The sequence below is a fragment of the Streptococcus sp. SM5 genome, assembly GCF_027497975.1.
In genome coordinates this window covers 1-115,343 of sequence record NZ_JAJNSC010000009.1, presented here as the reverse complement: position 1 = coordinate 115,343, position 115,343 = coordinate 1, and the positions used below count along the sequence as shown (strand labels likewise).

Below are 115,343 nucleotides of genomic sequence, written 5' to 3'. Positions count from 1 at the left end.
AATTTTCCCAAAGACTCAAGGTACAGTTCTTGGATATTTGATGGAGAAGGCTTCATAACCACTTGGAATTGGTGGTGTTGGTAAAGGCGGTTAGGATTTTCCCCGTAACGACCGTCAGCAGGACGACGTGATGGCTCTACATAAGCCGCATTCCATGGCTCAGGTCCGATAGCACGAAGGAAAGTGTATGGACTCATTGTCCCCGCACCTTTTTCATTATCATAAGCCTGCATAAGCATACAACCTTGGTCATTCCAAAATTGTTGCAAAGTAAGGATGATTTCCTGGAAAGTCAATTTTTTAGACATTGTTTACTCCTTTAATTTATATTATCTTCTTAGATTTATTTATCAAGCAACCAAGAAAAGGCTGGGTCCTGAAAAATATGACGTTTAGGAACAGTTTGTAAATTCTGATCGCATTCATCTATTGTACCTAATTTCAAAGCACAGACTTCTGGTATATTTTCTTGAACAGTGAAAATTTGACTATGACAGTTCTGGCAGTAATAACGCTGTTTTCCTGGAGAAGAACTATAGGAAACAAGCTTTTCTTTTCCATGCAATACTAGCTTTTCACTGCTAACTTTAGCATTAACTGTATAGGCAGACGCAGTTGCTTTTCGATAAAATGAGCAATGACAAAAAACTAATTCCGATAATTCCTCATCTAGAGTGTAGGTCACTGCTTTACATAAACAAGATCCTTTAAGCATGATGCTCCTTTCTACTTAGGCATTAGACGAATTCAAAAAGAACCGAATTTCAACACCCAAGCCTTGCGACTAGGGGCGTCAGAAACGCGGTTCCACCCTAATTTATTACTTCATTGTTTTTGAAAATACTACAGAAAGCGCCAGTTCTTTATTTTGTCCTACTTGGCTCCCACTATCCCAAGCTCGCTTGAAGAACGCCATAAGACTTTCTTTCCTCTTGACTATTATATCAGAATTGTAACATACTGTAAATCAAAAACTATAGAAAGATGTATTGTATTCTCTACTCACTTTTTGAAAAAGTTGCAAGTCCGATTACTGACAACAAGAGAGAAATTCCCGAAATACTTAGCATAATAGAAATTATATTATTCTCACCAGTGGCTGGTAATTGTTTTCCTTCTTTGTTGACTGTAGCTAAAAATACTTGTTGACCACTTCCAGCTAGTGTTTTATTCTCATGCTTAGCTTCTATAATTGATGGAGCTTTCTCAATTTTATCATTGCTAATTGAAGGCTTAATAGTTGAGACTTGTCTATTGTGACTTACTAATTTAACAGGTTGCACTTGAGAAACTGGCTTAACCGTTACAACTGGTTTAGCTGGATTAACTGGCTTAATCATTACAACTGGTTTAGTTGGAATAACTGGCTTAATCATTACAACTGGCTTAGTTGGATTAGCTGGTTTAATCGTTATAACCGGTTTAGTTGGATTAGCTGGTTTAATCGTTACAACCGGCTTAGTTGGATTAGCTGGTTTAATCGTTACAACCGGCTTAGTTGGATTAGCTGGTTTAATCGTTACAACCGGCTTAGTTGGATTAGCTGGATTAGCTGGTTTAATCGTTACAACCGGTTTAGCTGGAATCTCTACTTTATTAGCCTTCAGTTTTACAGACGTTTCTTTTAGAGCATTGATTACTTCATTAATTTCTTCTTGACTAGATTCTGCATTTTCCAAAAGTAACTTAGCTTTGTTGAAAATAAGATTATATGAATCTTTCTCCTCTTTGCTAGCTGTCAAAAATCTTGGATCTTTGTCTTGGAACTTCACTTCATCCACGATAACATTTTTTAGGCTCATGAAATCTGTTTCTTTCCCATTCAGTTGGTCTTGTGCTTGCAAGAAAGTGGTCAATAGACGGTCGATTTCATCTTGAGTTATCAAATCTTTTGTAATTAATAATGCCAAGAGTTTGAATTCACGATCATATTGACCTTTGCGTTCTTGATCAGAATTTATATATTTACCTTTTTTAACTGTCTCAGCATATGCTTTAATGGCATTCTTCAATGATGTGATATCAGATTCCTTACCATCCAATGTTTGCATAGCAGACTCTAAAGCCTTAACAATTTGGTCAATTTTATCTTGGTTAAGTTTACTTCCCAATGCTAGTTGCGCATCTTTGACACTTTGATCAAAAATCTCTTTTAACTTCTGTTTTGTATTATAATATCTCGGAGTTTTAACTACTTCCATTTGTTTATTTAAAGCTGCAATCAGAGCTAACTTAGAAACAACTGAAAGTGACAAAACATTATTTTTACCAAACAGAACTTTAAATGGTTGAAGATTATCAAGTAATTCATAACCATTTGACAGATTTACAAGAACCTTATATTCACCAGTAACCACTTTCTTACCGTAAGAATGTTTACCATATGTTTCAGCTGGCAAGACTTGACTCTGACCGTCCTCACCTACTAAAGTAATCGTTGTAGTTCCAGGAACAGCTTGATTAAAGCCAATCGTTACTGGGGCATATTTCATTTTGTTAGCCAAGAAGGTAATAGTTTGAAAACTGTTTTCTTTCGTTAAATCAAATTCCTTAGATAGAGCACTCACAAATTTCAACTCTGTACGGTCATAGCTAAAAATTTCTGCAACATAATGCCCAAATTTCAAGAAATTAATATCTTTTGACTTATCAACGGTTACATATTGACCTTCGCTATTTTTAATGCGATAAACATAAGTTGTATCAATCTCATCCTTGGTTTTATTGTTTAGTATAGCAATTTTTACACGACCACTATTTTCTTCACCTACAAGATCTTTGAGAGATATAAAATCTACATTTCCTGCAAAGTCTTCTACATAATAGAAGATTTTCGATTTATCAATGTTCTTAGGAAGTGTATAACTACCATCTTCATTTTGTTTGATAATTTGATACTGTTCGATTTCTGAATCTGTCGCCTCTCTATTTTCAGAAGGACGAATATAAAAGACTTTTTCTAGAAGAATTCCACCATTTCCGACATCCTGAGGTTTGCGAGCTATAAATTGTTCTTGATCTTCTTGAGAACGAATATATCCCGAAGTAATCAGAGGTTTTTGTGTATCGATTTGAATTTTAAATGTTGTATATTGTTCCTCAGCTCCAGGGACATCTGGCTTATAACTAATAACATAGTCATAAATTCCATCAGAAACTCGATTTCCATTAGAATCCTGTCCTCCCCAAGCTGTTTTATCTACAATATAACTTCTTGGATTTCTAGTATCGCCATCAAAATAATTTTTTACAAGGTCTGTTGGACGACTTTGCCAAATAGGCTGACTGTGTGTTGTATCCGAAGAAGCATAAACCGTCGCACGAAGATTTACCAAGTTTCTATAGACAAGAGTTTTAAACCGAACAGAATCTTTATTACCATCCTCATTTGGCGAGATAGCAAGGCGGATGTTCCCCTTTTCATCTAATTGAAGATGGTATTTTCCTTCAGCATCTTGTTTCACTCCGAGTACAGTCACTCGATTTCCTTGACGCTCTGCTTTTAAAACATTTACATCATTTTCAGAACTTGTTAAATAAGTTGCATCGTCTGAAGGTGAAATTCCTGGATTATCTTTATCAATTTCAGAGTAAAATCCACTGTTTCCTTCCTTAAACAATTGATAAATTGGTTTTTCAATTGCAGGTAGATTTTGGAATTCTCCCTTAAATCCCATAAATGGTAAACCAATAATAGAACCATCATCTGCAGGATTGACAAATCTAACAAATCCTTCTAGAAAATATCCATTTGGCATTATTTTGCTAAGTTCTTCAGTAAACTTACTTGTATCTACACTAACTGTTACCGTCTTCCTACTATGAGCTTTCACAGTTACTTCAGGCCAAACTGTTTCAGTTAGTTTTCGTGGACGGAGAGTGAATTTCCCTTCTTCAACTTCGTCCGTATTTGTATTTACAATCATCTTCAATGTTTGGTCTTTATCCGAAATATTATGAATTGTAACTTCAAAGGTAAATTTATCACCAACATTACCAAGAGTAACACTTGGATAGTTATTTGCACCTGTTACAAATAAATCTGTGCTTGTTGCCGCCATCGTGTCAACTACGCCTGCACCTTGCTGACGTGGAGAAGTATAGGCTCCAGTTTGTTTATTAAAATGTGGTTTTGCAGTAGACATAATTAAAGCTTTTACAATCTCTGAAATTTGACTAGCTGATAATTCAGGATGTTTCTTTGCTAAATATTCTTTGACTAATGCTGCGACACCAGCTACATGAGGGGCCGCCATACTTGTTCCACTGATACTTCCATAGCTATTGTCGTTAAATGATGAATAGATATTTCCACCAGGTGCAGTAACATCTGGTTTCAATTGTCCATCAGTTGTAACTCCCCAACTTGAAAAATCTGATAATTGGTCTGCAACGTCTGATTTACGATTATCCATCTTGTGATTAAAGACAATTTTATACTGACCAGACTTAAGAATTTCACCATAATGTTTTGAAATAAAAACAGATGGGATTTTCTTAGCATCACCTGTAACAGACATACTAACATTTGCACCTTCAACGTTGTTATAAATTAAAACTCCAGCTGCACCGTGTTTAAGAGCATTTTTAATCTTATCAGAAAAATTAATTTTACCACGTTGAATCAGTGCTAACTTGCCTCTTACATCAATATTAGCAAAATCTTCTTCACGACCAATACCTGCTGCTACATATTCGTATTCTTTCCCTTTTTCAAAATCTTTTTCTGTTTCAGGTCTATTAAAATCAAACTTACCATAATCAAGGGTAGCGTCATTTTCTAAACCTTTTACTTCAAAAACTTCAGTAGTTAGAATTTTATTATTAATCGAAGCAACAGAAATTGAATCTTCTACTGTAGAGGGATTTCCGACGAGACCATAATCAGGATTTGCTGCCAATGGTTGTGAAAAACCTCTACCGAAAGTATTACTATTACCAGCAGCAATAACAACAGATACTCCTTTAGCGCGTGCTCTTTTTACTGCATCAATGATATCTGAACCTGCATCTACCGTTGAACCCGCACCTGCACCCAAACTCATATTGATCACATCTGCACCTAGTGCAACTGCATCATCAATAGCTTTTACATAGAGGGCAGATGCTGTAGTTTTATCTCTGTCTGAAAAAACTCTCATAAACATAATTTGAGCTTCTGGCGCCACCCCATAAACCTTCTCAGAATTCGGGGCTTTATTAACAGGATTTCCAGCTACAATCCCAGTAACATGCATTCCATGAGACTCTTTTTCAGCTTCTTTTATATTATCAGTTCCATCAAAGTAATCATAAGCATATACTACTTTATCACTGTACCATTTCCCATAGTCAATACCAGCAGTCTTTTTAGCTTTTTCGATATCATCCTTATTTTTAAATTTCGCCTTTGACGGATCAGAAATACGCAAAACTTCATGATTCAAATCAAGACCTGAATCTATAACAGCGACTACAGTTCCTTGTCCTTTATGTCCTGCTTCCCAGGTTTTAGGGACAGTAATAATTTCATTACTGGAGATACTGTTTGGCTTTTCTTTATGTCCACCTTGAGATAACGACTGTGATTGGATGCTTTCCGAAGAAGAATTACTTTTCACTGCTGATTCTTCCTTCTTCTCTTCACTTTTTATAGCAGTCGTTTCTTTCTGTGTGGTTACGGCTTTGACTGACTTATTATCTCTATACTCTGTAGAATCATCTTGTTTTAATGACTCTGTCACTTCTGTTTTTTCCTTCGAAGAAGAATTTAGAGCATTCTTGTCAGCCGTGACTGGCGGTGCGAGCTTATTTGAATCATCTAATTTATTAGTCATTACAGCATGTGTAACTTGATTGGATGCTTCAAATTTTCCCTCATCGGCACTAACCTGTGCGAAAGCAAATCCGAATGCAAAGACCGTTAGCAGAAAAATCGTTGCTACTTGGTACTTTTTATGACAAAAATCTTTGCAATCTCCCATAAAATCACTCCTTTTTATTTAAATTAAAAGTATTATATACCAAATTATCAGAAAATTCTATCAAAAACTTATTTTGTAACAAAATTGTAATATTAACCAATCCTATCATGAGATTTAAACATAAAAAAATTTAGCCTCGATTAATACAAGACTAAATTTATTTATTGAAAAATTACTTACGATTTAATTAGTTATTCAGCAAAAATCTTACTGATCACGATCATAGAATAGTTCATGTGATTTCAATCGTGAATTAAGCATTTCAGGAACTGTGACAAAGTGATATCCTTGCTCTTTTAGATAATCTATAATCTTTGGTAAAGCATTCACTGTTTCAGCATGAATATCATGCATTAAGATAATCGAACCATTACGAACTTGATGTTGAATCTCTGTCAAAATAGATGCTTCATTTTTACTCTTCCAGTCCAGACTATCCACATCCCACATAATAAAGCTCAAATCGAGGCTATTGCGAATGTCGTCTGTAATAGCTCCATAAGGGGGGCGCATAAGTTTGGAACTAGACCCCAACACTTTAGTTAGAGCATCCTCAGTATCAGTAATCTGTTTTTTAGCTTCGTCAAGTGAAAGTTTTGAAAGCACTGGATGACTCCAACTATGGTTTCCAATAACATGGCCATCCGATTTCATGCGTTTCAAAATCTCTTCATTTCCAGAAACATTCTTACCTAAAACAAAGAAAGTTGCCTTGATACCATACTTAGAAAGTGTATCTAATGCTTGATTTGTCGTCGCAGGATTTGGTCCATCATCAAAAGTTAAAGCTACTACTTTTTGATTTTTCTTTTCATAATAAGCCTTATAAAGTTCGGCATCCTTGTCTAATAAATAAGAGGATTGTACTACATCAAAGAAACTAGATACTGGTAAGGCAATATCATCTAGATTTTCAACTGACTGACTTGGATAAAGGATAATCTGACTATCCTTGTAATCAAAATTCCATGCAGACAAGTCTTGATCAGAGAAGCCTTTAACAACTTGATCAATCTTTTCTTGCTCCAATTTCTTATCCTGTAAGAAAGAGGTGATTTCTTTTAACAACTGCTCTTTGGCTTTACTAGGATCTGAAAATAATTGATCAAGTGTATAAGGTTTACCATCTTCTGTCAAATGGACTTTTGCCAGACTAGTTTTTTCAGTCTCTTCAACTTTTGACGAAGTTAAATCATAGACTTGTTTCATCACACTTCGGTTAACAATCCCTTTTAAAGTCGAATCCTGTTTCTCAGTATAATAAAAAACTAGATTTTCCTTGTCTTCCAGATTTTCCTTAATATCCTGTGTCATGATTTCTTTTACAGATGAAATCACTTGCTCCCCTTGGAGAGGATAATAGGCAATTACTTCGGCTTGTCCCTTACGAAAATGATCTTTCTGATTTCCCTCACTCAATTGATCATCTTTCTCTTTTTTGAGCGTTTCAATCCTTTGTTCAAAACTTTGCTTTGTATATATTTTGTATCCAATCATTGAACCAAGGACACAAATACTTACTGAAAAGATAGCTACTAGGGCTATTAAACCGATTCTCTTTTTATCGTGCTCAACACGATTTGCTCTACTTTTATCCATAGAAATATCATATCAAATTCAGGCTATAATTTCAATGAGAAATAAGTACTATTACTCGTTTTGAACAAAAAAATAGGCTCCATAATATCTATAGGGGGATTTACCCACTACAAATATTTTAGAGCCTTTTATTATGTTAGAAACGAATCGTCTCACGTGTTTTTTCGTATGAAGTGACAAAACGGTTGGTTACACCTGGTTCTGCAACTTCCAAAGCTTGCGAAATCTTATCAAATGAAGCATGATAATCAAATTCTTTTTCAAAAATTTCTAATGATTCATTAAAAGCTTCTTGAATTCGTTCATCAAATGAGCGGTAACGGTTCGAATACTGTAGCAATTGTTCTGTCAATGTTGCATATTGAACAATATTATAGGTTTCTTCTTCAAGTGCTTCCATATCATTGGTTGTAATTTCAAGCATACGGTTCACAGCTTCGATATTGACCCGAGCTTCTTCTAGTTCAGCCATCAACTCTTCAGTATGGTTACTTGCTGTAAAGAACAACTGTAAGAAATTCTGAGGAATACCTGGAAGATTGCGTTTTTCCATATATCTCTTAATCGTGTGAAGACGATTAACATAAACATTTGCCTTCTGGCGAGCATTGATATCATCTTTTTCAATCTGAGCAAGGCGTTGACTAACCGCAACTTGTTCATCTTCAATTTCCTTCAAAGTCGCTTGTAAGTTTTCCAAACGATCTTCAAGGAATGAATAAGGTTCAGAATGTTCCTCTTGTTCAGAAGTTAATTCCAATACAGATTCTTCTAAAGATTCTAACTCAGCTTGTAATCTATGAACATGACTAACATCCGTTTCAGATAGTAGGTAATTGTTACTCAATCGTTGAATATCTTCCACTAAAACAGCATTACTATCTTTCATGTGTTTCAAATATGTAGGAAGGGTTGCAACTAAGCCTTCTACTACTTTTTGAGCAGCAATTTCTCGTGTAAAGATATCATAGAGTGTATTGATTTCTTCTTGAACTTGAGTATTTTCATACTCAGCATTATCCAACTCTAATTGTGCAATATTTTCGTGGTTTTTCTTCAAAGCTTCATAAAGCAATTGGAAGCGAGATTCAATATCCGTTTCAGCAAAATGATAATTAGCATCTAAAAGTTTACGGTAACCGTCTTCCAAATCTTCCAATTGATCAGGTAGCTCTTTAGATAATGTTTTTACAATTGCTGGCAGGCGATCTACTATGTGACTCAAAGCCAAGATATGATTTTCAGCATTATCCAAAATCACAGCAGCTTCTACTGGGTCACCTGAAGTGTTCAAAGTAACAAACTGAGAAAACTCTGATTGGATATTTTCCAATTGTTTTTCGATTTCAGATAAACCTTGGCCATATTCTTCAGAATGATCAGCCACTCGGTGTTGCAACTCTTCAAACAAGTCCAAAGTATGAAGAACACGTCCACTATTTTTAGACTCTTGTTTCTCCAAATCTGCCAAAGCATTGCGAATTGCCGCAATATCTTCTTCAATCAAGGTAATTTGACTCTCGATTTGGTCTATTTGATGACTGGCCTTGAAAAAACGGAATGAGTTGTTATAGCCTTCTGCCTCAAAAAGATTATTTTCGATATCTGCAAAAGAGTTAAGAGATAGGTCAACCCATTTTTGGTTCCACTCACGGAAAGTCACTTGACTTTGTCCAATCAAGTGCATGTTTTTTACAGCTTCAACTTCATCGTTTACTGGAAGATTGTACAGCTCTTCTTTTTTCTCTTCTAAAATTGCTAATTTACTTTCATTGCGTTTCCGTACATAAATTGCTATAGCATATGAAATCAGCAATATAATTGCAATTGCAATTATAAGATATACTACTAGACTACCAGACATATTAAACTCCTTTTTTACTTGAAACAATCGTAATGATTATATCATATTTTTTAGACCAAGGGAACTACTTCTCCCGATTTTTTAGACATCAAGTGTACTATAGACGGCATTTTCTTCGATAAATTCACGACGAGGCTCTACTCGATCTCCCATTAACATATCAAAGATTTTATCTGCTTCAGCCGCATCATCCACAGAAACTCTAGCCATTAAGCGGTGTTCTGGATCCATGGTTGTTTCCCATAATTGATGGTCATCCATTTCACCTAACCCCTTATAACGCTGAATAGTTGGTTTAGCACGGCCTTCACTGTGACGAGCTAAGGCTTCTTGGAGTTTGATTTCTTGGTCTGCTCCTGGCTGGATATATTCTTTAATCTCACTTCCAACTTTGACACCATAGATTGGTGGTTGAGCGATATAAACATAACCAGCTTCTAGGATTGGTTTCATATAACGATAAATCAAGGTTAAAAGAAGGGTACGAATGTGGGCTCCATCGACATCGGCATCGGTCATCAAAACAAGTTTTTGGTAACGAGCTTTTGAAACATCAAATTCTGCACCAAATCCTGTTCCCATCGCTGTGAAAAGACTACGAATTTCTTCGTTAGCTAGAATCTTATCCATACTTGCCTTTTCAACGTTCAAAATCTTACCGCGGATTGGAAGAATTGCCTGAAATTCACGGTTACGACCAGATTTGGCTGACCCACCAGCTGAGTCTCCTTCGACGATGAAGAGTTCTGTTTCAGCAGGATTGTTAGAAGAGCAGTCTGCTAGTTTACCTGGAAGGTTGGAAATTTCCAAACCAGATTTTTTACGAGTGACTTCACGCGCACGCTTGGCAGCCACACGAGCTTTGGCAGCCAAAATTCCTTTTTCTACAATGCGTTTTGCAATTTGAGGATTCTCCATAAGGAAATCAGAGAAGGCATCACTGAAGAGACGATTGGTAATTTTGACCACTTCGCTATTCCCCAGTTTTGTCTTGGTCTGTCCTTCAAACTGTGGATTTGGGTGTTTAACCGAGATAACTGCAGTTAATCCTTCACGGACATCTTCCCCTGTCAGATTGTCTTCATTGTCTTTCAGTAACTTATTTTTACGAGCATAATCGTTGATAACACGTGTCAAGGCTGTACGGAAACCTTGTTCATGCGTTCCACCTTCATGGGTATGAATATTGTTGGCAAAACTCATGACGTTTTCATGGTAACCCGTTGTGTACTGCATGGCTACTTCAACTGTGATATCATCCATCTCACCATCTGTGTAGATTGGTGTATCAAAGATTACATCCTTGTTCTCATTGATATATTCAACGTAGCTAGCAATCCCACCTTCATAGTGGTAATGCTTAGTTTGTTCTAACCCCTCACGCTTATCTGTGATGGATATTTGAAGACCACGATTTAGAAAGGCCAACTCTTGAATCCGTTTATTTAATTTATCAAAATCAAAGGTTGTTGTTTCAGTGAAAATTTCTGGATCCGGTGTGAAGTGAACTGTTGTTCCCGTTTTATCCGTATCTCCAACCACCTCAAGGTCTGCGACAACATGACCACGACGGTACTCTTGGTAATGAATCTTCCCATTTTTGTGGACATGAACGTCTAGTTGAGTGGATAGGGCATTAACTACTGAAGACCCCACTCCGTGAAGACCACCTGAAACCTTGTATCCGCCACCGCCAAACTTTCCTCCAGCGTGAAGGACAGTAAAGACGGTCTCAACGGCAGGTCGACCTGTTTTTTCCTGAATATCGACTGGGATACCACGCCCATCATCGACAACAGTAATCGAATCATCTGGCTCAATAAAGACTTGAATATGGCTAGCAAATCCTGCCAAGGCTTCATCAATTGAGTTATCAACAATTTCCCAGACTAGATGGTGAAGACCTTCTTTTGAGGTCGATCCGATATACATCCCTGGACGCATACGAACAGCCTCTAAGCCCTCTAAAACTTGAATTTGACTGGCATCATAATCTTGTGCCTGCAGATTTTTAATTTCTTCTGTCATCTTATTCCTTTTTCTTACATGTCTAATACTTGTCTTAAATTCACGATACTGGTAAACAAGTGGGTATCGAGTCCAGCAGCTTGCCCTGCTTCGATATCAATCGGTCGATCACCAATGACAAGTCCTGAACTAATTTGATACTTTTCTCTTAAATAAATCATGGACTCAGGATCTGGTTTTCTCTTAAAGCCTGAGTTAGAAGTCACCACTTCTGTAAAATAAGCTGCTATAGAGGTTTTTTCTAAAATTTCCAAGACCTGATTATTTCGATGAGAAACCAAAAAATGACGGCCATCTTGATTTGAAATGTCTTCCAATAAACCAGAAACTCCATCAAATAAAATCGGATGTTCTAGCTCTCTGGCTTCATTTTCCTTGTACTTTTCTAAAAAATTCTCTAAGTTGGGAGCGAATATCTCAATCGCAAAATCAGTAGAAACCTTTAAAGCTTGGTAGACACTGTCATGGTCTTGTTTGATGCCATACAATGCCAATGTTTCAACAAAGGCAGCTGTTGAAGTTTCGTAATTATCCAGTAAAGTTCCACCTAAATCCCAGATATAATCGTGATATTTCATACCCTTCATTATAGCATTTTTTTATGAAAAAAGCGATGATTTCCTTGAGTTTTCCACATAAAAAATGCTCTATATTATTTGTAGTGGGTAAATCTATTATAAATACTATGAAACCTATTTTCTTGTAGAAAAAAGTTCCATATGACCCATAATGAAAAGCGACCAAACCATCATTAGAGAGAATCATATGGAACAATTATATTTTAACACAAAACTACTTTATATTAAAAATCCTAATATCCAATTTATGGATGTTATTAATAAGGGGGGTAACTTCTCAAAGTAAGTTCCACTTGACTGGTATTGAGCCTAGCTTTTCACTAATCTTCTCTTGAAAGTTTAAAATAGATTATAAAACCTTACTCAAGAAGTCTTTAGTCCGCTGTTCTTGGGTTTGTTCAAAAATCTGTTCGGGTGTTCCGTCTTCAACAACCACACCGTCTGCCATAAAGATGACACGGTCTGCCACCTCACGAGCAAATCCCATTTCATGTGTTACGATAACCATGGTCATTCCTGACTTGGCTAAGTCTTGCATAACAGCCAACACCTCTCCTACCATTTCAGGGTCCAGGGCTGAAGTTGGCTCGTCAAAGAGCAAGACATCAGGTTCCATAGCTAAACCACGCGCGATGGCAATCCGTTGTTGCTGGCCACCTGACAAACTCTGAGGGTAAGCATCTGCCTTATCTAGTAAACCAACTTTTTCCAAAAGTTCCTTAGCTCTCTTCTCTGCAACTTCCTTACTTTCACCTTTAGTCTTGATAGGAGACAAGGTGATATTTTCCATCACAGTCATATTAGGAAAGAGATTAAATTGTTGGAAAACCATCCCCATCTTCTCACGCATGGCAAAGAGGTCATTCTTCTTGTCCGTAATATCAACTCCCTCAAAGAGAACCTTCCCTTTGGTTGCTTCTTCCAACAAATTCATAGAGCGAAGCAAGGTAGATTTACCGCTCCCTGAAGGACCGATGATAACGACAACTTCTCCTCTTTTAATCTCGAGGTTGATGCCCTTCAATACTTCATTCTTTCCAAAGGATTTATGTAAATTTTCAATTTTTATTAAGGTTTCTGTCATTATTTTTTATCTCCTTGTCCCATACGTTTTTCAAAAGCTTTCAAGGCTACTGTCAAAATAGAGGTCATGATCAAGTAGTAAAAGGCTGCAAATAAAAGTGGTGTTAAAGGTAGATAGGTTGTTGTAGAAACTGTTGTAGCTCCATTCCACAACTCCATAACACCTATAGCTGATAAGAGGGAACTATCCTTGATAATAGTGATAAATTCGTTCCCCAATGCTGGCAAAATATTTTTGATTGCTTGTGGCAAAATCACATAGCGCATAGCATTTTTAGGACGAATCCCTAAAGAATAAGCCGCTTCTAACTGCCCCTTAGGAACCGCATTAATCCCAGCACGAACAGTCTCAGAAACATAAGCACCACTGTTCATAGAGATAATCAAAATCCCTGGAATCAGACGGGAAAGGTCAACACCTAAAATTCCAACCTGAATAGTCGGAGCATTGATGTGCATAAGGGCAAAGGCAATCATAATCTGAACCATCATCGGTGTCCCACGGAAAATCCAAACGTACAAGTTGGCGAGCCAAACAAACGGTTTAAACTTTGAACGTTGCCCAAAAGCCAAGACAACACCCAAAATAGTTCCCAAAAAGACAACACAGATAGAAATGAGAACCGTCACGACAGCCCCATAGTTAAAATAAGGTAAATACTTAGGTAAGAAAGAAAAATTCATAGTCACACTGCTTTCTAAAATAGAATACTGTATGATTATAACATGGAATGAATTAAAATTCAAATCTTTTGTCTAATTTATTCAAAAAATCTTTAAGCTGGTAGAATTAGCGAGAAATCTTAGTTTTTTCTAGGCAAGTTGGCCTCCTTTATGGTAAAATAGTAACGATAAGAAATGAAGGAGAATCAAAATGGAATCACATTTGGTTAGAATCATCAACCGCCTTGAAGCAATGGCTAAAGACGGCGGAAATTTAAAACGTAATTTTGAACGCGAAGGAGTTGTTGTTGCAGAAGTTGCATACAGCCACGACGAAGAAAACGGCTCAATCTTTACCCTTCGTGATGTCGAAGCTCGCGAAACTTATACGTTTGACAGCATTGACTTGATTGCAATGGAGATTTACGAACTCCTTTACTAATACAAAACAAGCTGGGTTACACCCTGCATGTCTAACCAAAATCCTTTTTGTCTCACAAATAGGATTTTTTTATTCCCTAAAATCACAAAAATTTTCCTTGTAACAACTTCTCAAAGCTGCAATCTTTTTACTTGCTTTACACCCCAATCCTGTTATAATGAGAGTATAGAAATTTGACTATTTTTGACCTTTAAACAGGTCAGGCTAAAGAAAGAAATGAGGTAGATGTATGCTTTGTCAAAACTGTAAAATCAATGACTCAACAATTCATCTTTATACCAATCTCAATGGAAAGCAAAAACAAATTGACCTCTGTCAAAACTGCTATAAGATTATCAAGACAGATCCCAACGATAGCCTCTTTAAAGGTATGACGGATCTAAACAATCGTGACTTTGATCCCTTTGGTGATTTCTTCAATGACCTAAACAATTTTAGACCTTCTAACAACACTCCTCCGACTCCCCCAACCCAATCAGGTGGAGGTTACGGTGGAAACGGCGGTTATGGTTCCCAAAATCGTGGACCTGCTCAAACTCCTCCACCAAGCCAAGAAAAAGGCCTGCTGGAAGAATTTGGTATCAACGTAACTGAAATTGCCCGTCGCGGAGATATAGATCCCGTTATTGGACGCGATGATGAGATTATCCGTGTCATTGAGATTCTCAATCGCAGAACCAAGAATAATCCTGTTCTTATCGGTGAACCTGGTGTTGGAAAAACTGCCGTTGTCGAAGGTCTAGCTCAGAAAATCGTTGATGGCGACGTTCCACATAAACTCCAAGGTAAACAAGTCATCCGTCTGGATGTGGTTAGCTTGGTTCAAGGAACGGGTATTCGAGGACAATTTGAAGAACGCATGCAAAAGCTCATGGAAGAAATTCGAAAACGTGAAGACATTATTCTCTTTATCGATGAAATCCATGAAATTGTTGGTGCTGGTTCTGCGGGCGATGGCAATATGGATGCAGGAAATATCCTCAAGCCCGCCCTTGCTCGTGGGGAACTGCAACTGGTCGGTGCAACTACACTCAATGAATACCGTATCATTGAAAAGGATGCTGCCCTAGAACGTCGTATGCAGCCTGTTAAGGTCGATGAACCAACGGTGGAAGAAACAATCACTATCCTCAAAGGCATTCAAAAGAAATACGAAGACTACCACCACGTTCAGTATACCGATGCTGCAATTGAAGCAGCTGCAACTCTTTCCAATCGTTACATCCAAGATCGCTTCTTACCTGACAAGGCCATTGACCTCCTAGATGAAGCGGGTTCTAAGATGAATTTGACCTTGAATTTTGTAGACCCTAAAGTGATTGATCAGCGCTTGATTGAGGCTGAAAATCTCAAATCTCAAGCTACACGAGAAGAAGATTTTGAGAAAGCTGCCTACTTCCGTGACCAGATTACCAAGTATAAGGAAATGCAAAAGAAAAAGGTCACAGACCAAGATACTCCTATCATCAGTGAGAAAACCATTGAGCACATTATCGAGCAGAAAACCAATATCCCTGTTGGTGATTTAAAAGAGAAAGAACAATCTCAACTCATCCATCTAGCCGAAGATCTCAAGTCTCATGTTATTGGCCAAGATGATGCGGTCGATAAGATTGCCAAAGCTATTCGCCGTAATCGTGTTGGACTCGGTACGCCTAACCGTCCTATTGGAAGCTTCCTCTTTGTTGGGCCAACTGGTGTCGGTAAGACGGAACTTTCCAAACAACTAGCTATCGAACTCTTTGGTTCTGCTGACAGTATGATTCGCTTTGATATGAGTGAATATATGGAAAAACACAGCGTGGCTAAATTGGTCGGTGCCCCTCCAGGTTATGTTGGCTATGATGAGGCTGGGCAATTAACGGAAAAAGTTCGTCGCAATCCATATTCACTTATTCTCTTGGATGAAGTAGAGAAAGCCCATCCAGATGTTATGCACATGTTCCTTCAAGTCTTGGACGATGGTCGTTTGACAGATGGACAAGGACGTACCGTTAGTTTCAAGGATGCCATCATCATCATGACTTCAAATGCAGGTACAGGTAAGGCCGAAGCCAGCGTTGGATTTGGGGCTGCTAGAGAAGGACGTACCAACTCTGTTCTCGGTGAACTCGGTAACTTCTTTAGCCCAGAGTTTATGAACCGTTTTGATGGTATTATCGAATTTAAGGCTCTCAGCAAGGATAACCTCCTTCAGATTGTCGAGCTGATGCTAGCAGACGTTAACAAGCGCCTTTCTAGCAACAACATTCATTTGGATGTAACTGACAAGGTCAAAGAAAAATTAGTTGACCTCGGTTATGATCCAAAAATGGGAGCACGCCCACTTCGTCGTACTATTCAAGACTATATTGAGGACGCCATCACTGACTACTACCTTGAAAATCCAAGCGAAAAAGAACTCAAGGCAGTTATGACCAGCAAGGGAAACATTCAAATTAAGTCTGCCAAAAAAGCTGAAGTTAAAACTTCTGAAAAAGAAGTATAAATCCTATAGAAAAGGAGTAGAAAATGAAAATTTTCTGCTCCTTTTTACTAAAATAACTATAAATTCTTGACAGCTCAGCCTTTGTCCATTAAGATAATAATAAAGATAATAGATAATGAGGAAAATGCAATGGCAAATCCAACTTTCGGAGAAAAAAAAGCGAATACAGACTATGTTGCTCGTTACGGTGTATATGCAGTAATTCCAGACGCTGAACAAAAACAAATTGTTCTTGTTCAAGCACCTAATGGGGCTTGGTTCTTACCAGGTGGCGAAATTGAAGCGGGTGAAAACCATCAGGAAGCCCTAAAACGTGAGTTGATTGAAGAACTTGGATTTACAGCTGAAATTGGTACCTATTACGGACAAGCTGATGAATATTTCTACTCTCGTCACCGTGATACCTACTACTACAATCCTGCCTACCTCTATGAAGCGACTTCTTTCAAAGAAGTACAAAAACCACTAGAAGACTTTAATCATATTGCCTGGTTCCCTATTGACGAGGCTATTGAAAATCTCAAACGTGGTAGCCATAAATGGGCCATCCAATCTTGGAAAAAACAGCATAAGATTGACTAAATCAAGCTACTTTATTTAAAAAGTGCTATAATAGAATTAGAAAATCGGAGGAAATGTTATGAAGCTAATCAATACGACAAACTCACACTCGCAACTTGTAAAAAGCCAGCTAGAAAGTACAGATGCAACCCTTGTTGAGGTCTATTCTGCAGGTAATACCGATGTTATTTTTACCCAAGCTCCGCTTCACTATGAAATCCTCATCTCAAACAAACACCGCGCTATCCGCGAACCTGAAATCGAAGCTATTCAAGAATTTTTCTTGAAACGTAAAATTGATAAGGACTCTATTGATGAGGCCAATATCAAAACCCTCTATTCAGAAAAATTAATTGGAATTTCGATTCCAACCAAATAAAATCTTGGAGAGATTAGAAAATGCTTTAAACCTTATGGAACAAAATTGGGTTTATTTAGCTTTTTAAATCATCTCCAATTTTTTATCTTGAAATCCTATCATACACAATTTTATAGGTAACAAAGGAGACAAGCATGGGAGACATGATATATCGAGAGGCAAGACTTGAAGAATACGAAAAAATTGGAAAACTATTAGCCAATTCCTTTCTTGACTATCCCTTTTTAACGATTATAAGGGATGATTTAAAGAAACCTGATTATTATCCTAATTTTGTAGAAACATTACAAACAATGCTTACCAGAGTCTATATTAAAAAAGGAAACTGTTTAGTTGCGGAACAAGATGGAGAATTACGTGCAGTCGCCCTTTTGCAACAAAAGGATTTCTGCATACTATCCTATCTACAAAATGGCGGAACAAACATTTTTCGCTACATTCGACCACGAAATCTTTTTAAATACTTTGACTTTGTAAAACGTTCCAAAAAGCACTTAGAACAATCAGGAGAGTTTGATTGGTATTTAATGGCCTTAGCTGTCAATGTAGCAAATAAAGGGCAGGGAATAGGTAGTACATTTTTGAAACAAGGAATTGAACCCTATGTCAGATCAAAAGGCTGTAAGCACTTGGGTCTCATTACCAACACAGCAATCAATGCCTCATTCTACGGAAAAAACGATTATGTATTACTGGACTATATTGACTTAGAATACGGATCAAAATCAATTGGTAACTGGGCATTTTTAAAAACAATGAATTAATTATAATAGGCCAGCAATTTACAAATCCTATTTAAATAAGGATAACTTATATTTATAAAAACCAACGTTCAAAACGTTGGTTTTCTTATCTATTTTACTGCTGCTTTCAAAGCATCTACCTTATCGAGACGTTCCCATGGAAGGTCAATATCTGTACGTCCCATATGTCCATAAGCCGCTGTTTGACGGTAAATTGGACGTTTAAGATCCAACATTTGGATAATTCCTGCAGGGCGAAGGTCAAAGATTTGACGTGCTGCTTTTTCAAGTTTGCTTTCAGCTACTATTCCAGTACCGAAGGTATCGATACGAACAGAAACAGGCTGGGCAACACCGATAGCATAGGCCAATTGCACTTCTGCCTTCTTAGCAAGGCCTGCTGCAACGATATTCTTGGCAATATAACGAGCCGCATAAGAGGCTGAACGGTCCACCTTAGTCGCATCCTTACCAGAGAAGGCACCACCGCCGTGACGAGAGTAGCCACCATATGTATCTACGATAATCTTACGACCAGTCAAACCTGAGTCCCCTTGAGGTCCACCGATTACAAAACGACCAGTAGGATTGATGAAGAATTTTGTTTGCTCATCCAAGTAAGAGGCTGGAATAACCTCTTTAATGACCTTGTTAATCACATCATTATGAATTTGTTCGTTGCTGACTTCTGGATCGTGCTGAGTTGAAATAACAACTGTGTCCACACGTACTGGACGGTCATTTTCATCATACTCAACAGTAACTTGTGATTTAGCATCTGGGCGAAGATAGCTGATTTCCCCAGACTTACGAAGTTCTGACAGACGACGAACCAATTTATGACTGAGTGAGATTGGCAATGGCATGAGCTCTTCTGTTTCATCCACTGCAAATCCAAACATGAGCCCTTGGTCACCAGCGCCAATCAGGTCAAGCGGATCTTGGTCTGCATTCCCACGAACCTCCAAGGCTTCGTTAACACCTTGAGCAATGTCAGGAGATTGTTCCACCAAAGATGGATGTACTCCTACAGTCTCAGCAGAAAAACCATATTCTGTATTGGTGTAGCCAATCTCTGCAATAGTGTCACGAACCACACGGTTAATATCCACATAAGCATTTGTAGATATTTCACCAAAAACATGGACGGAACCAGTATATACAGCTGTCTCAGCAGCAACGTGCGCCTCTGGATCCTTAGCTAAAATAGCATCCAAAATCGCATCTGAAATTTGGTCTGCAATCTTATCCGGATGCCCCTCAGATACAGATTCAGACGTGAATAATTTACGTTCTGACATAAAAATGTCCCCCCTTAAAAATAGTGTTATAGAGTTACAAAGTACTGATAGGTATTTCTATAGTCTAAGAGTTACGACGCGAAAGAAATAAAAACGATAATTTTTTATTTCTGAAGCTAGTAAGGCGCATAGGGTGACCGCATTATAGCGGCAACCGTATGGAGCCGTCAGTCTTTGCAAATTACAAAGTACTGATAGGAAAACTCTTCGCGATAAATGCCTACCATCTTATCGGGACTATATAACTCTATCATTATACCATTTTTTAGCGCAATTTGCAGTCTTTAATGTAGTGTTTCTGTTTAGATAGTTCGTTCTCATAAATAAAAAAAAATTGGAGCTCAGTACTCCAACTTTTTCTATTAAAATGTTTGGCGTTTTGCTTTACGCTCTGCACGACCGCGAGCACGATTTTCAGCGCGCTTGGTCTTGCGGCGTTTTTCATCAACCGCCCATTTAATTTTTTTCTTATAACCTGGTTTGACTTTTTTCTTTTTCTTTTTAACCAAACCAATCATTTCGATATCAAGTTTATCTTGTTTTTTCTCACGGTTGGCACGACGATCACGGTCATAAGTATCTTGAAATTCCCCGTCTTTGACCATCTTAGGAGTAAACTTGATTCCCAATTTCTCCAACTCACGGATATCCGAGTCATCACTTGGCTGATAAAGGGTAATAGCTGTACCTGGTAGGCCATTTCGTCCAGTTCGACCAACACGGTGCACGAAGAAGGATAAGTCTTGCGGAATGGCATCATTGATGACATGACTAACACCTTCAATATCAATCCCACGCGCCGCCAAGTCGGTTGCGACAATATACTCAAAATCCAGATTTTTCACCTGATTCATGATACGCTTGCGCTCACGAGGGGCAATATCTCCATGAATCTTGGCAACTTTCAAACCTTGAGCAGTCAGATATGAATGCAATTCATCTGCACGCGTTTTAGTGTTAACAAAAATCATTGCTAAATATGGTTGCATCAACTGAGTCAACTGGTAAATTTGAGCATTCTTATCTCGGCCTTTGGTCGAAATCAACCAATTATCAATGGTATCAGAAATGACCGTTTTGGTCTTGATTTTCTCCATAACAGGATTTGATAAGTATTTTTTCAAGAATGGTTGCAACTTTTGTGGGATAGTCGCTGAGAAGACCATGAATTGTAGGTCTTTTGGAAGGCTACCAGCAATCTTATCAACAGTTTCTAAAAATCCCATATCCAAGGTCATATCTGCCTCATCGACCACAAAGGTCTTGGCCTTGTGAATAGCTAAATCACCAGATTTAACCAAGTCATAGATACGGCCTGGCGTACCAATAACAATATGAGGTTGGTTACTTGCTAATTTCTCAATCTGGCGAGCCTTATCTGTCCCCCCCACATAATTAACCACACGAACTTCCACCTCTGAGTGGGCTGCAATCTGACGAGCTGCTTGGTAAATCTGAGTAGCCAACTCACGGCTCGGTGCCGTAATCACCGCCTGTACACTATCACTAGCTTCATCTAGTTGCTGGAAAATCGGTAACAAGAATGTATGAGTCTTACCTGAACCTGTTTTTGATTCACCGACTAGGTCACGACCTGCCAAAACAATCGGAATCAACTTATCTTGCACCTCTGTTGGAGTTGTAAATTTTAACTCCTCCAAGGCTTCTCTAATATAGTTTTTAAATTTAAATTTCGTAAATGACATAATATCCTCGATTCTATCTATCTTATCAATTATACCATATTTTATTCTATTTCAGTAGCTTCACTTATTTAAGCTATTTCCAGTAGCATCTCTAGTCAGAAAAAGGCTGGAATTTCATGATTCCAACCTCTTTTCATACTCAATGAAAATCAAAGAGCAAACTAGGAAACTAGCCGCAGGTTGCTCAAAACAGTGTTTTGAGGTTGCAGATAGAACTGACGAAGTCAGTAACATCTATACGGCAAGGCGACGTTGACGTGGTTTGAATTTGATTTTCAAAGAGTATCAGTTATTATTTCCAGTTTAAAATAGCACTCAAGCCATAGTGATCACTAACTTGTGGACTCTTGTTGCCATCAAATACGACATGTAAATTTTCCACCGCTAACTCTTTGGTAGTAAAAACATAGTCGATTCGAAGGGGTTCTGTGTTCCCCTTCCAGCCATCAATTTCTGGTGGAACAGTATAGCTACCACTTTTCTCTTTAGCAACTTCAAATGCGTCTTGTAAGCCTAATGGACTAGCTAAAATAGCTTGGTAGCCTTCCTGACCTGCTGGATTGTTGAAATCTCCAGCAAGCAAAAGTGGCTTGTTCAATTCTTTCAAGACAGCCTCAAATCGTGCCCATTCTTCTTGGAAACCTTTATCCCACCAAGAAAGGTGGACACTGGCAACTGCAAGTTCATTACCATCGACTACAGTTTCAGCTAGAGCGACACGGCGAGTATGATAGTCTGTTGGATCATCCACATCTGAAACCAAAATTTCTCTTGCTTCAATAGGTGTTTTAGACAAGATAGCCACACCTTCATGGTAGCGGTCATAACCAATATGGTTATAGGCCCAAGTCCAGTAGTAATCTTTCCCTTGCTCTGACAACTTTTCAACCAAAAGTCTAACATAATGATCTTTATGAATCGGCTCAGCTGCTGGTAAAGCTTGATAGAGATCATTAACTTCTACCTTAGGCGAGGTGATTACCTGATTGATTTCTTGGAAACAAATCAAATCATAATCTTTATCAAGAATATCTTCAAGCAAAAGCTGGAATTTTTCCTCGGCTTCTTTTTCCATCCAGCTATGAGTATTGAGTGTTAAAAATTTCATGCTTTTCTCCTAAAACAAGAGGTTGGAAAACAGCTTCCAACCTCAAGTGTATTACAATTCTACTTTAGCAACTGCTGTTTTAGCTGCAAGAGAACCTGTTTGTTCTAATTTAACTGATTTAATAGCTTCAGCATTTGTGAAGACAACCACTGTTGAAGTTTCACGACCTGCTGCACGGATAGCATCCAAGTCAGCTGTGACAAGAAGATCACCTGCTGCAACTTTTTGCCCTTCAGCTACATGAACAGTAAATGGTTTTCCTTCAAGACTTACTGTGTCCAAACCAATGTGAACAAGTACTTCAAGACCCGCTTCAGTCACAAGACCAAGAGCATGTTTTGTAGGGAAGATGCTTGATACAGTACCTGAAACTGGAGATACAATGTTTCCATTTGCAGGTTCTACAGCAAATCCGTCACCCATCATTTTTTGAGCAAATACTGGATCTTTTACTTGTTCCAAAGCAACAACTTGTCCGTCAGCTACTGAGTAAACTTCCTCAGTAAGACCTTTGAATTGAACAGTGTTTTGTTGCGCTTCTGTCATTTGAGTTGGAAGAGTTTCAGGAATGATTTCACCTGAATCAAGGATATCTTGGATATCAGATTTCAATACGTCCGCTTTTGGACCGTAGATAGCTTGAACTCCTTGTCCTTTCATGACAAGACCCATAGCTCCTTCTGCTTTCCATTGTTCTGCATCACCGACTTTGTCAGCATCTTTTACAGTTACACGAAGACGAGTCATACATGCATCAACATCAACGATGTTTGCACGTCCACCAAGAAGGTTGATAATATTTACAGCTTGAGAACCTGCTGCAACTTTCACTTCGCTGCTAGCTTCTTCTGAACCTTCAGCAGTTTCGTAATTTCCGTTACGTCCTGGAGTTGCGTAGTTGAATTTTTGAATCATGAAGTTTGCGATAAAGTACATGATTACGGCAAAGAGAACAGTTACCCAGATAAAGTTAACGATATCCATACCAATACCAGCATTAATTGCTAGTGGTGTACGAGTCAAGAATTCAATTGAACCGAATGAGTGGACACGTAGGTTTACTACGTCAGCCATAGCGAAGGCAGCACCTTGAACAAGTGAGTAAACAAGATACATAGGTGTTGCTACAAACATGAACATGTATTCGATTGGTTCAGTAACCCCTGTCAAGAATGTTGCAAGAGCTGTCGCAATCATCATACCTTTATATTGATGTTTCTTATCAGCATCGACATTACGGTAGATAGCAACGATCATACCCATCAAGATACCGAATGAACCGATCATTTGTCCAACTTTGAAACGAGCTGGGTGAACAGTATCTAACAATTGTTGGTAGTGACTTGCATCTGTACCTTTAAGGTTAACAAGGTCTGTTACCCATGCAAGCCATAGTGGGTCTTGACCAAATACTTGAGTACCTTTAGCTGCACCAGTTAAAATGTCATAAGTACCACCAAGAGCTGTGTAGTTCATTGGGATAGTCAACATATGGTGAAGACCAAATGGCAAGAGCAAACGTTCCAAAGTACCATACAAGAATGGTGCAAGGATTGGAGCAGTTTCTTGTGAGTTGGCAATCCAGATACCAAAGCTATTGATACCTGTTTGAACTACTGGCCAGAAGGCAGCAAGTAGAATTGCAGCGATTGCTGAACGAAGAATAACTACAAATGGTACGAAACGTTTCCCGTTGAAGAATGAAAGTGCATCAGGAAGTTTACGGAAGTTGTAGTATTTATTGTAAGCAGTTGCCCCTACAAAACCTGAGATAATCCCTACAAACACACCCATGTTCAATGCTGGAGCTTCAAGAACACTGATGAAGTAATCAGCAACTTTGATTGAACCACCAAAGAGAGTTGTGACCATAGCATCTGGATTTTTCAACATATCTCCTGATACACCAAAGATTGTACCAGTGATACGGTTAATCAAGATGAAGGCAAGACCAGCGGCGAAAGCACCACCAGCACGTTCTTTAGCCCAGCTTCCTCCAATTGCTAGGGCAAACAAAATGTGAAGGTTACCGATAACCCCCCAACCAATTTGCTCAAGAATTCCACCAGTAACTACAAGTGGTGCAAAAGTTGGGTTAATCATTACGATAGACTTACCGATTGAAATCATCAAACCAGCAGCCGGCATAACCGCGATAACCACCATCAAAGCCTTACCGAATTTTTGCCAAAACTCGAAAGACAAGACATTTTTGAATGTATCTTTCATCATTCAAATCTCCTTTATTTTTATTTAGGCAAACGTTTTACGAAAACGTTTGCACTTAACTATGTATTAATTATACCACTTTAATTTTTTTTGTAAAGGCTTTTATAAAAAAAAGTAGACTTTTTCTAAAATTTTTGTAGAAAAAAAGGAGATATTAAAACCTCCTCAAATATACTTCTATTTTAGATTTTCAGGAATCGGCGCATTGAAATTCCTGATCCGATTGAACCGATAAAAATTCCAATCACAAATAATAGAGCAATCATCAGTGGACTGAATATTTCTGGTGATATCATCGAAAGGTTCTGACCAACCAATGACTTATTAACCGATTGGTAAACCATTTTATAGACAATAAATACCAAAACTGATGGAAGTGTTGCTCCAAGCAAACCAATGAAGGCACCTTCAAGCAAGAAAGGCCCGCGGATATAGCCATTCTTAGCACCTACTAAACGCATGATTTGAATTTCACGGCTTCGTGAAATGATGGTGATACGTATAGTATTAGAAATCAAGAACACTGCAATGAAAATCAATAATCCCGCGATAACTAGTCCCCAGACACGAATAAATGAGGCTAACTTAAACAAGCGTTCTGTATTAGCACCACCATCTTGAACTTCTGATACACCCTCGATTTTTTTAGCCTCTTCTGCTACTGTCTTTACATCACTTGGTGTATTGGTATCAACGATATATGCATCATAGAGAGGGTTGGCATCGCCTTCAAAGATTTTCCAGTTGTCCCCCATTGTTTCTGTCAACTTTTCATATTGTTCTTCTTTACTTGAAAACGTAACACTTTTAACAGTTGACATACTTTTCAAAGCATCATATACCTTATGGTAGTCGTTATTTGTAACAGTTTGACCTTCTTTTTCAATCGTCTCACTATTATCAGCTACGTCCTTACGAATGTATACCATTACTCGAACATTATTTTCAATATCTGTAGCTAGTTTAGCAGTATTAAAGATAACAGATGCAAATATTGCAACCAAGGTCAAAGTAATCATAACTGAACTGACAGCAGCTACTGTCATCCAGCCATTTCGTTTTAAACTTTTTAATGATTCAAATAAATGACGAAAAAATCTACTAATCATCGTATCCATATTCTCCTTTAGCTTCGTCACGAACGACACGGCCATTTTCAATGGCAATGACACGGTGGCGCAAGGTATTTACAATCTGACTGTTGTGGGTAGCCATCAAGACAGTTGTACCTTGGAGATTGATGCGTTCCAGCAAGTTCATAATTTCCCATGAATTATCTGGGTCCAAGTTTCCTGTTGGTTCGTCCGCAATCAATACTTTTGGATTGTTTACAATGGCACGTGCAATTGCAATCCGTTGCTGTTCTCCCCCTGAAAGTTCATTTGGGAAAGAACGAACCTTATGCTTCAATCCAACCAAGTCTAAAACTTCCATAACACGTTTTTTGATATTACGGCGGCTCTCACCAATAACTTCCATTGCATAAGCAATATTTTCATAAACGGTTTTCTTTGGTAACAGTTTATAATCTTGGAAGACAACCCCAACACTACGACGTAGGAGAGGGACATCTTTCTTTTTAATTCTAACCAGATTAAAACCAGCAACAGTTAAGCTTCCTTTTTCGATTTTTACTTCGCGGTACAAAGCTCTAATAAATGTTGACTTCCCAGCTCCTGACGGACCTACGATATAGGCAAATTCCCCGGGTTCAACAGTGACTGAGACACCTCGCAAAGCTGTCGTTCCATTATCATACTTTTTGACGACATCTCTCATTTCAATGATTGACATGTGAGTTCCTTTCTATCTTAGCTGATTCGCCACTTGAGGTAGGCATCGATAAAACCATCTAGGTCCCCATCCATAACCTTATCTACCTGCGCAACTTCAAAGCTAGTTCGATGATCTTTTACCATAGTATAAGGCGTGAAAACATATGAACGGATTTGGCTTCCCCATGTGATTTCCTTTTTCTCACCCTTGAGGGAATCAACTTCCGCTGCTTTCTTTTCTTGCTCCATTTGATAGAGCTTAGCCTGCAACATCTTCATGGCACGATCTCTATTTCCATACTGGGTACGATCGACCGTTGACTGGACAACAGTCCCAGTAGGAATATGTGTTAAACGTACACCTGTTGAGACCTTATTGACGTTTTGTCCACCAGCACCACCTGAACGGAAGGTATCCATCTTGATATCATCTTCCCGAATTTCCACTTCAATGGTATCATCCAACTCTGGCATCACTTCTACAGATGTGAAAGAAGTATGGCGACGTTTAGCAGAGTCAAATGGTGAAATTCGCACCAAACGGTGCACCCCCATTTCTGACTTGAGAAGACCATAGGCATTGGGTCCTTCAAATGATAGGGTTACTGACTTAATACCAGCCTCATCTCCTGCTTGGTAATCCAAAACTTCTACTTTAAATCCTTTGGCATTTCCATAGCGAGTGTACATACGAAGCAACATATCACCCCAGTCCTGAGCCTCAGTACCACCGGATCCTGGATGGATTTCCAAAATCGCATTATTATGGTCATAAGGTTCTGACAAGAGAAGGGTCATCTCGTAGCTGGTCATCATTTTATCGAGTTCTGATAACTGTGCAACCAATTCTTCATGCACTGACTCGTCTTCTGCCAAAAAGTCTAATAAAATTTCAACTTCATCCTGCAACTCTTCCATTTTATGGAAGGTATTGTAGGTATTTTTTAATTCATTTAATTCTTGCGACGTTTTTTGGGCCGCGATATTATCGTTCCAAAAATCAGGTTCTGTCATCTTGTTTTCCAAGATGGCAATCTCTTCCTCTAAACCTTCGAGGTCAAAGAGACCCCCTGAAAGAAGCTAATTTTTCACGATTTGCGTCAATTTTCTGACGAATTTCTGAAATGTCCATAAATACTCCTTTTTTATATCGTTTTATTATACCATAATCTATCATTTCTTTCCATCTTTTGCTCTAATCCCTTGTTACACGTAAAAAGAAGCCTTTCGGCTTCCCTTCTTACAAGACTTTTGCTGAAGTACGAGTAATTTCTTCTACTTGGATGTTTTCTGCTTCAAATTTTTCTGCTTCAAATTTTTCTTTCAAGGCTGGTAAATCAATTGATCCATCGATTTGAACTTCGATAATGACCTTACCATCTTTACGCGGAATATTTACTGTATGGGAGATATTCAAATTTTCTTCAACAATTAGAGAAACAATTTTTCCAAGAACACCAACTTCATTTTCTGTTACAAAGCGAACACGAATCCCTTCTTCTCCATAACCAGCAATTTCAAGAAAGGCTTGGAAAACGTCACGGTCCGTAATAACCCCATAGACTTGATGGTTATCTACTACAGGAAGAATACCAATCTTGTTTTTTAACATCAAATAAGTTGCATCTTCTAGACTAGCATAGCCTGAGACAGTGACAACATCACGAATCATGACATCTTTTACTTTAGTCTTATTCAGAAGATAGTTCATCTCATAGATAGAAAGACTGGTTGCTTTAGATGGACTAGCTTGCGCAATGGTTCCTTCAGTTACCAAACCAACTAATTGATCATTTTCGATAACAGGCAAGCGGTGCAACCCTTGCTCTCTCATCAAATCCGCTGCATGAGATACTGTTGTATCTGGACTAATATACACTACCTTACGGGTCATAAAATCTTTAACTGCCATGAGACTTCTCCTTTTCTATTCTTATCCCTATTATACAATCTTTTTGCAAATCTATCAAACGCTTACATTTCTTTTTCAAAATTCAGAAAAGTATGAATAAGCTAGCAAAAAGAGCTCTAAAATCGAGCTCCCTGAATGAAGGTAAGAAACGTTTCATTCGATTTTTTCAATTATTAGAAATTCATCTTTCAGTGTAGATGTAGATTTGTTTGCAATCTAAATATGTCAACTAAAATAATCTACTGGAAATGATGATTACTTCGTAATTTTCATCTGCCGACTAAAACAATCCACTGGATTGTTTTAGCCACCTAGATATGCTTTTCTGACTTCTTCTGATGAGGCGAGTTCTTTTCCTGTTCCTGATAGAACGATTTTTCCTGTTTCCAGTACGTATCCTCGGTCAGAGATTGCAAGTGCTTTATTGGCATTTTGTTCAATCAAGAGGACGGTTGTTCCTTGTTTCTGGATGTCTTGAATGATATCAAAAATTTCTTGGATAAAGATTGGGGCAAGTCCCATTGATGGTTCATCTAAAAGAAGAAGTTTTGGTGTTGACATAAGAGCGCGTCCCATGGCAAGCATTTGTTGTTCCCCCCCTGAAAGAGTAGCTGCATCTTGGTTCTTGCGTTCTTCAAGACGTGGGAAGCGTGAGAAAACCTTCTTCAAGTTAGCTTGATTTTCTTCACGATTTTTCTTTAAGAAAGCTCCCATTTCTAGATTTTCCATAACAGTCAAGCCAGGGAAGACGTGGCGTCCTTCTGGAACTTGTGAAAGACCACCTGCCACGATTTTTTGAGCTGGCATTTTTTGGATTTCTTGACCTAAAAATTCAATCTTTCCTGAACTCGGTCTAACCAAACCAGACAAGGTACGGAGAATGGTTGTCTTACCTGCACCATTGGCACCGATAAGGGAAACGACTTCTCCTTCATTCACTTCAAAGCTTACATCACGGACTGCTTGGATCATACCGTAATGCACAGAAAGATTATCAACTTTTAACATAGACATTAGGCTTCACCTCCTAGATAAGCTTCGATAACGCGTTTATTGGTCTTAATTTCGTCTGGAGTTCCCTGAGCAATCAAACGACCATATTCAAGTACGTAGATACGTTCTGTTACTTCCATGACCAGATTCATATCGTGTTCAATCAGCATGATCGTAATCTTAAATTCATCTTTGATACGACGAATTAACTCAGTCAATTCTGCTGTTTCCTGTGGATTCATACCTGCTGCTGGTTCATCTAAAAAGAGAATTTTAGGTTCCGTAGCAAGGGCACGAACAATTTCCAAACGACGTTGTTGTCCGTAGGCAAGATTTTTAGCAAGAGTTTCTGCATCACCATCTAAATCAAAGATTTTAAGCAATTCCAAAGCTTTAGCTTTTAATTCTTTTTCACTCTTGTAAAAAGCTGGTAAGCGCAAAAAACTAGCAAAAACATGTTGTTTGTGATGATTGCCAAAAGCAATCAAAACATTGTCCAAAACTGTTAAATCTTTAAAGAGACGGATATTTTGGAATGTACGTCCAAGTCCCAAAGAAGCAATCTTATATGGTGACTTTCCATTCAAAAGATGACCATCTAGTGTTACTGTTCCCTCGCTTGGTTCATAAACACCCGTCAAGAGGTTGAAAAGGGTTGTTTTCCCAGCTCCATTTGGACCGATTAGTCCAACCAGTTCCCCTTCGTTCAATTCAAGAGTCACATCTCCAACAGCTGTTAGACCGCCAAAATGTTTGGTTAACTGTTTTACTTCAAGTAATGCCATTAGTTTTGTTCCTCCTTCTTAGATTTTTTAAAGAAACGTGATAGGCTCAATTCCCATGTTCCAAGGAGTCCACCTGGTCTGAAAATCATTACCAATACCAAGGCCAAAGCGTAAATAATCATACGCACGCTGGCAACATCTTGGAGAAGCATATTCAAAATTCCAAGAACAATAGCTGAAACGATGGCACCTGTAATGGAACCAAGTCCACCAAATACAACAATAATCAATACGTTGATTGAGTTAATGAATGTGTAATCTTTCGGTACAACAGACCCGATAAATCCTGCCTGAAGTGACCCTGCAATACTTGCAGTAATAGCACCAAAGACAAAGGCGATGATTTTAATTTTAGTCGTATTAACCCCAACTGACTCAGCAGCGATTTCATCCTCACGAACGGATAGGGTTGAACGACCAATTGGACTACGCAAGAAGTTCAAGGTTGCAATGGTTGTAATCACGACAAAGAAGTAAACCATTTGCCAAGTTGTAAAGTTTGGAATTCCCAAGATACCTGCCGCACCGTTTGTAAGGCTTCCACCATTGATGATAAAGATACGGATAATTTCAGAAACCCCAAGAGTCGCTACCGCAAGATAATCCCCCTTCAAGCGTAAGGTTGGAATTCCGACAAGCAAGGCAACTGCTCCTGAAAGTAAAGCCCCTACAAGCATGGCTCCAAAGAAGGCACCGTAGGTTGGTGATTTAGAACCAATAATAGCAGCGGCATAGGCACCAATCGCCATGAAACCAGCATGCCCAAGTGAAAATTGTCCTGAAAAACCAACGATTAAGTTGAGACCAACAGCCAGAATAATATTAATTCCAATTTGTTGTAAAATCTGTACATAGAATAGGTTTAGTACTCCAACTGAAACCAATACACTAATCAAGCCATAGCCAGCTAACAAAAGGAGTAACCATAGAATATTAACTTTTAAATTTTCTTTCATCGTTTACACCTTCTCTTTCACATTTTTACCAAGGATACCAGCTGGGCGGACAATCAAGATCAACAACAGGATTCCATAAACAATGGCATCACGGAAGTCTGACATTCCAAAGGCTGTCGCAAAGGTTTCCAATAGACCAATCACAAAGCCACCAAGAGCCGCACCAGGAATAATTCCGATACCACCAAGTACTGCGGCAACGAAAGACTTAAGACCTGGAGTAACCCCCATCAAAGGCTCAAGAGAGTTATAATAAAGGGCAATCAGAACACCAGCCGCACCCGCAAGAGCTGACCCCAAAGCGAAGGTAAAGCTGATAGTACGGTTTACATTGATCCCCATCAATTGCGCTGCATCGCTATCTACGGATACTGCACGCATGGCTTTCCCCATCTTAGTCTTTTGGACAATGACTTGTAACAAAATCATCAAAATCAAGGAAATGGCCAAAATCATTAACTGCACGTTTGTTAGGCTAACTGGTCCCAAATCATAGCGAACTGTTTGAATCGCTTGAGGGAAGGCACGGGTATTAGCACCAACCAGATAGACCATCCCATATTCCAATAGGAAAGAAACCCCAATAGCTGTAATCAAAACAGCAATACGAGTAGAGTGACGCAAAGGTCGGTAAGCAAGGAACTCAATCACGACACCAAGAATGGCTGTCGCTAACATAGCTACAATAAGAGCTACAAAGAAATTCATTTGGAAAGAATTAATCAAGAAATAACCGATAAAGGCTCCCATCATATAAATATCACCGTGGGCGAAGTTGATGAGCTTGATAATTCCGTAAACCATGGTATATCCTAGGGCTAACAGCGCATAAACACTACCTAGAATCAAACCATTTACTAGTTGTTGGAGCATAAGATTCACTCTTTCTATATATAATTTTGAGGGTTTTCCCTCACTTTTTGATAGGTTCTTATACTCAATGAAAATCAAAGAGCAAACTAGGAAACTAGCCGCAGGCTGTACTTGAGTACGGCAAGGCGACGTTGACGCAGTTTGAATTTGATTTTCAAAGAGTATTAAACATCGAAACAGGGAGTGAGTCCGAGGCTCATTCCCTATTTCAACATTTTTCTATTATGGTTTTACAACTTCTGCTGCTTCAACCTTACCATTGTTCATGGTCATCATGTAAGCAGTTTTGACTGTGTTGTGGTCTGCATCGAAGCTTGTTTGACCAGTTACACCTTCAAAATCTTTTGTTTTAGCAAGGTTATCCTTGATTTCACCTGAGTTTTTAGCACCTTTTGCTGCGTTTGCTACAAGGTGAACTGAGTCATAAGCCAAGGCTGCAAATGTTGAAGGCTCTTCGTTGTACTTAGCACGGTAAGCATCAAGGAAAGCTTTTGCTTTAGCTGAAACTTCTACAGTAGTTGAGAAGCCTGAGATAAAGTAGATGTTTGATGCTTTTTCAGCAGTTGCTTGTTGTACAAACTCTTCACCGTTGAATCCATCACCACCAACGATTGGTTTATCAATTCCCATACCACGCGCTTGGTTTACAATTTTACCAGCTTCAGTGTAGTAACCAGGGACGATGATAGCATCAAAGTCTTTCCCTTTCATTTTTGTAAGGGCTGCTTGAAAGTCTGTGTCACCTGCTACGAAAGTTTCATCTGCAACGATTTCACCTTTGTAAGCTTCACGGAAGGCTTTAGCAATACCTTTAGCATAGTCGCTGGCATTGTCAGTGTAAAGAACAACTTTCTTAGCGTTTAATTTTTCAGTAACATAGTTTGAGATAATTTTTCCTTGGAAGCTATCTTGGAATGTTCCGATAAAGAGGTAATCTTGACCTTTAGTCAATCCATCTTGAGTCGCACTTGGCGAAATCAATGGAACACCTGCTTTTGTAGCGTTAGCTACAGCAGCTGCAGTTGCACCAGATGTCGCAGGTCCTACGATTGCTGATACCTTAGATTGGGTTACTAGGTTAGTTGTTACTGAAGCCGCCTCAGCAGTTTCAGATTTATTATCTTTATCAACTACTTCGATTTGTTTTCCGTCGATACCACCTGCTGCATTGATTTCATCAACGGCAAGTTGGGCACCTTTTTGTTCAGATGTTCCGTAGGCAGCTACGGCACCAGTTTCTTCGAAGTTAAATCCAATTTTGATTGTCTTTTCCTCTACTGAGTTACCAGCAGCGTTTGACGCTCCAGACTTCACTTCTCCACAGGCTGCAAGAAGTGCTACACTTGCAAGCGCCACAAACGATAGGGCAAATTTTTTCTTCATCTTTTTTTGTCTCCTTATTTCTTAAATAAATAGCATGTTAAGAATATACCGAATTATCAGAAAATTGTCAACACTTTTCTTGAACTTTTTCGATGATAACGTTTTCCTCTCGATGAAGATTGCCCACAAAGGGTGTTTCCAGCTCTTGGATATGACAAACCCTGACTTTTTTTATAAACTTTTCCTTGCCCAAGCGCCCGACCAATTGCTCCATTTCTTGAGTTGGAACATAGAGTTGTAAGTAACGATGTTTCTTGGAATGATAGGTAATATCTCCATAATCCTGCAATTTTTTGGCATCACGATTATAGTAAAGATAGATAATCAAGCCAGATCGATTGACTTTTTCAAACATGATAAATCCTCTTTCTAAGAAATCTCTCCCTATTATACCAAAAAAAGCAAACCCAGTCGAGTTTGCCTTCTTTGATCATTAATTCAATGAATTGTTGGCCATGATTTCATCAATAAAGCCATATTCAAGTGTTTCTTGGGCACTCATCCAGTTATCGCGTTCTGCATCTGCGTGAACTTTTTCGATTGACTGACCTGAATTTTCAGCCAAGATTTTTTCCAAGGTATTACGAGTTTTAAGCAAGTGTTCTGCAGCGATCGCCATATCGGTTTGCTGAGTACCTCCACCTGTACCACCCATTGGTTGGTGGATCATATACTCTGCATTTGGAAGCATGAAACGTTTGCCTTTTGCTCCACTTGATGCAATGACCGTCCCCATAGATGCTGCCATTCCCATAACAATGGTTTGGACATCTGCCTTGATAAAGTTCATGGTATCAACGATTGCCAAACCAGCTGAAACGGAACCACCAGGTGTATTGACATAAAGGTAAATATCCTTTGTACTATCTTGGGCATCCAAGAAAAGCAACTGGGCAATAACAGAGTTGGCCATATTGTCTTCAACTGGGCCTGTCAGCATAATGATGCGGTCTTTAAGAAGACGTGAGTAAATATCGTAGGAACGTTCTCCACGGCTTGTTTGTTCAATAACTACAGGAATCATTTATTTCTCCTTTTGAGTTTTAATTTTATTGGTCAAATGACTGAAGATAAGACTATTATAATATCTTGGTCAAAAAAGGTCAAATTTTTGCTCTGTTTTCATTAGACAGAAACAAAAATTCAACCTCCTTTCGTGACTGGAAATCCTTTTCCAAGTCAATCTCTTTTTTATTTTATTTTGTACCGAACAAGCGGTCCCCAGCATCTCCAAGACCTGGAACGATATAACCGTGTTCGTTCAAGCGTTCATCCAAGGCTGCTGTAAAGATTTCTACATCTGGATGAGCTTCTTGAAGGGCTTTAACACCTTCTGGAGCAGATACAAGGCAGACAAATTTGATATTTGATGCGCCACGTTTTTTAAGAGAATCAACAGCCAAGATTGCTGAGCCACCTGTTGCCAACATTGGGTCTACCACAAAAATTTGACGTTGGTCAATATCTTCAGGCAATTTCACCAAGTACTCAACTGGTTGAAGCGTTTCTTCATCACGGTACATACCGATGTGGCCAACTTTAGCAGCTGGAACCAAGCTCAAAAGTCCATCAACCATCCCGATACCTGCACGCAAGATTGGAACGATAGCCAATTTCTTACCAGCCAATTGTTTTTGAACTGTTTTTGTGATTGGTGTTTCGATTTCCACATCTTCTAGTGGAAGATCACGAAGTACTTCATATCCCATCAACATTGCAATCTCATCTACTAGCTCACGGAAAGCTTTTGTAGAAGTATCTGTACGACGTAAGATTGACAATTTGTGTTGAATCAGTGGATGATTAATAACTTCAATTTTTCCCATTTTTGGAATTCCTTCTTTCAATTTATTCTTCTTATTATACCAAAAAACGGTTTAAAAATCTTTCTAAACCATTTATTTTTGATATTTTTTACATTAGATCAGCCTCTTTAAGAGCTGTCTGTACTGTCTCAAGTGGTAAATGAGTCAATTCTGTCCCTTTTTCTTGATAAAGGTATTGGGCGTAGTCGTCCATTCTGTACTGGTTGATATAAACCACACGCTTGCAACCAACCTGAAGCAATTGTTTTGTACAGTTTAGACATGGAAAGTGGGTCACATAGGCTGTAAAGCCTTTGGGAACCCCACGTTCTGCACCTTGGAGAATGGCATTAACCTCTGCGTGAAGAGTGCGAACACAGTGACCTTCGATGACCAGACATTCGTGATCAATACAATGCTCAGTCCCTGACACCGAACCATTATAACCAGTGGAAATAACTTTATTATCCTTTACCAAAATTGCGCCCACTTTGGCACGTTTACAAGTGGAACGATTGGCAATTAGTAAGGCTTGGGCTGCAAAATACTCATCCCATGCTAGTCTTTTTTCAGTCATATCTCTTCTCCTTTTTCTCTATTTTTTAAAAAATGGTAAACCTAAATCTGCAATCTTTTCAGCTGGTACCTTCATGCCATCCTTGATCCATTTTAGAAGGACAGAAACGATGGCCGAGCTCCAAAAGGAATGAAGATAAGAGCTGACACCTTTTGATTTCCCATGGTATTTTTCTAAAAATTCCTGCATGGCTTGGACAAAGATTTTTTCCAGATGGTAATCCAAGGCCAATTGAATCACTCTGGCTTCCTTTCTGGCCTCTCGGAAAAGGTGAACCCAGACCAGATAAAGGTCTGTCTTTAAATCATAATGATGCAACTGTTCCATAATATTGTGGACAGTTCGTTTAAAGACGCTTTCTAAAATCTCCTCTTTGGAATCATAATTACGGTAAAAGGCTGCACGAGAAACGCCTGCACGTTTGACCAATTCAGAAATACTAATCTTGGTCAAGTCCTTTTTTTCCAAGAGTTGCAAGAGGGCTGTTTCGATGGCTTCTCTAGTTAATAAATTGGATTCTTGGTTTGATTTTCTGAGATTTTCAAGAGACTTTTCAGAGATTCTACGTTCAGACATAACATTTTCTTTCTACTTGTCACAACAGACGGATGAGGCTTTTGTTTCAAGGGATTTCATGATATAATTGTAAAAAAAGACAGAACCTTTGTCAATGTATAACTGACAAAGATGGAGAATTTCTATGACTTGGAAGATTATTGCTGACTCTGGTTGTGATTATCGTCAGCTGGCAAGACCAGCTATTGACACGACCTTTGTAAGTGTGCCCTTAACCATTCAAGTAGCTGATCAGGTCTTTGTTGATGATGCCAGTCTTGACATTGACCAAATGATGGAAACCATGTATGCCACTGCAGAAGCTTCAAAATCAGCTTGTCCAAGTCCAGATGACTATTTGCGAGCATTTGAAGGAGCCAAAAACATTTTCCTAGTAACTATCACAGGTACTCTTTCTGGCAGTCACAATAGTGCTCAACTGGCCAAGAATATTTATCTGGAAGATCATCCTGACACTAAGATTCATGTAATTGATAGTTTGTCTGCTGGCGGGGAAGTTGACTTACTCGTAGAAAAGTTAAATGACTTGATTGACCAAGGCTTATCTTTTGAAGAAGTGGTTGAAGCTATCACTGCCTATCAAGAAAAAACCAAGTTGCTCTTTGTTCTAGCCAAAGTCGATAACTTGGTAAAAAACGGCCGTTTGAGCAAACTTATCGGTACGGTCGTTGGGCTTCTCAACATCCGTATGGTCGGAGAAGCTAGTGAAACCGGAACCCTCGAATTGCTACAAAAAGCAAGAGGACCACAGAAATCGATTCAGGCAGCCTATGAGGAGTTAATAAAAGCTGGATATGCTGGTGGCCGTATTGTCATGGCCCAACGCAATAACGAGAAATGTTGCCAACAGCTCTCAGAGCGAATCCGCGAAAATTTCCCACAGGCGGATATTAAAATTCTCCCAACATCTGGTCTCTGCAGTTTTTATGCAGAAGATGGTGGTTTGCTGATGGGATATGAAATTGATTAATTGCATTCTTGACAAGAGGTGACTTCATCTCTTGTTTTTTTGTGGTACAATAGAGCTATGAAACATTTTGATACTATTGTCATCGGTGGAGGACCTGCTGGTATGATGGCTACGATTTCCAGTAGCTTTTATGGACAGAAAACCCTCCTTATCGAAAAAAATCGGAAACTTGGAAAAAAATTAGCTGGGACTGGTGGTGGACGTTGCAATGTGACCAACAATGGTAGCTTGGACGACCTGCTAGCTGGCATCCCTGGAAATGGGCGCTTTCTCTACAGTGTCTTCTCCCAATTTGATAACCATGATATCATTAACTTTTTTACGGAAAATGGGGTTAAACTTAAAGTCGAAGACCACGGGCGCGTCTTTCCTGCTAGTGACAAGTCTCGAACCATTATCGATGCCTTGGAAAAGAAAATCACTGAGCTAGGTGGTCAAGTTGCTACTCAAACCGAGATTGTTTCGGTTAAAAAGGTGGATGACCAGTTTGTCCTGAAGTCCGCAGACCAAAATTTCACTTGTGATAAACTGATTGTCACAACTGGTGGAAAATCCTATCCTTCCACTGGTTCGACTGGTTTTGGACATGAGATTGCCCGTCATTTTAAACACACCATTACCGAACTTGAGGCTGCTGAAAGTCCATTATTGACGGATTTTCCACATAAGGCCTTACAAGGGATTTCTCTGGATGATGTGACCCTAAGTTATGGCAAGCATGTCATCACTCACGATCTGCTTTTTACCCACTTTGGTTTGTCAGGCCCTGCTGCTCTGCGTATGTCTAGCTTTGTAAAGGGTGGGGAGGTTCTCTCACTGGATGTTCTACCTCAACTTTCTGAGAAAGACTTGGCTACATTTCTAGAAGAAAATCGGGAAAAATCTCTAAAAAATGCCTTAAAAACCTTGCTCCCAGAACGCTTGGCAGAATTTTTTGTGCAAGGCTATCCTGAAAAAGTCAAACAACTGACTGAAAAGGAACGTGAACAACTTCTCCAGTCTATCAAGGCTCTCAAAATCCCTGTGACTGGCAAAATGTCCCTTTCCAAGTCCTTTGTTACCAAAGGGGGCGTCAGTCTCAAGGAAATCAATCCCAAAACTCTAGAAAGTAAGCTGGTACCTGGACTCCACTTTGCTGGCGAGGTACTAGATATCAATGCCCACACTGGTGGCTTTAACATCACTTCTGCCCTCTGTACCGGCTGGGTGGCAGGAGCAAACCCAATCTAAATATACATTACTAAACGGAACAATCCGCCCCAAAAGAAAGGAACTACTTTGGAACATATTATCTTGCTAAGGGGAGTGACTCCTAATGGAAAAAATGCTATCCCTAAAATGTCTTATCTAGTAGATATCTTGACAGAAGCTGGTTTTCAACAAGTTCGAACTTATATTCAAAGTGGAAATATTATTCTTGAAAGTAACTTAGCTCTCGAAGAAATACGAGAACAGGTTCATACTCTAATAAAGGAAAAGATTGAAGCCGATCTCAAAATAATCATTAAGAATAAGGATATTTTTAAAAACATTGTCCAAGAAAATCCGTTTGGAGAACACTATCTTTATGACCGTGTACACGTGATTTTTTATCAAGAACCTATTCAAAGTCTTCCTTTAGAAAAATTAAAAATTGATTACAGCGAAGAAGAAATTTGTGTCGGTAACCACTGTCTCTACCTCTATCTCCCTAGAACTGCAAAACGAAAAAAGCTCAGTACTAACTATCTTGAAAAGCTTTTCAATGTGGATTTGACCATGCGAAAACTAAATGTAGTAGAAAAATTATTAAGCAAGTAGTGCTTGAATTTAGTAAAAATCGGAAGAATACTCCTCCGATTTTATTTTGTCTGAGTTTGGACATAATGAGCAATCACATCTGATGTGTACTGGGCTGTTCCAGGTCCAAATTTGTCAATGTTTTCCTTAAACTCTGGGTTATAAACGTAGCCTTTACCGATATAACCGAATACTTCAATAGTACAATCAAATCCATAAGTACGGATGGCTTGCAAGAGTTTAGCAGCTTCTTCTTGATTTTCAGTTGCTGTTACAGGTAGACCAGCTTGAAGATTTTGTGCCAAAGCTTGAAAAACTTGGTTGAAGGCAGCTGTAGCCTCGTCTTCGTGACCTTTCTGGCGCTCCAGCGCTTGGTCCATGACTTCTTGTCCATATTTCTCTACCGCCTCTTGGTGGTATTTTTGATGGTCTTGGTAGTTAAATCCAGCAAATTTCTCTTGAATGCTCATTTCTCTTTCTCCTTTTTGTTCTTGAATGGTTTTCTGCAAGGTTGAAATCAAGGTATCCAGATGTTCCCTTTCTCGAGTCAAATAGTCCAACTGCCTGGTCAAATGAGGCAATAAATCTGTCCTTTCTTCCTTTAATAGCTCTGCTATCTTTTCTAAAGAAAAACCTAGATACTTGTAATAAAGAATGACCTGAAGGCGTTCCAAATCCTCCTGACTGTAGGTTCGATAGCCGTTTTCCGACTTTAAAGGAACTAAGAGTCCTATCTTGTCGTAGTGGTGTAGGGTCTTGACAGAGACGCCCGAAAGCTGCGCAGCTTCTTTTATATGGTACATGATTTCCTCCTTACAATGATAGTATAACCCCTCCCCTTAGGTCAGAGTCAAGCGTTTTTGCGAAATTTTTTACTTTATCATAACATGAAAATGGTTTTCTTGACAGACCTTAGAAAACATGATAGGATAGTCAAGTCTATCAATCAAAAGAAAGGCTCATCTTGAGTACTTATGAGGCTATTTGCCAAGGGCAGTAGCTTTTTCTTTTGTAATACTAATTTTAGGAGTTTAACTATGTCTGAAAAATCGCAATGGGGTTCTAAACTGGGCTTTATCCTAGCATCTGCTGGTTCAGCCATCGGACTTGGAGCCGTTTGGAAATTTCCTTATATGACTGCTGCTAACGGTGGAGGAGGCTTTTTACTAGTCTTTCTCATCTCCACTATTCTAATCGGTTTTCCCCTTTTGCTAGCTGAATTTGCCCTCGGCCGAAGCGCTGGTGTCTCAGCTATCAAAACCTTTGGAAAACTAGGCAAGAATAGTAAGTACAACTTTATCGGTTGGATTGGTGCCTTTGCCCTCTTTATCCTCTTATCTTTCTACAGTGTTATTGGAGGATGGATTCTAGTCTATCTAGGCATTGAGTTTGGAAAATTGTTCCAAATTGGTGGAACGGGGGATTATGCTCAGTTATTTACTTCCATCATTTCAAATCCAGCCATTGCCCTAGGGGCACAAGCGGTCTTTATCCTATTGAATATCTTTATTGTATCACGTGGGGTTCAAAAAGGGATTGAAAGAGCTTCTAAGGTCATGATGCCCCTGCTCTTTATCATCTTTGTTGTCATCATTGGGCGCTCTCTCAGTTTGCCAAATGCCATGGAAGGGGTTCTTTACTTCCTCAAACCAGACTTCTCTAAGCTGACAAGTGCTGGTCTCCTCTATGCTCTGGGACAATCTTTCTTTGCCCTCTCACTAGGGGTTACAGCCATGCTGACCTATGCTTCTTATTTGGACAAGAAAACCAATCTAGTCCAGTCAGGAATTTCTATCGTAGCAATGAACATCTCGGTGTCCATCATGGCAGGTCTAGCCATTTTCCCTGCTATGTCAGCCTTCAATATCCAGTCTGAAGGGGGACCTAGCCTGCTCTTTATCGTCTTGCCTCAACTCTTTGACAAGATGCCTTTTGGAACCATTTTCTACATCCTCTTCCTCTTGCTCTTCCTCTTTGCGACGGTCACTTCTTCCGTTGTTATGCTGGAAATCAATGTGGGCAATATCACCAACCAGGACAACAGTAAGCGTGCTAAATGGAGTGCTATTTTAGGAATCTTGACCTTTGTCTTTGGAATTCCTTCAGCCCTATCTTACGGTGTCATGGCGGATGTTCACATCTTTGGAAAGACCTTCTTTGATGCTATGGACTTCTTGGTTTCCAATCTCCTTATGCCATTTGGAGCTCTCTGCCTTTCACTCTTTACTGGCTACATCTTTAAGAAGACACTTGCTATGGAGGAGCTGCATCTTGATGAAACAGCATGGAAACAGGGACTGTTCCAAGTCTGGCTCTTCCTTCTTCGTTTCATCATTCCAATCATCATCATCGTGGTCTTCATCGCCCAATTTATGTAATCAAAAAGGACTTGAGTAGTAAACTCAGGTCCTTTCTTTTTTATGGATGGCTAATAATCAATTCCAAATCTTGTCCTTCCAGAGTCCAAGCTTCAACATCACTTGGTAGGATAAAGTGGCTACCTTTTTGGATTGGATAGTTTTTCCCGTCAACAGTAAGCTGACCTTGACCAGCTAAGACACTCAATAAGCTGTAGTCAGCTGTCTTTTCGAAGTCAACTTTTCCAGTAATCTCCCACTTGTAAACTGCAAAGAAATCATTGGATACAAGGAGAGTTGAACGTAAATCATCTGCTTTAACAGTTACAGGACGGCTATTTGCAGGCTCACCAATGTTTAAAACATCGATAGATTTTTCAAGGTGAAGTTCACGTAAGTTGCCATTATCATCCTTACGGTCAAAGTCATAGACGCGATAGGTGGTGTCACTAGATTGTTGGGTTTCAAGAATTAAGATACCTGCACCGATAGCATGCATGGTGCCACTTGGTACATAGAAGAAATCTCCAGCCTTAACAGGGACTTTGGTCAACAAATCATCCCAGTTCTTATCCTCTATTTGCTGGCGGAGTTCTTCTTTTGACTTGGCATTGTGACCGTAGATAATCTCTGAACCTTCATCCGCAGCGATGATGTACCAGCATTCTGTTTTTCCGAGTTCGCCTTCATGCTCCAGTCCATAAGCATCATCTGGGTGAACTTGGACGCTGAGCCAGTCGTTGGCATCCAGAATCTTAGTCAAAAGTGGAAATACAGGCTCAGGACGATTGCCAAACAATTCACGATGTTCCGCATACAAAGTAGCGAGGTCTGTTCCCTGGTAGCGTCCATTGGCAACTTTAGAGACTCCATTTGGATGGGCTGAGATGGCCCAATATTCTCCGATTTTTTCACTTGGGATGTCGTAACCAAACTCATCACGTAGCTTGGTTCCACCCCAGATTTTTTCTTGCATAACTGATTGTAAAAATAATGGTTCTGACATGTCGATCTCCTGTCTGATTTTTCTCCCCTCATTATAGCAAAAAGCTCCATCTAATTGAACTCTTTTTCACATATTATAAAGTAGGGAGAAGATTTTATAAAAATAGTGAACAAATGTGCTCTACTCAATGCTTGCACCATTGCTGGCAATGACATCCTTGTACCAGTAGAAGGATTTCTTCTTGCTACGTTTGAGGCTTCCATGACCAGCATTATCTCGATCTACATAGATAAAGCCATAGCGCTTGTTCATTTCGCCTGTTCCAGCTGAAACCAGATCGATACAGCCCCAAGTCGTATAACCAAGCAAGTCAACGCCATCTTGGTAAATGGCATCTCGCATGGCCTTGATATGAGCCTCTAAGTAAGCAATCCGATAGTCATCTGCTACATGACCATTCTCATCCGGTGTATCCATAGCACCTAGACCGTTTTCCACGATGAACATTGGCTTTTGGTAACGATCCCAGATAGCATTGAGGGTGATACGAAGACCAAGTGGGTCAATCTGCCATCCCCATTCTGAGGATTCAAGATAAGGATTTTTGAGAGAGGCAAAGATATTTCCAGCAGTTAATTCTTTAACTTCTGGATCACCTGAGGCTACTAGACTTGCATAGTAAGAGAAGGAAACAAAGTCAACAGTATTGTCCTTCAACAACTCTAAATCTTCTGCAGTCATTTGAATCTCGATTCGCTCACGCTCCCACTGCTTCTTGGCGTAGTTTGGGTATTCCCCACGCGCTTGAACATCAATGAAGAAGTAACTCTTGCGGTCTTCCTCCATGGCTGCCCAGTAGTCTCTTGGATGGGCTGTGTTAGGATAGTATTGCCCTGCAGCCAACATACATCCCACCTTATTTTCTGGGTCAATTTCGTGGGCAATCTTTGTCGCAAGAGCTGAAGCTACCAACTCATAGTGTGCAGCCTGATATTTAACCAGTTCTTGATTTTCTCCTTCTTCAAAACAGAGCCCAGCTCCCATAAAGGGGGCATGGAGAATCATGTTGATTTCGTTGAAGGTAAGCCAATATTTGACCAAACCCTTATAGCGGGTAAAGAGTGTGCGACAAAGTTTTTCATAGAAGTCTAACATCCGACGATTGCGCCAACCACCGTACTCTGTAATCAAGTGCATAGGACAGTCGAAATGAGTGATAGTCACCAGAGGTTGGATACCATACTTGTGGCACTCCTTAAATAAATCCTCATAAAAGGCTAGACCAGCTTCATTTGGCACTGTTTCGTCGCCCTTAGGAAAAATCCGAGTCCAAGCAATGGATAGACGATAAGTCTTAAAGCCCATTTCCGCAAAAAGGGCAATATCTTCCTTGTAATGATGGTACATATCAATAGCTTGCTTGGCTGGGTAAAAATAGCCCTCCTCAAACGAAAACATCTTTTTCTGACCTGTGATAATGGCTTCACGATCTGGACCGATGGGGACGACATCCACATTCGCCAATCCACGACCTTCTAAATTATAAGCACCCTCACACTGGTTGGCAGCTGTCGCTCCGCCCCACAAGAAACCATCCGGAAAAGTCAGTTTTTCGGTCATAACTCTACTCACTTTCTTATTTGCTTGTTCATTTACTTATATTATAACTTATTCTGTAAACCTTTTCTTATAAAATACTGTGACATACTGATACTATTCTACTATTTAAGTTTATCAGATTGTTTTTTAAAAAATTATCCTCTAGAAAAAGTAAATAGCCTCCCCTGAAACAAAAAAGAAGACTGAAAACTAGTCTCCTCTGTTCCTTTTAAATCAAAGCTGTAATAACCGTCACTAGGCCAAAAATAATACCTGGTGCATTAGCTGCTGCAAGGGGGATATCTCTTTCTTTTTTGAAAAGACCGTAGTAAACCCAGAGACTACAGTTGATGGCAGCAACCAAGGGCTGGATGAAATTTCCTTTTTGACCAGCCAGATTGTTCATGATTTGTGGGAAGTAAGACACATACATCATAACAGACATAAAGGTCGCTACCCAACCTAAAATTTTCATTTGTTTTTCAGACATTTTCAAAACCTCTTTCATTTTTACTGAATCTTATTTTAAAATATTCTTTCAAAACAATCAAGTCTTTAAAACTTTTGTTATAAAGATATAAACTATCACAATCTTGTTATAAGAAAGAGGGAACAGAAAAAAGACCGAATTGCTCCGTTCTGTTTACTCAATCAAATATTAGAAAATGAATACTCCTTTTCAATGAATCGATTGATTGATGGTAAATAAGCCGTTAGAAATTATTGACAGTATCGAAATTTTCTAGTAAAATGAATTTTGTTAATACCTAAATGGTGTGTAGTTTTCTATCAACATAGTCAGGAGAAAAGGAACTTATGCTAAAAAAATTTAATGAATTGTCACTGAAAGATAAGGCTTATCTAATTGGCGGTTTGAGCTTATTAGTCATTGTGATCTCATTTGGTCTACTCAATCGTCAAACAGTAACTGTCAGTCTTGTCTTTACACAACTATCTGCTCCCTTGATTTTGGTGATTTTTACTTGTCTAGTAATCGGGATCATTGCTGGTAGTGCTATTGGTATTAGCTATCACCATAACAAGACTCAAGATCTGAGAAGCCGCATTGCTGAAGCAGAAGCGACTATCAATATAAAAGACAGGGAGCTTGTCCAGTACGAGGAACAGGTGCAACAATTAAAACAGGAAGCCAAACAATAAGTGTAGAAATCATAACCACCCGTGAAAACGGGTGGTTTTTTGTCTCGCACCTAACGGAGCGAGACGGACTGAAAGTCGCATAAATACAAAAAAGATCGAATTGCTCCGATCTTTTTAAGTTTCACTCCAAGAATGTTTAGATAAAAAATTTGATAATAGAATTACCTACTTCATACGATAAAAATCAATCACTAGACCAGCAGGCCCTTTAACTAATAAGGACTCTGTTCCCCAATCCGTTTCACAAAGACCGTGTAAAATCTCGACACCGATCTCTTTTAAACGTTGGTAATTCTGATTTAGATCCTCAATCTCAATATGAAGAATGATTCCTGACTGAAAATCTTCCAAAGGAATCAAATGATTTTGGGACAACATCAGACAGTGACTGCCAATCGTAAACTGAGCAAAACTGTCATCAACATAATCGGACTTTTTATCCAAAATACGCTCCAAGTCAGCACAGACTTGTGGAACATCTGAAACGATAATATCTAATTGATTTAAATTCATTTACTATACTCCATAAAAAGACCGGATTGCTCCGATCTTTTTAAGTTCCACGAAGGAATTATTTAATTGCGCGTGATTGCAAACCTTCTTCTTCCAAGAAGAGACGGAATGGTACGAGTTCTTCTGCTTCGTATTTTTCCTTGAAGGCTTTGATTGCTTCTTCTGAGTGAAGTTTTGGATCCAATTCAAGTACTTCTACTGGAAGTGGACGGTGTGGAGTGATGCGAGCATCGATCACAACAGTTTTACCTTCTTTGTTCAATTTAACAGCTTCTGCAACAACTGCATCGATGTCTTCTATACGGTCAACTGTAAATCCTACAGCACCTTGCGCTTCAGCGATTTTCGCATAGTCAGCATTAGGGAAGTCACAACCAAACAAGTGTTTGTTTGTGTCTTCGTATTTGTCCTTGATGAAGGCATATTTACCATTTGAAAAGACAACGTTGATAACTGGAAGGTCGTATTGAACGTTTGTGATAACGTCTGGGTAGCACATGTTGAATGCACCGTCACCCATGATGTTCCATACTTGGCGATCTGGATTGTCTTTCTTAGCAGCGATACCACCAGGAAGGGCAATACCCATTGTCGCAAAGAGTGGAGATGTACGCCACATGTTCTTAGGTGTCATGTGAAGGTGACGAGTAGATGTTTGAGTAGTGTCACCTACGTCGATTGAGTAGATAGCGTCTTGATCAGCATGTTTATTGATTGCATTGTAAACTTGATACAATTGCAATTCACCCTCAGTTTTACCTTCGAGTTTGTTCATGTAATCACGCCAGTTTTGGTTGTTCTTAACGTTTGCACGCCACCATGGAGTAGATTCAACTGAGTTCACTTTGTCAAGGATAGCTTTAGCTGCTTGACCTGCATCACCAAGGATTGAAGCGTCAAGGGCGTGACGTTTACCAAGTTTGTAAGGATCGATATCGACTTGGATGAATTTTTCAGTGTTCTTGAATGCTTCGTAAACTTCAGCAAATGGGAAGTTTGAACCAAGGAAAAGAACTGTGTCTGCTTCAAAGACCACTTCGTTGGCTGGTTTCCAACCAACACGGTAAGCAGAACCTGTCAAACCTTCATAGTTCCATTCAAAGGCTTCAAAGTTTTTACCAGTTGTGATGATTGGTGCTTTGATTTTACGTGACAATTCAGTAATCACTTCACCAGCTTTAACACCACCATAACCAGCATAGATAACTGGACGTTCAGCATTGTTCAAGATTTCAACAGCTTTGTCGATTTCAACTTCGTTCAAAGCAGGAGCGATAAATGAACGCTCGTATGAACCTGATCCATAGTATGAGTTTTCGTCAATTTCTTGGAAACCGAAGTTTACTGGGATTTCAACAACAGCTGGACCTTTTTTAGAAACTGCAGCACGGCAAGCTTCGTCAATTACTTTTGGCAATTGCTCAGCGTAAGCTACACGTTTGTTATATACAGCGATACCATTGTACATTGGGTTTTGGTTCAATTCTTGGAAAGCATCCATGTTGAGTTCGTTAACCGGACGTGATCCAAGGATTGCTAGGAATGGAGTGTTATCCATAGCTGCATCGTAAACACCGTTAATCAAGTGAGTCGCACCTGGACCACCTGAACCAACTGCAACCCCGATTGAGCCGCCGAATTTAGCTTGCATAACCGCTGCAAGAGCACCTGTTTCTTCGTGACGAACTTGCAAGAAGCGGATATCTTTGTCTTCAGCCAAAGCATCCATCAATGAGCTGAGTGTTCCTGATGGGATACCGTAGATTGTGTCTACGCCCCATGTTTTCAATACATTAAGCATTGCTGCAGATGCAGTAATTTTCCCTTGAGTCATAATGATAACTCTCCTTCAAATATTTTTAAATCTACTAAAAAAGGTTTCATATAGTTTTTGAAAACGTTTCAGTAAATTTTTACAATACTAATTTATCACATTTATTTTGACTTTACTAAGAATCTGCTCAGAAGTTTTTATTCTCTATTACAGTACAGTTTGAAAACGTTTTTAGCTTCTGTTTTATAATACTCAATGAAAATCACAGAGCAAACTAGGAAGCTCGCCACAGGTTGCTCAAAGCACAGCTTTGAGGTTGCAGACAAAGCTGACGTGGTTGGAAGAGATTTTTGAAGAGTATAAAAAGCGAGCAAGCCCGCTTTTAGTCTATTTTACTAAAGTTTAGTAAGAGTGAACTGGTCAGAACGGATACAGAACTAAAGGCCATGGCTAGACCTGCCAGTTCTGGGTTGAGAGCCAGTCCAACACCTGAAAAGACTCCTGCTGCAATCGGAATTCCGGCGACATTGTAGATAAAGGCCCAGAAAAGATTGAGCAGAATTCGATTAAAGGTTTTCTTACTCATGTCAAAAGCACGAACCACTCCTAGGAGGTTATTAGTTGTCAACACCAAATCTGCTGACTCGATGGCAATATCTGTTCCAGCTCCCATAGCAATCCCCACATCTGCTACACTAAGGGCAGGAGCGTCATTGATACCATCCCCAACAAAGGCTACTTTGCCAGACGCTTGTAGTTTATGGATTTCATGAGCTTTTTCCTCTGGCAAGACACCTGCAATGACCTCTTCGATTCCGATCTGATCGGCAATGGCACGCGCCACACCAGCATTGTCTCCTGTCAGCATGACTGTTTTAAGACCTCGTTTTTTCAACTGACTGATGGCAAGCTTAGCATTTTCCTTAGGAATATCTTGCAGAGCAAGCAAGCCTTTGATTTCATTCTCAACAGCCAAGAACACAACTGTCTTAGCTTCTTTTTCCAGTTGTTCTAGTTTTTCCTGATAAGTGCTAGAAATATCCATGCCATCCAGCATTTTAGCATTTCCAAGCAAAACTTGTTTTCCATTGATTTGCCCTGAAACACCTTTTCCGTGCAAGGCTTGGAAATTTTCCACAGTGTGAAGCTCAAGTCCAGTTTCAGTCGCTCGCTTAACAATAGCCTCAGCCAATGGGTGTTGAGAAGCTTCTTCCAAGGAAGCTGCCAATCCAAGCACTTCTACTTCGTCGCCGATGATATCTGTGACCACAGGTTTCCCTTCCGTCAAAGTTCCTGTCTTATCAAAAACAATAGTTTGGACTTTCTGGATTTCCTGTAGAACCGTTCCATTTTTGAGGAGAACTCCCATCTTGGCACTGCGACCTGTCCCCACCATAAGGGCTGTCGGTGTTGCAAGTCCCAATGCACAAGGGCAGGCAATAATCAGAACTGCTACTCCATAGAGAAGCGAAGACACAAAGCTCGCTCCAAGCACAACTACACTATCCCTGAGCAAGACGAACCAAACCCAAAAGGTCACAATCCCTAAAATGACAACTGCTGGAACAAAAATCCCTGAAATTTTATCCGTCAAGTCCTGAATCGGCGCACGACTTGTCTGAGCTTTCTTCACAAAATCCACAATCTGAGCCAAAACAGTCTCTGAACCAACTTTTTCTGCTCTAAAAACAAGTGTTCCACTATTATTGATGGTTGAACCAATGACGGTATCTCCAACTGTCTTGTCCACAGGCAGACTCTCACCTGTCACCATAGACTCATCAATACTAGAGATACCTTCTACTACGACACCATCAACCGCAATCTTTTCACCGGGACGCACTCGAATCAGGTCACCTACCTTGACTTGCTCCAAAGGGACTTGAACATAGTTATCCTCACGCAATACTTCTGCTGTTTTAGCCTGCAAGTCAAGTAATTTCTCCACAGCTTGGGAAGTATTTTTCCGCATTTTCTCCTCAAAAACGGCCCCCATAAGAACGAAGAAGAAGATAAAGGCAGCACTTTCAAAGTAAACGGGGAGGCCAGCGAAGAGGGCAACTAAGCTATAGAAATAGGCCACTAGGGTTCCCAGAGCAACCAAGGTATCCATGTTGGCATTGTGCTTTTTAAAACTAGCCCAAGCACTTTGGATATAAGGACCACCTGCTACTAGCATAATCGGTGTTGTGGCTAAAAAGGTGCCCCAACGCATGACTTGGTGACTAATTCCTCCTGTCGACATCCCAATCATGAGGATTACAAGAGGCACAGTAAAGATACTAGTAATCCAAAAACGCTGTAAAAGTGATAGAGATTTTCGAGTCTTCTCAACAACTGTATAACTTCCCTTTTGCATCTTCATACCACAAGAAAATTCATGTTGACCTAATTCTTGAGGGGTAAAACGAATTGTCTTCTCTTCATCCACGCCGATTGGTTCCAAGAGGCCTTCTTCTTCAAACAGAATTTCCTTATAACAGTTTGAAGGTGTCAAACGGTGAAAGGTGATCTCAGCAGGAACTCCTTTTTGCAGTTGAATGTGGGCTGGATGGTAGCCTTTGTCTGCCGTGATACGGATTTTTTGAACACCATTTTCAAGACTTGCTTTTACAATTTCAGTCATATCATTCTCCTATTCTACAATCATCTTACCGTGCATCATATTCATGCCACAAGAGAAACCATACTCTCCAGCCTGCTCAGGCGTGATTTCCACTACATACTCTTCCCCCATTGGCAGATCCGCATGTACACCAAAGTCTGGAAATACGATCTGATCCAAACATGGTGAAGGATCTTTGCGGTCAAAGACAATGCGGGCTGGCACTGATTTCTTGAGGATAATCAACTCAGGCGTATAGCCCCCCATGACCTCCACTCGAATCTCTTGGTAGCCCTTTTTTTGCTGGGCCTTTTGTCCAGATTTTTCAGGCTTTTTGAAAAACCAAAACAAGATAAACGCGATAAGGGCAATACAAACAATGGTTACAATACTATTTAACATGACGTCTCCTTTACATACAATTACATCTTACTTCTGTCACAGCGCTTGATTTCTTCTCAGAAATCACAGCTTCCAAGCCTGCCAAATCAGCCTGAGTAAAATCACATTCCATAATCAAATCAACCAGTAAGTTCTTAATCCTACGGGAACAAACCTTGTCTTTGATATCTTGGACAAGCAAATCCCGACTTTGATCCAAAGTTAAAAGGGCTGAATAAACAAAAGACTTGCCTTCTTTTTTCCTTGTCAGACACTCTTTCTCAACCAAACGAGCCAAAAGAGTTTGAATGGTCGACTTGGACCAGTCGAACCGCTCCGCTAGAACCCTGATTAAATCCGTACTAGTCTGCTCTCCTTGCATCCAAATAATCTTCATGACCTGCCATTCTGCATCTGAAATCTGCATTAGCACACCTCCAAAATCTACATTTGTCAATTACAATTATCAGTATACTCTTAAAATCTACATTTGTCAACTATGAAATTAATCTTTTCTTTGAAAAATTGAATTTTAATCATTTGATAAAGGATTTTCAGTCAAATCTTACTATATAAACTATAAAAATATGCTATACTAAAGAAAAAAGAAAACAACCACTAGGGGTGCGTAAAGCTGAGATTAACGACTGTTAGACCCTTTGACTCAATCTAGGTAATGCTAGCTGATGGAAGTGGAAATGATAATGGGGACTAGCAGTCTTCTATTACCTTCCTAAAACAGACTTGCTTGTTCTTGAGAATACAAACTTCAGTTGGTTGGGAGGTTTTAGATGACTTATTTACCTGTTGCTTTGACCATTGCAGGGACTGACCCTAGTGGTGGTGCTGGCATTATGGCTGATTTAAAGTCGTTCCAAGCTAGAGATGTCTATGGAATGGCCGTTGTGACCAGTCTTGTCGCTCAAAATACCAGAGGCGTTCAATTAATCGAGCACGTTTCTCCTCAAATGTTGAAAGCCCAATTGGAGAGTGTCTTTTCGGATATCCCACCTCAGGCTGTAAAAACTGGGATGTTGGCAACTACCGAAATTATGGAAATCATCCAGCCCTATCTTAAAAAGCTGGATTGTCCCTACGTCCTTGACCCTGTTATGGTCGCAACAAGCGGAGACACCCTGATTGATACCAGTGCCAGAGACTACCTAAAAACAAATCTACTTCCCCTTGCAACTATTATTACACCCAATCTTCCTGAGGCAGAAGAGATTGTTGGTTTTTCAATCCATGATCCTGAAGACATGCAGCGTGCTGGTCGCCTGATTTTAAAAGAATTTGGTCCTCAGTCTGTTGTTATTAAAGGTGGGCATCTCGAAGGCGGTGCCAAGGATTTCCTCTTTACCAAGGATGACCAATTTGTCTGGGAAAGTCCACGAATTCAAACCTGTCATACACATGGTACTGGATGTACCTTTGCTGCAGTGATTACTGCTGAACTAGCCAAGGGAAAAAGCCTTTATCAGGCAGTTGATAAGGCCAAGGCCTTTATCACGAAAGCCATCCAAGACGCCCCTCAACTCGGTCATGGTTCTGGCCCAGTCAACCATACAAGTTTTAAAGATTAAAAAAACTCTCTAGTTCCCGCTTTAAGGGAATTAGAGAGTTTTTATACTTCTTCAAACTACATCAGCTTTATCTGCAACCTCAAAGCTGTGCTTTGAGCAACCTGCGACTAGCTTCCTAGTTTGCTCTTTGATTTTCATTGAGTATTAATTAGAAAATAATGTCATCCAACTTTGTCAAAAAGGCTTGCGTTTTTGCCTCTATATCTTCTGCCTGCATCAGATCGCGTACGACTGCTACTCCAGCTATGCCCGTGCCAATAAGCTGTTCAATATTCTCTGACGTCAAACCTCCGATAGCAACTACTGGAATAGCGACCCTTTGGCAGATTGTCTTCAAGGTTGAAATCAGGGTGATAGGCGCATTTTCCTTGGTCGTAGTCGGGAAAATGGCTCCTGTCCCCAAGTAATCCGCACCTCCTTCTTCTGCCTCGAGGGCTCTTTTAACCGTTTTAGCAGTGACACCGAGGATTTTTTCAGGACCAAGGACTTTGCGGGCAACCGAAACGGGTAATTCATCATCTCCGATATGCAGACCTGCAGCATCAACTGCAAGACAGACATCCAAACGATCATCGATGATCAAGGGTACCTGATAGGCATCTGTTATTTCCTTGACTTGTTTTGCCAGTTGATAATATTGATTGGTTGTGAGATTTTTTTCTCGTAATTGGACTATGGTAACCCCTGAACGGCAGGCCGTCTCAAGCTTTTCAAGAAATCTTTCCAAGGAATCTTGGTAGCGATTGGTTACCAGATACAGTCTAAGCGCCTCTCTATTCATAAACATCTCCTTTGATGGCATCTAGCCAATTTTCATCTCTTTTGAGGAGCGAAAGCTGATTGAGTACTTGGTAGCGAAAATCTTCCAATCCCATTCCTTGAACAACTATTCTCTCAGCAGAGATATTGAGATAAGAGACTGCTAGACACGAAGCTTCAAAGGCAGTCTTTCCTTGGCTGAGAAAAACGGCTGTCAAGGCTCCAACCAAGTCTCCTGTCCCTGTTATCCAGTCTAATTCTGCACAGCCATTTTCCAGTACAGCGACCTGATTCTTCGAAATGATGAGGTCCTTGGGGCCTGTAACTAAGAATGATATACCTGGATAGGTCTGACACCAGTCTTTCAAGACTTGAAGCAAATCCTCAGTTTCTTGATCTTTAGCACTCGCATCGACTCCGACTCCGTGGTGTTTTAAGCCAACAAGACTTCGAATTTCCGACATGTTTCCTTTAAGGACCATAGGGCTATTGTCTAAAAGGTCTTTAACTAAGCTCTTACGAATGGATGAAGCTGTTACGCCAACCGCATCTACCACAATTGGGAGACCAGCTTGGTCTGCATAAGAAGCTGCCATACGGATTGCTTTTTCCTTCTCAGCAGACAAATGCCCCAAATTGATGAAGAGGGCCTGACTTTGCTTAGTAAAATCAAGAACCTCACGGGGATCATCTGCCATGACAGGTTTGCATCCTAGGGCCAAAATGCCATTAGCCAGCATCTCACAAGAAATCTCATTGGTGATGCAGTGAATCAAGGAACTTGCTACCAGAGGGAAAGGATTTGTAAATTCCTGCATCAGTCTATCCTTTCACTGAAAAAATATCCTTGCACTTTTTTAAAGAATTCCTGCTTGATTAAAAATCGAAAGGCAATAAAGGAAATCGCTGTACCGATTAAAGTTGCTCCGAAAAATCGAGGAGTATAGATAAACCAGCTAAGTTTTGCAGCTGATCCTGTAAAGAGTACCATAACAGGATAGGAAACAATAGAACCAATAATACCTGTTCCCAAAATCTCTCCTAGAGCAGAATAGTGAAATTTCCGACCGTACTTATAAAAGAGACCTGCAAGAAGGGCTCCAAAAGTCGCTCCTGTAAGTGCTAAAGGCGGAATCCCTTGAGTCGTCATACGGATAAAGGCTGTGACTGTAGCCATGACCAAGGCATAAACAGGTCCCATCATGATTCCTGCTAGAATATTGACTACACTGGACATCGGTGCCATTCCCTCAATCCGAAAGATAGGCGTAAGGACTACATCAAGGGCAATCATCATGGATAAAATGGTTAATTTGTGAACTTGTAATTGGTGCTTTCTCATGTTTCTATTCTTCTCCTGTTTCTAAAGACTGTAAATCGCTCTTCCATGTCTGGTGTTGATAGGCCATTTCCCAAAACTTAGCTTCCATATGAACACTAATGTGGAAGGCATCTAGCATTTTTTTCTTGTCTGTCTCGTCACTTTCTCGATAGAGTTGATTGACCACCACTCCCTCCTCTCTGATCTGCTGCTCCAACTCATCCGTAATATAAGTTTCAATCCATTGTTGGTAGAGAGGATTTGGTGATGGTTTAAGATTAAGTGATTTGCCTATATCATGGTATAGCCAAGGACAAGGCAGCAAGCTCGCAAAAGCAATGGCTAGATTTGCTTCTTCAAATTGACGATAAATGTGAGAAATGTAATGATAGCAGGTGGGAGCGATTGGATGTTGCTCCATTTCCTGATCGCTGATTTCCAATTCCTTGAAAAATTGTTGGCGGATAAACAACTCACCCTCCACTAGACTCTGAGCATTTTGTTTCAAGAGTCTTTTCATCTCTTGATTCGAAGTCTTATCAGCCAAGAGGTGATAGGCTTCTGAGAAGGCCTTCAAATAGTAGGCATCCTGAATCAAGTAATAGCGAAAGATGGACGGGTCTAAATTTCCCTCTTGCAACTGTAAAACAAAGGGGTGATGAAAGGAAGCCTGCCAAGCTTCCTTGGATAATTCCATCGCAATATCTGTAAATTCCATAATAACTCCTTTATAAAAATAGACTGGTTTGAAGCAATAAAAAGAAAAGCAAGTAGATGAATAGTGTCCTTTGAGGAATATAAAAAGTCCGATAGCTATTCTCCAACTGTGCATGTTCGTCATATCCATGCGCAGATAGAGCTCTCAGATAAAGATGGCGCCATCTAAAGACCGTCATCAAAACCTTACTGTAAATCAGGGGCGACCAAAAATGTAGTTCTTGACCGCGTAATAAGCAAGCTTCCTTGAGGGACTTGATTTCTTGCTGAATAAGTGGGAAGGAATTGAATACCACAATCAAGGCATAGGCCCAAGAGCGTGATAACCCCTTTTGAGCCAAGTACAAGAGAAGCTCTTTTAGGGAAATAGAGGAAACAAAGACAAGGCCTATACAAACTGTCACAAAGGCCCTCGTTCCAAGCATGACTGCCTGCGAAGCATCTCCATGTAACTGAACTGCCCAGTAGTTAGCCAAAGATGGCAAAATGGCGAGCAGAATCATCCAAGCCAACATCTTAAATCGACGGTAATAGAGCATAAAGAGAATACAAAATGCAACTACCGAGAGATTAAGAGCAATCGAAGGAATAAAAGATGTTTCCAAGGATAAAATCAGCAAGAAAAGACTAATAATCGGTGTCTGGGTTGCTACTTTGACCATACTATCTCACCTCCCCTTGAGTATTGCTACTCTGAGATGTGAGTGGTTTGGTAATTGTCACTGTTTTCACATGACTGAGACCCTGACTAGTCATCTCAATCCAATAATCAACCACAGAGATCAAGGGATCTAAACGATGGCTAATAATCAGAAAACTTCTTCCTTGATTTCTGTCCTCCACAATCCACTGACAAAAATAATGGCAAGCTCTATCATCCAAACCTGCAAAAGGTTCATCTAGCAAGATCACAGAAGCCTTGCTGGTCAAGATGGTCAAGAGCTGAAGAATCTTTTGCTGACCACCACTTAATTGATAGGGACTCTTATCGAGTACCTGCTCCAGATCAAAATATCGTAAAGCTTGGAGAATTCGTTGATTTCTTTCAGAATCAGGTCCATCTAATTGAAGTTCCTCTCGCAGACTGACTCTGATAAACTGCTTCTCAGCTTCCTGAACAACACCCGTCAAGTCACGATACAAACTCTTTTTCTTTTTCAGGACTGTCCCCTTCCAAGTAATTCGTCCTTTATACTTTTGAAATTGAAGAATAGACCGAAAGAGGGTTGATTTCCCGACACCATTGTCACCCAGGATACAGGAAATTCCTTGGTAAAATGTAAAATTCACAATCGAAAAGAGGGGGTAATTACCCAGCTCACAAGTCACACGATCCATATGAAATAGTTCTGGACTAGAAGCAATCTCCTTTGAAACAGCCTGTGTCAGCTCAGAGGTAGGGATTTGATTTATTTTCCTTAGTTGTCCGTCTCTTAGCTCCACCATATGGTCGATATAGGTTTCATAATCAGATAAATCATGGTCGCACAAAATAACTGTCTTCCCATTAGAGGCCAACTCTTTTAGAATCTCCAATATCTCGATTCTACTCTTGCGGTCAATAGAAGCGAAGGGCTCATCCAAGAGATAGACCCTAGGATTCATAGCAAAGAGAACAGCCAAAGCAGCCTTTTGCTTTTCCCCACCTGATAAGTGATGGATGGGACGGTGCAAGATCTTCTCGCAGCGACATTGCTGGACAACCTCTGCTATTTTAGAATCAATTTCCTGAACGGGATGCCCGATATTTTCCAAGGTAAAAACCAGCTCCTCAAACAAGTTCTCCATGGTAAATTGATGATTGGGATTTTGAAAAAGAATACCAACCGTCTGGACACGTTCGACGATAGAAAGCTGACTGACCTCGCTCCCATTTATCAGGACTTGACCGCTATAGGGAAGAGAACTGACTTGGGCAATCATTTGAAAGAGACTAGATTTTCCCGAACCACTGCTCCCAACTAACAAGGTAAAGGCTTGCGCATGAAAAGTAAAATCAATCGGCTCAGAGAAGATTGGGGACTGAATCGCTCGTAGTTCCAGCCCCATCTATGCCTTGCCCCCAGCTGCAAACTGATGATAAAGTTTGACAATGGCACGAACCAAGATAGTACAGAAGAAAAAGACAGAAATAAAGCGCACCACAAGCAAGGAAAGGACAAAAGGCACTGAAAAGGCGTAGTAACCTAACTTAATGTATTCATAGACAAAGCTAACAAGCGTAATCCCAATACTATTGGCAGTTAGAGAGAGCCAACTTTCATAGCGATTCTTGGTTACGATAAAACCAAGTTCACTTCCCAAACCTTGAACCAAGCCAGACAAAAGGGCACCTAGACCGAATTGGCTACCATAAAGGACTTCAGCAAGCGCAGCTAGCACTTCTCCAATCGTTGCGCTTCCCACTCTTGGAACAAAGATGGCCGCAATGGGCGCAGCCATACACCAGAGACCAAAGAGGATTTCATTGGCAAAGGCCTGCAAGCCAAGAGGGGCTAAAATCAGAGTGAGGATATCAAACAGATAGCCAGATCCCACAAAAACGCCACCAAAAAAGATAGACAAGAAAGCAAGTAAGATAACATCTTTTAATTGCCATTTTTTCAACATAAAAAACTCCTTTTTTAAAGAAAAGTGGGGCATTCAAGGAGACCTACCTAAATGCTTTGTATCATCTTCATCCAGTTTCGTAAAAGAAAAAACTCTAATTACAGATAGGAATTAGAGTTCAGCTTACAAGATTAGATGGTTAGTTTCTATAAATACAAAACCATTTCACATTTCCCTTCGCCAGTCTTAACTGTATCAGGTTCAATGGGTATCATCTCAGCCTAAAGCACCCCAAATGTCTTTATTATTTAATTATATAAATATTATAACAAACGATTTATTCTAGTTCAAGAAATTGAACTGGGAAACACACTCTTGCACTCACAAAGATAGCAAGTCTTTCTTTTGCAAAAACCAAATGTCTTGTTTGATAGATTAGCTATTTAAACTAAATCTGGACATATCTTTTTAGAAAAGGAAAACTTCCACTTACTTAGAATCCAAGGATAGATACCTATTGTTCACTCATTTCTCGAACAGTTTTTTCTATATTTTTTGCATACGATATTGCTGAAATGATTGAAACACCGTCAACATTGGTCTTCATAATGTCTTTAATATGTTGCGTCTGTATCCCACCAATTGCAACTAAGGGCATTTGTGGCAGTAGTTTTCTCATCAATTTAAGACCTTCATAACCTATAGCACCACCAGCATCGCCCTTTGACTGGGTATCAAATACAGGACCAACACCCACATAATCTACATATTCAACTTTTGATTGTTGAAATTCGTCCTCGTTTTTTATAGAGAGACCAATTATTTTATCTGGCATCAATTTTCTAATTTCATCAACTCCAAGGTCATCCTGTCCTACATGTACCCCGTCAGCATCTATTTCTAATGCTAACTCAATATCATCATTAACAATAAATGGAACATTATATTTTTTACAAAGATTCTGTAGTTTTATTGCTAATTCGACTTTTTCTTTACCGTCTAAGGCTCCCTCACCTTTTTCACGGAATTGAAATAAGGTTATACCACCTTTTAAGGCTTCCTCAACGACCGTATATAGATCTTTTCCTTGGCAAGTAGTCGTTCCACAAATAAAATATAGTTTTAGTAATTCTTTATGAAACATTTTACTTCACTCTTTTGAATTCCTTTACATCTTCGTCTGTAATCTCATATAAGGCATTTATAAATTCAACTTTAAATGTTCCAGGAAGATGCCCATTTGGACGTTTTTCTGCCATTTCTCCAGCGATATTGTAAACCAACATTGCTGTTTCTAATGATTTCAATTCTTGACCTTTTTCAAGTCCGATAAAGCTTGCTACTACAGCACCTAATAAGCATCCAGTTCCAATAACTTTTGGCATCATGGAACTACCATTATGAATCGTTACCACTTCTCCATTTACCGCAATGGCATCCACTTCACCTGTTACTATTATAGGAATATTGAACTTCTTATTTGCTGCTAGAGCAATTTCATCAATATTATCTACGCCCGCACTATCTACTCCTTTAGATGCCACATTTATCCCTACTAAAGAAGCAATCTCGCCAGCATTTCCCCTAATCGCTGCTAGTTTATAATTGTTGATTAGATCATCTGCTACTTTTTTTCTATATTCTCCTGCTCCACAGGCTACAGGATCTAAAACTGCTGGGACATTATATTTCTCTGCAATTTTCAGAGCAGCTTGGTATAATTTCCAATTTTCATCTGTTAATGTTCCTATGTTTATTAATAAACCACCAGCATACTTTAACAAATCCTCTAAATCTGCTGGAAACTCACTCATGGCTGGTGATGCACCCAGTGCTACTAATCCATTTGCTGTGAAATTTTTTACTACATCATTGGTTATGCAAATGACCAAAGGTGCTTTTTCTTTTAATAATTTTAAACTTGTCATATTGAAATCCTTCCTTTTCACTTTATACGATCTACTGATTTCGATTTATCTCTATCTTTCGTTAAGAAATTTTTTTCATTTACATTGAATGATTTACCTCATCAAATTTGTAAATATCCTAAACCTTCACTAGGCGTCATAGCCAATATCAAAAAAGGCTAATTCTAAGGCAACTGCTTGATTCCAGCGTTGCTGAAGTTCTGTCAAATCTTCTAGACCTTTCCCAACACGATTAAGTTCATCAACCAGAAATTGAACCCACTCTGCAAAGAAAGGACCTCTGTGGAGATTGATCCATTCCGAATGAATGTAGGCTTCAGGTAGAGCCAAATCTTTAGAACCCCAGTCTAAATAGAGACCTTCTGCAATGACCAGCATGACCAAAAGATGTGCATAGTTTGATAAATCCACTGCCGAATACATTAGATCCTGAAAGGCTTTTGTTACAGGATGCAAGGTCACTTCCTGGTAATCATTCTCAGATACTTTTAACTCTTTAAAAGCCTTTTGGAAATAACCGTCTTCATCTGCTTCAAGAAAGCCTAGTTGCTTGGCAAAACGAAGTTTGGATTCAAGCTGGTCTGCGTGGGCTACGCAAGCACCCAGCATGGATAAGAAGGCATCAAAGAAGTGATAATCTTGAATCAGGTATTCTTTTAAGACCTTATTCTCAATTGTCCCCGCAAAAAGTTCCTTAACAAAACGATGATTGATTGCAGCTTGCCAATCTTTCTGACTGCTTTTTAATAATTCTCCAACAATCAAACCTGGTTCAAATGCATAGTCTTGTCTTTCCATATTTATTTTTCCTCTCTTTACTCGTTCGTAATCAACAAAACATCAAGAAAATTCTAGTTTTACTTGACCTTTTTAAAGAAAATCAAGGGCGTTCAAGAAGAGCTACCTAAATACTTTGTATCACCTTCATCCAGCTTATATAAACAAAAAAACTCCAATTACAATCAAGAATTAGAGTTGACTTACAAGATTAGATCGTTCATTTCGCCATACGAAAAAACGTTTCACATTTCCCTTCGCCAGTCTTAACTGTATCAGGTTCAATGGGTATCATCTCAGCCTAAAGCACCCCAAATGTCTTTATTATTTAATTACTGCACCAGTATAGCAAAAAATGAAAGCCCTAGCAAGATATTTGATTAGAAAATATATTTATATAGATTTCAATGGTGATTTATTCTTCCTATAGACGAAGAAAAACCTCCACATCAAGTGGAGGCAATCTCTTTTATCAATACAATTTTAAGTCACGAGGGTCAACTGGGAAGGTTGGATTGTATGGGTTATGACGAAGTTTAAAGTGTTTAACATCTTCAATAGTCTGAGTTCCAGACAATTGCATAACTGTCTTCAATTCCGCATTCAAGTGTTCAAAGACTTGACGCACACCAACACTACCGCCGAGAGCCAAGCCATAGATAACCGGGCGGCCAATAGCTACCAAGTCTGCTCCTGAAGCCAAGGCTTTAAAGACGTGTTGGCCACGACGAATACCTGAGTCAAAGACGATTGGTACGCGTTTATCAACTGCTTCTGCTACTTCTTGAAGTGAGTCAAAGGCAGCTGGCCCACCGTCGATTTGACGGCCACCATGGTTGGTCACCCAGATACCAGAAGCACCTGCAGCAAGCGAACGTTCAACGTCCTCACGGCATTGTGGTCCCTTGACATAAACAGGAAGTCCTGAGTATTCAGCGATAAATTCTACATCACGTGGAGACAAGCGTTGTTTAGCTGATTTGTAAACAAAGTCCATTGATTTTCCAGCACCTTCTGGCAGATATTCCTCAACAATCGGCATGCCAACTGGGAAGACAAAACCATTACGCTTATCGACCTCACGATTGCCCCCTACCGTAGCATCAGCCGTCAAGACAATCGCTTTATAACCTTCAGCCTTCACACGGTCCATGATGTGGCGATTGATACCATCATCTTTACTAAAGTAAAACTGGAACCAATGAGGTGTCCCTTGAAGGGCTTCCGTAATTTCTGGAAGGTCGACAGTAGAGTAAGAGCTGGTTGTATAGAGAGAACCAAACTCATGCACACCACGCGCAGTCGCCACTTCACCCTGTTCATTTGCCAATTTATGAGCCGCAACAGGCGCCATAATGATTGGTGAAGACAATTTTTCGCCTGCAAATTCAATCTCTGTACTTGGATTTTCTACATTGCAAAGTGTATGAGGAACGATGAGTTTGTGGTTAAAGGCACGAATATTCTCACGCAAAGTGAAAGTATCCTCCGCCCCACTAGCGATATAGCCAAATGCTGCTTTAGGAATAACTTGTTGCGCCATTGGCTCCAAATCATAGGTATTGATGAAATCTACATGACCTTCTGCATTGCTTGTTTTGTATGACATAAAATGCCCTCCTTAATAAGTAAGCGTTTACTTTGTATATTACAAAAATATCATAACTCTTTTTTCAAAATTTTTCAAATATTTTGTTTGGAAATTTCATACTTTCAATCATTTTACAGCGATAATTAAAAATGATGAACTTTCTTAAGTTATGGAAATTCAAATAATCTTTTCATTTTCTATTCTAAAAAACAAAATCAGGTAATCCTAGTGACTACCTGATTTTTTATGTCTTAAGCATTTTGCCAATTTTCTTGGTCTTCTTTAAATCGTTTTAGAAGGTCGAGGCCTTCTGGTGTGATATAGCCTTCTTCTTGGGCTAGATGGATGAGTTCACTGTAGTTAGAAAGCGTCACAAGTTTGACACCTGCATCTGCAAAGTTTTTGTCTGCTTTTGGCAATTGGTAACTGAAAATTGCTACTACACCAAGCACATCTGCTCCTTCTCGCTTTGCTGCTGCTACTGCTTCAAGAACAGAACCACCTGTTGAAATAAGATCTTCAACCACTACCATTTTTTGACCCTGAGCTACGCGGCCTTCGATTTGGTTACCAGCTCCGTGGTCTTTTGGTTTACTACGGATATAGGCAAATGGCAAGTTCATCTTATCAGCAATGATAGCTCCGTGTGGAATCCCTGCTGTTGCAGTTCCTGCAATGACTTCTACCTCTGGAAAGGCTTCTTTAATAGCTTCCACAAAGCCATTTTCAATTAAGGTACGAGTTTCTGGATAGGCTAGTGTCACACGATTATCAGTGTAAATCGGTGACCTGATACCAGATGCCCAAGTGAAAGGCTCCTCTGGTTTAAGGTAAACGGCTTGAATTTTCAAGAGGTGGCTAGCGATATCTTTAGCAAGTGTCATGGTCTTCTCCTTTTGTTTTTCTAATCTATTTCTTTAATTCTAGTCTTGGTTCCATTCCTCTTTGATTGCATGATAAGCTGCAACAGGATCCTCAGCTTGGGTAATGGGACGTCCCACTACGATATAGTCACTGCCTATTTGATAGGCATCTGCTGGCGTCATGACGCGTTTTTGATCTCCTACTGCAGCTCCCTGTGGACGAATGCCTGGTGTCAGACAGATAAAATCTGGTTTGGTAGCCTGCTTGATGACTTGCACTTCCTGAGCCGAGCAAACAACACCATCTAATCCCGCTTCAGCCGTCTTCTTGGCATAGTGGATCACAGACTCTTGCAGGCTGGTTTGGATATTTTGAAACTCCTGCATCTGAGCTTCTGATGTTGATGTGAGCTGAGTGACAGCGATCAATTTTGCTTGACTTCCAAGACCTTCACGCGCCGCCTTCATCATCTCTACACCCCCAGACGCATGAACATTGGTCATATCCACACCAAGCTGAGACAAGACCTTCATAGCTGATTTGACTGTATTGGGAATGTCATGAAGTTTGAGATCAAGAAAGACGCTGTGACCCAGACCTTTCAAGTAAGACACAATCTCAGGACCCGCTGCATAATAGAGCTCCATCCCTACCTTGAGATAAAGGCTTTCTTCTACTGGGAAATGAGCTAAAAATTCCTTGACCGCCTCAAAACTAGGAAAATCAAGAGCAATGACTGGACGATGTTCTCGCATAGGTTTCTCCTTCTACCTTTGCTAGTGAGAGAGTCTGGCCAACAGAAGCCACGAAAAAAGGAACCTGCCAACAGCAAGGTTCCACGAAAAATGGGTAGTCTCCACCCTTTCACCGTCTAACCTTAGCTGCCTCTCTGGACTGCTTTAAAGGTTTTTTACTATTCTATTATTTCTACTAACACTTGTCAAGTAAAAACATGGCAACTAAAGAGCTATAGGAGAATAGGTAAACCTAGCGACGCGATGAACGCTGACTTGTTTGGTTTCGATTGCTTTCTTCCTCCAATTTTTTCTTCTCTTCTTCCAATTTATTCTGCTGTTCTTCTAGCCTTTTCTTCTCTTCCTCTTTTTGTTTCTTCTCAGCTTCCTTAGCCTCTTGTTTGGCTTTTTCCTCAGCCTCCATGATTAATTTATCCGCCACAGTGTAGCTGTAAATTCCAGCTTCCATGTCAATCACACTCGGTTCTGACAATTGTGGCTTAATCTTACTGTAATATGGCAGTTTCTTACTCATTTCAGATAGAGGAACCAAAACTTCGTCCGAATCATTCATAGTCAATCGAATTAAATCAGAAGTCACCTTGCTTGGGGCTAGTTCCACCTTTTGGATAGAAGATTTGAGTTCGGGGCTAATTTGAGAAAGTTCTGAGGTAAAGGTCTTGATTTGTTCGCTGTTATTAAAGAGAACTGATATATAAGTTTCTGGCAGACTGACCAAACTCACCGAACTGGTCTCAAGCTGACCGCTTGAAAGGATTGGATAATGACTTTCTCCAGAAACATAATAGGCAACAATATCATATTCCTTGACCTTGATTGTAAACTTGGTTGGAAATTGATAGACAAGCTGAGCTGATTCAACCCAATAGTTAGACTTGATCTGCTCTTCATATTTTGCCTTGTCTAGCAGAAGGTTAATCGTATAATCCGAATCCTGAATGCCTGAAGCCTGTCGAATATCATCATCTGTAGTTTGCACGGTTCCCTCAACACGAATATCCTTCATGGTCGCATAAGGACTGAGCAAGTAAGCAGAGACAACCAATAAAAGCAGACTGAGAAACAAAATCGAGATAGCCCGCCAGATATGAACTCCTGGAATTTTCGGTTTAACCGTTTTTTCCTTTACAGGCTTTTTCTCTACTTTTTTAGCCTGTTTCTTTGGTTCTTTGGATTTTGGTTCTTTGGACTCTGGTTCTTCTTTTTTGACGTCTTCTGACTTTTCTACTTTTTCTTCAGACTCTTCCTTAGCTGATTCTGGGTCTTTTGGTTCAGGTTCACTATCTTGATCCTCAGTTTCATCTGACTTTTCAGATTTGGAAGCCATTCGAGCTTTTCTTTCCTTTTCCTTCTCCTCAGCTAGGGCTGCCTCTTCTTCAGCCTTCTTTTTTAGGTATTCTTGGTTTCGTTTCTGCCATTCTGATAACTCTTTAAATTCTTCGAGGATTTCTTTGCCCTCATTTTTCTTATCTTTTGACATTTACTTTCCTTATGATAAATCTTTTTTCAATAATTCATAAAAATCTGCTAGAGATTTCAATTCCTTAGAAGCCTTCATCTTAGCTTGGTAGTCTTCCTTGTGGCTTAGTAAGTGAGAAAGCTTCTCTTCTAAACTGTCCAAGGTCAAATCGCTTTCTTGAAGCTCTTCTGCATAGCCTTTTTTTACAAAGTAAGCTGCATTTTCAATCTGGTCTCCACGACTAGCTTCACGACCAAGTGGCACAATAACATGTAATTTTGCCATGGCCAAGAGCTCAAAAATCGTATTGGCACCACCACGTGTCACAACAATATCAGCCAATTCCATCAAGGGTTGATAGAGACTGGTCACATAGTCAACACGAAAAAGATTTTGGCTCAACTCGTTCAGGCTAGAATCTCCAGTTAGATTGATAATATTGTAGCGTTCTGTCAGTTCTTTCTTATGGTCTGTCACCAATTGGTTAAAGACACGAGCGCCTGCAGAACCACCGACAAACAATACAGTTGGCAATTTAGGATTAAAGTGGGTTTGAATATCTACCAATTCATCTGGTTCTGGATTTTTTTGATCTGAAACCTTGGTCACCGCTCCCACATGCTCGACCTTAGACAAACTTGAAGCTTGCTCAAAGGTTGAATACATCTTCGTCGCAAATTTATAGGCGATTTTATTGGCCAAGCCCATGGACAAGTCAGATTCGTGAATAAAGACAGGCACTCCTGAAACACGCGCAGCGATAACAGGTGGCACAGAGACAAAGCCTCCCTTTGAAAAAAGTGCTTGTGGACGAAGTCGCAACATGATAAAGAGAGATTGGACAATTCCCCATCCAACTTTAAAGACGTCCAGCATATTTTGCCAAGAGAAATAACGGCGCAATTTGCCAGTCGCAATAGAATGGAAGGTGACATCAAGACCCGACTTGAGGATTTCTTGGTGTTCAATCCCACGCTTGTCCCCAATATAGTGAACTTCCCAGCCATCTTCGATGAACTTAGGCATTAACAAAAGGTTGAGAGTAACGTGTCCAACCGTCCCCCCACCTGTAAAGACAATTTTTTTCATATTATTCCTTTAACTCCGCTACTGTGTCGATAAAGAGGTCGCCACGTACTTCAAAGTTAGCATACATATCCCAGCTGGCATTGGCAGGACTGAGAAGAACCACGTCTCCTTGAGTCGCAAGCTCGTAGGCCTTGCGGGTCGCATCTGCAATATCAGTCGCATCCACATAAGCCACACCAGCCTTATCTGCTGCCCGTTTGACACGTTCTGCAGACTGACCCAGGATGACCATCTTCTTGAGTCCAGTAATGTCTGGCACCAATTCGTCAAACTCATTGCCACGGTCCAAACCACCTGCAATCAAAATGACCTTACTGTTGTCAAATCCTGACAAGGCTTTTTGAGTAGCCAAGATATTGGTTGACTTACTATCATTATAGAATTTGATACCCTTGATTTCATCCACAAACTGGAGACGGTGTTTGACACCACCGAAGACTGAAAGAGTTTCTTTAATACTTTGATTATCCACACCACGAAGTTTAGCTACTGCAATAGTCGCAAGGGCATTTTCCACATTGTGGCTACCTGGAACTCCGATTTCATTCGCTGCCATAACCACTTCCCCACGGAAGTAGAGTTGACCATCTTCCAGATAAGCTCCATCAACCTTTTCCTGTGTTGAAAATGGTACAACAGTAGCTTGTGTTTTAGTACCCAATTCTTTTGCCAAGTCTTGGTTAAAGTTCAAGACAAGGAAATCAGCCGCTGTCATCTTGTTCTGGATATTCCATTTGGCTGTTACATATTCCTCAAATGATCCATGATAATCGATATGAGTTGGCATGAGATTGGTAATAACCGCAATCTCTGGATGAAATTCTTTCACACCCATCAGTTGGAAAGAAGAAAGTTCCATGACAAGTGTGTCCTTGTCTGTCGCAGTTTGGGCCACTTGACTGGCAGGATAGCCGATATTTCCTGATAAGAGACCATGTTGACCAGCAGCAGTCAAAACTTCCCCGACCATCGTCGTTGTGGTTGTTTTTCCATTTGAACCTGTGATACCGATAATTGGTGCTTCTGAAATCAAGTAAGCCAATTCCACCTCAGTCAAGACTGGAATTCCCTTTGCGAAAGCCTTTTCAATCATGGGATTGCTGTAAGGTATACCTGGATTTTTCACCATGAGGGCAAAGTCTTCATCCAAGAGTTCCAAAGGATGACCACCTGTGATAACCTTGATCCCTTCTTCCAACAAACTTTGCGCAGCTGGATTGTCCTCGAATGGTTTCCCGTCATTTACTGTCACAATAGCACCTAGTTTATCCAACAAACGAGCTGCAGATTCACCAGACTTGGCCAAACCTAAAACAAGGACTTTCTTATTTTTAAACTGATCTATTACTTTCATGTCTCGAACTCCATTTCTACTCTTACTATTTTACCATTTTTATGGAAATAAAAAAGCCACAAAGTGTGTTTGTGACTCTTTCTTCTAACTGAATTTTACCTTATCATCTATGTGATAAATCGGTAACTCGAATGACTTGGTCCACTTGCTCCCAAATCAGAGGATTGTGGGTCGCAATAATAATGGTCCGATTCGGATTTTTTAAAGATTCTAGGATAGAAAGTAATTCCTCAGAGTTTTTGGGGTCTAAAGAAGCGGTTGGTTCATCTGCGAGGATCAAAGGCGGATCCTTTAAAATTATCTTCGCTAATGCAACACGTTGTGCTTCTCCTCCTGATAACTCAAATATAGGTTGCTTCAAATCCAAATAAGAGAGGTTTACACGGTTTAGAGCTTGTTTCATCAAAGAGATTTTCTCTTTTTCCTTCAACTTTTTACCAACTAAACCCAGATTGAGATTCTCTTTGACGGTTTGGCTTTCAATTAAGCCAAAATCTTGAAATAAGTATCCCAAGTAATCTCTAAAGAAAACAGAAGGCTTGATGTCTTTAAGAGAGGTACCATCATAGATGATTTGCCCTTTGTCATATGGCTCTAATCGTCCAATCATATTCAAGAGTGTTGTCTTACCGCAGCCACTTGTACCGATTAAGGCATAAATTTTCCCACCTTCAAAATGAAGATTCGTATCTGAAAATAGCTGACGGCTTCCAAATTTTTTAGATATATTCTTTAGTTCAATCATCCTATTTTCCTTTCATAATTGTCATAGAAACACGAGATTCTTTATTAGCTTGACGGTAAAGCGTCAAAACTGCACTAGCTAGAAAGACTAATAAAGTGAGCAAGCCAATCACCAAGTCTCGACTGCTTAAAATAAAGAGACTAGCACCAAATATAAAACTGGCAAATTGGCTAACCATATACTGAGCATGTGTTTCAAAAAATCGTAAACCTGAAATTCGTTTAATCAAGATATCTCGACGGAATTGCTCGAAATATAGAAGATTGACAGAATAAAAGAGTAACAAGGAACTAGCTATCCCAACAATAGCTCCTAAGATTAAAGTTGCTGTTTCAGTTTGAACTTCATTATAACGAGTTAGATAAACACTTCTTCCTTCTTTAAGATAGGATACTTGCTTATAAATTCCAGCTTTCTTCAAGAGTTCTAGCCCACTCTCATATCCTTTGATAAAGAGTTGTTTTCCAGCATTGATAGACCAACTAGATTTGGAAATGATACTATCACCTGTAGATGTTGGAGTAAATACAACTAAAATCGGATCGGTTAAGTACTGGATGGATACTGGGTTTTCACCGTTATTATAAACAAATCGCTTTTCTCCAGTTGGAAGATAGCTAACAATCGCTCTCATTTCATACTCTAAAGGAGCACTTGCCTCCTCACCAGATTTTCCATAATAACTCAATCTTTCTTCAAAAACTTTCTTAAGTTCTGCTTCTCGAGAGCGCAAATGTTCTGGTAATAAGAGTCCAAATTCCCCTTTTTGAAGATGGGCTAGTTTCTGTCTAGTCTCACCATTTACAGATACATTTTCCTTGTCCAAATAACTTGGACTAACATAGAGCGTATTAGCATCTGGGCTATAGGTATCCAGTGTCTCTCCCTGTTCATTTTTTCCTTGTGGATTGGCAAAATGAAACAGATTATCCTTTACATAAAGAGCCTGTTCTTCTTCGATTGCTTCCTTGGCAAAGGCATACCACTTATTCTGATTTTCTGTATCTTTTACTCTATCACCTAAGCCAAAAGAAATTTGATAATAGTCTGCTCTGTCCTGCCATGCTTGTTTTGAAATTTCAAGTTCTTTCAATCGTTGGTAAGACGTCAAGCCTGTCTTAACAGCGTAGCCCACTGTAAAAACAGCTACTAACTGACACAATAGGGTTAAAGCCATCAAGCGTTTAAGGGGTAATCTCCCCTTAATAACAGGAACTAATGCTTTGTAACTCAAACTCATTAGATAAAGAAGCATTAGTAAAATTGAAATACCCAATAAAAACAAAAGATAGAAACTAATCCCAAAACCATATGTAGCTAACAAAATAGGATAAAACAAACCTTGACTAAAAAGAACGACTCCTCCACCTAGGAAGGAAAGGAGGGCTGATAGAAGGATCCACTTGATATCAGTCGATAAAGAATGCCCCATGATGGATAAGAGAGTCTGACCAGAAAAGAGTTTTATACCTGCTGCTCTCATTTCCTTAATCCGAGTGATAATCACTAAAGCAAAGAAAGATAAGCCAAATATTGCTAAACTAATTAAAATAAGGGGAATTAGTAACATTCTAAAAGCAAGAGAATAGGGCGGTGTCTTTCGGTCAGGAATTGCTTTATAACCCAAATCTCCTAATTTATCGGCAAGCTTTTCTTTCGTCAAGGAGCCTGACAAAAGGAGATAACTATTTAGCGGATCACTACGTTCACGACTTTCTTGGCTAGCTTCTTGGAATTCTTTTGGTAAAGTTCCCTGACCATAAGTTGCATAAGTAAAGTGAGTCGTCCCATCCTTACTCGGCTCTACGATTCTTCTAGCTATTAAACTCTGTTCTGAGTTTGCAAAATTCTCCAATTCCTGTTCAAATACCTCACGCGTCGGTTCCTGAGTATCCTTTTTGACACGAAGTAAGGAGACGGAATCATAGCTTGCATATAAATATTGTGGCGCACGTAAGACAATAATCCAAGCAAGGAAGAAGCTGAGAAAAAAAGTTGATAATAATATGAATAGTTTCTTCATAGTAGACTCCTTGTATAAGAGAATAACTCTATAGAAAGAAATTTTACATTTTATAAATTCTTAGAATTATTCTCCTAGTTTAATCCATCACACCCTGAGCAACAAAACAACAAATTTAATCCTTTCTTAGTTTGAAATCGGTTTCTTATAACTTAAGTATATCACTTTCTATATAATCTATCAACATATTTTACTAAGATATCATTAGTAATAGAATTTTAAAGTTTCCTTAGAAATAGATGTCGGGAAAGAATTTAAGTTCAGTTTTTCCCATTCATATTATCCAAGCAAAAGAGATGATATTAACTAAAAAGCAATTCGAACTACTGTAAAATTCCTAGCAAAAAAGAGAGCCGAAACTCTCTTTTTATCTTCTTTTACTTTTATTAACCGACATGAGGGTAATATCTCGCAAGCTAAAGTATGCTAGGAAGAGCATAGCGATTGCGATAAAGAATTCTGTCGGTAGCTGAAAGATTTGCAGAACTGACAACATGAGCAAAATCAGCAATGCTACGAAAGCAAAGACGACAAGGACGATATTAACTGTCCCTTTAATGCTTTCTGGTGTCGCAAATACATAGAGTAGTAATAAGAGGAGTCCTATGATTAAATAAACCATCTTTATCTCTTTCTAGCTCTTATTCAGCTGATTTTTTCTTCTTGTTAGCTTTCTCACGCTCTGCCTTGTTAAGGATTTGTTTACGCAAACGGATAGACTCAGGCGTTACTTCCATGTACTCATCGTCGTTCAAGAACTCAAGAGACTCTTCAAGGGTCAAGATACGAGGTGTCTTGATAACAGCTGTTTGGTCCTTAGTAGCTGAACGGACGTTGGTCATTTGTTTCGCCTTCGTGATGTTAACTGTCAAGTCGTTTTCACGAGAGTTTTCACCGATGATCATTCCTTCATAAACCTCAGTACCTGGGTTGACAAAGATCGTACCACGTTCTTCGATAGACATGATTGAGTAAGTTGTAGCCTTACCAGCATCGATAGAAACAAGGGCACCACGGTGACGACCACCAATTTCACCTGGAATCAATGGCAAGTATTGGTCGAAGGTATGGTTCATGATACCGTAACCACGAGTCATTGACAAGAACTCAGTTGAATATCCGATCAAACCACGCGCTGGAACAAGGAAGACCAAACGAGTTTGACCATTACCAGTTGAAATCATATCCAACATTTCACCCTTACGTTCAGAAAGGCTTTGGATAACAGACCCTTGGTATTCTTCTGGAGTGTCGATTTGTACACGCTCAAATGGCTCACATTTAACACCGTCGATTTCTTTTACGATAACTTCTGGACGAGATACTTGAAGTTCATATCCCTCACGACGCATTGTTTCGATAAGGATTGACAAGTGCAATTCTCCACGACCTGAAACAGTCCATTTATCTGGTGAATCAGTTGGATCAACACGAAGGGAAACGTCTGTTTGCAATTCTGCCTGCAAGCGTTCTTCCACCTTACGAGAAGTTACCCATTTACCTTCTTTACCAGCAAATGGTGAGTTGTTAACCAAGAAAGTCATTTGAAGAGTTGGCTCATCGATGTGTAGGATTGGAAGAGCCTCTACTGCATCTGTCGGAGTAATGGTTTCACCGACAAAGATGTCTTCCATACCAGAAACGGCAATCAAGTCACCTGCTTTGGCTTCTTGAATTTCACGACGTTCCAAACCAAAGAAACCGAAGAGTTTTGTAACACGGAAGTTTTTAGTTGTGCCGTCAAGTTTAGAGAGGGTAACTTGGTCCCCAACCTTAACTGTACCACGGAAGACACGGCCGATACCGATACGTCCAACGAAGTCATTGTAGTCCAAAAGTGACACTTGGAACTGCAAAGGCTCATCTGAGTTATCTACTGGAGCTGGGATATGGTCGATAATTGTGTCAAAGATTGGTGCCATAGTAGTTTCTTGATCAGCTGGATCATCTGACAATGAAGAAGTTCCATTAATCGCTGATGCATAGACCACTGGGAAGTCAAGCTGGTCGTCATCTGCACCAAGCTCGATGAAAAGTTCCAAGACTTCGTCCACTACTTCTGCTGGACGAGCTGATGGTTTATCGATTTTGTTAACAACCACGATTGGGACAAGGTCTTGTTCCAAGGCTTTTTTCAATACGAAACGAGTCTGTGGCATTGTTCCTTCGTAGGCATCTACGACTAAGACAACACCGTCAACCATTTTCATGATACGCTCAACTTCTCCACCGAAGTCCGCGTGTCCTGGTGTGTCCATGATGTTGATACGAGTTCCGTTGTAGGCAACGGCTGTATTTTTAGCAAGGATGGTAATTCCACGCTCTTTTTCGATATCGTTTGAGTCCATAGCACGCTCAGCCAATTCAGTACGTGCATCAAGCGTTTCTGATTGTTTCAATAATTCGTCAACGAGGGTTGTTTTACCGTGGTCAACGTGGGCGATAATCGCAATGTTACGGATATCTTCTCTTAATTTTGTCATGATTTCCTCTATAATATTCAAAATTTATTTTCTAACTGAACGATTATACCATATTTTCAAGTAAATAACATAACTCAAGCAAGTGTAAATGTTTTCACTCTGCTTTTCTTTTCACGTCAAGCCTTTTCAAAGTATACAACTTATGATAAGATAGGCACAGTATGCGTTTAGATAATTTATTAGCCCAAGAAAAAATCAGCCGAAAAGCCATGAAACAAGCACTTCTCAAAGGGGAAATTCTAGTCGATGGTTGCCCAGCCCGCTCCCTAGCCCAGAACATCGATACAGGGTTACAGGAACTCCTTTTTCAGGGCCGAATCATTCAAGGTTATGAGCACAGCTATCTCATGCTTCATAAACCTGCTGGTGTCGTGACAGCCAACAAAGACAAGGAACTTCCAACCGTTATGGACCTGCTTCCACCTGACATCCAGTCTGATAAACTCTATGCCGTTGGCCGACTGGACCGAGATACGACTGGACTCCTCCTCTTGACCGACAACGGTCCCTTGGGCTTTCAGCTCCTCCATCCCCAATACCATATTGATAAAACTTATCAAGTTGAGGTTAATGGACTTCTGACACCTGACCATATCCAAGCCTTTCAAAAAGGAATTGTCTTTTTAGATGGCACTGTCTGTAAACCTGCTAGGCTAGAGATTCTATCTGCAAGTCCTTCTTTCAGCCAAGCCTCTATCACCATTTCAGAGGGAAAATTTCATCAAGTTAAGAAAATGTTCCTGTCAGTTGGTGTCAAGGTTGTCTCTCTCAAACGAGTTCAGTTCGGTGACTTTACATTAGCCCCAGAACTAGCAGAAGGGCAATTCCGTCCCTTGAATCCAGAGGAATTGGAAGTCGTTAAAAACTATTTAGAAAAAAGTGGATAAAAGAAAAAAGCTTTATGTTTAAAGCTTTTTTAATCTTCTTTAACTCATGTGTAAGATAATTCCAACAATCCAGTTAAGAGCAGAAAGAACAATCCCTACAATAGCTATAATTTTTTCTGTTTTATAGTCTAGTCCAGATTCTTTTTGAAGTGAGTTAGCAAACAATAAACTGGTAATACCTAAACCAATACCTCCCAACGGAAATAACAAACCAAGAATAATCGACAAGATACCCACAAAAAGTGGATTTTTTTTCTTTTCTTGCATTTTCTAAAAACTCCTTAAACTAAACACAAATGAATAATACCATAAAAATCGGCTTTATCAATTGGGTGAAAAATGTTAGCACTATATTATCCGGTTCTTGAACCGAGAAGAGTGGATAAAACAAAAAAGCTTTTAAAAATAAAGCTTTTTTTGTTAGAATCCTGATTAGTGCATCATTAAGAGGAGTCCTGCAACCCAGTTAATTACAGAAACTACAATTCCTACGATATTTAGAATTCGTTCTGTTTTATAGTCTAATTCAGATTCTTTTTGATGTGAATTAGCCAAGACTAGACCAATGATCCCCAAAACGAGACCTACGATTGGAGATAGCAAACCAAGAACGATAGATAGGATACCTAAAACAAGGGAAGATTTCTTCTTTTCTTTCATATTATAAAACTCCTAAAATTATTACCACTAAATTATATCAAAAGAAATATGTTTTGTCTATATAATACTATACGTTTTTTCATCATATTAATCATAGCATTCTCTCAAAGAAACGTCCACTTGTCTACCCAAAACGGAACTTAGTTTGAGAATTTAGCTTATGTTAATTAGTCTTCACTTTTCCATTCCAAGAATCCAATCCATAAGAAAGAATATAAATCTCAGAGAAACCTTGCTTTTTCAGATAGAGCGCTGCATTTGTGACACGTTGCGCACGTTGATTTTCGTAAAGAAGGACAGGTTTCTCCTTACGAAGGGCTACAAGACTAGTCTTCAACTGACTTGAAGGAATATTGCGTGCACCAAGGATATGTTTTCTGTGAAATTCAGCTGGTTCACGCAAATCAATCAATTGACCCGTACGAATCAAGGCTTCAAACTCCTCATTGTCTACGATTTTAGCCGCACGACGAATACGGAGATAGTTAAAGCCCATCCACGCCAACATTGCTAGTATAAGTGCCAACAAAATCCAAGTAACCATTAGTTCATTTCTCCATTTTTCTCAATATAATCCAATTCTACCTTGTGCTCTCTGCGAAGAACCGCTTCTGCTTCTAGATAGTCTAGTTTGTCCATCAACCCTGCATCGTAAATCCGAGAGAGTTCCAGCTTCATCAGTTCAATATCATATAAGCGTTTTCCCATGTAAACAATAATACCAAATCGTTTGAGGAATTGCTGCACATCATAGAATGTTTTCATAAGACTCATTCTAGCAAAATTTTATGTTTTTTTCAAGAAGAGACTCACACAATGCTCCTGATTTTCCTATCTTCCTTGGCGATTCTGACGCAAGTGTGGTACAATAAAAACATGAGAATTCAACAATTACATTATATTATCAAAATCGTCGAAACTGGCTCCATGAATGAGGCAGCCAAGCAGCTCTTTATCACCCAACCGAGTCTTTCTAATGCTGTTCGAGATTTAGAAAATGAAATGGGTATTGAAATTTTTATTCGTAATCCTAAGGGTATTACCTTGACCCGTGATGGCATGGAGTTCCTCTCTTATGCCCGTCAGGTTGTCGAGCAAACTCAGCTTCTAGAAGAACGCTATAAAAATCCTGTCGCCCACCGTGAACTCTTTAGCGTTTCGTCTCAACACTATGCCTTTGTGGTCAATGCCTTTGTCTCTCTGCTCAAGAAAAGTGATATGGAGAAATATGAGCTCTTTCTTCGTGAAACTCGGACTTGGGAGATTATCGATGACGTCAAGAACTTCCGTAGTGAGGTCGGTGTCCTCTTCTTAAACAGCTACAACCGTGATGTTTTAACCAAAATGCTGGATGACAACCACCTGCTAGCTCACCATCTCTTTACAGCTCAACCTCATATCTTTGTCAGCAAGACCAATCCTCTGGCAAAGAAAGACAAGGTCAAACTAGAAGACTTGGAGAACTTTCCTTACCTCAGCTATGACCAAGGAACTCACAACTCCTTCTACTTTTCAGAAGAGATTCTCTCGCAGGAATACCACAAAAAATCTATTGTAGTCAGCGACCGTGCCACTCTCTTTAACCTCTTGATTGGTTTGGACGGTTATACCATTGCGACAGGAATTTTGAACAGCAACCTCAACGGAGACAATATCGTTTCCATCCCACTGGATATTGATGACCCAATTGAACTGGTCTATATCCAGCATGAAAAAACCAGCTTGTCTAAGATGGGTGAACGCTTTATCGACTATCTACTAGAAGAAGTCCAGTTTGATAGTTGAGAAATCAGCAAAATTTTATTATAATAAGCAAAAAAACAAAAGGAGATAAATATGAAAAAAGTTATACTTGCTAGTGTTGTTTCCCTATCTATTTTAGGATACACTCAAGCAACTGCTCATGCTCAAGAAAATAAAGCAGAGGGAGTACGAGAAAATGTAACAATTCCTCACTCAAGTACTTCAAAAATCGAAAACCAAGAAAAATCGAAAGAGAAGGTTGAAAAAACAGACAATTCTTCTAAAGTTAATGACAAAGAAGAACAAATCGAAAAAAACTCCCGCTAAAGCAGAGGAGAAAGCGGAAGTAAAAAAAGAAGAAAAAAAGTTGAAAAAGTCAAAGAAGGTTGGCAGGAAGAAAATAATAACTGGCGATTTTATGAACACAATAAACCTGTTATCAACTGGAAAAAAATCCAAGGAAAGTGGTACTACTTCAACAAAGATGGAAATCGACTAAGCAATACAACCTTTGATGGTTATGTATTCAATAAAGATGGAGTGATGGCTGAGAACGGTTGGAACTTCATCAATGGAAAGTGGTACTTTGCTAGTTCTTCAGGAAAAATTTCTCAGAATAAATGGGAAAAAATTGCTGATTCTTGGTATTACTTCGACAAAGATGGAATCATGCTTAGTAATACTACTTTTGACAGCTACTTACTGACCAAAAGTGGTGCTATGGCCACAAACGGCTGGGCAAAAATCGACCAAAATTGGTACTATGCAACATCCTCTGGAAAAATTTCTCAGGACAAGTGGGAGAAAGTCAATGGTTCTTGGTACTACTTTGATAAAAAGGGAATCATGTTGAGCTCAACTACATTTAAGGGCTACCTATTTAATAATAGTGGTGCTATGGCTGAAAATAGCTGGGTAAAAATTAAAGATACCTGGTTCTATGCGAACGCATCTGGAAAATTTGTCCAAAACAAATGGGAAAAAATCAGCGGTTCTTGGTATTCTTTTGCTCAAGATGGAGCTATGTTAGCCGATAAATGGTCGGGAAGCTATTATCTAAAAACCAATGGGGCTATGGCTGATAATGAATGGATATTTGATAAAAATTATAATAGCTGGTTCTTTTTGAAGCATGGTGGAATGTATGCATCAAAAGAATGGATTGGAGCTTATTACCTCAAAGCTGGTGGTTATATGGCTAAAAAAGAGTGGATTTACGACGACACTTATAAGGCCCGCTACTACTTAGATGATAATGGACATTATATTTCCGGAACTTACAAAATTGACGGTAAAGATCATCTGTTCCACAAAAATGGTCAATGGATTTCTGAGGTCTCAAAAGAAGTTGGTTTTGTAAAAGGCCAATACAGTAAAACCATCTTTTTGGATCCTGGACATGGGGGAAGAGACTCAGGTGCATACTATTACAATATCGCTGAAAAAGACCTCAACATGCAGGTGTATCGTAAATTACGCAAAAAGTTAGAAGAACTTGGCTACAAAGTTCTCACTTCACGTGATATCGATATTGATGTAGACTTCATAACAGAACGTTCTCGTATGGTTAACAAGACTAACTCTGACATCTTTATCAGTATTCACTTCAATGCGACTGGTAGTGCATACTCAAAATCTAGTGGAATTCAAACCTATTCCTACAGTGATGAACCTGATTATCCAAGTAAAATCAACCCATACTGGCATAACCATCCTGACCGTATGAGCGAAAGCAAGCGCCTCGCAGCAGCTATCCATTCTTCATTGTTAGCTGAAACTGGTGCTAAAGATGCTGGTTTATTGGAAAGAAGCTTTGCCGTTCTTCGAGAAACTGCTAAACCAGCCGTCCTCCTAGAGCTAGGTTATATGGATAATTTCGCTGAAAATCAACAGATTCGAGATAGCCACTATCAAGATAAGCTTGTAACAGGTATCGTGAAAGGAATTCAAAAATATTACGCTGGTAAGTAAAAAAGGGTCTCGAGAAACCTCGAGGCCTTTTCTATTTGTCTTATTTTTTATCTTTATCAGTAAAGAGGTACCCAATACCAATGCAAGCTAGTACGCCCGCTCCAATTACCAAGCCACTTGAAATTGGTAAAAGGTCCAAAATTGCATTGGCGATGATAAAGGCAATAATCAAACACATCAGACTAGCCTTGTAATCTTTTTTTAAAAGATTCTCTAGAGTGAAAAAGAGGAACAAACCTACCGGAATGAGTGACCATGGGTTGACATCCAAACTTGGCCATCCAACAGAACCAAAATACAAAATCAAAGCTGAAACTAGCAAGAATCCAATACCTAATAATTTTTTCATTTTTATCTCCCATTACTTTTTTATGAACTTGACTTGTCTGATGTCGACGCTCGCATCTCTTACAAAAATTATTATAGCAGAGGTCAGTTTCAAGAACAAGCTCTGTTGCCTATCTGGTCTCTATCTCAGTCTAAGTGGTTCAATAGTTAAGATAAAAGAAAAGAAGCCCTAATGAGCTTCTTCATTCTAGCGATTGCAACAGTATTTCTGAACTAAAACAATCGACAGTTAGATTCTAAACTAGTTTTTTCTAGTTCGTATTTTTCTTTTCCTTAGATTCTAGAGAAGTTTTGATTGCTTCGCGTTCAGCCTGTAGTTGAGCTAAATGCTTCTCCTCTTCATCAAGTTTACTAGTATCTGGTTTTACACGATAATAAACATCTTCTGGTCTCGATAACATCGCTTCATACTGCTGTCCTGCAAACAGTCTCTCCTCGTCATGATTGCTTTTATCTGTCAGTTTTCCATCATCACCAGGTTTCATGACAACTCCACTTGGAACAGCAACTACTACAAATCCTCCAGCAACAGAATCTTTTGCCCAAGCACTTAGAGAAGCTGTCTCAGGGTTACGACGATCTTGACCTTTTGATACCTTTAATCCAACTACAGATTCGTACTTTTGATCATTTGTAAACCAAGTGGCATCTACTTCTCCAGAATTATTAATAATGTATTCATTGCCAGATTGACTACGCCATGTGCCTTTCAAACTAGATAAATCATTATTTCTTAGTGCTTCAATATCCAGTTTCGGAACTGCAGTTTCTTCTTTTAGCTTGCTAACAAGTGATTCTGCTTCAGTAATCTTGGTGTCTAAATCAGTCAGTTGATTCTTGAGTTTCTGGATTTCCTCTTGCTTATCTTTATCAGTCTCATCTGTTTTTCCTTGGTTTGTAGATGTCTGACTTGTTGACTCTTTAGTTGAAGTTACAGACGATGCTAGACTTGACTCTTTATTTGCCTTATTAGATGAGAATAAGAAGATACTTGCTAGGATTGCAACAACCAAAAGACTAATGGCAATGCCAATATAGACTTTTATTTTAAATACCTTGCTCCTAATTGTAGCTGGAGAAGATCCTTTCACTACCTTCGAGACAGTTGATTTAGGATCATTTGTCTCTTCAAAATTTTTCTTAGTCATAGTATTCCTCCTATTTTTAACTATATTTCATCTATATTTTAGACAAATTCGTCATATTTTATCAGTATCCATGAATGGATGCACTTTCCAAAGAAAACCAATCGGCTAATCCTAAAATATTGGCATCAATAGAATCATCCATTAAACTCTATATCGAGTTTATTAACATAAATTATACCATAATTTTTAAGAATTTTATATATTTTTATAGTCTGACTATGATAAATAAAGGGAGCTATTTTTTGTATTATTCACTTATCTTTATAAAAATTATAATAGACGTATTTACTTATCATATTGCATATAGACTGTACTTCATCAAATAAATCTTGAGTTTTTACGATAATTTTAAAAATACAATTTTTAATATATAGTTCGATACCGTATTTTATGAAGTTGGTAGAATCCAAAAAATCTTCCTATTTTCAATAAGAAGATTTTTTGTTATCTAAATAAAGCCCATTAATACATTCTAAAAGAGTATAATTATCAATGTAAACTTAAGAATTAAGTATTAAATAGTAATTGTCAGCAAACTGTTTAACCATCACAGTATCTAATCTCAGTACATAAACCATTTTTTCATCCATACCTTTTGTCTTAATCTTGATCTTTTTTCTTCAATCCAAGAAGTGCTCCTACTATAAACAATATTCCAGCAATGAATGGTGTAAGAACTGCTCTAACTGTTCCGGTTTTTGGCAACTTGTCAGAATGGTTAGTATCCGACTTACTATCAATGTTAGTATGTTTATTAGCTATATTCTCTTGTTCATTAAGATGGACTTCCTTCTTATTTTCAAAGTTTTTATCAAGAACTGTAGTTGTAACATCCTTAGTTGAATCAGATTTTTGTGAATGATTTGCTCTTTGTAAGTCCCCTTTTCTATGACTTTGATTTAATTGACTAGGATTTACCTGTGGCTTATCTTTCTTTTTGGATACATCAAAAGTAGGTTTATTTTCCTCCTCCTTTTTCTCCTCTATTTTCTTGAATACAGGTTTTATAAGGGTATCTTTTGATAGATTAAGAACATAGCCAACGTCTTTTTTCCCTTCGAAACCAGCAATTTCCCAGCCATCAAATTGATATCCTTTTTCTGATTCGCCCATATAGACAGGTAAAATGAAATCTTCTTCCGACACTATCGTTGAACTCATTTCTTTTCCATTTTGAATGGTCACAGTTACCATCTGAGGTTTTAATTCACTTACCTCTCCCGTATCTTTGTTTAAAATGAATTCTTTTACGGTTGTATTTCTTGCAAAATCTTTTACAACTATCTTAATGTTTAGTGTCTTATCTGCTATTTGTTTAATATCAGCAAATGATTTATATTCTTTTCCATTTACATAAATATGTTGTTCTTGAATCTCACCATCGAATCCATTATTTCTTTTATCATTGATATTAAAGACTACAGATTTTCCATTAGCATATTCGATACTAGTATTTCCCTTAGGATCAATGCTTACTTCAGGTTTTACATTATCATATAAAAATTGATAGTGTACTCCAACCGCTTTCGCATTCAAATCGCTATAGCCAGTTTGAAGATAAACATTTCCATCCATATCTGTTACCTTATCTGGGAATCCGTTTGCTTTATAGTCTTTCATTCCCCAGTCCATGATGTCACCGTCTTTAACATTAAGCTTAATGTTAAAATCTCTAGTGTTATCAATGTGTAAATCTCCATAGATTAAATAATTATCTACAACCGATTCATTAACTCTCAACTCCCAGTTAAAACCACCCTTATCAGAAATCTTACCTCTTAAATAGAATTCTGGATTTCGTACATAAATTTTATTAGATTTAGATGGATTAAAGTAGTTCTTGTCCATTGAAAGATTTACTGGTTTTGCATCAATAAATAACGTAGAGCCATCTTCTCTTATAGCTTCTACATTGGACTTATCCTCTCCTGTGTACTCTTTACCATCCTTACCAAATAATACAAGTTTAGAAGAATCTGTCACAAGATTTCCATCTTTATCGATTGCTTCCCCTTTATCATTCATTTTAAAGGTAAACACTTGATACCTTACAATGTTAAAGCCGTCCAAAGCCGACATTAATACTGATTGAGTACTTCTTCCATCTTCAACATTTCTACTATCAGCATAAATTATTTTTTCTGATAAGACTCTTAGATTAGGATTGGCCTTTTGGATTTTTGCTATATCTTCCTGGCTATAGACTCCATTCCCTTCTAACATATCCGTTTTTCCAGGATTATAGGTAGTCACTTTTAGTGCATAGCCTTTTCTTAGAATGATGTTATCCTTTAATAGATATTGTTGTTTTTCTGAATCAGAATAGATTTTACCAGATTCCATGTCCGTTAAATTGGTTGGTTTATTTTTTGAAAGATCTCCTTCTCCTAATTCTATTACATTCCCATAACTTGATGCATAGGGATATTCTGTTTTAGTTTCCTTATTTTTTTCAGGCATTCTAATTTTAGTTTCAGCTTTTATCTGATCATCATCTTTAACAAAGAATCTCATATCTCCTGCAAAAGCTAATCCATCCACAATATCATTAATATTAGCATATAAATCAAATGTCATCGTTTTTGATTGGGAATCATACTTGGTCGTTTTGATTTCTATAGATTTATAGTTATTGCCATAATATACCTTGGCATTTTTAGAAACATTACTGATCTTTCCAAGAATTTCAAAGTGTCCATCTTTAGACGGGCTTAGAACACCATAAATTTTTGATTTGATTTCATCAAGTTTTTCAGTTTCATATTCTAAGGCACTACCATCGTCATAAGCAATGATATTTCCCTTATCATCGTATTTATAATCGTATTCCTCTGTTCTCTTACCAGTTTCACTTGTAAAGTCATCAACTTCTCTAAATTTCTTTTTAATGAGTTTCTTTAAATCTTTGCTTTCAAATTCTCTAATTGTTGAAATGGCTTTATTGATAGTAAAGCTAGATTTTTCTTCGATAGACTCTTCATTTTCTTGATGATTTTCTACCTCAGTTGTATCTTTTTTAAGACTATCCTCTTTTCTATTTTCTAAATTTTTAAATTTAGATTCGGCAATCTCGCCAAGCTTTTGGTATTTAGATGAATCCTGATCAGGATCTACTAGATAATAGGAAATCATCCCCTTTTCATCAGCATGATCAGCAAATTTAATTCTATGAATCTTTGTGAAATTGCTAGAGCCATCTAGTGCAATGACTTCAATGATTTTTCCTCTTAAATCTCCTGCACCATTAATTTCATAAATAGTATTTCCGTCTTTGTCAAGTTTTCTATTTCTTCCTTGACCCTCACCTGCATAAGTGACTTCAAGATTTTTCTCAACCTCTCCATCTTCATTAACCAGAGCGGCTCCTGCATACCAAACTTCGTTGGCAATCTCGTCAAATTTTTCAGGATGTTCTTTCTGATCTCTCGCAAATAAAGTTTCATTCTTGTATTGCTCTTTTACTTTGTGATAAGTATCCTTTGTGATCAGCTTAATTTTTTCAGGATTTGAAAAATCAATCGAAACAATCTTAGGGGCTGTGTTATCAATTTTTACAGGAATATAGGAAACCTGCCATGGATAATCTTTAGTTAATCTATATTTAAATTTATAGAAATATTGACCTTCTGCAATTGGTTCAAATTGACCTCGTATCTTAGTAGCAGGATCTTTGGTATCCTTGCTTTCTGGTGCATTTTCTTCTCTACCTCTAGGGTTATAAATGAGTCCATCCCATTTCAAGTCACCCCAAACTTTTAGCTTAGAAGATTTGATTCCCTTTGCATCATTTCTTTTAGAGTTTAAAATTCCTTTAATAAAGTGTTCTCTCGAAATGACTTTTAAGTCGATTTGATTTTCTCCCTCTTTATTTGTATTTACTATTGAAATCATTCCTTCTTCTGCACTTCTTAATACAAGTGGAGAAGGTGTTAATCCTCTTTCAAGTTGAGCATCTTGAGGATTTCCATTTGAATCTAAAGGATAAATTTTAGCAATCTTAGAACCACTTGATGATGGTGCGTTGATCCCTTCGTTATTGAAAGCAAATAATTCTGGATTTTGATCTAGGGATGTTGTATTTTTATCTTTTCTATTTTGTATAACTCCTGCTGGATTAAATTTATCTATACCATGTTCTCCACCAATCCCCTTATTTAATGTTCCTGGAATTTTCGGTTTCCCATCATCATCATAACCTTCCATTGTTTTTGATTTTGAACCTTCTTCCCAGGCCCATTTATCAAGGATTGGCTCTTTGTTCCAATTCCCAGCAAATCCCATTAGAGGCATCGATAAAGAAGGTTGGAAGTTTATTTTCTTCCCGTTGGAGTTCAGAGCTTCCATTTCTTCCACTGACTCAAAATGAATAAATGATTCTACAAATTTATTTTTGTTTTTAGCCTCCCCAACATTTAGAACCGCATTTAAATCAAAGCTAGAATTTGGGCTTATGGTGAAAGTATCATGCTCAAATGTGATATTTGCTCCTTTGACTTTTTCTGGGTGAATTTCTGGAACAATTTGCTTCCCATCTGGAGATTTTTCATCTTTATATGTTTCATCCAGTTTGAGTCTGTCAGTTAGAGCATCTGTAGTTACGGTTGATGCTGAAACTTTAAAGGTCAAAGGTCTGTTTGATGTATTGTGAAGCTTAATTGTAAAATATTTTTTATCTCCTTTTATTTCTTTAAGAGAAATAGAACCATAAGAGTTTACTAAACCTTTAGAATCTGTGTTTTTGAAAGTCGCTACAACTTCATTTCTCAATGCATTGGCAACATTAATTAGCCCTGCCCCCTGTTGTCTAGGTGATGCAAAGTATTGACTTTTTTCTTTCCAAGAAGTCGCATCCATCATAGGCCGTGCAGTATTTTGTAGGGCTATTTTTGTAAGACTTGTGAGATCTATTTTGTCATCTCCCTTAAGATTTTTCAATACAGGTCTTTCAAGCATTTCCTTTAACTTTGGCCTAATCAAAACAGTAGAAGCTGCCACGATTGGAGTTGCCATACTAGTCCCTGACATATAACCATAAGTTGATTTCCCATTAATGACATTGAGAGTGGATTTAATATTTTTACCTGGTGCTGAGACATCAGGTTTTAAAAGTAAATCTGTTCTCGGTCCCCAAGATGTGGATCCTGCTGGGACTATAATATCTTCTTTATAAAGTTCTTTGTCGGTTTCAGGTGCAAACTTAAAGTCAATTTCTTTTTCATCACCTACATTCGGTTTATTAGAATTATAGCTTGCCATATCAATTGGATAGTATTGCTCCAATTTATCTTTAAAATCTTCTTTATTATTTCTTTTAACTTTAGTTTTTTTATCAGGGTTAATCATGTTCCATAACTTTACACCATCATCTCCTGAAATTGAGAAAACTTGACTAGTAGTTCCTTCATCCTCTTCATATCCCATAGCTGGGAGCTCTGTCCAATTATCTCTATTGTAGTAATTTACAGTATTTACAACCATAATGGCGCGTGCACCCTTATCCGTTGCTCGTTTAAAAGCATTTTTTAAATCCTTTGTATAAATTCTATCCATTACTGCAATTTTGCCCTTAAGATCCAAACCTATCAAATCTTGGTCTTGACCTTTGCCTATATATACAAATTTCAATTTACTAGGAGCTTTTGAACCATCTTCGTTTGTTATGATTTTATTCTTATCGAAAAAAGCCCCTATATTTCTGTATTTAAAACTTTCTCCTCCAATCTTAACTTTATCAAACTCAACTGTTTGATTTTTAGCAGAAGCAACTGCTATCGCATCTTCATGTGCTGCAGTTCGTGTTACATTTCCAGTGTCGGTCATTTTCAGATTATTATTTGCCACCAAATCCCATGAAGAACTTGAAGCAGAAGTTGCATAGTTACCCGTAGCTACCACCATTGGAATGCCTGCTTTTCTTAACGCCCTAATAGCTTGCCAATATTTCTCACCTACAAGGCCCGTTCCTGTAAAGCCAGATGATACCGAAACAACATCGACATTGTGTTTGATGGAATCTTCAATAGCATGAAACATTGTTTCATCTCCTGCGAAGCCAGATCCTGCGTCAGAGTACATTTTATAAGAGAAAATTTGTGCATTAGGCGCAATTCCATCTATTCCGTTAAAGTTTTTAATATCTTTTTCAGTGTCATTTCCCGCAAGAATCCCAGCAATGTGCATCCCATGTGGATCAAAATAATCGCTTCCATCATCAGCTTTTTCTACAGTAATTTTACCACCATTATAATAATTGAAAGCATGAGGAATTTTATCACTCAACCAGAAATTTTTATCAGTACCTTTTAAGTCTTCTTTTTTAAATCTCATTGAGTCTTTGGCATCATCATCGATTCTCATAGCCTTATGCCTATAATCTGTCCCCGTATCGATATTTGAAATAACCATACCTCTGCCATCAAAGTTTTTCCCAAATGGTGCATTGATAGATTTTAGGTAATCGATTGCCTCTTCAACTCCAATTTCTTTTCTAGCATGATTCATCATAGGTTGGACTTTTTGTGACCGTTCAACCGATGAAATACCTTCTATTAGTTTAATTTTGTCCAGAGTATCTTTGGTTGTTTCAATAGCGCTACCGTTAAAAATTCTATCATAAGTATATAAAACTTTTGTATTCTTAAGATTTGATAGTTCCTTGATTGCTTTTTCTCCAGATTCTTTATCTTTAAATTCAGCAATATAGACAAGTCTATCTTCTTTTTTGGGATTTTCTGTGTCTTTACTTGCAGACGAGTTTGCATTATCTCCTTTGTATTGATTGGAATCTTCTTTTTTGATTGTTGCTTTTTCATTGTTAGTTTTATTGTCTATCACAGATTCTTTACTAACAACTTCTTTTTCCTCAATAACTGTTGTTTTCTTCTCTTCAGTATCCTTTGAAGTTTCTATAGCATTATGAATATCTTCATGTTTTTCTTTGTTTTCTTTTTGTTTACCTACTACTACTTTTTCTTTATCAGAGATACTTAAAGCATCTTCAGAACTAGATGTATCTGCTAAGACTACCTCATTAGGGACATATGCTGCTAAAATAACTGCAGCTGTGGTTAATGACAATACTGTACTTTTTTTCATTTTAATTCCTTACATATTTATTTAACTTCCAATAGATAGAAAACTTTAACTTTGCTAGCCTTTGTTATAAAAAGTTTTACTAAGTATTATCTAGGAAATAGAGTAGTACATTTATATATAATTGTTAGCTCTCTGAAAAATAGTATATCAATTAAAAAAATTTAAGTCAAGAAAAATTAAGGGGTATTAATTTTATTTTTAATATGTGTTAAAAAAGATATAAAAATTTCGTACTTAACTGAGATACATTATAAGCAAATTCACACCATCAAAAATAGTAGCAAGTAAGTTGAAGCACTACCAGAGTTACAAAAACAGACATAATTGATGCAATAACAATGTTGTGTAACAACATAAATAACCGATAAGAACTAGGCTTAACGGTTATTTTCTACATATCTAATTTTTCAAATCCTCAGTCATATGTTCACCTGTGACCTAGGCTTTACGACTCTCTTGCTCTAGCGACTGAGCTAAATCGGAGATTTCAATTATAGTATAGAAGTCAAGAAATTTTCATCTCCCTTGAATGGCAAATTAAGTGCACCTTTCTTAGATATTTACAAACGGTTTCATTTCTAAACTAATCCATCGCTATCAGGGTGCTTCTTTATATAAATAGCTGCATAAACCGCATCTACTATTACAGCTGGCAGGGTCAAAGTAAATAAAATTCCCAATAAAACACCAAAAGCAATCTGAATATAGCCTGTTAGGAGTGCGGGAATGATTGTTGCCCCAGCAAAAGCTATAGCAAAATTATTCCACCATGTTTTCTTTCTACTTCCTCCTTTTACTTGATTAAAGGCCCAGACTTTCCCCTGATTCTTTGGGATATAGTACCAAGCATAGAGGCCACAAGCAAAGATAAAAAGTAACATCATCAATATTACATAAAATGGAGTGAGAGGGGATTGATATATCTCCTTAGCTCCTATAGAACTACCGTCTGAAATAACTATTAGTAAACAAATAAAATTTGTAACTATCACTAAGCTTAACACTGTAAGGGCTATCAAATAATATGTTAAATTCTTCCATGCGTTTACCAAATAGGGAATAAAAGAAATGATAATACCTAATATATTCACAACACCGCAAAACAAAGAAAGTCCTTTAAAGATGCCTAGATTGTCTTCATAAGTTCCACCCACATACAGAAAACCAGTTAATGCTAAAGCAATCCATGGATATAATTTAATATAACCTAAACTGACACCATGTGTGATCAAAGGACCATGGTATCTTTCTTTTTCTATATCAGTAATCTTTGCTTTATTTTTTCTATTTTTCTTTACCATCAACTCCACTCCTATCGTTTGCAAGCCTTCACCAATTTCATATATATTTTATGAAGGCATCCTTAGCTGCATCTGTTACAGAGAAAGGATAACTCTTAAAATAAACTGGGATATCTATAAAACATTTCCAGCATATCCTCTATAAGCTCCTAACATGAAGGATATACTTTTTGACAAATCTGTTCGTCTGCTACATTTCCCAACCCACTCAATACATGCAGTAGATAAATTTTTAATCCTTAGTTCTCTTTTGTAAAAATAACGGAAAAAGAAAAATACAAATGAACAGAGTAATAAAAGTGCAAATAGCAACAAAAAATAAAGCTTCAAATCTGTCATATAGTTCTCCTACTTCATCTGAATATCTGATATACTTAGGTTCACTTCTTCTACTTCAACAATACTAACGTCTGACATCTATACCTCATCTCTCTAACAAATAAGCAAGTACTACAATAGCGTAGGTCATGATTAACAATATAGCACTACCGATGCCAAACCATTTAACAATATTTTTTGTTTTTCAATATTTTTTTAATTTTACTTGTCTTAAATTCCTGATGAAAATGTATAACACAAGCAAAAGCAAGTAGATATATCAACAGACATAAAAAATCAGTTTCTCTAATATAAGTAACCAAAAAATAAATCCCTAAAATAATAAAGAGAATCTTAATAATAAAAATTGAAATCACCTTTACTAATAGTGTTTTGAGATCTTTTTCCTTCAAAACAACTGTTTTCCAAGCAGTTCTCGGATATTTTTTTCTCGCCTTCGTTATCATCAACATTCCGCAAACTATCAGAGTTCCAATCATTGCAATACCGAGATTAAGCGTATACGATAATGTACCTATGGCTGAATTTAAAGCACTTGCAATTCCTTTTAAAAGAAAGACTGCAAGTGGAGCAGCAACCATAATCCAATTAGAACTATTTTTTTGATTTTGATATTGAAATACTTCGTTTTCTTCATCAAAATAAATCCATTTCGAATCCAAATAACCAATATATATTTTCATAATTAAAATTTCTCCGTTAATTTATTAATTAAAATATACTACCTAATCCCGAGAACAATCCATTAACTGCATCTCCAAGTTCTTCACTACCTAACAATTGCCCTGCAAAGTCAAGTGCTGCTCCCAATCCATATGGTAACGCTTTTGCAAATTTAGCACACCCTAAAAATCTATCTAATTTATTCACTAACGGTATTACACAATCTCCAATTTTCTCAATGCTTTCTCCTACCCTTGTAGTCAATCAACAAGAAAGCCACATCATGAGGGTTGAAGTTGACAGCGAGGGATAGGATATATTTTTTATAAATAGCAGAGCAGATAAACAAGCCAAAAATATAGAATTTTCAAGGTACTAGAAAGAAAATGTTCTTGTTCTATTATACCACAATATCAAAACAGCTCTCATCCCATAGGAACAAATCTATATTTTTGTATCATGAATTTAGGCTTATGACAACTCTAATTCATCTTACGACATAGAACAGACAAAAAAACGAGGAGTTTTTTTAATATTAAAGCAACTCCTCGTTTTTGATTTTTATTTAAAGTATAGTGATTTTTTCAACAATCTTTACAGATGCACATTATTTTGTTACACCCTTTTTAATTGTTGTTGCATTTTCATCAAGCCAACGTTGATAAATTTCGGCGAACCGTTCTTCTTCTTCATCACTATAGCCTTTATAAACCACTTTATCTACATCATCACGATTGAAGTAAAACAACTGTTCTGGGTTTAGTCCCATTGGATAAAAAGCTGCAGAATAGTCAAACAAAACACTTTCACCATTCTGTTCTATAGTAACCCCACGATTGAGAATCATTAGTTTTTGACTTCCCTCCTTTAAATAAACAATTGTTCCAATTGGCAAAATAGACATTTATTTGATTTCCTTTCAATTTATAATTTCTTTAATTCTACAATACTATACACCATCGTATAAGCAGTCTTGAACTTTAAATGCATCATTCAAAACCCAAATACTTTCTGAATTTCGTTATCAGTTACATTATAGCTTTTTCAGTTCTTTAAATTCTAGGTATTTCTGTTGATAAGCATAAGTCAATGGAATAACGCCAGATTCAATCCAAATAAATAGATAGGCCAACAAACCATTCAACACTAGAATTGCAGCTTCTGTTCCATCATCTAGTCCCATATAAAAAGAGAAAGCAATTGTATGTAAAATGGGAAATAGATAAGCATGGAATTGTCTTTTTTTCTTATTATTCTGAAAGACTATTTTAAACCTCTTCTTTTCCTGTGATAAACGACTTGAAATCTCCTTCCTTGATTTGATTAAAATACCTTGATAGACAATATAGGCTACCAAAATAGATATGAGAAATAAAGATACTTTTAAATGCAGATGATGACTAATATCATAATATCTAAAAATTGATGTTACTACTCTATACAGAAGAAGACTAAAACCAATATATACCATACGCATTCCTGAGGGTCCCATCTTAATTTTTTTATCAAAATTTTTATTCTTACTATCAAGTTCTATCAAATCAACTTCAAGATTTTCAGGGGAAAATCCCCAGTAATAACTCTTTGGTGTCGTGGAGTTGGAATCGAGAACGTACTTTTTCTCTCCCATCTCTAACACATCAAAATAAGCAACATCCAATCCTCTAAAATTAATTTTCACATTTACCACCCAAACACTTTCTGAATTGATTTAATACCTGAATCAAAGGCCTCATTTAATTTCTCGAATTCCTTCAAATGTGACGTTTCTAATCTTATAAGCGGAAAGAATGGGAACCTTTCCAAATAAAAATGATAGAAGGAAAAATGAGATAATGCTATTGATAACGAGAACAAGCCCTTCTCCGCCATCATTAATTGACAAATAGAGAACTAAACAAGCTATTATAGGAACATTAAAAATATAGGCATCAAAAACTTGCTTTCTTGCAGATACTGGTTTAAAAATCATCTCATATCTTCTGCTAGAAGAAGGCAGTAAAGCTTTAACATTTTTACGTTCTTTCTCTCTTGTAAAATAAAAAATGAAGTAGGAGAATAGTATAGATGCGCAAAATACTACTAATTTTAAAATTATCTGTTGACTAATATTGTACTCTTTAAAAAAAGTTTTCAATAAAGAATAAACAATGACTACAAGAGGTTGGACCATGATTGCCACATATGAAGCTTTAAACTTATTAATCGGGGTACTAAAATTGATATCCTCTCTGTTAAGTTCCGCCATCTCAACCGTTAATTCCTCCGTTGGAACACCCCAATAGTAGAATTTAGGAGTCATTGAACTGGCATCTAATATATATTTTTTCCCATTTAGTTCTACAAGTTGATGACAAAAATACTTCGTTTCTCTATAATTAATTTCCAAAATTACCACCCAAACACTTTCTGAATTGATTTAATACCTGAATCAAATGCTTTGCCGACATCTGATATACTTTTATTAAGATTGTCACCCATCTCGTTTGCTATATCTTTGATTCCTAGAAAATTATAATTATATGCCAAAGTAGCAAGTGTTGCTGCCGCAATCCCAGCACCAATAGCCCAACCAATCGGACCTGTAGCTGCATATGCAGCTACACTTAAAATAGCCTCTGAACCGGTTGCATAATATGCCGCCGCAAGTGTTGTTGCAGCTGCATCTACTGCTAATGTAGCGATTGCAGTAGTTGCAACAGTATGTGTAAAGGCACGCCCGGCATTCTCATTTTGTAGGTTGTTCAAAAAGTCCATCCCTATAAATATCGAACTAATCGCTGAAATCCCAACAGAAGAGTTTGTTCCTGTTATAGGGATATTAATTTCTGAAATCGTGAATTTCTTAAGTAGGTTCTTAGCATTTGCCTTGAATAAAGCATCCGTATATCCTTTACTATCCCCAGAGTAGGTCATGTTTATATTACCAAACTTATCAGTAGTAGTAAAATACTTAAAGTATTCTGACAGTTGAGGATTCGTTGAACTTAACTTAGAAATTGTGTCTTTAGCAATTTCTTCCAAAGACGTATTTCGGATATTTTCAAGAAACTCCCCTAGCACGCTTAGGTCAACATTTTTACTAAATTTACTCTCGACATATTTTCGTACAGCATCTTTAACATTATCGGGCAACTCTTTACCTGGATACCGTTTCCCATACTCTGCAATCGCTGCGATATCATTCTCATCTAATTCGGTTTTATTTTTAATTTTATCTAAAACATTTTGATAATTTTGAACTACCTCAGAACGTTTCGTCCACTCACTATTAATATTACTAGCCCAAGGAGCTTGTCCCTCTACTTTAAATGTCCCATCAAACTTTCCAAAGTCACCTGTAACTTGTTCGAAACCTTGGAAAACTAAGGTCTGTAAGCTTTCTGAATCCGAAAACTGACCACTAGTCGAGCTCGCAAACGACTGCAATTTTTCTAATTTCCTTTGTAACTCATCTCGCTTACTCGTCGCATTTGAGATAACTCCTCGAACATTACTTATATATATAGGATTGACGTCCTTTAGATTATATAAACTATATAAAATAGATTCATAAGTCGAAATGGTTGTATTCTTCGCTTCAATTTGCTGTTGAAGTATATCCTCATCTAGACTTTCTCCACCGACTTGTGAATAGTAAAGAGTCGGTAGTTCACCGGCTTTTCCTCCTAGACTCTCTGAAAAGAGGATAACTCCTCTAAGTAGGGGAACCATTATATTTTCCGCATAAGACTTAGCGCTATCATAGGCTGCCCCTTTCAACTCCTCCTCTGTAATCAAATTATTAAAGGCACTAATGACATCGTTATAATAATTCACACGGCTGCTTAATACACTATTTGCTGTACTACCCTGCGAATCTGCTGAGCCTATATCTACTTTAATCCCCATTCTTCTCCTCCTTCTCCTCATTTTGTAATTCAAGACGGCGTTGTTGAAAAAGAAGTTCCTCTTTTTCGCCCTCTAGCTTGCTCATTGCTTTTTTTAATTCTTCTTTCCTCTCAGAGATAAAATCATCAAGTAGCTGTTCATTCCTTTTTAACATCTCTATATCTTCAAGACGATCCATCTCATCTTTAACTGATAACGGATAATAGCCTAATTCTCTATATGGAATGAAGTTCGTTTGACAAAGATCTAAGATCTCCGTCGCAACGGAAAGAAACTGATTTCTTTCTTCTTCCAGCTTTGATAATTTCGTTTGAATCTGTTGAACACTACATTGAATATCTTCTAATTTTCTAGTTTTTTCCATCCTCACTCCTTAAACAAATTATTTTGAGGAACAAATGACGGATTTGTGTATGGCGAAGATAGACCTGTTGTCCCCTTATTTTGACTCGACGATAAATTATTCTGCCACATTGTACTTATATTCTCATCTACTACTTCGAATTCATTTGCGACACCATGAATTAATTTTACGAATTCACTTATTTTTGATTGAATATTTTGAGCAATAGATGCCTCATTTATGATCAATTTTCTTCCTACCGTATTAGCGGTATAATAGCTTGTCTTATCTCTAGTAACTGTACCGGCAGTTGTAATGCTATTGCTTGCTGATACAATTCCAGTTGCAATAGTACTTGCCTTGCCTTTTTCACTTTTTACTTGTCCCATGTTCAATAACCTTTTCAATTATCCTTTCTACTATCAAATCGTCAAGAGACAGGGTTGAATCTTAAGTATCAAATAATATTGTTACTTATTCTTACTAATTTTGAGTTTGATGATTTCTTTCCGAGAATGTAAATAAACCTGATCGGGATCTGGAGCCACATCTCTGCTATATATTCCTTTATCTAAGAAGGTTTGATCCATTAGGCGCATACCAAAGATGACCCATTGGACATTTGTTTTGAGGTATCTTGGAATTGGGTCAACGCTTGTTCCAATATAAGTATAATCTGTACCAATAATAAACCTCATCCCTACTCGATAACCATTCTCAAACATAAATTGAAGCTGTTGAACATTTAAATCGCTTTCGGATACAAGTGCTCTCATATTTGGTATAAAAACAATCCACTCAGATGAGATTCCTTTTTCAAGACGGCGCTCTATTTCGTAGATTAGCTGATTTCCTATGTCCGATACTTCCTTTTTACTTCCAACATAGGTTTTCACCTGATTACTATATGACTCATATTCTTGGAAAGCATCAATCAACATCATATGAACGTTAGGCATTTTAAGAATAGTTCTTAATAAATGATGAGTTATATTATCAAAAGTATCTTCTGCATTTGATACATAAGCCATGTGTTTAAATTTGCTAAGAGAAATATTGACACTTCCAACCATTTCTAGCTCCAAACCGATAGGAATCTGACCATTCTCAATAGCTTCTTGTACACTAGGCAATTTCAAAAATTCTTCCACCATCAACTCCTCTGGTACCATCGGGATGGCACTTGGGCGCTGTCCTGTCCAGGCTTCTTGGAGGGAAGCCACTTTCTGACGAAGGTTATTGAGGACTTGGTTTTCGTTGTCTCCAGAGACTGGGAGTGCCAGCTGGATGACATCCACGTCTTCACGCTTCATGAGAGCCCGTCCCTTGATGTCTTCCATGGTCATGGCAAGGGGCGTAGAGCCCACAATCGTCCGCACTTCACTAGCTTCATTTTGTGGTAGGCTCAACTGGTGCTTGAAGGCAGAAATTGCCTCATTATAGGATGCTATTCTAGCTTCTCCAACCCTTGTAGTCAATCAACAAGAAAGCCACATCATGAAGGTGGAACTTGACGGCAAGAGACAGGATTTTTTTGTAAATAGCATAGCAGATAAATAAGCGAAAATATAGAATTTTCAAGGTACTAGAAAGAAAACGTTCTCGTTCTATTATACCACAATATCAAAACAACCCCTTCCCATAGGAACAAAGCTATATTTTTGTATCATGAATTTAGGCTTATGACCATGCTAATTCATCTTACGAAATGGAACAGACAAAAAACGAGGAGTTTCTTTAATGTCAAAGCAGCTCCTCGTTTTTAATTTATATTTAAAGTATAGTGATTTCTTCAACAATCTCTAAAAATATAGCTTATTCGAATTTTGTTACACTTTTAATGGTTTTAAAATTTTGTTTACTTCCAAGTTCAAGTTATCCACTAAATAGAGAGTTGAGAGTATAAAAAAGAGAGAACGAATCTCGTCCTCTCTCGATGTTCACTTCTCATCAACACACTACAGTTGATAAAGAGCCAAAGAACAAATAGTTTTACAATTTTAATATAGATCCCCTACGAATGAAAGTTAGTAAGTTTATTGTTTTGGAAATAAACCTATAAATTAAATTATACCTTCAATTTTGGATATTTAATACTATCCTTTTGTTTCTTGAATAATTCTTGTAAATCATCCTCTTTTTCCGAATGATATCCTTCGAATATCACCTTTTCAATATTCTCTTGATTAAAATATAAAAGTTCTTCATTTGCTGCCCCTGTTGGATATAGGCATGCTACATAATCAAAATAGCCAATTGTACCCTCTTGATTGTACAATGGAAATCTACCTATAATCATCACATCAATCGTTCCATTATGAAGGCGAACAACAGTACCAATAGGTAATAAATTAGACATTTTTCTCTCCTTTTTCTACTATTTTAATGATTTTTAACCATCTATTAAGTTGGTAATCAAATTTGAACATAAATATCACTAAAAAACTAACCGCCAAAAAGAGTACGGCAATGGTTTCATTTCCAAAGACAAACAAAAGAGTAGCGATTACAGTTAGGACTCTAAAAAGATTAAGAAGACATTTAAAGTACCCTCTTCTTCTCTTCAAAGATCTGACAAACTTCTTACTCTGTTCCCCATCCAACTCTGATTTTTTTAATTTTAAAGTTCCGTGGTAAAATCTGATAATCAAAGCGGCCAAAAAATAAGATAAAACGCCTAAGATCGTAACCGTCCCAACTCGGACTAACTGATTATTAAATATTCCTGCTTTAGCCAATATATCAGAAATTTTATTTATAATGTACAGCGTAACAGGCAGTAGAATATAAGACCAGTAATTAGGAGAAGATGTTTCCTCTAGCAATACCTTATTCTCCCAATCAAAATGATAATTTTTGCTCTCCCATATCCCTAAATTAATAATTGTTTCCATATATAAATCCTTTTAATTAAATACACTACCTAATCCCGAGAAAAATCCATTAACTGCATCTCCCGCACTATCCCATATTTTCTCAGCTGTATCACCAACAGATTTCATCGTATCACCTACTACTTTCTTTGTACCATCCCAAACATCACCAGCAAATTCCACGACTTTATCCCCATATTTATCATATAGATAATCAAATACCATTGACAATCCTACACCAGCAAAGAAACCAATCGGACCACCTACAACACCTAAAGCTAATTGAATCAGGAGATGCCCACCTGTCTTAATTGCTGCATCTCCAACATCTTCGCCACTGTATAACTGTGTGCCAAAATCAATCGCTGATCCCAATCCATATGGTAAAGCTTTCGCAAATTTAGCGCTCCCTAAGAATCCATCTAATTTATTCACTAACGGTATTACACAATCTCCAATTTTCTCAATGCTTTCTCCCACCATTTTATTAACTGTAGAACCAGGTGCAGTTGATAGAAGTGCACTCAATCCATATTTCGTTAGTGTATTCCCAATCTGTGATTTTAAGCCATTGATTAAATATGGAACTTGATATGGAAGCGTGTAAGAGGTGTAATGTTCTGACACTAACTCAGACCATTTATCACTCAATTTTGAAGTGATACTTTCCTTTAAAAAATCTACAGACTTATTCTTTAGATCATCCGGAGAAATATTTATACCATTTTGTTTAAGGAAGTTAAAAACACTATCTAAAGCTTCTTCACCAATTTCTCCTCTTTTATATGCCTCTGAAGTATCTGATATCATTTTTACAATGTCATTGATTTCTTTTTCAACATAATTCTTCAAAGCATTATTCACACTATCAGGAAGATCCCTTCCATAGCGTTTTTGATAAGCTTCGAGCACTTTCACATCATCCTCAGAGAGTTCTTTGCCATCCTCAATTCTTTTGAGAACCTTCTGATAGTCTTCATCAATCTTGACTTTCTTATCCCATTCACCCTCGATATTCTTTGCCCATCCCAGAGTATGCACAGAGTGCTTGGGAAAAGTACCACTAAAACTTGAAAATTCTGTTTGGATTTGGCTTAATCCCGTTTGGAGATTTTGAGCTAAGTTATCAACTAAACTACTACCTTCCCCTGCAGAAAAAACTTCATTAGAACTTCCAGCAAATAGATTTAACTTGCGGAGCTTATCCATTTTTTCATTTCTTTGTCCAGTTAAAGAATCCATGCGGTTTAAAAGACTACTTAAAGTGCTTGTACTTGTGGATTCGTCTCCAACCATTGCATAGTACATCCATCTAATACCGTGAAGACTAGCTTCAAGGCTACGAATTTCACTTTCAAGTACCTCTGAATCAAGATCCTCACCGCCAACTTCTGATTGATATTTTGATGGTAGCTTTGGAACAGCTTCACTCACTAATTCTGTATACATGATGGCTCCCTTGAGCAAGGGAGTGATTACATTCATACCATATTGTTTACCACTATCATAGGCTGCCCCTTGCAAATCTCCTGCATTATCAAATGCTGATAATGCAGAAATTGCCTCATTGTAGGAAGCTATTCTAGCTTCCCCTACGGAAGCCATTGTCTGACCCTGCGTATCAGAAGATCCTAATACCATTTTTACCATATTACTTCTGCGACTCCTGTTCTATCATTAATTTCTTTCGAGCATGGCAGAGCTCATCTAACTCTCTTTCCAATCGGTCTTCTTGTTTCTTGATTGAATCTTTTCGTTCCTCCGACCACGCTTCAACTAATGCACCTACACTGCCTATGTCCATTATCAAATCTTGATAAGTTTGATAATCTTTTGACGATAGAGGCAATTCTAAGATTTGTCGCAATGGAAGCAAACTTTGTCGATGCATTTCAAATAGTTCATTTTCTTTTCGAGTAACTTTCTTCTTCTCCAAACTTAGTTGATTTAGAAAATTATCCAGTTCTTTTGATTTATTATCAATTTCTTCTAATGTTAGTTTCTTCATTATTCTTCTGAAAAATAGCTCCTATTTGGAACAAATGTAGTATTATTCTTTGGAACTGCACTCGTTTGAGGTAGCGCAGAAGTATTGGTATCTATGTTTGCAGCAAGCTGACTATCAACTGCTACAAATTCAGCGGCTGTACTCTGTATCCTTGAAACAAATCCATTTAAAACCTCTGCAATAGAAGACGCATACTCAGCTTCTTTAGGAATCTTCTCCGCAGCTGTACTATTTCCTGGATACTCACTCGATTGGTCTAGAACAACTTTATTTCCAGATATAATACTACTAGATGAGCTAGCAATTCCAGATGCAATAGAACTAGCTACTTCTTCTTTACTTTGTATTAGTGGCATACAAATCCCTCCAAATTAGTCATTTTTAGTAATTTTTAATTTAACGGCTTGTTTACGATCATGCAGATACACCTCATCCAACTCTAGTCGAGCCTCTCTATTATTATAAGGTTTATCTAAAAACATTTGATCCATTAAACGCATACCCAACATAACCCACTGCGCATTGGATTTAAGATATTTCGGAACTTCATGGATATTATTTCCAATATATGAATGCTCACTACCAATTACAAAATGCAATCCTACACGCAAACCATTTTTGAATAAAAAGTCCAAATCTTTTTCTGACAGACCATGCTCAACAATTACTTTTATATTTGGCATAAAAATCAACCAATCAGAGTATAAGTCTCCTTCTAGTCGGCGATTAACCTCAAATATTAATTGTTGAGCTATTTCAGAAATTTCTTTTTTACTACTAATATACGTTGACACTTTTTCACTATAAGACCTATATTCCTCCAGTGGATCTACAAGCATCACTCGTAATTTCTTACCAAAACAGAGTGATGTATTTAATAAATGATGTGTTTGATTTTCTAATGACTCAGCAGAATCAGAAAGATAAATCAAGCTTTTTAATTGATTAAACGAAATAGCAACACTCTGTACCATTTCAAACTCCAGACCAATCGGCAATTCATGATTTTGAATCGCCTCTTGAGTTGTAGGCAGATTGAGAAATACATCCATGGTCAACTCCTCTGGTACCATCGGGATGGCACTTGGGCGTTGTCCTGTCCAAGCTTCTTGGAGGGAAGCGACTGCTTGGCGCAGGTTGTTGAGGACTTGGGTGTCATTGGCTCCATAAACTGGGAGTGCCAGCTGGATGACATCCACGTCTTCACGCTTCATGAGGGCACGGCCCTTGATATCTTCCATAGTCATGGCGAGTGGCGTAGAGCCCACGATGGCTCGCACTTCACTAGCTTCATTTTGTGGTAGGCTCAACTGGTGCTTGAAGTTCGAGTAGAGTTGAGCACGAAGGTTGGACTGGCGACCCGCTGTCATCAAGAGATGTACCCCAATGCTGAGACCTTCACGAGAGATGCGCACCAAGAGCTTGAAGAGTTCTGCCTCATAGGCTTCTTCCTTGAAAGCTTCATAGCTATCTAAGAGGATGACAATAGCCGGTTCTTCCTGACCACTAGCCTGACGATAGAGTTCCAAGGTCCCAACTCCATAGTCCGCAAGCAGTTTCTTACGGCGGTTGAGTTCTTTCTCCATGATTCGTACAAACTTAGAGATCTTCTCCGTTTGGTCCAGAGACATGGTATCAGCTACCTGAGGAAGCTTAGACAATGGAGCCAAACCATTGGTCCCAAAGTCCATCAAGTACATGGTAAGGTCCTTAGGACTGAACTTACGAGCCAAGTCCATACCTGCAGACTGAAGGAAGGTTGTCTTCCCGGTACCCGGACTTCCATAGAGAAGGACATGTCCGTTCTTGGCGAGATTGATAGAGACGGCTTCCTGCTTCTGAGCCTGCGGGATATCTGCCATTCCAAGTAGAATTGAGAGTGATTTCTCTTGTGCCCAGGCTATTACTGGTTGCACTTCTTCCAGCTCCTCTAGCGCAATGCGCTCCTTAAGTGGTGGCAACCATGGCTGTGGTACTGGAGGAATTTCTTGTTCTTCACATAGGAGATGGATATTGTGCACAATAGCATCTAGCTCTGTCGGAACTTCCTTGATTTCGTCCGCATCCTCTAAGCCCGATAAGTCTTCATTTAGGATTTCATATTGCCCCAATTCATTGATCAGATAGATGGTATGGTCTTCAATTCCCATATCATCCTTTTCTGGCTGGTAATCTGCACCTGACCAGGCTGACTGGAAGAGCTCATAGACTTCATTATTTCCGACTTGCAGATAGGCGCGTCCCGTCTGAGTGATCTCGGCCGCATCCGGTGTATGAAGCATTTCATTGGAGTCCGAACGATCTGCAACCTTAAGGGCAATCTTAAAGCGAGAGTTGGACCAGATCTGGTCATCCACCACACCTGATGGCTTTTGAGTAGCTAGGATCAAGTGAACCCCGAGGGAACGCCCGACACGCGCAATAGATACCAACTTCTTGATAAAGTCGGGCTGGTTAACCTTGAGCTCTGCGAACTCATCTGAGATGATGAAGAGATGAGGGAGGGGTTCTGTCGCTTCTCCGTTTTTAAATTTCTTCTGGTATTGGTTGATATGGTTGACTTCGAACTCTCCAAAGAGTCGTTCACGACGATGAATCTCCGCATTGATCGAAGCCAAGGCCCGCATGGATTGGACACCATCCAAGTTGGTAATGGTTCCCAAGAGGTGGGGGAGGTTTTTAAAGAGATTGGCCATCCCACCACCCTTGTAGTCAATCAGCAAGAAAGCCACATCATGAGGGTGGAAGTTGACAGCGAGGGATAGGATATAGGATTGGATCGTTTCTGACTTCCCTGATCCAGTCGTCCCTGCGATTAAACCATGAGGTCCATGAGCTTTTTCATGTAGATTGAGCTGAACCAGGTCATCCTGACCACGCAGACCAATCGGCACAGCCAAACTCTTGTAGGGTGCGTTCTTTTTCCAACGGCTCGATACCTGCAAGTCCTCAAAGGTCTCCGCACCATACATTTCCATAAAGGTCACGGAATCTGGAATCGAACTCTTAAGGTTTTGGAGGTGATTGAGCGGTGCCAAGGTACGGGCGATCCGCTCCTTATCATAATCTGCTGGGAAATGATCCAAGCGGAAGTCCGTCTCTTTCAAGACCCCTTCTTCCATGACCAGTTGGCCCGTATTTCGGTCCTTGATATTGATCACTGTCTGGATATTCTCAGACAAGGAACTCATGACATCCTCTACAAAGATGAGAGAACAGCCTAATTCCGTTGGATCTTCGGTAAAGAATTCCATGATAATATGGTCCAAAATCAGCTTCTCATCGGTTACTAGAACCACGTAATGAGGATGGAAGAGGGTGCTCTCCTTGTGGGATGCTTCTTCCTTTTGACTACGACGTAGTTTCAAGATTTGGTTCAAGCTATTGAGAACCTGGTCTCGTGTCCGTTGATTGTAGACAAAACCGCGAACATTGAGTTCTTGCAGTTTGGCATGAGGTAGCCAACGCATCCAAGACCATTGTTCTTTTTCCTCTTCTGGCAAGATCGTAATAAACTGCACATCATGATAAGAATGAAAAGTCGCTAACTGCATCACCAAAAGCTGCAGTTGTTCTAGGACGAGATTTCTAGGTCCAATATAACCAACCGGTCCATGGCTAAGGTTTGCCGGAATCGGCATATCCGGAATTTTTTTGTGACGACTATAGAGAGCATAACCCTCTTCTTCCAGAGCATCCTTCTTACCACTGCGCTCCTGTTGACCATATTTCAAGTCATAGCTAGTCGGTATTTTCCCGAGTCCCAAACGATAGTATAAGAAGTCAAAATGTAAGGGAGTTTTTTCGTAAATCCGGTGATTGTAACTCTCAACCAAGTCCGTCAACTCTAAAATAGTTGGAAAATGATAGTGCATCCCTTCTTTTTGTTCCCGCTCCAGACGAGTCAATTCCTTTACCTTATCTTTCAGGTAAAGACGATAGAGATCGATCCGTTCCTTCTTATCAGCCTTGTACTTTTTACGATTTTTGATAAAACCACGGATAGAAAAAATCATTGTGGTTATGGACATCCCTACTGTCGCAAGAATATAGATCCCTCGAGGTTGAACCAAGGTGATCAAGACGGTTACCCCGACCATCGTAAGAGGAGGAACGATTAGCTTTAACAGTTCATCACTTGGCTTAGCTGGTTCTTGACCTGGAGGGTTAATCAAGATTTTATCTTCACTTCCACGATAAATGATTCGTGGAGAGCGGTGATAATCTGGATAATCTTCATAAAAACCATATCGAGAGGGTTCTCTCAGCGTTAGTTGTCTCCCAACTTGAGCTGGTCCCGAAACCCATACTTCGTCTGGAAAGAGCTTTATTGTCACCGCTCCTAAACTCAACTCATCTCCAAAACCAATCAATTGCTGGTCCATTTGTTCCAGATGATTGTTTCGATAAAATGCGCCTTTTAATCGAGTTAGCATCCATTGATTCTGAGATTTTTGGAGTAAGAGTTCGACATCTTCATCTAGTGTGATCAACGCACCTTTATGAGAACCAATCTGAAACTCTGATAAATCCAAAAGATCATAGACCCTTGGACCCCCTTCTCGGATATAAAAGACAACCTCACCCAAACGTAGACCATCTTTCAATAATCCTGCTTCGTTCTCATACTGATAAAAGATCTTGTCACCGTCAAGCTTGAGCTGAATCGGACTCTCCTGTTGAGGAAGGTAGACTTGGGCCTTTTCTGTAGCCCCAACCAAGACCGTCTTAGCTGCACTCAGTTCTACTTCATAACGCAGACCTTGACTGTAGAAAATGATTTGTTTTTTCATAGTTTCTCTCCTTGGTCTACCTTAATTACTAGAGGAGCTGCTAGGGCTAGTTTTCTTCTCAGATGAAGGTTTGCTTTCAGAAGGCTTGTCTTGTGAACTAGGACTAGAACTAGTAGATGCATTAGAGCTAGAATCACTTGTTAATAGCTGACTTCGGCTATCCCAGTATTTCTTATATTCACTATCCAAAGTATTCAGTTTACTTTCACGATCTTTCCCTGACAACTTACCATCTTCCCGAACCTGCTTGATTTCCTGAGTCAAAGCATAGAGAATCAAGTCACTGTCGTTAATCCGTTTGGCAATATCAAGTGCCTCTTCAAAGCGATTTCGCCCAACTTGAATCCAATAAGTCAAATACAGCTCATCAGACTTGAGGGTTACATTATTCAGAATGACCTTCTTTTGTTCAGAAGAAAATTCCAATCCCTGAATATAAGAGAAGGCTAACTCATACTTCTGCGTATTAGGCAAGCTAGCAGGAGCAATTCCCTCTAATTCTGTAATAACCGCGCTATAATCTACTTTAATAAAAGCTGTATCCGCCTGCAACATCTTTTCTTTGAAAGGATTTTGCATGAAAATCAAATAGATAAGCGGAACGATCAACAAAACAACACTCGCTGTCAACCAAATCGTTGCCAATTTAAACACTCGGTGTCGTCTGCTTGGAACCAATACTAAATCCGCCTGTTCTTTCGCAGATTTCTCTACATAATACCGTTCCAAAATAGTAACTGCTGTTGCAATATCATCTGCCTGACACAGGTCATTTAAAAAGTCTGGCAAGGTCTCTAATTCCAAGGACCCATTGTAAAGGTCCATAAAGTCAAAATCACTAAATAGTGTTACGGTAAAACACTTAGCCTGACGTAGAAAATCTTCTGAGGATATTGATTGAGGAACCATCAGACCAGGAATTCCACGATAAGCAATCTTAGCCTGAGCATCTTTGGTAATAAAGAGATTTACTGGATGCAAAAGGAAGGTCACTGGCAACTCCAAGGCTCCTTCTAGACGAAAAACGTTTAGGGCCAAACGAATTCTCTCCGAAATGGTACGGCTCTTTATTTCTTCATAAGTCAAACCATGAGCTTCGACTTGATAGGAGAAGGTTACACTGTCCTCATCAGAGACCATCGATTGCTCCAAAAAGAACGGATGATGCAAATCCAACAGTAACAGTTCCCGTAAATCTTGACTCGCTACATCTGAACGCTTAAGGCTCAATTTCCAAGTTGTTTCATTTTTTTCATATACAAACGGCTGTTCGCCAAATATAAATTTTTCCTCAGTCACCTAAATCTCCTCTATCTCTACTAAATCCCCTGTTGTCATTGGATAATCAGATAGTTGTTTTCCTTCATCAATCAATAATCCTTTGTTGACAATTCTAAGTTGATATTTTTTTCTCTGTTTACCTGGAGTAAAAATCGTATCCACTTCTCGGATTAACCGTCGCACTTCAATCCGACTAGGAATGCGAATATCCACATCTTTTTCTTTCAAGCGTAGAGTAATATTGATATGTTGCTCCACTGTTTATGTACCTCCTGTATATGATTCTGTTCTTACTAAGTTGTTAAGACGGACTTGCTAAAACATTATTCTATCCCTTCGGCCATAAGGCGATAACTCATCACAGCTGTAGCTACGAAAAGTAATAAAAACAATGATATATAGGCTAACTCCGGAAGAAAATCACTCAAACCATCTTTTTCTAACTGACCAATATTTGTTTGAAATTTAGATGTTATTTTTGAATTTGGCTGAAACAACTGCTCTGCAGGATTTTTTTTAACTGGTCCCTGTATAGCAGAAAACAGTTGGCCCCTTTCTGTGATCAACTGTTCCTCTTGATGCTGCTGCATGTCTTGCAACTTCTTTTGGGTCGCTTCGTTAAAAAGCTCCTTTGTTTCTTCAGATTGTAGACCAAAGTTAAGTCCCTCTTTTTTCTCAAGTCGAGAATCATCAATCTGTAAACGATTATCCTTCAAATCATCTGCAGCAGCCATTGAGACTGCTGCACATGCTACTAAGGTAAGAAGTAAAAGAATTATTTTTTTCATTTCCTATTCTTTCTCAGTTTGAAATACTTGAGGCCAAAAGCTTCTTTCTTTGATAAAAATATTTATAACAAGTAATCCAGCTACGACAATCATCATTGCAATAAATGCTAAAATATTTGCCGGTTGTCCATCAAAATATCCTGAAAGGAAAGCTTCTAATATTGATAAAGCATTAAGATTTTTGATGAAGGCTGGGAAACCTGTTAGACTGGCCGTCGTCCCAATTGCATTTGATAGATAGACAAAGCTAATCATCATAAAGAAGGCAAGACCCATTCCAATTACTCGGAAATGTTTAAGTAATAAATACTGCCCTTGAATCAGTACCAAAGCAGCTAAAACAATTAGCAATACCCATGACGGTTGATATTCACGACCAACGTGAAGTTGAGCACTCGATACAATACCAACGACTAGACCAACTATTATAGCTAAAATAGATAGTAGGCCAACTGTCATAATATCTGTATCATGCAACTTGTCAAGCTTAAATTTATCTTTGACCTTACGAACAATATTTTGCGTTGCAAACAGATAGGCTGTAAAGAGGCTAACAATCTCCAATAGTAAAATCCATGTAAATGGACGGTAAACATTGACAGTAGCTTTTACTGAAGTAGCATTTTGGGTAACAGGATTGGATAAGAAGTTCAACAATACTTCGTTTGGTACCCCATTTTGATAGGCATTATTCAGAACCTTCACAAAGGATTCTACAAAGTTTCCATTATTAGTCAATTCTTCGTTAAACTGCGTCATCAAGGAGTCAGCATCTTGTGACAACTTTTCAGTACTTGTTTGAGCGTTTGACAATTCACGATTGAAATTACCTAAAGTCTCCTTTACAGACTCTGCAGCTTTGACATTGCTTTGAGAAGACTCCTTCACAGCAGAAGAGTTAGTGAAGAGATTTTTATAATCTTCATCGAGTGATTTTAAATCCCTATCTATATCTTGAAAAACGGTACCCTCTTTCGCTTGTTTCTCAAATTCGCCAAACTTTTTGAATAGGTCTAATTGTTCATTAATTTTATCATTCAAATCCTTGTTAGTATTTAAAACTTCCTTAACATTTTTTTCTAGGATAGGCTTCAACTCAGTCAGTTTAGCTAAGGCTTTATCTACCTTATCCTTAGCACCATCTGTATCTTTGGTGTTGTCAGGTTTAGTTAGGCTTTCTTCGTATTTCTTAAGATTTGAACTAATAGCTTCGAACCAAATATCTGACAATGCTTTAGACACATCACTATTTTTTAACCCTCTGACGGTATCGTATGCTTTTTTTAGTGATTCTACCTTTTGATAGGCAGAGGCTATTTTCTGAACCTTTTGTCCGTAAGTCACTGCTGCTTGCTGAACGGCTGAGACATCTATGGGAGCACTGACTGCTTGAACATCATTCAAGGAAATATCAATAGTCTCTGGCTCCGCTTTTGGAGTTGGGCTTGGACCCCCAGTTGAACCTGTAGTCGGAGTTGGAGTCGGAGTTGGAGCTGGAGCTGCCTCTGCAAGACTATATGCTACTTTGAAAGTCCCACCAGTCTTCAAATCAATTTCTTGGCCAAACTCAACTGGTGTGCCATCATAAGTGACCGAATGAACCGTCACTCCTGTTCCAGCCTTCCATGATACCTTAGCCTTTGTTCCTGTTCGTCCAACAGCACTTGTACTAGTAATCGCCTTATTTTCCAGATTCTTCAAGTCCGCCAAAGAAATCTCGTCGCTAGGCTCTTTAATCGTTTTTAAATCTGTATAGTTTACAGAAGGAATTGTGATTGGTGTTATACCAAAACCACTAAATTCTTTTCCACTAAAATCTTCTTTTGGTAATTCTGAGATTGCAGAAACCAGCTGCTCTTTGAGATATTCTTCAGCCTTCTCTAGGTCCTTGTTTGCAGCTTTATCCAAAAATCGACCGAGAGTGATTGTCTTCTCACTTGTTCCATAGTAAGAAGCTAGTTTCTCATCAATGAAGTCACGAATACCTTTTTTATGATTCTCAAACTTCGTTCTTTCATTTGTTAGATTGGTCTGTAAACTAACAATCTCTTCGCTGATGTCTTTTGCGACTGTTTTATAGGAAGATCCAACTTCAGGCTGCATTACATCAGAGGAGGTTACTTGACCTTCTATCTTGGAATTTAGAATCTTTTGGGTTTCCATTAATTCTTGTTTATAAGAATCAACCTGTTCCTTTACCTCATCCCTACTCTTAGATATAAGCTTTTCTATGACGTCCGCATAATTCTGCTTTGCTTGTTCCTTATTGTTAGACAATTCTCTGAAAGTGTTGTTATATTTAACCTGCGACTCATCAAAGCGATTAAAGGATTGTAAGTAGCTTTCCAAACCTGTCTTTAAGACACCGTTTGCATCAACTGAAGAACTAGACATACTGTAAAGAGTCGGGAAAATATTTTTAGAGTTAATTGCTGTTCCATATAAGTTTGTACGGTAGTTTCCGATATTAGTTGCTTGTATCTGTGAACTAGCTTGCACATTTTTTTGCGCCGTATAAAGATTGCTCAAAATACTCGCCATATACATGTCAACTAATTGACCATTTAAATCAGCAACAATGTCTTTTGCTAGTTTATTTGCATCATTTTCCACCTGCAAATTTCCTTGGGCATTGACCTTATAATTAATGGTTGTCTTATCAACATTGATACTGTTAATATCAAGTATTTTTTCAGAGAAGTCACTAGGAATTGTTAAAACGAGTTGGTATTTCCCACTTTCTAATCCGGTATCTGCTGCTCCACGAGGAACAACGGACCAGTTTTGTGAATTATCACGCTCGATGTTTTTTACATAACTAGCCCCCAAATTATACTCTTTTGTATCCACATAGACAGACTTATCTTCATTTACAATAGCCACATTTAATTTGGTCTGCTGATTTACTTTCGCGTTATTCTCATTGTTAATTGTCGTATTCTTTTGAACAGAAAGATTCAAAAGAACCATCATCAAGAGCAACAATAGGGCTAGCAAACTACTCCCTACATATTTATATATTCTATTCTTCTTCATTTGCCTTTTAATCATCTCCATTAAAAAAAATAGGAAGGCTCTCGCCCTCCTAAAGCCACTTATAACAAATTAATGAATTTGTGATGCAAGTTCTTGGTCGTTTTGCTCAACGATTTCAGCAACTTTATACAATTGCGCATTGATTGCATCAAGTAAAGCCGCAAACTCTTCAATTTTTGGAGATAATTCTGTAAACTGTTGATCAAAGCTCTGAAAAGCAGCACCTTTCCAGTTCTCTCTAATAATCTCTTGTTCGTTACTCAATGTGCGAAGTACTTCTCTTACTTCTTCAGCACCATTAGTGTATTTTTGAGCAGAAGTACGTAGTTCCTCTGTTGTTAATTGAATTAAAGCCATATTAAACTCCTTTAAGTTATTTGTAAGTTTATTATATCAATAAGTGCCACAAATTACAAGTGCTTACACCATTTTTTACTAATAAAATATCAAAAAAATTCTCTTGTATTAGATTAAGGGTCTATTCGTTAAAAATCCTTTTCCTCTAACTTTCGATAAAAGTTTTTATTCTCTTGGTGTCGAGCTTCCAGTACATTCTCTATACGATTCTTATAAAGTTGATGATAGCTATCTAAATTGTTCTCTATCTCAAAGATATATGGTTGAATTTCAGCAAAACTACTATCTCTACATGCATAGGAAAGCGCCTCTAGGAGATGATCCGTCTCCCTACTAAACTTGTGGAAATCATCATCCAAATCCATCTCCAAACGTTCTAAGTCTCGTAATTTACGATTATGCTCATCCTCTAGTTTCTGAAGTACCTTTTTATCCATAACCAGTTTTCTCCTAGCTTTTGATCGGACTCTGTAAAGTAGGTGTTTGCAAGGTCTGTGTCAAGTAAGTTTCTGCAGCATCTGCAGCCTTTCCCTCAAATCCACCCTTAATATTGTTCACATAGGTCTTAGAAGCGTACTCTTGCATATCTGCGGCCGCTTCCTGCAACTTTTTAGCTAACTCAGCTCCTTTAGCAAGGATTGACAACTCTTTTGCAGTTACCAAGGCCCTGACTGCTTGGCGTTCTTGTTCCCTCATTCTTTCTTTGAAGGCTCTGTCGAGTTGCTCTCTTGTAATTAAAGTATCCTCATCCGTTAGGACTACCATTTTTTCCCCTCCATGTTTGCTTTACATCCGCCAATAGATTATTAAAATCTTCAGCACTATCTCTATCTATGGTCTCAAAGGAGCCACTAGCTTTGACCAAGCTCTCCCCCAGTTGCTGGATTTGTGTCAGGAAGGATGTTGCTGCTGTCTTCGTGTCACTAGCAAGGCCTTCATCCCAAAAGCTTGTTGTATCAAAACCAGAAAGAAGATTCGTAACTTCTGAGCTTGACAAATATCCAACCATGTCAAATGCTGTTGACCTTGTCTCCTTTACTATATTTTGAATGTCTTCCTTAGCGTCTGAAAGTAAGGTTTTCACGGATTTAACTTTGTCTTCCATGTCAAAATTTGCTAACTGGGCTGCTGTCTGAAGCAACTGAGCTCGAACCAAGATTCTTTGACTTCCTGAAAGATTGCCACTTCTCAGTTGTTCCTGATAACGAGGAATAGCTTCTCGATCCCATTTTATAGATTCCTGACGTGCTTCTTCGACGATTTTACTATATTCTATTGTATAATTCTTGTAAACTGCATAACCGATAGCCATCTTTGTTAGAGCCTCACCCCTCATAATGGCATTCAAAATATTTGAGGCTACATTATCATCAACTCCTAAAGCCCTGAGAGAATCTAAAGATGTCGCAATCAGTCGAGACAGCTTTTCACCTGCCCTGAGCAATTCTGGGTGAAAATCCTCAGACGCGGTCAACAAATTTCCCTTTCCATCCGATTGGAAAACACCAAAGTCATGGGAGCTTTCGGGATCAGTAATCTGAGTATAATGCAAGGGGACGAGGACATTGACTTTACCGACGGGTTTCTTAAGGGGTTCATCGGAGTCACCAGGTAATTTGGCAATGGTGTGTTCTCGATTAAGCATCCCCACGATATCAAAAGGATTGACATAATACTCGATCTTTTCGCTAATCTTTTTGATTTTCTCATCGCTGAGGCCCATTTCCTTTAAGCTCTTTGTCGTGTCTGGACCGTCAAAGAGGACCACTTTGCCGATTTTCTTCAGTTCTTCATCAGTGAGGCCAGCTACTCCTTGCGCAGAAACTATGGTCCCTAGGGAGTGACCTGTGATGTCCATCGTAGCATTTGGAGCCTTTTCACGCATCTCTGCGATTTTAGCTTTCATACCTGCCGTCGCTAACTTGGCTTGCGGGGTATGGATGTGGTTGAGGGCAAACTTCGCATCGTTGTCTATCCAATCGTTCCAATTTTCATAACTAATAGCATCACTTCCGCGGATAGCCATATAAGTTTTCGTAGTATCTTTAGTCAAGGTTGGCGTATCCGTTAAGTAGTAGGCATTGAAACCAGCTTTCTCATCCGTTAAAAGCCCTTTTTGATAGAGCTTGATAGGAGGCTCTTCTTGGTGAACCCCTCCGCCAGGATCACCAACTTGGAGTTTTATCTTATCTTCCACAGTATGTAAATCAGGATCTGGCTGCAAGTAGACTTTACCGTCATGAGGAAGTTTTTTACCTCCTTTAGTGATTTCCAACTCTTTTGTAATTTCGTTGTAAGATTGAATGTCTTTAGAGAAGTCAAATTGTAACGCTTCTCCTGAATCTAATATTTTTCTTTCTTCTTTACTCAGTCTCTCATATGTAAAAAGATTCGGTCGTCCTCTATATGCTGACTGAGCTAAATCCGCATAAAAATTATCAAAATTTTTTAAATTACTATTAGTCAAGCAGTTTACCCCCAATACGCAACGGACTACCAATTCCGATAGAATTAATTAAAATTTTTCCATCTGTAATCTTAATAATAACACTCCAGCTTGAGTTTGATATATTATTAAATCCTCCATAAACCTGAACAATATCGCCTCCTCCTTGAGGTGTACCATTTCCTATCTTATCCCATTGTGTCTGTTTCCAATCTATTTGAACCGATTCGACTTTAGGATTTAAAGATTTTACAAACTCCTTAATCTCTTCTTCATGTTCCTTTAAATAATCCAACTGCTTAGCTCGCGGACTAAGAAATACTCCTCCGAATAAATTTGTTTTCTGTGCCATCCATGCACCTCCTCCAAAAATTACAAGTGCTAAAACTAACCAAAGTAAAGTACGTTTTTTCATGAATGTTCTCCTAAATAAGCTGACTGTGCTAAATTCGCATAAAAATTATCAAAGGTTTTTAAATTACTATTAGTCATAATAATACCATCCCCCATCCCTATAAATTCTTATAGGCTGCATTTCATAAATTCCAAATTCCTTTGGTATACTGTTTGCATCATTGTCTAAAGAAAATCCAACCATGAATTTCGTCTTATCATTATTATTTACCTTTCCTCTAAGTGTCAACATATAGCCTCCACCTTGAGGAGTTCCATTTCCTACTTGACCAACCTTCATACTATCCCAATCAAACTGAACACTTTCAACTTTAGGACTTAAAGACTTGACAAAATCAGCCATATCTTCTTCATGCTCCTTCAGATAAGCCAACTGCTTAGCCCGTGGGCTCAGAGCTATTCCTCCAAATAGATTTGTTGCCTGTGCCATCCATGCGCCTCCTCCAAAAATTACAAGGGCTAAAACTAACCAAAGCAAAGTACGTTTTTTCATGAATATTCTCCTATAACATGTGAATATAGCCATATTATATCATGAATGTAAAAAAATTTTTATCATGAACCGCCCCTCAAAGCTTAACCAAAAATCTAACGCTCTCAATATCTGTACTTTATCAGTATTTTATTTGAAAAAAATTTTCTATAAAATTCCTTTTACACTATCTTTCCAATAATTCCTATAATAGGAATCAAAGAAAAACCTACAAGATCTGATTCTAAGGTGCTATCCCATCTTTTTCATTCATTTAGACTAACTGCAATTGAATTACATCTTATTGCTTCTTTTTTCATCTAGTTTAACACTCTAGAATTAGCTTCAAGGCATGTTCCTAACATATAAAAAAGCCCTGTCCCAAGACAAGGCTTTGAGCTTCTTCACTTTGCCGATTGCAGGGATTGAACCTGTGACCTAGGCTTTACGAGTGCCTTGCTCTAGCAACTGAGCTAAATCGGCGATTACACTTACAGTATAGCACTCTAAGAATAGGTGTCAAGAAATTTTCATCTCTGTTAAAAAAGCCTGTCCTGAGACAAGGCTTTGATAACATCTATGCTAAGAACCCGCACTTTCGTAGGCATCTAAACCCCTATCCCAAAGTTTAAGGGAAATGACAAAGAAAACCATAGAAATCAACATCAAACCACCAATGTTAAAGATAACATCCTTGTCCTGCAAGAAATAGCTGGCAGGATAGTAGGCCGTAAAGGCAAAAGGTACAATAAAACTGATTAACCAACGAAGAAGCGAATTGTAAATGGAAATCGGATACTTGGCAAAATCATTAAACATATAGAAAATATAAATCATTGCTCCTGACTGCTTGGTCCAAAAAGCGATGCTGGCTGTCGCGATTTTCAAGGAAGTATAAATCAAGGTCGCAAAAGGAATACAAACTAGGAAAAGCAGGAATTTTGGAAGAGTCCAAGCAATGCTAGATACCGTTGTCGCTAGTAGGATCCCACCAACCAAGAGTTCGCCCAAAGCATCAATCTGAAAGGTTTCAACTAGGATGTGAAAGAGAGGGTTGATAGGACGAGTCAGGTATTTGTCAAATTCTCCTTTTCGAACCAAGCGTTGACCTAACGCCCAGAGATTGTCAAAAAAGAGATGGTCCAACCCCTTAGGAATCAAGGAAAAGCCATAAATAAAAGCAATCTCTTGAAAGGTCCAACCTTCTAGGGATGGAATATGTTGAAAGATGACATTGAGAAACAAGAGGTTCAGACCTTGAGTCAGAAAGACTCCTAAAACCCCCACCACAAAATCCACCTTGTATTCCATGATTTGCTTGATGTATTGTCTGATAAAAATCAGATGCATGCGTTGATATTTTTTCATACTAACCTCCTTGAATGGTGATAAATGACTGGACTCGTTTCCAAATCAACTGAGACAAGCCCACCATTACTAAGAGCCAGAAAAACTGCAAAGCGAGCGCCTGAAGAATCTGATTGGCATCGTATTTCCCAACGATAATCATGACCGGAGTGTAAATTAAGGATGAAAAAGGCAGGAAGGACAGAATATCTGAAACAACCTTTGGAAAGAAAGCCAAGGGAATCAAACTTCCAGACATAAAGGCCACTATGGAAGTCTTGAGTAGATTGGAACCCCAAAGATTTTTAAACACAAAGGCTGAAAAACCAAAGCAGATATTAAAGAAAAAGTTGATCAGGTAGGCTAGCGTTAAGCTAAAAAGATAAAGGACAGTTAATCCCAGCACTTCTACCATCCCTTGCCCAGATAAGATTTTCATCAAAACAATGACACTTAAAAATGGAAGACCGACACTGATAAAAATCAACCACTTTGACCCAAGCTCGGTAAAGAGATAAGAAGCCGCAAAATGCACTGGTCGCAACAAGCGCATGATAATGGAACCATCCTTGACCTCCTCTCCAATCATAAAGGAAGAATCGGACCTAGTTAGAAGATTGGTCAAAAAACTCATAATGATATAGAGGGTGATATCTGCCATACTAAAGCCCTGAATCAAGGACTCTTGCGAAGAATCAAAGACAGCCTTCCAGAGATAAAAGGCCACAAAAGCACCCATTACATCGCCGATCCGATAAAGAATAAAGTTGACTCGGTAAGTAATCAACTCCTGAACCCCTGCATTGATAAAGGGTTTATAACGTCTCCACAATTTGACCATCTTAGAGCTCCTTTCGGTAGAAGCGACGGATAATATCTTCAATATCCGTATCCACCATCTTCAAATCGCGGATTTCAAAATCAGACAGGGTTTGCTTGATAATGTCAGCTGTCTGGTAGCGTGAACTATCGAATTCAATGTTGAGACTATTCCCTTGTCTATCAATTGTCATATCCGAAAAGCCTTCATAGTGAGAAACTAGATGACTTTGACCTGGTAGCAGTTCAAAGGAGAGAGTCTTCATCTTGCCAAATGTATCCTTAAGCTGGCTAACCGTTCCATCAAAAATCTCCTGCCCCTTATCAATCATAAAGATCCGATCACAGAGTTGCTCAATATCGCTCAGGTCATGAGTGGTCAAGAGAATGGTTGTTTCTTCCTCCTGATTGATCTGAGTAATAGCCCGACGAATGTTATCCTTGACCGAAACGTCCAAACCAATGGTCGGCTCATCTAAAAAGAGAACCTTGGGATTGTGAAGCAAGGAAGCCGCAATATCCGCCCGCATCCGTTGTCCCAGCGAAAGAGTTCTCACGGGATCCTTGATAAAGTCCTTCAAATCCAAGACTTCATTCAAAAAGTCCATGCGCTTATGAAAGAGCGAGTCTGGCACATCATAAATCTCTTTTAAAACCGTGTAGGTCTCTTGCAGGGCCAAATCCCACCATAGCTGGGTGCGTTGTCCAAAAACCACTCCAATATCCTTGACATAATCTTGACGATTGTCCTGGGGAATCTTTCCATTAATCCGACAAAAACCAGATGTCGGTTTCAAAATCCCAGTCAGCATTTTAATGGTTGTCGACTTCCCAGCACCATTTGCCCCGATGAAACCTAAAATTTGCCCTTTTGGCACCTCAAAGGTCAAATCTTTGACCGCTTCGAAGGTCTGCTTTTCAGGATGAATAAAGGAGCGTAATGCCCCCTTCAAGCCCGGTTCCTTAACAGTCTTCACAAAATTTTTCTGAAGATGTTCCACTTCTATCATTACCATATCTATCTCCCTAGCGTAAGGAATAGCAACATTGTGTTTTTGACTACAAGTATTCTAAATCCTTACTTTCTACACCTTCTCAATATTATTACAGAAGTCTTTACACCAATCTATTATAGTCCAATAAAAACTAGAATGCAAGCGTTTGCTTAAAGTTTATGAAATTGAAATTTTTCTCTTAAAAAGGTATTTTTAGATCAAAATTCTAGTTTAATCGTTTCCTTAAAACACCAAAAAACCCACCCAATGGGCAGGTTTTCTCTGTATTATTCAGCTAGATTAAGCTTTACCTTCTGAACCGAATACGTCGATACGTTCTTCAACTGATGCTTGGATAGCTTTTACACCGTCAGCCAAGAATTTACGTGGGTCGAAGAGTTTTTTCTTGTCGTATTCTGCTTCGTTTGCTTCGTAGTCACGAGCAAATTTACGAGTTGCGTTAGCGAATGCGATTTGGCATTCAGTGTTAACGTTAACTTTCGCAACACCAAGTTTGATAGCTGCTTGGATTTGCTCATCAGGAATACCTGATCCACCGTGCAATACGATTGGGAATCCAGGAAGAGCTTCTGTCAATTTTTGCAAGTGGTCAAGGTCAAGACCTTCCCAGTTAGCTGGGTAAGGACCGTGGATGTTACCGATACCAGCTGCCAAGAAGTCGATACCAGTTTCAACCATTGCTTTAGCGTCTTCGATTGGAGCCAATTCACCTTTACCGATGATTCCGTCTTCTTCACCACCGATAGTACCAACTTCAGCTTCTACTGAGATACCTTTAGCGTGTGCTTTTTCAACAACTTCTTTAGCCAATTTAAGGTTTTCTTCAACTGGAAGGTGTGAACCGTCAAACA

General features: G+C 38.6%; 108 protein-coding genes, 1 tRNA gene, 1 pseudogene and 3 riboswitches (1 of these 113 running past the window's edge). Of the genes and pseudogenes, 15 read left to right on the top strand and 95 right to left on the bottom strand.

Annotated elements, in window-relative coordinates; all coding sequences use genetic code 11:
• The 9 genes from glyQ to PAN07_RS08595 all read right to left on the bottom strand — a co-directional run.
• Window positions 1-308 carry the 5' end (the start) of a glycine--tRNA ligase subunit alpha gene (glyQ, locus tag PAN07_RS08635; RefSeq protein ID WP_084863114.1) on the bottom strand. Its footprint begins 610 nt before the window's first position, so only the first 308 of its 918 coding nucleotides appear in the window; its start codon is at window positions 306-308; its stop codon lies beyond the left edge, outside the window.
• A 35-nt stretch (window positions 309-343) separates the two neighbouring features.
• On the bottom strand, window positions 344-715 hold the full coding sequence (locus tag PAN07_RS08630) for a GFA family protein (RefSeq protein WP_084863113.1): 372 nt from the start codon (window positions 713-715) through the stop codon (window positions 344-346).
• A 283-nt stretch (window positions 716-998) separates the two neighbouring features.
• A complete protein-coding gene (locus PAN07_RS08625) occupies window positions 999-5,963 on the bottom strand; it encodes a S8 family serine peptidase (protein ID WP_269797700.1) in 4,965 nt (1,654 codons plus the stop codon).
• Window positions 5,964-6,170: 207 nt separating this feature from the next.
• The gene (gene pgdA / locus PAN07_RS08620; protein WP_269797699.1) at window positions 6,171-7,562 is read right to left on the bottom strand and encodes a peptidoglycan-N-acetylglucosamine deacetylase PgdA; all 1,392 of its coding nucleotides are present in this window, start codon (window positions 7,560-7,562) and stop codon (window positions 6,171-6,173) included.
• Window positions 7,563-7,698: 136 nt separating this feature from the next.
• A complete protein-coding gene (ezrA, locus tag PAN07_RS08615) occupies window positions 7,699-9,426 on the bottom strand; it encodes a septation ring formation regulator EzrA (RefSeq protein WP_084863109.1) in 1,728 nt (575 codons plus the stop codon).
• Window positions 9,427-9,507: 81 nt separating this feature from the next.
• Entirely contained in the window at window positions 9,508-11,454 is a 1,947-nt protein-coding gene (gene gyrB, locus PAN07_RS08610) for a DNA topoisomerase (ATP-hydrolyzing) subunit B (protein WP_000134040.1), read from the bottom strand.
• Between the two features lie 14 nt (window positions 11,455-11,468).
• Window positions 11,469-12,032, bottom strand: coding sequence for an HAD family hydrolase (locus tag PAN07_RS08605; RefSeq protein ID WP_064276973.1), 564 nt, complete (start codon window positions 12,030-12,032; stop codon window positions 11,469-11,471).
• A gap of 349 nt (window positions 12,033-12,381) precedes the next feature.
• The gene (locus PAN07_RS08600; RefSeq protein WP_269797698.1) at window positions 12,382-13,116 is read right to left on the bottom strand and encodes an amino acid ABC transporter ATP-binding protein; all 735 of its coding nucleotides are present in this window, start codon (window positions 13,114-13,116) and stop codon (window positions 12,382-12,384) included.
• Window positions 13,116-13,799 (bottom strand): amino acid ABC transporter permease, encoded by a 684-nt coding sequence (locus tag PAN07_RS08595; RefSeq protein ID WP_033686685.1) that lies wholly within the window; start codon window positions 13,797-13,799, stop codon window positions 13,116-13,118. The genes PAN07_RS08600 and PAN07_RS08595 overlap by 1 nt, the downstream gene beginning before the upstream one ends.
• A 190-nt stretch (window positions 13,800-13,989) precedes the next feature.
• On the opposite strand from PAN07_RS08595, the gene PAN07_RS08590 reads away from it, so the two are divergent.
• From PAN07_RS08590 to PAN07_RS08570, 5 genes are all read left to right on the top strand, one after another.
• On the top strand, window positions 13,990-14,220 hold the full coding sequence (locus PAN07_RS08590; RefSeq protein ID WP_000443570.1) for a DUF1797 family protein: 231 nt from the start codon (window positions 13,990-13,992) through the stop codon (window positions 14,218-14,220).
• Between the two features lie 229 nt (window positions 14,221-14,449).
• Window positions 14,450-16,708 (top strand): ATP-dependent Clp protease ATP-binding subunit, encoded by a 2,259-nt coding sequence (locus PAN07_RS08585; RefSeq protein WP_084863106.1) that lies wholly within the window; start codon window positions 14,450-14,452, stop codon window positions 16,706-16,708.
• Window positions 16,709-16,837: 129 nt separating this feature from the next.
• On the top strand, window positions 16,838-17,290 hold the full coding sequence (locus tag PAN07_RS08580; RefSeq protein WP_000013079.1) for an NUDIX hydrolase: 453 nt from the start codon (window positions 16,838-16,840) through the stop codon (window positions 17,288-17,290).
• Window positions 17,291-17,348: 58 nt separating this feature from the next.
• A complete protein-coding gene (locus PAN07_RS08575; protein ID WP_000767189.1) occupies window positions 17,349-17,648 on the top strand; it encodes a DUF1827 family protein in 300 nt (99 codons plus the stop codon).
• A 134-nt stretch (window positions 17,649-17,782) separates the two neighbouring features.
• The gene (locus PAN07_RS08570; protein WP_084863104.1) at window positions 17,783-18,412 is read left to right on the top strand and encodes a GNAT family N-acetyltransferase; all 630 of its coding nucleotides are present in this window, start codon (window positions 17,783-17,785) and stop codon (window positions 18,410-18,412) included.
• An 89-nt stretch (window positions 18,413-18,501) separates the two neighbouring features.
• Here PAN07_RS08570 and metK read toward each other — a convergent pair whose 3' ends face one another.
• The 18 genes from metK to PAN07_RS08480 form a co-directional block, all read right to left on the bottom strand.
• Window positions 18,502-19,692: a methionine adenosyltransferase gene (metK, locus tag PAN07_RS08565; protein WP_084863102.1), complete on the bottom strand. Its 1,191-nt coding sequence runs from the start codon at window positions 19,690-19,692 to the stop codon at window positions 18,502-18,504.
• 362 nt (window positions 19,693-20,054) lie between these two features.
• On the bottom strand, window positions 20,055-21,398 hold the full coding sequence (locus tag PAN07_RS08560; protein ID WP_269797697.1) for a DEAD/DEAH box helicase: 1,344 nt from the start codon (window positions 21,396-21,398) through the stop codon (window positions 20,055-20,057).
• Window positions 21,399-21,690: 292 nt separating this feature from the next.
• Entirely contained in the window at window positions 21,691-22,506 is an 816-nt protein-coding gene (locus PAN07_RS08555) for an endonuclease/exonuclease/phosphatase family protein (RefSeq protein WP_115904785.1), read from the bottom strand.
• Window positions 22,507-22,557: 51 nt separating this feature from the next.
• The gene (locus tag PAN07_RS08550; RefSeq protein WP_269797696.1) at window positions 22,558-24,738 is read right to left on the bottom strand and encodes a PTS transporter subunit IIBC; all 2,181 of its coding nucleotides are present in this window, start codon (window positions 24,736-24,738) and stop codon (window positions 22,558-22,560) included.
• A 179-nt stretch (window positions 24,739-24,917) separates the two neighbouring features.
• A complete protein-coding gene (gene ftsX, locus PAN07_RS08545) occupies window positions 24,918-25,844 on the bottom strand; it encodes a permease-like cell division protein FtsX (protein WP_049552615.1) in 927 nt (308 codons plus the stop codon).
• Window positions 25,837-26,529 carry a cell division ATP-binding protein FtsE gene (gene ftsE, locus PAN07_RS08540; RefSeq protein WP_094753549.1) on the bottom strand — a complete coding sequence of 231 codons (693 nt, stop codon included), beginning with the start codon at window positions 26,527-26,529 and terminating at the stop codon, window positions 25,837-25,839. The genes ftsX and ftsE overlap by 8 nt, the downstream gene beginning before the upstream one ends.
• Before the next feature lie 17 nt (window positions 26,530-26,546).
• A protein-coding gene (gene prfB / locus PAN07_RS08535; protein ID WP_125386088.1) for a peptide chain release factor 2 occupies window positions 26,547-27,642 on the bottom strand; the annotation gives its coding sequence in 2 pieces (ribosomal slippage) (window positions 26,547-27,569 and window positions 27,571-27,642; 1,095 coding nt in all).
• A gap of 108 nt (window positions 27,643-27,750) precedes the next feature.
• The gene (locus PAN07_RS08530) at window positions 27,751-28,422 is read right to left on the bottom strand and encodes a CBS domain-containing protein (RefSeq protein WP_269797695.1); all 672 of its coding nucleotides are present in this window, start codon (window positions 28,420-28,422) and stop codon (window positions 27,751-27,753) included.
• Window positions 28,423-28,725: 303 nt separating this feature from the next.
• Window positions 28,726-29,436, bottom strand: coding sequence for an ABC transporter ATP-binding protein (locus PAN07_RS08525; RefSeq protein WP_000062200.1), 711 nt, complete (start codon window positions 29,434-29,436; stop codon window positions 28,726-28,728).
• Window positions 29,436-30,200, bottom strand: a complete 765-nt coding sequence (locus PAN07_RS08520) for an ABC transporter ATP-binding protein (protein ID WP_001185997.1) — start codon at window positions 30,198-30,200, stop codon at window positions 29,436-29,438. Before PAN07_RS08520 ends, PAN07_RS08525 begins: the two co-directional genes overlap by 1 nt.
• Complete coding sequence (locus PAN07_RS08515) at window positions 30,200-31,156, bottom strand: branched-chain amino acid ABC transporter permease (protein WP_000662290.1); 957 nt, start codon at window positions 31,154-31,156, stop codon at window positions 30,200-30,202. Before PAN07_RS08515 ends, PAN07_RS08520 begins: the two co-directional genes overlap by 1 nt.
• A gap of 3 nt (window positions 31,157-31,159) precedes the next feature.
• Window positions 31,160-32,029 (bottom strand): branched-chain amino acid ABC transporter permease, encoded by an 870-nt coding sequence (locus PAN07_RS08510; RefSeq protein ID WP_000941427.1) that lies wholly within the window; start codon window positions 32,027-32,029, stop codon window positions 31,160-31,162.
• 222 nt (window positions 32,030-32,251) lie between these two features.
• Window positions 32,252-33,412 (bottom strand): ABC transporter substrate-binding protein, encoded by a 1,161-nt coding sequence (locus PAN07_RS08505; protein ID WP_000726121.1) that lies wholly within the window; start codon window positions 33,410-33,412, stop codon window positions 32,252-32,254.
• Between the two features lie 67 nt (window positions 33,413-33,479).
• Entirely contained in the window at window positions 33,480-33,767 is a 288-nt protein-coding gene (locus tag PAN07_RS08500) for a YlbG family protein (protein ID WP_000462118.1), read from the bottom strand.
• A 78-nt stretch (window positions 33,768-33,845) separates the two neighbouring features.
• A complete protein-coding gene (gene clpP / locus PAN07_RS08495; protein ID WP_000613475.1) occupies window positions 33,846-34,436 on the bottom strand; it encodes an ATP-dependent Clp protease proteolytic subunit ClpP in 591 nt (196 codons plus the stop codon).
• Window positions 34,437-34,608: 172 nt separating this feature from the next.
• On the bottom strand, window positions 34,609-35,238 hold the full coding sequence (gene upp / locus PAN07_RS08490) for a uracil phosphoribosyltransferase (RefSeq protein ID WP_000515974.1): 630 nt from the start codon (window positions 35,236-35,238) through the stop codon (window positions 34,609-34,611).
• Between the two features lie 88 nt (window positions 35,239-35,326).
• The gene (locus PAN07_RS08485) at window positions 35,327-35,794 is read right to left on the bottom strand and encodes a cytidine/deoxycytidylate deaminase family protein (protein WP_000136976.1); all 468 of its coding nucleotides are present in this window, start codon (window positions 35,792-35,794) and stop codon (window positions 35,327-35,329) included.
• Window positions 35,795-35,812: 18 nt separating this feature from the next.
• Window positions 35,813-36,370 carry a TetR/AcrR family transcriptional regulator gene (locus PAN07_RS08480; RefSeq protein ID WP_000004135.1) on the bottom strand — a complete coding sequence of 186 codons (558 nt, stop codon included), beginning with the start codon at window positions 36,368-36,370 and terminating at the stop codon, window positions 35,813-35,815.
• Window positions 36,371-36,494: 124 nt separating this feature from the next.
• On the opposite strand from PAN07_RS08480, the gene PAN07_RS08475 reads away from it, so the two are divergent.
• The 3 genes from PAN07_RS08475 to PAN07_RS08465 are packed head-to-tail and all read left to right on the top strand — an operon-like array spanning window position 36,495 to window position 39,140.
• Window positions 36,495-37,340: a DegV family protein gene (locus PAN07_RS08475; protein ID WP_269797694.1), complete on the top strand. Its 846-nt coding sequence runs from the start codon at window positions 36,495-36,497 to the stop codon at window positions 37,338-37,340.
• Between the two features lie 57 nt (window positions 37,341-37,397).
• Window positions 37,398-38,570, top strand: coding sequence for an NAD(P)/FAD-dependent oxidoreductase (locus PAN07_RS08470; RefSeq protein WP_269797693.1), 1,173 nt, complete (start codon window positions 37,398-37,400; stop codon window positions 38,568-38,570).
• Window positions 38,571-38,618: 48 nt separating this feature from the next.
• Window positions 38,619-39,140 carry a DUF1697 domain-containing protein gene (locus PAN07_RS08465; RefSeq protein ID WP_269797692.1) on the top strand — a complete coding sequence of 174 codons (522 nt, stop codon included), beginning with the start codon at window positions 38,619-38,621 and terminating at the stop codon, window positions 39,138-39,140.
• Between the two features lie 41 nt (window positions 39,141-39,181).
• Here the strand turns inward: PAN07_RS08465 and PAN07_RS08460 are convergent, their stop codons facing one another.
• On the bottom strand, window positions 39,182-39,922 hold the full coding sequence (locus PAN07_RS08460) for a MerR family transcriptional regulator (RefSeq protein WP_269797691.1): 741 nt from the start codon (window positions 39,920-39,922) through the stop codon (window positions 39,182-39,184).
• Between the two features lie 234 nt (window positions 39,923-40,156).
• On the opposite strand from PAN07_RS08460, the gene PAN07_RS08455 reads away from it, so the two are divergent.
• Complete coding sequence (locus tag PAN07_RS08455) at window positions 40,157-41,497, top strand: sodium-dependent transporter (RefSeq protein ID WP_269797690.1); 1,341 nt, start codon at window positions 40,157-40,159, stop codon at window positions 41,495-41,497.
• A 40-nt stretch (window positions 41,498-41,537) separates the two neighbouring features.
• On the opposite strand, the gene manA is transcribed toward PAN07_RS08455, so the two are convergent.
• The 3 genes from manA to PAN07_RS08440 all read right to left on the bottom strand — a co-directional run bounded on the left by manA (window position 41,538) and on the right by PAN07_RS08440 (window position 44,511).
• Window positions 41,538-42,482 (bottom strand): mannose-6-phosphate isomerase, class I, encoded by a 945-nt coding sequence (gene manA / locus PAN07_RS08450; RefSeq protein ID WP_261043416.1) that lies wholly within the window; start codon window positions 42,480-42,482, stop codon window positions 41,538-41,540.
• A gap of 120 nt (window positions 42,483-42,602) precedes the next feature.
• A complete protein-coding gene (locus PAN07_RS08445; protein ID WP_000136868.1) occupies window positions 42,603-44,042 on the bottom strand; it encodes a 6-phospho-beta-glucosidase in 1,440 nt (479 codons plus the stop codon).
• A 208-nt stretch (window positions 44,043-44,250) separates the two neighbouring features.
• Window positions 44,251-44,511, bottom strand: coding sequence for a SemiSWEET family transporter (locus PAN07_RS08440; protein WP_001291472.1), 261 nt, complete (start codon window positions 44,509-44,511; stop codon window positions 44,251-44,253).
• 326 nt (window positions 44,512-44,837) lie between these two features.
• On the opposite strand from PAN07_RS08440, the gene PAN07_RS08435 reads away from it, so the two are divergent.
• Window positions 44,838-45,182: a LapA family protein gene (locus tag PAN07_RS08435; protein WP_000913393.1), complete on the top strand. Its 345-nt coding sequence runs from the start codon at window positions 44,838-44,840 to the stop codon at window positions 45,180-45,182.
• A gap of 165 nt (window positions 45,183-45,347) precedes the next feature.
• On the opposite strand, the gene PAN07_RS08430 is transcribed toward PAN07_RS08435, so the two are convergent.
• The 5 genes from PAN07_RS08430 to PAN07_RS08410 all read right to left on the bottom strand — a co-directional run bounded on the left by PAN07_RS08430 (window position 45,348) and on the right by PAN07_RS08410 (window position 50,882).
• Window positions 45,348-45,695 (bottom strand): VOC family protein, encoded by a 348-nt coding sequence (locus tag PAN07_RS08430; protein ID WP_001052641.1) that lies wholly within the window; start codon window positions 45,693-45,695, stop codon window positions 45,348-45,350.
• A gap of 58 nt (window positions 45,696-45,753) precedes the next feature.
• On the bottom strand, window positions 45,754-47,529 hold the full coding sequence (spxB, locus tag PAN07_RS08425) for a pyruvate oxidase (RefSeq protein ID WP_049516549.1): 1,776 nt from the start codon (window positions 47,527-47,529) through the stop codon (window positions 45,754-45,756).
• Between the two features lie 322 nt (window positions 47,530-47,851).
• The gene (locus PAN07_RS08420) at window positions 47,852-50,095 is read right to left on the bottom strand and encodes a heavy metal translocating P-type ATPase (protein ID WP_000136345.1); all 2,244 of its coding nucleotides are present in this window, start codon (window positions 50,093-50,095) and stop codon (window positions 47,852-47,854) included.
• A gap of 9 nt (window positions 50,096-50,104) precedes the next feature.
• Window positions 50,105-50,476 carry a cupredoxin domain-containing protein gene (locus PAN07_RS08415; RefSeq protein WP_000935076.1) on the bottom strand — a complete coding sequence of 124 codons (372 nt, stop codon included), beginning with the start codon at window positions 50,474-50,476 and terminating at the stop codon, window positions 50,105-50,107.
• A 10-nt stretch (window positions 50,477-50,486) separates the two neighbouring features.
• Window positions 50,487-50,882 carry a CopY/TcrY family copper transport repressor gene (locus tag PAN07_RS08410; RefSeq protein WP_269797689.1) on the bottom strand — a complete coding sequence of 132 codons (396 nt, stop codon included), beginning with the start codon at window positions 50,880-50,882 and terminating at the stop codon, window positions 50,487-50,489.
• Window positions 50,883-51,065: 183 nt separating this feature from the next.
• Window positions 51,066-51,163: riboswitch (TPP riboswitch) on the top strand.
• An 83-nt stretch (window positions 51,164-51,246) separates the two neighbouring features.
• On the opposite strand from PAN07_RS08410, the gene thiD reads away from it, so the two are divergent.
• On the top strand, window positions 51,247-52,038 hold the full coding sequence (gene thiD / locus PAN07_RS08405; RefSeq protein WP_125417018.1) for a bifunctional hydroxymethylpyrimidine kinase/phosphomethylpyrimidine kinase: 792 nt from the start codon (window positions 51,247-51,249) through the stop codon (window positions 52,036-52,038).
• A gap of 148 nt (window positions 52,039-52,186) precedes the next feature.
• Here the strand turns inward: thiD and thiE (PAN07_RS08400) are convergent, their stop codons facing one another.
• From thiE (PAN07_RS08400) to typA, 20 genes are all read right to left on the bottom strand, one after another.
• Complete coding sequence (gene thiE, locus PAN07_RS08400; RefSeq protein WP_269797688.1) at window positions 52,187-52,819, bottom strand: thiamine phosphate synthase; 633 nt, start codon at window positions 52,817-52,819, stop codon at window positions 52,187-52,189.
• The gene (locus tag PAN07_RS08395; protein ID WP_269797687.1) at window positions 52,812-53,615 is read right to left on the bottom strand and encodes a hydroxyethylthiazole kinase; all 804 of its coding nucleotides are present in this window, start codon (window positions 53,613-53,615) and stop codon (window positions 52,812-52,814) included. Before PAN07_RS08395 ends, thiE (PAN07_RS08400) begins: the two co-directional genes overlap by 8 nt.
• Window positions 53,615-54,139 (bottom strand): energy coupling factor transporter S component ThiW, encoded by a 525-nt coding sequence (gene thiW / locus PAN07_RS08390; RefSeq protein WP_269797686.1) that lies wholly within the window; start codon window positions 54,137-54,139, stop codon window positions 53,615-53,617. The genes PAN07_RS08395 and thiW overlap by 1 nt, the downstream gene beginning before the upstream one ends.
• A 4-nt stretch (window positions 54,140-54,143) precedes the next feature.
• Entirely contained in the window at window positions 54,144-54,836 is a 693-nt protein-coding gene (gene tenA, locus PAN07_RS08385) for a thiaminase II (protein WP_269797685.1), read from the bottom strand.
• 10 nt (window positions 54,837-54,846) lie between these two features.
• The gene (locus PAN07_RS08380) at window positions 54,847-55,497 is read right to left on the bottom strand and encodes an energy-coupling factor transporter transmembrane component T (RefSeq protein ID WP_269797684.1); all 651 of its coding nucleotides are present in this window, start codon (window positions 55,495-55,497) and stop codon (window positions 54,847-54,849) included.
• Between the two features lies 1 nt (window position 55,498).
• Window positions 55,499-56,884, bottom strand: coding sequence for an ABC transporter ATP-binding protein (locus tag PAN07_RS08375; protein WP_269797683.1), 1,386 nt, complete (start codon window positions 56,882-56,884; stop codon window positions 55,499-55,501).
• A complete protein-coding gene (locus PAN07_RS08370; RefSeq protein WP_045607222.1) occupies window positions 56,885-57,445 on the bottom strand; it encodes an ECF transporter S component in 561 nt (186 codons plus the stop codon).
• 155 nt (window positions 57,446-57,600) lie between these two features.
• A riboswitch (TPP riboswitch) is annotated at window positions 57,601-57,689 on the bottom strand.
• A 210-nt stretch (window positions 57,690-57,899) separates the two neighbouring features.
• Window positions 57,900-58,529 carry a thiamine phosphate synthase gene (thiE, locus tag PAN07_RS08365; RefSeq protein WP_269797682.1) on the bottom strand — a complete coding sequence of 210 codons (630 nt, stop codon included), beginning with the start codon at window positions 58,527-58,529 and terminating at the stop codon, window positions 57,900-57,902.
• A 1-nt stretch (window position 58,530) separates the two neighbouring features.
• Window positions 58,531-59,313: a hydroxyethylthiazole kinase gene (gene thiM / locus PAN07_RS08360; protein WP_004256192.1), complete on the bottom strand. Its 783-nt coding sequence runs from the start codon at window positions 59,311-59,313 to the stop codon at window positions 58,531-58,533.
• 129 nt (window positions 59,314-59,442) lie between these two features.
• Window positions 59,443-60,111 (bottom strand): TenA family protein, encoded by a 669-nt coding sequence (locus PAN07_RS08355; RefSeq protein ID WP_269797681.1) that lies wholly within the window; start codon window positions 60,109-60,111, stop codon window positions 59,443-59,445.
• 214 nt (window positions 60,112-60,325) lie between these two features.
• Window positions 60,326-60,414, bottom strand: a riboswitch (TPP riboswitch).
• A 148-nt stretch (window positions 60,415-60,562) separates the two neighbouring features.
• A complete protein-coding gene (gene lctO / locus PAN07_RS08350; RefSeq protein WP_000120723.1) occupies window positions 60,563-61,699 on the bottom strand; it encodes an L-lactate oxidase in 1,137 nt (378 codons plus the stop codon).
• 233 nt (window positions 61,700-61,932) lie between these two features.
• Window positions 61,933-62,565 carry an orotate phosphoribosyltransferase gene (gene pyrE / locus PAN07_RS08345; protein WP_004256185.1) on the bottom strand — a complete coding sequence of 211 codons (633 nt, stop codon included), beginning with the start codon at window positions 62,563-62,565 and terminating at the stop codon, window positions 61,933-61,935.
• Between the two features lie 39 nt (window positions 62,566-62,604).
• Window positions 62,605-63,300 carry an orotidine-5'-phosphate decarboxylase gene (pyrF, locus tag PAN07_RS08340; RefSeq protein ID WP_261077821.1) on the bottom strand — a complete coding sequence of 232 codons (696 nt, stop codon included), beginning with the start codon at window positions 63,298-63,300 and terminating at the stop codon, window positions 62,605-62,607.
• A gap of 232 nt (window positions 63,301-63,532) precedes the next feature.
• Entirely contained in the window at window positions 63,533-64,780 is a 1,248-nt protein-coding gene (locus PAN07_RS08335) for a cell division protein FtsQ/DivIB (protein ID WP_261014307.1), read from the bottom strand.
• 9 nt (window positions 64,781-64,789) lie between these two features.
• Window positions 64,790-65,848: a UDP-N-acetylglucosamine--N-acetylmuramyl-(pentapeptide) pyrophosphoryl-undecaprenol N-acetylglucosamine transferase gene (locus PAN07_RS08330; RefSeq protein WP_125416997.1), complete on the bottom strand. Its 1,059-nt coding sequence runs from the start codon at window positions 65,846-65,848 to the stop codon at window positions 64,790-64,792.
• Window position 65,849: 1 nt separating this feature from the next.
• A complete protein-coding gene (gene murD / locus PAN07_RS08325) occupies window positions 65,850-67,202 on the bottom strand; it encodes a UDP-N-acetylmuramoyl-L-alanine--D-glutamate ligase (RefSeq protein ID WP_269797680.1) in 1,353 nt (450 codons plus the stop codon).
• A gap of 103 nt (window positions 67,203-67,305) precedes the next feature.
• Window positions 67,306-67,947 carry an ABC transporter ATP-binding protein gene (locus tag PAN07_RS08320; protein ID WP_000571283.1) on the bottom strand — a complete coding sequence of 214 codons (642 nt, stop codon included), beginning with the start codon at window positions 67,945-67,947 and terminating at the stop codon, window positions 67,306-67,308.
• Between the two features lies 1 nt (window position 67,948).
• The gene (locus PAN07_RS08315; RefSeq protein ID WP_261051692.1) at window positions 67,949-69,970 is read right to left on the bottom strand and encodes a bacteriocin-associated integral membrane family protein; all 2,022 of its coding nucleotides are present in this window, start codon (window positions 69,968-69,970) and stop codon (window positions 67,949-67,951) included.
• 367 nt (window positions 69,971-70,337) lie between these two features.
• Entirely contained in the window at window positions 70,338-70,592 is a 255-nt protein-coding gene (locus tag PAN07_RS08310; protein ID WP_024056536.1) for a DUF3165 family protein, read from the bottom strand.
• 19 nt (window positions 70,593-70,611) lie between these two features.
• Window positions 70,612-72,453 (bottom strand): translational GTPase TypA, encoded by a 1,842-nt coding sequence (gene typA, locus PAN07_RS08305; protein WP_000164122.1) that lies wholly within the window; start codon window positions 72,451-72,453, stop codon window positions 70,612-70,614.
• Between the two features lie 161 nt (window positions 72,454-72,614).
• On the opposite strand from typA, the gene PAN07_RS08300 reads away from it, so the two are divergent.
• On the top strand, window positions 72,615-73,340 hold the full coding sequence (locus PAN07_RS08300) for a pseudouridine synthase (RefSeq protein ID WP_084863065.1): 726 nt from the start codon (window positions 72,615-72,617) through the stop codon (window positions 73,338-73,340).
• A 39-nt stretch (window positions 73,341-73,379) separates the two neighbouring features.
• On the opposite strand, the gene PAN07_RS08295 is transcribed toward PAN07_RS08300, so the two are convergent.
• From PAN07_RS08295 to PAN07_RS08280, 4 genes are all read right to left on the bottom strand, one after another.
• Window positions 73,380-73,607: a hypothetical protein gene (locus tag PAN07_RS08295; RefSeq protein ID WP_084863064.1), complete on the bottom strand. Its 228-nt coding sequence runs from the start codon at window positions 73,605-73,607 to the stop codon at window positions 73,380-73,382.
• Between the two features lie 165 nt (window positions 73,608-73,772).
• The gene (locus PAN07_RS08290; protein ID WP_049492311.1) at window positions 73,773-74,000 is read right to left on the bottom strand and encodes a hypothetical protein; all 228 of its coding nucleotides are present in this window, start codon (window positions 73,998-74,000) and stop codon (window positions 73,773-73,775) included.
• Between the two features lie 163 nt (window positions 74,001-74,163).
• Window positions 74,164-74,544: a rhodanese-like domain-containing protein gene (locus tag PAN07_RS08285; RefSeq protein ID WP_084863062.1), complete on the bottom strand. Its 381-nt coding sequence runs from the start codon at window positions 74,542-74,544 to the stop codon at window positions 74,164-74,166.
• Entirely contained in the window at window positions 74,544-74,774 is a 231-nt protein-coding gene (locus PAN07_RS08280) for a YqgQ family protein (RefSeq protein ID WP_070528059.1), read from the bottom strand. Before PAN07_RS08280 ends, PAN07_RS08285 begins: the two co-directional genes overlap by 1 nt.
• A gap of 102 nt (window positions 74,775-74,876) precedes the next feature.
• On the opposite strand from PAN07_RS08280, the gene PAN07_RS08275 reads away from it, so the two are divergent.
• The 3 genes and pseudogenes from PAN07_RS08275 to PAN07_RS08265 form a co-directional block, all read left to right on the top strand.
• The gene (locus PAN07_RS08275; RefSeq protein ID WP_049487917.1) at window positions 74,877-75,785 is read left to right on the top strand and encodes a LysR family transcriptional regulator; all 909 of its coding nucleotides are present in this window, start codon (window positions 74,877-74,879) and stop codon (window positions 75,783-75,785) included.
• A gap of 51 nt (window positions 75,786-75,836) precedes the next feature.
• A complete protein-coding gene (locus PAN07_RS08270) occupies window positions 75,837-76,070 on the top strand; it encodes a hypothetical protein (protein ID WP_084863061.1) in 234 nt (77 codons plus the stop codon).
• A gap of 33 nt (window positions 76,071-76,103) precedes the next feature.
• Window positions 76,104-77,714 (top strand): annotated as a pseudogene (locus PAN07_RS08265) (N-acetylmuramoyl-L-alanine amidase); the annotation flags it as partial.
• A 40-nt stretch (window positions 77,715-77,754) separates the two neighbouring features.
• Here the strand turns inward: PAN07_RS08265 and PAN07_RS08260 are convergent.
• The 35 genes from PAN07_RS08260 to PAN07_RS08090 all read right to left on the bottom strand — a co-directional run.
• Entirely contained in the window at window positions 77,755-78,063 is a 309-nt protein-coding gene (locus PAN07_RS08260) for a hypothetical protein (protein ID WP_247933276.1), read from the bottom strand.
• A gap of 250 nt (window positions 78,064-78,313) precedes the next feature.
• Window positions 78,314-79,210, bottom strand: a complete 897-nt coding sequence (locus PAN07_RS08255; protein ID WP_247933275.1) for a DUF6287 domain-containing protein — start codon at window positions 79,208-79,210, stop codon at window positions 78,314-78,316.
• Between the two features lie 600 nt (window positions 79,211-79,810).
• A complete protein-coding gene (locus PAN07_RS08250; protein ID WP_269797679.1) occupies window positions 79,811-86,305 on the bottom strand; it encodes a S8 family serine peptidase in 6,495 nt (2,164 codons plus the stop codon).
• 578 nt (window positions 86,306-86,883) lie between these two features.
• Complete coding sequence (locus tag PAN07_RS08245) at window positions 86,884-87,606, bottom strand: hypothetical protein (RefSeq protein ID WP_020902041.1); 723 nt, start codon at window positions 87,604-87,606, stop codon at window positions 86,884-86,886.
• 114 nt (window positions 87,607-87,720) lie between these two features.
• On the bottom strand, window positions 87,721-87,945 hold the full coding sequence (locus PAN07_RS08240; RefSeq protein WP_020902042.1) for a hypothetical protein: 225 nt from the start codon (window positions 87,943-87,945) through the stop codon (window positions 87,721-87,723).
• 164 nt (window positions 87,946-88,109) lie between these two features.
• Window positions 88,110-88,628: a hypothetical protein gene (locus PAN07_RS08235; RefSeq protein ID WP_020902043.1), complete on the bottom strand. Its 519-nt coding sequence runs from the start codon at window positions 88,626-88,628 to the stop codon at window positions 88,110-88,112.
• Window positions 88,629-88,656: 28 nt separating this feature from the next.
• Complete coding sequence (locus PAN07_RS08230) at window positions 88,657-88,815, bottom strand: Flp family type IVb pilin (protein WP_192856314.1); 159 nt, start codon at window positions 88,813-88,815, stop codon at window positions 88,657-88,659.
• Between the two features lie 400 nt (window positions 88,816-89,215).
• Entirely contained in the window at window positions 89,216-89,512 is a 297-nt protein-coding gene (locus PAN07_RS08225; protein WP_020902045.1) for a DUF4176 domain-containing protein, read from the bottom strand.
• A gap of 129 nt (window positions 89,513-89,641) precedes the next feature.
• Complete coding sequence (locus PAN07_RS08220; protein WP_020902046.1) at window positions 89,642-90,298, bottom strand: DUF443 family protein; 657 nt, start codon at window positions 90,296-90,298, stop codon at window positions 89,642-89,644.
• A 42-nt stretch (window positions 90,299-90,340) separates the two neighbouring features.
• A complete protein-coding gene (locus PAN07_RS08215; RefSeq protein ID WP_084863056.1) occupies window positions 90,341-91,006 on the bottom strand; it encodes a DUF443 family protein in 666 nt (221 codons plus the stop codon).
• Entirely contained in the window at window positions 91,000-92,499 is a 1,500-nt protein-coding gene (locus PAN07_RS08210; protein ID WP_020902047.1) for a T7SS effector LXG polymorphic toxin, read from the bottom strand. The genes PAN07_RS08215 and PAN07_RS08210 overlap by 7 nt, the downstream gene beginning before the upstream one ends.
• Window positions 92,489-92,863 (bottom strand): hypothetical protein, encoded by a 375-nt coding sequence (locus PAN07_RS08205; protein WP_033682143.1) that lies wholly within the window; start codon window positions 92,861-92,863, stop codon window positions 92,489-92,491. The genes PAN07_RS08210 and PAN07_RS08205 overlap by 11 nt, the downstream gene beginning before the upstream one ends.
• A 2-nt stretch (window positions 92,864-92,865) precedes the next feature.
• On the bottom strand, window positions 92,866-93,231 hold the full coding sequence (locus PAN07_RS08200) for a TIGR04197 family type VII secretion effector (protein WP_265465428.1): 366 nt from the start codon (window positions 93,229-93,231) through the stop codon (window positions 92,866-92,868).
• Between the two features lie 81 nt (window positions 93,232-93,312).
• Window positions 93,313-94,320 carry a hypothetical protein gene (locus PAN07_RS08195; protein ID WP_020902050.1) on the bottom strand — a complete coding sequence of 336 codons (1,008 nt, stop codon included), beginning with the start codon at window positions 94,318-94,320 and terminating at the stop codon, window positions 93,313-93,315.
• A 590-nt stretch (window positions 94,321-94,910) separates the two neighbouring features.
• Entirely contained in the window at window positions 94,911-95,201 is a 291-nt protein-coding gene (locus tag PAN07_RS08190; RefSeq protein WP_020902051.1) for a DUF4176 domain-containing protein, read from the bottom strand.
• Entirely contained in the window at window positions 95,194-95,736 is a 543-nt protein-coding gene (locus PAN07_RS08185) for a hypothetical protein (protein WP_020902052.1), read from the bottom strand. Before PAN07_RS08185 ends, PAN07_RS08190 begins: the two co-directional genes overlap by 8 nt.
• Window positions 95,737-95,748: 12 nt before the next feature.
• Window positions 95,749-97,365 carry a hypothetical protein gene (locus PAN07_RS08180; protein WP_020902053.1) on the bottom strand — a complete coding sequence of 539 codons (1,617 nt, stop codon included), beginning with the start codon at window positions 97,363-97,365 and terminating at the stop codon, window positions 95,749-95,751.
• 1 nt (window position 97,366) lies between these two features.
• On the bottom strand, window positions 97,367-97,723 hold the full coding sequence (locus PAN07_RS08175; RefSeq protein ID WP_020902054.1) for a hypothetical protein: 357 nt from the start codon (window positions 97,721-97,723) through the stop codon (window positions 97,367-97,369).
• Entirely contained in the window at window positions 97,723-98,079 is a 357-nt protein-coding gene (locus tag PAN07_RS08170; protein WP_020902055.1) for a TIGR04197 family type VII secretion effector, read from the bottom strand. The genes PAN07_RS08175 and PAN07_RS08170 overlap by 1 nt, the downstream gene beginning before the upstream one ends.
• Before the next feature lie 15 nt (window positions 98,080-98,094).
• On the bottom strand, window positions 98,095-102,516 hold the full coding sequence (gene essC, locus PAN07_RS08165; RefSeq protein WP_020902056.1) for a type VII secretion protein EssC: 4,422 nt from the start codon (window positions 102,514-102,516) through the stop codon (window positions 98,095-98,097).
• A 21-nt stretch (window positions 102,517-102,537) separates the two neighbouring features.
• Entirely contained in the window at window positions 102,538-103,815 is a 1,278-nt protein-coding gene (essB, locus tag PAN07_RS08160; protein ID WP_020902057.1) for a type VII secretion protein EssB, read from the bottom strand.
• Complete coding sequence (locus PAN07_RS08155) at window positions 103,816-104,055, bottom strand: EsaB/YukD family protein (RefSeq protein ID WP_020902058.1); 240 nt, start codon at window positions 104,053-104,055, stop codon at window positions 103,816-103,818. It abuts the gene before it with no gap.
• A 65-nt stretch (window positions 104,056-104,120) separates the two neighbouring features.
• Entirely contained in the window at window positions 104,121-104,585 is a 465-nt protein-coding gene (essA, locus tag PAN07_RS08150; protein ID WP_020902059.1) for a type VII secretion protein EssA, read from the bottom strand.
• 3 nt (window positions 104,586-104,588) lie between these two features.
• Complete coding sequence (gene esaA, locus PAN07_RS08145) at window positions 104,589-107,621, bottom strand: type VII secretion protein EsaA (protein ID WP_084863515.1); 3,033 nt, start codon at window positions 107,619-107,621, stop codon at window positions 104,589-104,591.
• 69 nt (window positions 107,622-107,690) lie between these two features.
• Window positions 107,691-107,978, bottom strand: a complete 288-nt coding sequence (locus PAN07_RS08140; RefSeq protein WP_020902061.1) for a WXG100 family type VII secretion target — start codon at window positions 107,976-107,978, stop codon at window positions 107,691-107,693.
• A gap of 128 nt (window positions 107,979-108,106) precedes the next feature.
• On the bottom strand, window positions 108,107-108,415 hold the full coding sequence (locus tag PAN07_RS08135; protein ID WP_084863052.1) for a hypothetical protein: 309 nt from the start codon (window positions 108,413-108,415) through the stop codon (window positions 108,107-108,109).
• A gap of 13 nt (window positions 108,416-108,428) precedes the next feature.
• Window positions 108,429-108,743, bottom strand: a complete 315-nt coding sequence (locus tag PAN07_RS08130) for a hypothetical protein (RefSeq protein ID WP_020902063.1) — start codon at window positions 108,741-108,743, stop codon at window positions 108,429-108,431.
• Window positions 108,724-110,445, bottom strand: a complete 1,722-nt coding sequence (locus tag PAN07_RS08125; protein WP_269797678.1) for a cutinase family protein — start codon at window positions 110,443-110,445, stop codon at window positions 108,724-108,726. The genes PAN07_RS08130 and PAN07_RS08125 overlap by 20 nt, the downstream gene beginning before the upstream one ends.
• Window positions 110,438-110,839, bottom strand: a complete 402-nt coding sequence (locus PAN07_RS08120; RefSeq protein WP_020902067.1) for a hypothetical protein — start codon at window positions 110,837-110,839, stop codon at window positions 110,438-110,440. The genes PAN07_RS08125 and PAN07_RS08120 overlap by 8 nt, the downstream gene beginning before the upstream one ends.
• Window positions 110,840-110,908: 69 nt before the next feature.
• On the bottom strand, window positions 110,909-111,331 hold the full coding sequence (locus PAN07_RS08115; RefSeq protein ID WP_020902068.1) for a hypothetical protein: 423 nt from the start codon (window positions 111,329-111,331) through the stop codon (window positions 110,909-110,911).
• Window positions 111,332-111,720: 389 nt separating this feature from the next.
• Window positions 111,721-111,793, bottom strand: a tRNA-Thr gene (locus tag PAN07_RS08110).
• Window positions 111,794-111,892: 99 nt separating this feature from the next.
• Window positions 111,893-112,678, bottom strand: coding sequence for an ABC transporter permease (locus tag PAN07_RS08105; protein WP_064276354.1), 786 nt, complete (start codon window positions 112,676-112,678; stop codon window positions 111,893-111,895).
• 1 nt (window position 112,679) lies between these two features.
• Window positions 112,680-113,498: an ABC-2 family transporter protein gene (locus tag PAN07_RS08100; RefSeq protein WP_084863049.1), complete on the bottom strand. Its 819-nt coding sequence runs from the start codon at window positions 113,496-113,498 to the stop codon at window positions 112,680-112,682.
• Window position 113,499: 1 nt separating this feature from the next.
• Window positions 113,500-114,492 (bottom strand): ATP-binding cassette domain-containing protein, encoded by a 993-nt coding sequence (locus tag PAN07_RS08095; protein ID WP_084863047.1) that lies wholly within the window; start codon window positions 114,490-114,492, stop codon window positions 113,500-113,502.
• 279 nt (window positions 114,493-114,771) lie between these two features.
• Window positions 114,772-115,343 (bottom strand): class II fructose-bisphosphate aldolase (locus PAN07_RS08090; RefSeq protein ID WP_269797677.1); only part of this gene is annotated, 572 nt, incomplete at its 5' end.

Excerpts from the sequence above, each read along its gene's own strand:
- PAN07_RS08630 (WP_084863113.1), bottom strand. The coding sequence starts at position 715 with ATGCTTAAAGGATCTTGTTTATGTAAAGCAGTGACCTACACTCTAGAT.
- PAN07_RS08625 (WP_269797700.1), bottom strand. The coding sequence starts at position 5,963 with ATGGGAGATTGCAAAGATTTTTGTCATAAAAAGTACCAAGTAGCAACG.
- pgdA (WP_269797699.1), bottom strand. The coding sequence starts at position 7,562 with ATGGATAAAAGTAGAGCAAATCGTGTTGAGCACGATAAAAAGAGAATC.
- ezrA (WP_084863109.1), bottom strand. The coding sequence starts at position 9,426 with ATGTCTGGTAGTCTAGTAGTATATCTTATAATTGCAATTGCAATTATA.
- gyrB (WP_000134040.1), bottom strand. The coding sequence starts at position 11,454 with ATGACAGAAGAAATTAAAAATCTGCAGGCACAAGATTATGATGCCAGT.
- PAN07_RS08605 (WP_064276973.1), bottom strand. The coding sequence starts at position 12,032 with ATGAAATATCACGATTATATCTGGGATTTAGGTGGAACTTTACTGGAT.
- PAN07_RS08600 (WP_269797698.1), bottom strand. The coding sequence starts at position 13,116 with ATGACAGAAACCTTAATAAAAATTGAAAATTTACATAAATCCTTTGGA.
- PAN07_RS08595 (WP_033686685.1), bottom strand. The coding sequence starts at position 13,799 with ATGAATTTTTCTTTCTTACCTAAGTATTTACCTTATTTTAACTATGGG.
- PAN07_RS08590 (WP_000443570.1), top strand. The coding sequence starts at position 13,990 with ATGGAATCACATTTGGTTAGAATCATCAACCGCCTTGAAGCAATGGCT.
- PAN07_RS08585 (WP_084863106.1), top strand. The coding sequence starts at position 14,450 with ATGCTTTGTCAAAACTGTAAAATCAATGACTCAACAATTCATCTTTAT.
- PAN07_RS08580 (WP_000013079.1), top strand. The coding sequence starts at position 16,838 with ATGGCAAATCCAACTTTCGGAGAAAAAAAAGCGAATACAGACTATGTT.
- PAN07_RS08575 (WP_000767189.1), top strand. The coding sequence starts at position 17,349 with ATGAAGCTAATCAATACGACAAACTCACACTCGCAACTTGTAAAAAGC.
- PAN07_RS08570 (WP_084863104.1), top strand. The coding sequence starts at position 17,783 with ATGGGAGACATGATATATCGAGAGGCAAGACTTGAAGAATACGAAAAA.
- metK (WP_084863102.1), bottom strand. The coding sequence starts at position 19,692 with ATGTCAGAACGTAAATTATTCACGTCTGAATCTGTATCTGAGGGGCAT.
- PAN07_RS08560 (WP_269797697.1), bottom strand. The coding sequence starts at position 21,398 with ATGTCATTTACGAAATTTAAATTTAAAAACTATATTAGAGAAGCCTTG.
- PAN07_RS08555 (WP_115904785.1), bottom strand. The coding sequence starts at position 22,506 with ATGAAATTTTTAACACTCAATACTCATAGCTGGATGGAAAAAGAAGCC.
- PAN07_RS08550 (WP_269797696.1), bottom strand. The coding sequence starts at position 24,738 with ATGATGAAAGATACATTCAAAAATGTCTTGTCTTTCGAGTTTTGGCAA.
- ftsX (WP_049552615.1), bottom strand. The coding sequence starts at position 25,844 with ATGATTAGTAGATTTTTTCGTCATTTATTTGAATCATTAAAAAGTTTA.
- ftsE (WP_094753549.1), bottom strand. The coding sequence starts at position 26,529 with ATGTCAATCATTGAAATGAGAGATGTCGTCAAAAAGTATGATAATGGA.
- PAN07_RS08530 (WP_269797695.1), bottom strand. The coding sequence starts at position 28,422 with ATGGCAGTTAAAGATTTTATGACCCGTAAGGTAGTGTATATTAGTCCA.
- PAN07_RS08525 (WP_000062200.1), bottom strand. The coding sequence starts at position 29,436 with ATGTCTATGTTAAAAGTTGATAATCTTTCTGTGCATTACGGTATGATC.
- PAN07_RS08520 (WP_001185997.1), bottom strand. The coding sequence starts at position 30,200 with ATGGCATTACTTGAAGTAAAACAGTTAACCAAACATTTTGGCGGTCTA.
- PAN07_RS08515 (WP_000662290.1), bottom strand. The coding sequence starts at position 31,156 with ATGAAAGAAAATTTAAAAGTTAATATTCTATGGTTACTCCTTTTGTTA.
- PAN07_RS08510 (WP_000941427.1), bottom strand. The coding sequence starts at position 32,029 with ATGCTCCAACAACTAGTAAATGGTTTGATTCTAGGTAGTGTTTATGCG.
- PAN07_RS08505 (WP_000726121.1), bottom strand. The coding sequence starts at position 33,412 with ATGAAGAAAAAATTTGCCCTATCGTTTGTGGCGCTTGCAAGTGTAGCA.
- PAN07_RS08500 (WP_000462118.1), bottom strand. The coding sequence starts at position 33,767 with ATGTTTGAAAAAGTCAATCGATCTGGCTTGATTATCTATCTTTACTAT.
- clpP (WP_000613475.1), bottom strand. The coding sequence starts at position 34,436 with ATGATTCCTGTAGTTATTGAACAAACAAGCCGTGGAGAACGTTCCTAC.
- upp (WP_000515974.1), bottom strand. The coding sequence starts at position 35,238 with ATGGGAAAAATTGAAGTTATTAATCATCCACTGATTCAACACAAATTG.
- PAN07_RS08485 (WP_000136976.1), bottom strand. The coding sequence starts at position 35,794 with ATGACTGAAAAAAGACTAGCATGGGATGAGTATTTTGCAGCCCAAGCC.
- PAN07_RS08480 (WP_000004135.1), bottom strand. The coding sequence starts at position 36,370 with ATGTCTGAACGTAGAATCTCTGAAAAGTCTCTTGAAAATCTCAGAAAA.
- PAN07_RS08475 (WP_269797694.1), top strand. The coding sequence starts at position 36,495 with ATGACTTGGAAGATTATTGCTGACTCTGGTTGTGATTATCGTCAGCTG.
- PAN07_RS08470 (WP_269797693.1), top strand. The coding sequence starts at position 37,398 with ATGAAACATTTTGATACTATTGTCATCGGTGGAGGACCTGCTGGTATG.
- PAN07_RS08460 (WP_269797691.1), bottom strand. The coding sequence starts at position 39,922 with ATGTACCATATAAAAGAAGCTGCGCAGCTTTCGGGCGTCTCTGTCAAG.
- PAN07_RS08455 (WP_269797690.1), top strand. The coding sequence starts at position 40,157 with ATGTCTGAAAAATCGCAATGGGGTTCTAAACTGGGCTTTATCCTAGCA.
- manA (WP_261043416.1), bottom strand. The coding sequence starts at position 42,482 with ATGTCAGAACCATTATTTTTACAATCAGTTATGCAAGAAAAAATCTGG.
- PAN07_RS08445 (WP_000136868.1), bottom strand. The coding sequence starts at position 44,042 with ATGACCGAAAAACTGACTTTTCCGGATGGTTTCTTGTGGGGCGGAGCG.
- PAN07_RS08440 (WP_001291472.1), bottom strand. The coding sequence starts at position 44,511 with ATGTCTGAAAAACAAATGAAAATTTTAGGTTGGGTAGCGACCTTTATG.
- PAN07_RS08435 (WP_000913393.1), top strand. The coding sequence starts at position 44,838 with ATGCTAAAAAAATTTAATGAATTGTCACTGAAAGATAAGGCTTATCTA.
- PAN07_RS08430 (WP_001052641.1), bottom strand. The coding sequence starts at position 45,695 with ATGAATTTAAATCAATTAGATATTATCGTTTCAGATGTTCCACAAGTC.
- spxB (WP_049516549.1), bottom strand. The coding sequence starts at position 47,529 with ATGACTCAAGGGAAAATTACTGCATCTGCAGCAATGCTTAATGTATTG.
- PAN07_RS08420 (WP_000136345.1), bottom strand. The coding sequence starts at position 50,095 with ATGACTGAAATTGTAAAAGCAAGTCTTGAAAATGGTGTTCAAAAAATC.
- PAN07_RS08415 (WP_000935076.1), bottom strand. The coding sequence starts at position 50,476 with ATGTTAAATAGTATTGTAACCATTGTTTGTATTGCCCTTATCGCGTTT.
- PAN07_RS08410 (WP_269797689.1), bottom strand. The coding sequence starts at position 50,882 with ATGCAGATTTCAGATGCAGAATGGCAGGTCATGAAGATTATTTGGATG.
- thiD (WP_125417018.1), top strand. The coding sequence starts at position 51,247 with ATGACTTATTTACCTGTTGCTTTGACCATTGCAGGGACTGACCCTAGT.
- thiE (WP_269797688.1), bottom strand. The coding sequence starts at position 52,819 with ATGAATAGAGAGGCGCTTAGACTGTATCTGGTAACCAATCGCTACCAA.
- PAN07_RS08395 (WP_269797687.1), bottom strand. The coding sequence starts at position 53,615 with ATGCAGGAATTTACAAATCCTTTCCCTCTGGTAGCAAGTTCCTTGATT.
- thiW (WP_269797686.1), bottom strand. The coding sequence starts at position 54,139 with ATGAGAAAGCACCAATTACAAGTTCACAAATTAACCATTTTATCCATG.
- tenA (WP_269797685.1), bottom strand. The coding sequence starts at position 54,836 with ATGGAATTTACAGATATTGCGATGGAATTATCCAAGGAAGCTTGGCAG.
- PAN07_RS08380 (WP_269797684.1), bottom strand. The coding sequence starts at position 55,497 with ATGGTCAAAGTAGCAACCCAGACACCGATTATTAGTCTTTTCTTGCTG.
- PAN07_RS08375 (WP_269797683.1), bottom strand. The coding sequence starts at position 56,884 with ATGGGGCTGGAACTACGAGCGATTCAGTCCCCAATCTTCTCTGAGCCG.
- PAN07_RS08370 (WP_045607222.1), bottom strand. The coding sequence starts at position 57,445 with ATGTTGAAAAAATGGCAATTAAAAGATGTTATCTTACTTGCTTTCTTG.
- thiE (WP_269797682.1), bottom strand. The coding sequence starts at position 58,529 with ATGTTTCATAAAGAATTACTAAAACTATATTTTATTTGTGGAACGACT.
- thiM (WP_004256192.1), bottom strand. The coding sequence starts at position 59,313 with ATGACAAGTTTAAAATTATTAAAAGAAAAAGCACCTTTGGTCATTTGC.
- PAN07_RS08355 (WP_269797681.1), bottom strand. The coding sequence starts at position 60,111 with ATGGAAAGACAAGACTATGCATTTGAACCAGGTTTGATTGTTGGAGAA.
- lctO (WP_000120723.1), bottom strand. The coding sequence starts at position 61,699 with ATGTCATACAAAACAAGCAATGCAGAAGGTCATGTAGATTTCATCAAT.
- pyrE (WP_004256185.1), bottom strand. The coding sequence starts at position 62,565 with ATGACACTTGCTAAAGATATCGCTAGCCACCTCTTGAAAATTCAAGCC.
- pyrF (WP_261077821.1), bottom strand. The coding sequence starts at position 63,300 with ATGCGAGAACATCGTCCAGTCATTGCTCTTGATTTTCCTAGTTTTGAG.
- PAN07_RS08335 (WP_261014307.1), bottom strand. The coding sequence starts at position 64,780 with ATGTCAAAAGATAAGAAAAATGAGGGCAAAGAAATCCTCGAAGAATTT.
- PAN07_RS08330 (WP_125416997.1), bottom strand. The coding sequence starts at position 65,848 with ATGAAAAAAATTGTCTTTACAGGTGGGGGGACGGTTGGACACGTTACT.
- murD (WP_269797680.1), bottom strand. The coding sequence starts at position 67,202 with ATGAAAGTAATAGATCAGTTTAAAAATAAGAAAGTCCTTGTTTTAGGT.
- PAN07_RS08320 (WP_000571283.1), bottom strand. The coding sequence starts at position 67,947 with ATGATTGAACTAAAGAATATATCTAAAAAATTTGGAAGCCGTCAGCTA.
- PAN07_RS08315 (WP_261051692.1), bottom strand. The coding sequence starts at position 69,970 with ATGAAGAAACTATTCATATTATTATCAACTTTTTTTCTCAGCTTCTTC.
- PAN07_RS08310 (WP_024056536.1), bottom strand. The coding sequence starts at position 70,592 with ATGGTTTATTTAATCATAGGACTCCTCTTATTACTACTCTATGTATTT.
- typA (WP_000164122.1), bottom strand. The coding sequence starts at position 72,453 with ATGACAAAATTAAGAGAAGATATCCGTAACATTGCGATTATCGCCCAC.
- PAN07_RS08300 (WP_084863065.1), top strand. The coding sequence starts at position 72,615 with ATGCGTTTAGATAATTTATTAGCCCAAGAAAAAATCAGCCGAAAAGCC.
- PAN07_RS08295 (WP_084863064.1), bottom strand. The coding sequence starts at position 73,607 with ATGCAAGAAAAGAAAAAAAATCCACTTTTTGTGGGTATCTTGTCGATT.
- PAN07_RS08290 (WP_049492311.1), bottom strand. The coding sequence starts at position 74,000 with ATGAAAGAAAAGAAGAAATCTTCCCTTGTTTTAGGTATCCTATCTATC.
- PAN07_RS08285 (WP_084863062.1), bottom strand. The coding sequence starts at position 74,544 with ATGGTTACTTGGATTTTGTTGGCACTTATACTAGCAATGTTGGCGTGG.
- PAN07_RS08280 (WP_070528059.1), bottom strand. The coding sequence starts at position 74,774 with ATGAGTCTTATGAAAACATTCTATGATGTGCAGCAATTCCTCAAACGA.
- PAN07_RS08275 (WP_049487917.1), top strand. The coding sequence starts at position 74,877 with ATGAGAATTCAACAATTACATTATATTATCAAAATCGTCGAAACTGGC.
- PAN07_RS08270 (WP_084863061.1), top strand. The coding sequence starts at position 75,837 with ATGAAAAAAGTTATACTTGCTAGTGTTGTTTCCCTATCTATTTTAGGA.
- PAN07_RS08260 (WP_247933276.1), bottom strand. The coding sequence starts at position 78,063 with ATGAAAAAATTATTAGGTATTGGATTCTTGCTAGTTTCAGCTTTGATT.
- PAN07_RS08255 (WP_247933275.1), bottom strand. The coding sequence starts at position 79,210 with ATGACTAAGAAAAATTTTGAAGAGACAAATGATCCTAAATCAACTGTC.
- PAN07_RS08250 (WP_269797679.1), bottom strand. The coding sequence starts at position 86,305 with ATGAAAAAAAGTACAGTATTGTCATTAACCACAGCTGCAGTTATTTTA.
- PAN07_RS08245 (WP_020902041.1), bottom strand. The coding sequence starts at position 87,606 with ATGGTAAAGAAAAATAGAAAAAATAAAGCAAAGATTACTGATATAGAA.
- PAN07_RS08240 (WP_020902042.1), bottom strand. The coding sequence starts at position 87,945 with ATGACAGATTTGAAGCTTTATTTTTTGTTGCTATTTGCACTTTTATTA.
- PAN07_RS08235 (WP_020902043.1), bottom strand. The coding sequence starts at position 88,628 with ATGAAAATATATATTGGTTATTTGGATTCGAAATGGATTTATTTTGAT.
- PAN07_RS08225 (WP_020902045.1), bottom strand. The coding sequence starts at position 89,512 with ATGTCTATTTTGCCAATTGGAACAATTGTTTATTTAAAGGAGGGAAGT.
- PAN07_RS08210 (WP_020902047.1), bottom strand. The coding sequence starts at position 92,499 with ATGGGGATTAAAGTAGATATAGGCTCAGCAGATTCGCAGGGTAGTACA.
- PAN07_RS08205 (WP_033682143.1), bottom strand. The coding sequence starts at position 92,863 with ATGGAAAAAACTAGAAAATTAGAAGATATTCAATGTAGTGTTCAACAG.
- PAN07_RS08200 (WP_265465428.1), bottom strand. The coding sequence starts at position 93,231 with ATGGGACAAGTAAAAAGTGAAAAAGGCAAGGCAAGTACTATTGCAACT.
- PAN07_RS08190 (WP_020902051.1), bottom strand. The coding sequence starts at position 95,201 with ATGTCTAATTTATTACCTATTGGTACTGTTGTTCGCCTTCATAATGGA.
- PAN07_RS08185 (WP_020902052.1), bottom strand. The coding sequence starts at position 95,736 with ATGGAAACAATTATTAATTTAGGGATATGGGAGAGCAAAAATTATCAT.
- PAN07_RS08180 (WP_020902053.1), bottom strand. The coding sequence starts at position 97,365 with ATGGTAAAAATGGTATTAGGATCTTCTGATACGCAGGGTCAGACAATG.
- PAN07_RS08175 (WP_020902054.1), bottom strand. The coding sequence starts at position 97,723 with ATGAAGAAACTAACATTAGAAGAAATTGATAATAAATCAAAAGAACTG.
- PAN07_RS08170 (WP_020902055.1), bottom strand. The coding sequence starts at position 98,079 with ATGCCACTAATACAAAGTAAAGAAGAAGTAGCTAGTTCTATTGCATCT.
- essC (WP_020902056.1), bottom strand. The coding sequence starts at position 102,516 with ATGAAAAAACAAATCATTTTCTACAGTCAAGGTCTGCGTTATGAAGTA.
- essA (WP_020902059.1), bottom strand. The coding sequence starts at position 104,585 with ATGAAAAAAATAATTCTTTTACTTCTTACCTTAGTAGCATGTGCAGCA.
- esaA (WP_084863515.1), bottom strand. The coding sequence starts at position 107,621 with ATGAAGAAGAATAGAATATATAAATATGTAGGGAGTAGTTTGCTAGCC.
- PAN07_RS08140 (WP_020902061.1), bottom strand. The coding sequence starts at position 107,978 with ATGGCTTTAATTCAATTAACAACAGAGGAACTACGTACTTCTGCTCAA.
- PAN07_RS08135 (WP_084863052.1), bottom strand. The coding sequence starts at position 108,415 with ATGGATAAAAAGGTACTTCAGAAACTAGAGGATGAGCATAATCGTAAA.
- PAN07_RS08130 (WP_020902063.1), bottom strand. The coding sequence starts at position 108,743 with ATGGTAGTCCTAACGGATGAGGATACTTTAATTACAAGAGAGCAACTC.
- PAN07_RS08120 (WP_020902067.1), bottom strand. The coding sequence starts at position 110,839 with ATGAAAAAACGTACTTTACTTTGGTTAGTTTTAGCACTTGTAATTTTT.
- PAN07_RS08115 (WP_020902068.1), bottom strand. The coding sequence starts at position 111,331 with ATGAAAAAACGTACTTTGCTTTGGTTAGTTTTAGCCCTTGTAATTTTT.
- PAN07_RS08105 (WP_064276354.1), bottom strand. The coding sequence starts at position 112,678 with ATGAAAAAATATCAACGCATGCATCTGATTTTTATCAGACAATACATC.
- PAN07_RS08100 (WP_084863049.1), bottom strand. The coding sequence starts at position 113,498 with ATGGTCAAATTGTGGAGACGTTATAAACCCTTTATCAATGCAGGGGTT.
- PAN07_RS08095 (WP_084863047.1), bottom strand. The coding sequence starts at position 114,492 with ATGGTAATGATAGAAGTGGAACATCTTCAGAAAAATTTTGTGAAGACT.